105 protein-coding genes, 1 tRNA gene and 1 riboswitch (1 of these 107 running past the window's edge) are annotated in these 115343 nt (G+C 62.6%); of the genes, 43 read left to right on the forward strand and 63 right to left on the reverse strand.

Going from position 1 to position 115343, the window contains the following annotated elements; translation table 11 throughout:
* The 13 genes from CVS28_RS03660 to CVS28_RS03715 form a co-directional block, all read right to left on the reverse strand.
* Positions 1-508: TerC family protein (locus CVS28_RS03660; RefSeq protein ID WP_423716375.1), on the reverse strand; the 508-nt coding region annotated here is incomplete at its 3' end.
* 125 nt (positions 509-633) lie between these two features.
* Positions 634-1479, reverse strand: a complete 846-nt coding sequence (locus tag CVS28_RS03665; protein ID WP_103464204.1) for a Bax inhibitor-1/YccA family protein — start codon at positions 1477-1479, stop codon at positions 634-636.
* Between the two features lie 121 nt (positions 1480-1600).
* Positions 1601-1673 (reverse strand) — tRNA-Leu (locus CVS28_RS03670).
* Between the two features lie 68 nt (positions 1674-1741).
* Entirely contained in the window at positions 1742-2242 is a 501-nt protein-coding gene (locus CVS28_RS03675) for a GNAT family N-acetyltransferase (protein ID WP_103464203.1), read from the reverse strand.
* A 146-nt stretch (positions 2243-2388) separates the two neighbouring features.
* Entirely contained in the window at positions 2389-3846 is a 1458-nt protein-coding gene (locus tag CVS28_RS03680) for an NAD(P)/FAD-dependent oxidoreductase (RefSeq protein ID WP_103464202.1), read from the reverse strand.
* 171 nt (positions 3847-4017) lie between these two features.
* Positions 4018-5454, reverse strand: a complete 1437-nt coding sequence (locus CVS28_RS03685) for a S8 family peptidase (protein ID WP_103480690.1) — start codon at positions 5452-5454, stop codon at positions 4018-4020.
* A 28-nt stretch (positions 5455-5482) separates the two neighbouring features.
* Complete coding sequence (locus CVS28_RS20095; protein WP_243399678.1) at positions 5483-6436, reverse strand: Ppx/GppA phosphatase family protein; 954 nt, start codon at positions 6434-6436, stop codon at positions 5483-5485.
* Between the two features lie 42 nt (positions 6437-6478).
* Complete coding sequence (locus CVS28_RS20100; protein WP_243399679.1) at positions 6479-7162, reverse strand: DUF501 domain-containing protein; 684 nt, start codon at positions 7160-7162, stop codon at positions 6479-6481.
* A gap of 122 nt (positions 7163-7284) precedes the next feature.
* The gene (locus CVS28_RS03695; protein ID WP_103480691.1) at positions 7285-8022 is read right to left on the reverse strand and encodes an FtsB family cell division protein; all 738 of its coding nucleotides are present in this window, start codon (positions 8020-8022) and stop codon (positions 7285-7287) included.
* A 185-nt stretch (positions 8023-8207) separates the two neighbouring features.
* Positions 8208-9488 carry a phosphopyruvate hydratase gene (eno, locus tag CVS28_RS03700; RefSeq protein WP_103464197.1) on the reverse strand — a complete coding sequence of 427 codons (1281 nt, stop codon included), beginning with the start codon at positions 9486-9488 and terminating at the stop codon, positions 8208-8210.
* Between the two features lie 258 nt (positions 9489-9746).
* On the reverse strand, positions 9747-10472 hold the full coding sequence (locus CVS28_RS03705) for a MazG nucleotide pyrophosphohydrolase domain-containing protein (RefSeq protein WP_423716376.1): 726 nt from the start codon (positions 10470-10472) through the stop codon (positions 9747-9749).
* Positions 10453-11679 carry an adenosine deaminase gene (locus CVS28_RS03710; protein WP_243399680.1) on the reverse strand — a complete coding sequence of 409 codons (1227 nt, stop codon included), beginning with the start codon at positions 11677-11679 and terminating at the stop codon, positions 10453-10455. The genes CVS28_RS03705 and CVS28_RS03710 overlap by 20 nt, the downstream gene beginning before the upstream one ends.
* A 33-nt stretch (positions 11680-11712) precedes the next feature.
* A complete protein-coding gene (locus CVS28_RS03715; RefSeq protein ID WP_243399681.1) occupies positions 11713-12711 on the reverse strand; it encodes a DedA family protein in 999 nt (332 codons plus the stop codon).
* A 421-nt stretch (positions 12712-13132) separates the two neighbouring features.
* Here CVS28_RS03715 and CVS28_RS03720 point away from each other — a divergent pair, with 421 nt between their 5' ends.
* Positions 13133-16843: a lamin tail domain-containing metallophosphoesterase family protein gene (locus tag CVS28_RS03720; protein WP_165788053.1), complete on the forward strand. Its 3711-nt coding sequence runs from the start codon at positions 13133-13135 to the stop codon at positions 16841-16843.
* A 90-nt stretch (positions 16844-16933) separates the two neighbouring features.
* On the opposite strand, the gene CVS28_RS03725 is transcribed toward CVS28_RS03720, so the two are convergent.
* From CVS28_RS03725 to CVS28_RS03760, 8 genes are all read right to left on the reverse strand, one after another.
* Entirely contained in the window at positions 16934-18256 is a 1323-nt protein-coding gene (locus CVS28_RS03725) for a thymidine phosphorylase (RefSeq protein ID WP_103480693.1), read from the reverse strand.
* Positions 18257-18312: 56 nt separating this feature from the next.
* A complete protein-coding gene (locus CVS28_RS03730) occupies positions 18313-18759 on the reverse strand; it encodes a cytidine deaminase (protein WP_103480694.1) in 447 nt (148 codons plus the stop codon).
* Positions 18746-20041, reverse strand: coding sequence for an ABC transporter permease (locus CVS28_RS03735; RefSeq protein ID WP_103464192.1), 1296 nt, complete (start codon positions 20039-20041; stop codon positions 18746-18748). Before CVS28_RS03735 ends, CVS28_RS03730 begins: the two co-directional genes overlap by 14 nt.
* Positions 20038-21303: an ABC transporter permease gene (locus tag CVS28_RS03740; RefSeq protein WP_165788054.1), complete on the reverse strand. Its 1266-nt coding sequence runs from the start codon at positions 21301-21303 to the stop codon at positions 20038-20040. The genes CVS28_RS03735 and CVS28_RS03740 overlap by 4 nt, the downstream gene beginning before the upstream one ends.
* Positions 21300-22880 (reverse strand): ABC transporter ATP-binding protein, encoded by a 1581-nt coding sequence (locus tag CVS28_RS03745; RefSeq protein WP_103480695.1) that lies wholly within the window; start codon positions 22878-22880, stop codon positions 21300-21302. Before CVS28_RS03745 ends, CVS28_RS03740 begins: the two co-directional genes overlap by 4 nt.
* Positions 22881-23039: 159 nt before the next feature.
* Positions 23040-24170, reverse strand: coding sequence for a BMP family lipoprotein (locus CVS28_RS03750; protein WP_370739459.1), 1131 nt, complete (start codon positions 24168-24170; stop codon positions 23040-23042).
* A 328-nt stretch (positions 24171-24498) separates the two neighbouring features.
* Entirely contained in the window at positions 24499-25704 is a 1206-nt protein-coding gene (locus tag CVS28_RS03755) for an amidohydrolase (RefSeq protein ID WP_103480696.1), read from the reverse strand.
* A gap of 205 nt (positions 25705-25909) precedes the next feature.
* On the reverse strand, positions 25910-27055 hold the full coding sequence (locus tag CVS28_RS03760; protein ID WP_103480697.1) for a mannose-1-phosphate guanylyltransferase: 1146 nt from the start codon (positions 27053-27055) through the stop codon (positions 25910-25912).
* 312 nt (positions 27056-27367) lie between these two features.
* Between CVS28_RS03760 and sdhC the strand changes: the two genes are divergently transcribed.
* The 4 genes from sdhC (at position 27368) to CVS28_RS03780 (ending at position 30906) form a co-directional block, all read left to right on the forward strand.
* Positions 27368-27760: a succinate dehydrogenase, cytochrome b556 subunit gene (gene sdhC, locus CVS28_RS03765; RefSeq protein WP_074711603.1), complete on the forward strand. Its 393-nt coding sequence runs from the start codon at positions 27368-27370 to the stop codon at positions 27758-27760.
* Positions 27761-28228, forward strand: a complete 468-nt coding sequence (locus tag CVS28_RS03770) for a succinate dehydrogenase hydrophobic membrane anchor subunit (RefSeq protein WP_103464188.1) — start codon at positions 27761-27763, stop codon at positions 28226-28228.
* An 87-nt stretch (positions 28229-28315) separates the two neighbouring features.
* Positions 28316-30115, forward strand: coding sequence for a succinate dehydrogenase flavoprotein subunit (sdhA, locus tag CVS28_RS03775; RefSeq protein ID WP_103464187.1), 1800 nt, complete (start codon positions 28316-28318; stop codon positions 30113-30115).
* Between the two features lie 8 nt (positions 30116-30123).
* Positions 30124-30906 (forward strand): succinate dehydrogenase iron-sulfur subunit, encoded by a 783-nt coding sequence (locus CVS28_RS03780; protein WP_103464416.1) that lies wholly within the window; start codon positions 30124-30126, stop codon positions 30904-30906.
* 247 nt (positions 30907-31153) lie between these two features.
* On the opposite strand, the gene CVS28_RS03785 is transcribed toward CVS28_RS03780, so the two are convergent.
* The 6 genes from CVS28_RS03785 to CVS28_RS19580 form a co-directional block, all read right to left on the reverse strand.
* Positions 31154-32242 (reverse strand): YihY/virulence factor BrkB family protein, encoded by a 1089-nt coding sequence (locus CVS28_RS03785; RefSeq protein WP_103464186.1) that lies wholly within the window; start codon positions 32240-32242, stop codon positions 31154-31156.
* Complete coding sequence (locus tag CVS28_RS03790; protein WP_165788055.1) at positions 32220-32777, reverse strand: 2'-5' RNA ligase family protein; 558 nt, start codon at positions 32775-32777, stop codon at positions 32220-32222. The genes CVS28_RS03785 and CVS28_RS03790 overlap by 23 nt, the downstream gene beginning before the upstream one ends.
* 2 nt (positions 32778-32779) lie before the next feature.
* A complete protein-coding gene (trpS, locus tag CVS28_RS03795; protein ID WP_103464184.1) occupies positions 32780-33808 on the reverse strand; it encodes a tryptophan--tRNA ligase in 1029 nt (342 codons plus the stop codon).
* Positions 33809-33824: 16 nt separating this feature from the next.
* Entirely contained in the window at positions 33825-34676 is an 852-nt protein-coding gene (locus tag CVS28_RS03800; RefSeq protein WP_103480698.1) for an exodeoxyribonuclease III, read from the reverse strand.
* Between the two features lie 117 nt (positions 34677-34793).
* The gene (locus CVS28_RS03805) at positions 34794-35423 is read right to left on the reverse strand and encodes a hypothetical protein (RefSeq protein WP_207767437.1); all 630 of its coding nucleotides are present in this window, start codon (positions 35421-35423) and stop codon (positions 34794-34796) included.
* Between the two features lie 119 nt (positions 35424-35542).
* Positions 35543-36337 (reverse strand): GAP family protein, encoded by a 795-nt coding sequence (locus tag CVS28_RS19580; RefSeq protein WP_165788056.1) that lies wholly within the window; start codon positions 36335-36337, stop codon positions 35543-35545.
* A gap of 126 nt (positions 36338-36463) precedes the next feature.
* On the opposite strand from CVS28_RS19580, the gene CVS28_RS03815 reads away from it, so the two are divergent.
* Positions 36464-37795: a sensor histidine kinase gene (locus CVS28_RS03815; RefSeq protein WP_103480699.1), complete on the forward strand. Its 1332-nt coding sequence runs from the start codon at positions 36464-36466 to the stop codon at positions 37793-37795.
* Positions 37792-38460 (forward strand): response regulator, encoded by a 669-nt coding sequence (locus CVS28_RS03820; protein ID WP_103480700.1) that lies wholly within the window; start codon positions 37792-37794, stop codon positions 38458-38460. Before CVS28_RS03815 ends, CVS28_RS03820 begins: the two co-directional genes overlap by 4 nt.
* A gap of 1 nt (position 38461) precedes the next feature.
* Here the strand turns inward: CVS28_RS03820 and CVS28_RS03825 are convergent, their stop codons facing one another.
* The 3 genes from CVS28_RS03825 to CVS28_RS19585 all read right to left on the reverse strand — a co-directional run bounded on the left by CVS28_RS03825 (position 38462) and on the right by CVS28_RS19585 (position 40255).
* Positions 38462-38920: a hypothetical protein gene (locus tag CVS28_RS03825; RefSeq protein WP_103480701.1), complete on the reverse strand. Its 459-nt coding sequence runs from the start codon at positions 38918-38920 to the stop codon at positions 38462-38464.
* A 9-nt stretch (positions 38921-38929) separates the two neighbouring features.
* A complete protein-coding gene (locus CVS28_RS03830; protein ID WP_133159040.1) occupies positions 38930-40015 on the reverse strand; it encodes a DUF8189 domain-containing protein in 1086 nt (361 codons plus the stop codon).
* Between the two features lie 90 nt (positions 40016-40105).
* Entirely contained in the window at positions 40106-40255 is a 150-nt protein-coding gene (locus tag CVS28_RS19585; RefSeq protein WP_165788057.1) for a hypothetical protein, read from the reverse strand.
* A 136-nt stretch (positions 40256-40391) separates the two neighbouring features.
* Here CVS28_RS19585 and CVS28_RS03835 point away from each other — a divergent pair, with 136 nt between their 5' ends.
* The gene (locus tag CVS28_RS03835) at positions 40392-40667 is read left to right on the forward strand and encodes a hypothetical protein (RefSeq protein WP_103480703.1); all 276 of its coding nucleotides are present in this window, start codon (positions 40392-40394) and stop codon (positions 40665-40667) included.
* Between the two features lie 147 nt (positions 40668-40814).
* Here the strand turns inward: CVS28_RS03835 and CVS28_RS03840 are convergent, their stop codons facing one another.
* The gene (locus tag CVS28_RS03840; RefSeq protein WP_103464177.1) at positions 40815-41705 is read right to left on the reverse strand and encodes a YhjD/YihY/BrkB family envelope integrity protein; all 891 of its coding nucleotides are present in this window, start codon (positions 41703-41705) and stop codon (positions 40815-40817) included.
* A gap of 71 nt (positions 41706-41776) precedes the next feature.
* Positions 41777-42484 (reverse strand): potassium channel family protein, encoded by a 708-nt coding sequence (locus CVS28_RS03845; RefSeq protein WP_165788058.1) that lies wholly within the window; start codon positions 42482-42484, stop codon positions 41777-41779.
* A 179-nt stretch (positions 42485-42663) separates the two neighbouring features.
* Here CVS28_RS03845 and CVS28_RS03850 point away from each other — a divergent pair, with 179 nt between their 5' ends.
* From CVS28_RS03850 to CVS28_RS03865, 4 genes are all read left to right on the forward strand, one after another.
* Positions 42664-43788, forward strand: a complete 1125-nt coding sequence (locus CVS28_RS03850; protein ID WP_103464175.1) for an AI-2E family transporter — start codon at positions 42664-42666, stop codon at positions 43786-43788.
* A gap of 145 nt (positions 43789-43933) precedes the next feature.
* Positions 43934-44434, forward strand: a complete 501-nt coding sequence (locus tag CVS28_RS03855) for a LysM peptidoglycan-binding domain-containing protein (protein WP_133159041.1) — start codon at positions 43934-43936, stop codon at positions 44432-44434.
* A gap of 56 nt (positions 44435-44490) precedes the next feature.
* Entirely contained in the window at positions 44491-45570 is a 1080-nt protein-coding gene (locus tag CVS28_RS03860) for a M4 family metallopeptidase (RefSeq protein WP_243399683.1), read from the forward strand.
* On the forward strand, positions 45567-45890 hold the full coding sequence (locus CVS28_RS03865) for a protealysin inhibitor emfourin (protein WP_103464172.1): 324 nt from the start codon (positions 45567-45569) through the stop codon (positions 45888-45890). The genes CVS28_RS03860 and CVS28_RS03865 overlap by 4 nt, the downstream gene beginning before the upstream one ends.
* 116 nt (positions 45891-46006) lie before the next feature.
* On the opposite strand, the gene CVS28_RS03870 is transcribed toward CVS28_RS03865, so the two are convergent.
* Positions 46007-46891 (reverse strand): bifunctional methylenetetrahydrofolate dehydrogenase/methenyltetrahydrofolate cyclohydrolase, encoded by an 885-nt coding sequence (locus CVS28_RS03870; RefSeq protein WP_243399684.1) that lies wholly within the window; start codon positions 46889-46891, stop codon positions 46007-46009.
* Positions 46885-48171, reverse strand: a complete 1287-nt coding sequence (glyA, locus tag CVS28_RS03875) for a serine hydroxymethyltransferase (RefSeq protein ID WP_103464170.1) — start codon at positions 48169-48171, stop codon at positions 46885-46887. The genes CVS28_RS03870 and glyA overlap by 7 nt, the downstream gene beginning before the upstream one ends.
* Before the next feature lie 178 nt (positions 48172-48349).
* Positions 48350-48438, reverse strand: a riboswitch (ZMP/ZTP riboswitch).
* A 49-nt stretch (positions 48439-48487) separates the two neighbouring features.
* On the opposite strand from glyA, the gene purU reads away from it, so the two are divergent.
* The 5 genes from purU to CVS28_RS03900 all read left to right on the forward strand — a co-directional run bounded on the left by purU (position 48488) and on the right by CVS28_RS03900 (position 54403).
* Positions 48488-49348 (forward strand): formyltetrahydrofolate deformylase, encoded by an 861-nt coding sequence (purU, locus tag CVS28_RS03880; RefSeq protein ID WP_103464414.1) that lies wholly within the window; start codon positions 48488-48490, stop codon positions 49346-49348.
* Positions 49349-49470: 122 nt separating this feature from the next.
* A complete protein-coding gene (locus CVS28_RS03885) occupies positions 49471-50229 on the forward strand; it encodes a LamB/YcsF family protein (protein ID WP_074711615.1) in 759 nt (252 codons plus the stop codon).
* Entirely contained in the window at positions 50226-51923 is a 1698-nt protein-coding gene (locus CVS28_RS03890; RefSeq protein WP_103464169.1) for a 5-oxoprolinase subunit B/C family protein, read from the forward strand. The genes CVS28_RS03885 and CVS28_RS03890 overlap by 4 nt, the downstream gene beginning before the upstream one ends.
* A complete protein-coding gene (locus CVS28_RS03895) occupies positions 51923-53662 on the forward strand; it encodes an acetyl/propionyl/methylcrotonyl-CoA carboxylase subunit alpha (protein WP_103480704.1) in 1740 nt (579 codons plus the stop codon). Before CVS28_RS03890 ends, CVS28_RS03895 begins: the two co-directional genes overlap by 1 nt.
* Positions 53663-53722: 60 nt before the next feature.
* Positions 53723-54403, forward strand: coding sequence for a GntR family transcriptional regulator (locus CVS28_RS03900; protein WP_103464167.1), 681 nt, complete (start codon positions 53723-53725; stop codon positions 54401-54403).
* Positions 54404-54417: 14 nt separating this feature from the next.
* Here the strand turns inward: CVS28_RS03900 and CVS28_RS03905 are convergent, their stop codons facing one another.
* Entirely contained in the window at positions 54418-55230 is an 813-nt protein-coding gene (locus CVS28_RS03905) for a putative hydro-lyase (RefSeq protein ID WP_103480705.1), read from the reverse strand.
* 14 nt (positions 55231-55244) lie between these two features.
* A complete protein-coding gene (locus CVS28_RS03910; RefSeq protein WP_243400023.1) occupies positions 55245-56465 on the reverse strand; it encodes an NRAMP family divalent metal transporter in 1221 nt (406 codons plus the stop codon).
* 503 nt (positions 56466-56968) lie between these two features.
* Between CVS28_RS03910 and CVS28_RS03920 the strand changes: the two genes are divergently transcribed.
* Positions 56969-57955 carry an aldo/keto reductase gene (locus CVS28_RS03920; RefSeq protein WP_103480707.1) on the forward strand — a complete coding sequence of 329 codons (987 nt, stop codon included), beginning with the start codon at positions 56969-56971 and terminating at the stop codon, positions 57953-57955.
* A 30-nt stretch (positions 57956-57985) separates the two neighbouring features.
* Here the strand turns inward: CVS28_RS03920 and CVS28_RS03925 are convergent, their stop codons facing one another.
* The gene (locus CVS28_RS03925) at positions 57986-59635 is read right to left on the reverse strand and encodes a flavin monoamine oxidase family protein (protein WP_243399686.1); all 1650 of its coding nucleotides are present in this window, start codon (positions 59633-59635) and stop codon (positions 57986-57988) included.
* A gap of 2 nt (positions 59636-59637) precedes the next feature.
* Positions 59638-61086 (reverse strand): amino acid permease, encoded by a 1449-nt coding sequence (locus tag CVS28_RS03930; RefSeq protein WP_243399704.1) that lies wholly within the window; start codon positions 61084-61086, stop codon positions 59638-59640.
* Positions 61087-61326: 240 nt separating this feature from the next.
* Here CVS28_RS03930 and alr point away from each other — a divergent pair, with 240 nt between their 5' ends.
* Together alr and CVS28_RS03940 are read left to right on the forward strand one after the other, a co-directional pair.
* Positions 61327-62502, forward strand: a complete 1176-nt coding sequence (gene alr, locus CVS28_RS03935; RefSeq protein ID WP_103480709.1) for an alanine racemase — start codon at positions 61327-61329, stop codon at positions 62500-62502.
* Positions 62492-64105, forward strand: coding sequence for a PucR family transcriptional regulator (locus CVS28_RS03940; protein ID WP_103480710.1), 1614 nt, complete (start codon positions 62492-62494; stop codon positions 64103-64105). Before alr ends, CVS28_RS03940 begins: the two co-directional genes overlap by 11 nt.
* Here CVS28_RS03940 and CVS28_RS03945 read toward each other — a convergent pair.
* Positions 64102-64896: a nitrilase-related carbon-nitrogen hydrolase gene (locus CVS28_RS03945; protein ID WP_103480711.1), complete on the reverse strand. Its 795-nt coding sequence runs from the start codon at positions 64894-64896 to the stop codon at positions 64102-64104. The two genes, CVS28_RS03940 and CVS28_RS03945, sit on opposite strands and share 4 nt — an antisense overlap.
* Positions 64897-65105: 209 nt before the next feature.
* Here CVS28_RS03945 and CVS28_RS03950 point away from each other — a divergent pair, with 209 nt between their 5' ends.
* The 6 genes from CVS28_RS03950 (at position 65106) to CVS28_RS03975 (ending at position 71651) form a co-directional block, all read left to right on the forward strand.
* Positions 65106-65624, forward strand: coding sequence for a gamma carbonic anhydrase family protein (locus tag CVS28_RS03950; protein ID WP_103480712.1), 519 nt, complete (start codon positions 65106-65108; stop codon positions 65622-65624).
* Positions 65625-65844: 220 nt separating this feature from the next.
* Positions 65845-67044 carry an ROK family transcriptional regulator gene (locus CVS28_RS03955; protein WP_103480713.1) on the forward strand — a complete coding sequence of 400 codons (1200 nt, stop codon included), beginning with the start codon at positions 65845-65847 and terminating at the stop codon, positions 67042-67044.
* A gap of 200 nt (positions 67045-67244) precedes the next feature.
* Entirely contained in the window at positions 67245-68537 is a 1293-nt protein-coding gene (locus CVS28_RS03960) for an ABC transporter substrate-binding protein (protein ID WP_103464157.1), read from the forward strand.
* 93 nt (positions 68538-68630) lie between these two features.
* Positions 68631-69536, forward strand: coding sequence for a carbohydrate ABC transporter permease (locus CVS28_RS03965; RefSeq protein WP_103464156.1), 906 nt, complete (start codon positions 68631-68633; stop codon positions 69534-69536).
* Between the two features lie 50 nt (positions 69537-69586).
* Positions 69587-70429 carry a carbohydrate ABC transporter permease gene (locus CVS28_RS03970; RefSeq protein WP_103464412.1) on the forward strand — a complete coding sequence of 281 codons (843 nt, stop codon included), beginning with the start codon at positions 69587-69589 and terminating at the stop codon, positions 70427-70429.
* A 124-nt stretch (positions 70430-70553) separates the two neighbouring features.
* Entirely contained in the window at positions 70554-71651 is a 1098-nt protein-coding gene (locus CVS28_RS03975; protein ID WP_103480714.1) for a Gfo/Idh/MocA family protein, read from the forward strand.
* 94 nt (positions 71652-71745) lie between these two features.
* On the opposite strand, the gene CVS28_RS03980 is transcribed toward CVS28_RS03975, so the two are convergent.
* From CVS28_RS03980 to CVS28_RS04010, 7 genes are all read right to left on the reverse strand, one after another.
* Complete coding sequence (locus tag CVS28_RS03980) at positions 71746-72456, reverse strand: ABC transporter ATP-binding protein (RefSeq protein ID WP_103464154.1); 711 nt, start codon at positions 72454-72456, stop codon at positions 71746-71748.
* Positions 72443-73282, reverse strand: a complete 840-nt coding sequence (locus CVS28_RS03985) for an ABC transporter ATP-binding protein (RefSeq protein ID WP_103480915.1) — start codon at positions 73280-73282, stop codon at positions 72443-72445. The genes CVS28_RS03980 and CVS28_RS03985 overlap by 14 nt, the downstream gene beginning before the upstream one ends.
* Before the next feature lie 77 nt (positions 73283-73359).
* Positions 73360-74565 carry a branched-chain amino acid ABC transporter permease gene (locus CVS28_RS03990; protein ID WP_103464153.1) on the reverse strand — a complete coding sequence of 402 codons (1206 nt, stop codon included), beginning with the start codon at positions 74563-74565 and terminating at the stop codon, positions 73360-73362.
* Positions 74562-75569 (reverse strand): branched-chain amino acid ABC transporter permease, encoded by a 1008-nt coding sequence (locus tag CVS28_RS03995; protein ID WP_103464152.1) that lies wholly within the window; start codon positions 75567-75569, stop codon positions 74562-74564. Before CVS28_RS03995 ends, CVS28_RS03990 begins: the two co-directional genes overlap by 4 nt.
* Positions 75570-75705: 136 nt before the next feature.
* Positions 75706-76941, reverse strand: a complete 1236-nt coding sequence (locus CVS28_RS04000) for a branched-chain amino acid ABC transporter substrate-binding protein (RefSeq protein WP_103464410.1) — start codon at positions 76939-76941, stop codon at positions 75706-75708.
* A gap of 182 nt (positions 76942-77123) precedes the next feature.
* Entirely contained in the window at positions 77124-78527 is a 1404-nt protein-coding gene (locus CVS28_RS04005) for an MFS transporter (protein WP_103480715.1), read from the reverse strand.
* A gap of 153 nt (positions 78528-78680) precedes the next feature.
* Complete coding sequence (locus CVS28_RS04010) at positions 78681-80900, reverse strand: NADP-dependent isocitrate dehydrogenase (protein WP_103480716.1); 2220 nt, start codon at positions 80898-80900, stop codon at positions 78681-78683.
* 184 nt (positions 80901-81084) lie between these two features.
* On the opposite strand from CVS28_RS04010, the gene CVS28_RS04015 reads away from it, so the two are divergent.
* Positions 81085-81588, forward strand: coding sequence for a ferritin (locus CVS28_RS04015; protein ID WP_103464149.1), 504 nt, complete (start codon positions 81085-81087; stop codon positions 81586-81588).
* Between the two features lie 283 nt (positions 81589-81871).
* Here CVS28_RS04015 and purH read toward each other — a convergent pair whose 3' ends face one another.
* Positions 81872-83545, reverse strand: a complete 1674-nt coding sequence (gene purH / locus CVS28_RS04020; protein ID WP_103480717.1) for a bifunctional phosphoribosylaminoimidazolecarboxamide formyltransferase/IMP cyclohydrolase — start codon at positions 83543-83545, stop codon at positions 81872-81874.
* 75 nt (positions 83546-83620) lie between these two features.
* Here purH and CVS28_RS04025 point away from each other — a divergent pair, with 75 nt between their 5' ends.
* From CVS28_RS04025 to CVS28_RS04060, 8 genes are all read left to right on the forward strand, one after another.
* A complete protein-coding gene (locus tag CVS28_RS04025; RefSeq protein ID WP_103480718.1) occupies positions 83621-85141 on the forward strand; it encodes a glycoside hydrolase family 3 protein in 1521 nt (506 codons plus the stop codon).
* Between the two features lie 32 nt (positions 85142-85173).
* The gene (gene murQ, locus CVS28_RS04030) at positions 85174-86112 is read left to right on the forward strand and encodes an N-acetylmuramic acid 6-phosphate etherase (RefSeq protein ID WP_103480719.1); all 939 of its coding nucleotides are present in this window, start codon (positions 85174-85176) and stop codon (positions 86110-86112) included.
* A gap of 39 nt (positions 86113-86151) precedes the next feature.
* Positions 86152-87234 (forward strand): serine hydrolase domain-containing protein, encoded by a 1083-nt coding sequence (locus CVS28_RS04035; protein ID WP_103480720.1) that lies wholly within the window; start codon positions 86152-86154, stop codon positions 87232-87234.
* A 13-nt stretch (positions 87235-87247) separates the two neighbouring features.
* The gene (locus tag CVS28_RS04040; RefSeq protein WP_103480721.1) at positions 87248-88600 is read left to right on the forward strand and encodes an MFS transporter; all 1353 of its coding nucleotides are present in this window, start codon (positions 87248-87250) and stop codon (positions 88598-88600) included.
* Positions 88601-88726: 126 nt separating this feature from the next.
* A complete protein-coding gene (locus CVS28_RS04045; RefSeq protein WP_103480722.1) occupies positions 88727-88921 on the forward strand; it encodes a hypothetical protein in 195 nt (64 codons plus the stop codon).
* A gap of 124 nt (positions 88922-89045) precedes the next feature.
* Positions 89046-89618: a hypothetical protein gene (locus CVS28_RS04050; protein WP_103480723.1), complete on the forward strand. Its 573-nt coding sequence runs from the start codon at positions 89046-89048 to the stop codon at positions 89616-89618.
* 91 nt (positions 89619-89709) lie between these two features.
* Positions 89710-90012, forward strand: a complete 303-nt coding sequence (locus tag CVS28_RS04055) for a hypothetical protein (RefSeq protein ID WP_103480724.1) — start codon at positions 89710-89712, stop codon at positions 90010-90012.
* 88 nt (positions 90013-90100) lie between these two features.
* A complete protein-coding gene (locus CVS28_RS04060; protein ID WP_103464140.1) occupies positions 90101-90724 on the forward strand; it encodes a DedA family protein in 624 nt (207 codons plus the stop codon).
* A gap of 89 nt (positions 90725-90813) precedes the next feature.
* On the opposite strand, the gene purN is transcribed toward CVS28_RS04060, so the two are convergent.
* The 3 genes from purN to CVS28_RS04075 form a co-directional block, all read right to left on the reverse strand.
* Entirely contained in the window at positions 90814-91377 is a 564-nt protein-coding gene (purN, locus tag CVS28_RS04065; RefSeq protein WP_103480725.1) for a phosphoribosylglycinamide formyltransferase, read from the reverse strand.
* A 33-nt stretch (positions 91378-91410) separates the two neighbouring features.
* Positions 91411-92733, reverse strand: a complete 1323-nt coding sequence (locus CVS28_RS04070) for a cell division protein PerM (RefSeq protein ID WP_103464409.1) — start codon at positions 92731-92733, stop codon at positions 91411-91413.
* Between the two features lie 346 nt (positions 92734-93079).
* Entirely contained in the window at positions 93080-93283 is a 204-nt protein-coding gene (locus CVS28_RS04075) for a cold-shock protein (RefSeq protein ID WP_038467205.1), read from the reverse strand.
* 550 nt (positions 93284-93833) lie between these two features.
* Between CVS28_RS04075 and CVS28_RS04080 the strand changes: the two genes are divergently transcribed.
* The 4 genes from CVS28_RS04080 (at position 93834) to CVS28_RS04095 (ending at position 96400) form a co-directional block, all read left to right on the forward strand.
* A complete protein-coding gene (locus CVS28_RS04080; RefSeq protein ID WP_103480726.1) occupies positions 93834-94232 on the forward strand; it encodes a hypothetical protein in 399 nt (132 codons plus the stop codon).
* A gap of 154 nt (positions 94233-94386) precedes the next feature.
* Positions 94387-95094 carry a DsbA family protein gene (locus CVS28_RS04085; protein ID WP_103480727.1) on the forward strand — a complete coding sequence of 236 codons (708 nt, stop codon included), beginning with the start codon at positions 94387-94389 and terminating at the stop codon, positions 95092-95094.
* Positions 95095-95097: 3 nt separating this feature from the next.
* Positions 95098-95931: a cytochrome c biogenesis CcdA family protein gene (locus CVS28_RS04090; protein ID WP_103480728.1), complete on the forward strand. Its 834-nt coding sequence runs from the start codon at positions 95098-95100 to the stop codon at positions 95929-95931.
* 1 nt (position 95932) lies between these two features.
* Positions 95933-96400, forward strand: coding sequence for a hypothetical protein (locus tag CVS28_RS04095; protein WP_103480729.1), 468 nt, complete (start codon positions 95933-95935; stop codon positions 96398-96400).
* Between the two features lie 54 nt (positions 96401-96454).
* On the opposite strand, the gene CVS28_RS04100 is transcribed toward CVS28_RS04095, so the two are convergent.
* The 8 genes from CVS28_RS04100 to CVS28_RS04135 are packed head-to-tail and all read right to left on the reverse strand — an operon-like array spanning position 96455 to position 105626.
* Positions 96455-97099 carry a bifunctional 4-hydroxy-2-oxoglutarate aldolase/2-dehydro-3-deoxy-phosphogluconate aldolase gene (locus CVS28_RS04100; protein ID WP_103480730.1) on the reverse strand — a complete coding sequence of 215 codons (645 nt, stop codon included), beginning with the start codon at positions 97097-97099 and terminating at the stop codon, positions 96455-96457.
* Positions 97096-99234: an ABC transporter ATP-binding protein gene (locus tag CVS28_RS20290; RefSeq protein WP_103480731.1), complete on the reverse strand. Its 2139-nt coding sequence runs from the start codon at positions 99232-99234 to the stop codon at positions 97096-97098. Before CVS28_RS20290 ends, CVS28_RS04100 begins: the two co-directional genes overlap by 4 nt.
* Positions 99231-100043, reverse strand: a complete 813-nt coding sequence (locus CVS28_RS04110) for an SDR family NAD(P)-dependent oxidoreductase (RefSeq protein WP_103480732.1) — start codon at positions 100041-100043, stop codon at positions 99231-99233. Before CVS28_RS04110 ends, CVS28_RS20290 begins: the two co-directional genes overlap by 4 nt.
* Positions 100040-100990, reverse strand: coding sequence for an SMP-30/gluconolactonase/LRE family protein (locus CVS28_RS04115; RefSeq protein WP_103480733.1), 951 nt, complete (start codon positions 100988-100990; stop codon positions 100040-100042). Before CVS28_RS04115 ends, CVS28_RS04110 begins: the two co-directional genes overlap by 4 nt.
* Positions 100987-101946 carry an ABC transporter permease gene (locus CVS28_RS04120; RefSeq protein ID WP_165788059.1) on the reverse strand — a complete coding sequence of 320 codons (960 nt, stop codon included), beginning with the start codon at positions 101944-101946 and terminating at the stop codon, positions 100987-100989. Before CVS28_RS04120 ends, CVS28_RS04115 begins: the two co-directional genes overlap by 4 nt.
* A 2-nt stretch (positions 101947-101948) precedes the next feature.
* On the reverse strand, positions 101949-102896 hold the full coding sequence (locus CVS28_RS04125) for an ABC transporter permease (RefSeq protein ID WP_103480735.1): 948 nt from the start codon (positions 102894-102896) through the stop codon (positions 101949-101951).
* A 39-nt stretch (positions 102897-102935) separates the two neighbouring features.
* Positions 102936-104498, reverse strand: a complete 1563-nt coding sequence (locus CVS28_RS04130; RefSeq protein WP_103480736.1) for an ABC transporter substrate-binding protein — start codon at positions 104496-104498, stop codon at positions 102936-102938.
* A gap of 9 nt (positions 104499-104507) precedes the next feature.
* Positions 104508-105626 carry a mandelate racemase/muconate lactonizing enzyme family protein gene (locus CVS28_RS04135; protein ID WP_165788060.1) on the reverse strand — a complete coding sequence of 373 codons (1119 nt, stop codon included), beginning with the start codon at positions 105624-105626 and terminating at the stop codon, positions 104508-104510.
* A gap of 222 nt (positions 105627-105848) precedes the next feature.
* Here CVS28_RS04135 and CVS28_RS04140 point away from each other — a divergent pair, with 222 nt between their 5' ends.
* The 3 genes from CVS28_RS04140 (at position 105849) to CVS28_RS04150 (ending at position 109930) form a co-directional block, all read left to right on the forward strand.
* Positions 105849-106787 (forward strand): sugar kinase, encoded by a 939-nt coding sequence (locus CVS28_RS04140; protein WP_207797157.1) that lies wholly within the window; start codon positions 105849-105851, stop codon positions 106785-106787.
* The gene (locus CVS28_RS04145; protein ID WP_103480738.1) at positions 106784-107434 is read left to right on the forward strand and encodes a GntR family transcriptional regulator; all 651 of its coding nucleotides are present in this window, start codon (positions 106784-106786) and stop codon (positions 107432-107434) included. The genes CVS28_RS04140 and CVS28_RS04145 overlap by 4 nt, the downstream gene beginning before the upstream one ends.
* 198 nt (positions 107435-107632) lie before the next feature.
* Positions 107633-109930 (forward strand): right-handed parallel beta-helix repeat-containing protein, encoded by a 2298-nt coding sequence (locus tag CVS28_RS04150; protein ID WP_103480739.1) that lies wholly within the window; start codon positions 107633-107635, stop codon positions 109928-109930.
* 81 nt (positions 109931-110011) lie between these two features.
* Here CVS28_RS04150 and CVS28_RS04155 read toward each other — a convergent pair whose 3' ends face one another.
* From CVS28_RS04155 to CVS28_RS04170, 4 genes are all read right to left on the reverse strand, one after another.
* The gene (locus tag CVS28_RS04155) at positions 110012-111664 is read right to left on the reverse strand and encodes an acyl-CoA dehydrogenase family protein (RefSeq protein ID WP_103480740.1); all 1653 of its coding nucleotides are present in this window, start codon (positions 111662-111664) and stop codon (positions 110012-110014) included.
* 62 nt (positions 111665-111726) lie between these two features.
* Positions 111727-112158: a DUF1810 domain-containing protein gene (locus CVS28_RS04160; protein ID WP_103480741.1), complete on the reverse strand. Its 432-nt coding sequence runs from the start codon at positions 112156-112158 to the stop codon at positions 111727-111729.
* 33 nt (positions 112159-112191) lie between these two features.
* Positions 112192-112872 (reverse strand): alpha/beta fold hydrolase, encoded by a 681-nt coding sequence (locus CVS28_RS04165; RefSeq protein ID WP_103480742.1) that lies wholly within the window; start codon positions 112870-112872, stop codon positions 112192-112194.
* A gap of 82 nt (positions 112873-112954) precedes the next feature.
* On the reverse strand, positions 112955-113536 hold the full coding sequence (locus tag CVS28_RS04170; RefSeq protein WP_103480743.1) for a helix-turn-helix domain-containing protein: 582 nt from the start codon (positions 113534-113536) through the stop codon (positions 112955-112957).
* A gap of 95 nt (positions 113537-113631) precedes the next feature.
* Here CVS28_RS04170 and CVS28_RS04175 point away from each other — a divergent pair, with 95 nt between their 5' ends.
* Positions 113632-114558 carry an NAD(P)/FAD-dependent oxidoreductase gene (locus tag CVS28_RS04175; protein WP_103480917.1) on the forward strand — a complete coding sequence of 309 codons (927 nt, stop codon included), beginning with the start codon at positions 113632-113634 and terminating at the stop codon, positions 114556-114558.
* 54 nt (positions 114559-114612) lie between these two features.
* Here CVS28_RS04175 and CVS28_RS04180 read toward each other — a convergent pair whose 3' ends face one another.
* Positions 114613-115343 carry the 3' end of a leucine-rich repeat domain-containing protein gene (locus tag CVS28_RS04180; protein ID WP_165788061.1) on the reverse strand. It continues 826 nt past the right edge of the window, so only the last 731 of its 1557 coding nucleotides appear in the window; the start codon falls outside the window, past its right edge; it ends in the stop codon at positions 114613-114615.

Raw genomic sequence — 115343 nt, forward strand, 5'->3', positions numbered from 1 at the left:
AGAGGCGCTTGGCAATCTTGATGATGAAGTTATCGGCGCCCTCATCGCTGCCGTCTTCTTCCTTGAGCAAGTTACCCGCCGTGATCAGCAAGATGATGCCGAAGATGTAGAACATCCAGGACCAAGTATTGATCAGTGCGGCACCAGCGAAGATGAAACCGGTCCGGGCAATCAGGGCAAAGACGATGCCGAACAGCAAAACCTTCTGCTGATCCTCACGAGGAACCTTGAAGCTGGCCATGATGACCAAGAAGACAAACAAGTTGTCAACACTCAAAGCCTTTTCGGTGATGTAACCGGCAAAGTACTCGCCACCCATCGTGGCACCGCCAAACACAAACACAGCGATACCGAAAACAACGGCCAAGCCAACATAGATAGAGGACCAAATGGCCGCTTCACGCAAGGTGGGAATATGCGCCTTGCGGATGTGGAAGAAATAGTCAAAGGCCAACAGGGCCAAAATGACCACAATGGTAATGCCCCAGATCAGGGGTGAAACAGTCATGAGGTTCTTTCGCTAGTTTCGTGTCGGCAGGTTCTGCCATATTCCTGGGAAAAATTTGAGCAATGCCCGGCCCCTGAGACCAGGGGTCGGGCATTCGCCGGTGATATGAAGGGCCTGAGCCGGAATTAGTTGTTGCCGCGCAGGATGGCCAGCAGGCGCAGGATCTCCACGTACAGCCACACAAGAGTCACTGTCAGGCCAAAGGCTGCTGTCCAGGAGTACTTGGCGGGCAGCCCGCGCTGCACACCCTGCTCAATGGAGGTGAAGTCCACAATCAGTGAGAACGCGGCCAAGCCGATGGCCAGCAGGCCAATGACCACACCAAAGGGGATGTTGGTGCCGGGGATGTCCATGCCATTGATACCCCAGGGGGTGGTGGTGACATTGAAGATCATGAGGAAGAAGTTCACCAGCGAGAACAGCGCGTAGCCGGCCAAGGCGATGATGAAGAAACGTGTCATCTTGGGGGTGGCTCGGACCTTGGCGTTGCGGAAAAGCACCAGGGTCACAATGAACACGCTCAGCGTGCCCAGCAGGGCCTGGACCACGATGCCCGGGAAGCTCTGTTCCAGCAGCCCGGACAGGCCACCGAGGAACATGCCCTCAAACAAGGCATAGCCCAGAATCAGCGCCGGTGACGGCTCCTTCTTGAAGGAGTTCACCAGGCCCAGGACCAGGCCAATGATCATGCCCGGCCACATGAGGATGGGAACCATCCAGCCAAGGGCTGCACCAACCAGCACCAGGCCCAAGGTGAAGACAGTCTTCATGATGACGTCGTCGTAGGTCATGCGGCCTGTCTGCGCAGCATTCGCAGAGGGCTTGCTGTACATGTCCTGCAACTGCGCGGCGGAGAACTGTTTCTGGGCGGCCAGGGTGTCAGCTCCACCATTGGCGTAGCCGCGTTGTCCAGCAGGCGCGTCCTTGAAGTTCTTGTTGTTGGCAAAAACCGGATTTCCACCAAGTGCCATGGTTCTGTTTCCTTAGAAATGAGGGGCAAAATGTTTTATTCGGTACTTAGTATTACGTTCAAACTACCGTTTTTGTTCCCTGATACCTCAGGAAACCACCGTGCACGGCGTGGTGTGTAGGTACCCCAGGTCGGACTCGAACCGACACTGAACAGATTTTAAGTCTGGTGCCTCTGCCATTGGGCTACTGGGGCGTAGCTGGCTTGGTTCTCCAGCTGTTAACAACATTACTGGATGGTTGGCCCGCGACTGAAACTGGCATCTAAAGGGCGTTGAATGGCTCCGAATACTTGAACTGTCCATGCAAACCGGGCTTGTGCGCAGCCAGGGGCAGTGCCATGAAATGCGATCCCCACGAAGGGTCCGGTGAGGTGATGCCCATGGAGTCCGCCGGCACAAACCCAAAACGGGGGTAATAGTCGGTGCTGCCCAGCAGAACAAGGGTCGACTCCCCCATTTTGTTGGCCTGCTCAATGGTGGCGTTCATCAGGGCCGAGCCCACACCTTGATTCTGGTACTCCGGCTGCACGGCAATCGGCCCCAGTCCCAGCGATTTCTCGGCACCAATCCAGCCGCGGGTGGTGATCACATGGCCCAGGATTTCCCCGCGATCGGACTCCGCCACCAGCGACAACTCAGGAATGTACTCGCGCGAGGCAAAGAGTTCTCGGAGCAGCTTGGCCTCCACGGGTTCGGGAAAGGCAGCCTTCACCACAGCCAAAATTTCTGGCCTGTCCCCAGCATGCTCGCGTCTGATGATCATAGAAGCAGTCTAGTGCCTGCACCTGTTCGCAAACCGAGAGGCCGTAGGCTCCGCCGCAGTTTGGATGGGATCCACTGGGGAAAGTACGACGGCGGCCCTCCCGCAAGTGGGGAGGGCCGCCGTCGTGCTTGAAACAAAAGGGCTAACTACTTCGAAGCAGTTGCTTCTTCCTTGGCTACCGGAGCATCCGCCTTGGCGGGCTCGGCTGCCGGGGCAGCCTCGACCGGCTTGGCAGCAGGCTTCGGAGCCGGGGTAGCTGCAGTGACGAACGCGCGGCGCGGGTTGTCCAGGAATTCCAGCTGGGCCAAGTCGCGGCCAGCGAAGAAGGCAACGAACCAGTCCATGATGACGCGGAACTTGCGCTCGAACGTGGGCATGGCCAGGCCGTGGTAACCGCGGTGCATCAACCAGGCCAACGGACCCTTGAGCTGGATGCCCATAACCTTGGCAACACCCTTCCACTCGCCGAAGCCGGCAACAGCGCCCAGGTTCTTGTGCTTGTAGCCGGTCAACGGCTTGTTGAAGCGGCTGGCCCACAAGTTCTTGGCCAGGCGCTTGGCCTGACGCAGGGCGTGCTGGGCGTTGGGGACACAGGTACCGTCGGGCAGGCCGCCGGTAACGTCCGGCACGGCTGCAACGTCGCCGGCAGCCCAGGCGTTCGGGATGACACCGAATTCGCCGTTGATCTGCAGGTTGACGTTGACCGAAACGCGGCCGCGGGGCTCGATCGGGAAGTCGGTGGAGCGGACCATGGGGTTGGCCATGACGCCGGCCGTCCAGATGAGGGTGTCAGCGTCAAATTCCTGCGCAACGGACTTGTCCGGGAGGTTGATGAGCTTGATGTTGTTGTTCTCTGCGTTGTCCAAGGACGTGTTCAGCAGAACTTCAACGCCGCGGCTGCGCAAGTGCTCCACAACCCACAGTGCCTGCTTCTCGGTGACCTCGGGCATGATGCGGCCCATGGCTTCGACGAGCACGAAGCGCAGTTCGGACTGCTCAACGCGGTTGTTGAGCTTGACGGCCGCGCGGGCCATGTCCTCGAGCTCGGCGATGGTTTCGATGCCGGCGAAGCCGCCACCGACCACAACGAACGTCAGGTGACGCTTGCGCAGCTCGGGATCAGCTTCCGTGGAGGCCAGCTCAATGAGGGAGAGAACCTGGTTGCGCAGGGCAACAGCCTCTTCAATGGTCTTCAAGCCGATACCGGCCTCGGCCAAGCCCTTGATGGGGAAGGTGCGGGTTACGGCACCGGCTGCGATAACCACGTCGTGGTAGGGCAGCTCGATGGGGGCGCCACCGTCAACCGGGGCAATGACTGCCGTGCGGTTCTCGTGGTCAATGTTGGTCACGGAGCCCTGGATGAGTTCGGTGTCCTTCAGGTGCATGCGGTGGGAGACAACCGCGTGGCGGGCCTCAATGTTGCCGCCGGCCACCTCGGGCAGGAACGGCTGGTACGTCATGTAGGGCAGCGGATCGACGAGGGTGACAATGCCACCGGACTTCGCGATCTTCTTCTGCAGTTTAAGCGCCGTGTAAAAGCCGACGTAGCCGCCGCCAACTACGAGGACGCGCGGTCGTGCTGAAAAGGTGGGTGTGATTGCCATATGACCATGATACCGCTCTTTGTGAAAATATTCACTAGCCTATTACACGACGACGTAACGGGCTTGCGCGGTCTCGTCGAGTATGTGCCACTCCGCCTGCCGAAAGGGCAGTAGTTGTTGATGTTCGGCGCAAACATCAACAACTACTGCCCGTTCGGCAGGCGGTGGGGATCAGTGTTTGTGGCCCACTCGTTGCGGCGGGGCCTCGTGGCTGGTGTGGGCACCCCAGGATCCTTCCGAATCCTCATCGGCTCCGTCAGCGCCGTCGGACGCCAGCAACCTGCGCCGGGCCAGCACCAGGTGGGTGCCCCCTGCCACCACAATCACCGCGAACAATCCCAACGAACCCAGGACCAAGGCCCGTGGCCCTGCACTTGAAAGTTCCGCGACAGGGATGGCCACAGGGGCGGCATGTTCGGACAACGTCGCCTTGGGCTGGGGCACGCTCGTGGCCGGCTGGCCGTTGGTGGGCGGCACCACCTCCCCGCGGCGGTGCACGCGAATCCATTCCGCAATGCTGCCCAGCGGGTTCACTTGCACCACGGGGACATCTGCGCTCAGGGCAGCAGCCGCGTCGAGAATCCCATAGCCGTAGATGGCATTGGGCAGCCCCTCCCCCTTGGGCTTGGCGGTGGAGATGATGCGGTTGATGACCTGGGCGGCGGACATGTCCGGGTATTTGGACCTGATCAGGGCAGCCACGCCGGAGACGATGGGCGCGGCGCCGCTGGTGCCGTTCCACTGTGCATAGCCACCCCCGGGCAGTCCGCCCACCAGGTCCTCAGCCGGGGCGCTGACACCAATACTGATGCCTTGTGAGGAGGAATCAACACTGGCTGTGCCGTCCTTGTCCAAGCCACCCACGGCCAAGATGCCCGGAATCGTGGCGGGAGCACCCACCTGTTCGCTGCCGGATTTACGGTTTCCCGCCGCCGCCACAATGACAACATCCTTGGCTTCTGCGTACGCAAACGCGTCGTCCCAGCTTTGCGGCCAGGCTGTTGAGGTGCTGCCCAGGGACATGTTGATAACCTTGGCGCCTTGATCCACGGCCCACTTCACCGCTGCCGGGATCTGATCGTCAATGTTCTTCCCCGAGGGGTTCTCGCTGCCCAGCCACACAGAAACACTGAGGAGCTCAGCCTTGGGGGCCACGCCTATGACGCCGTCGGGGCCTGCCCCCACCGTCTCCTTGGCAGGTGCCGTGCTGCTGGGACCGGCCGTTTTTGTGGGCTTGGCTGTGGGGGTGCTGGAGCTGTGTCCGCGCCCTGCCAGCATGGTTGCCACGAGTGTGCCGTGTTCGGGCTCGGCACCCACACCCTTGGTGCCGTCGGCGGATCCAGCCCCGGACATGTCGGTGCCGCCCACCACGGCGCCGGCCAGGTCCTTGTGGGACTTGTCGATGCCGCTGTCGATGATGGCGATTTTCACGCCTTCACCCTGGGTTTTCTCCCAAGCATTCTCGATCCCGGACTGCTCCAACCAGTACTGCCGGTTGCGGATGTCATCGGCCGATGCTGCCGGGGCCGCCACCAACGCCAAGGTGCCGGCCAGGGCAAGCGTCATGAACGCGGCAGCAAGGGTCCGCTTCCGTGGCGCTAACTCCATGAATGCTCGTTTCCGGTGGGGGGCGGGCTCAGTTTTTAGCCGCACCCAGGGCAATTCCGTCAAGAATATCGTGTTCGCTGGTGGTTACCGATTCCAGTCTCCCACCGTTGAGCCGGGCCACGCGGCGCAGCACCGTGCGCCAAATCAGCGCGCCGGCACCAATGACGTCCACCCGGCCAGGGTGCATGAACCCAAGTTCGGCCCGCTGGGCGCGTGTCATGGCCAGCAGCTGCGAGGCAGCGGCGTCGATCTTTTCCAGAGGCACGACGGCGGCATGAATCACCTCGCTCTGGTAGCTCGCCAACCCGAGTGCGTGGGCTGTGATGGTGGTGATGGACCCTGCCACACCCACCACCTCATCGACCGCGTCGAGTGTGACCGCGGCGAAGACTTCGTCAAGCTTTTCTTCAATGGCAGCGTGTGCGGCCGCAATTTCGGCAGCCGTGGGAGGGTCGCTTTGCAGGTACCTTTCGGTGAACCGCACGCAACCCATGTTGGCGCTCAGTGCACCACTGACACCTTCTGAGTTGCCAATGACAAACTCGGTGCTGCCACCGCCCAGGTCCACCACAAGAATGTTGCGGTTTGCCACGGCGGGCAGCACGCTGACTGCCCCGGCGAATGACAAGCCGGCTTCCTCGGCGCCGCTGACAACCTCAGGGGCCACACCCAGCCGGGCCTGGATCCCGGCCGTAAAAATGTCCTTGTTGCCGGCGTCGCGCGTGGCGCTGGTGGCAACAAAACGCACCCGTTCCACGCCATGGGCGGCAATCAAGGCGGCATAGTCCTGGGTTGCCGCGAAGGTCCGCTCCAGTGCGTCCTCGGCAAGCATGCCTGTCACATCCACGCCCTGCCCCAGCCGGACCACGCGCATTTCACGGTGCACATCCTGGAGCACCGCTCCCCCGTGGTTGTCCGGGACAACGTCGGCAATGAGCAGGCGGATGGAGTTGGTTCCGCAGTCAATGGCGGCAACACGCATGGAAAAGCCTTTCAGGTGGTGTTACACAGCGGGTGGCGGTGGTTACTTCTCGGTGTTGGCGGAATCCGAGGTGGAGTCAGCGTTTCCGGCGGCTTCGGCCTTGAGCTGGTTCAGGTGCTTGACGTGCCGGCTCAGGTCCTTGTTCGGCACGGGCGCCTGGTTGTCCCAGGCCCCTTCGCAGTAGCAGCGCTCGGCGGTCCACCATTCGGCCACGGCGGCAAGGGCCTCGTCACCTAGCGGGTTGACCCCGGGACCGGCCGCCAGTGCGTGGCCAATCAAAACGTGCAGGCACTTGACGCGGGTGGGCATGCCGCCGGCGGAAATTCCCGCGGTCTCCGGAACGGGACCGGTGCCGGCGCGTTCACCAATGGCTTCGCGGGCGGCAATGTAGGCCTCATGGGCGTGCTGGTAGGCAGCTGCCAGTTCCGTGTCAACAGCCAGCCTGTCCGTCATCTCATTCATCAGCCCTGCTGCTTCCAGACGGGAGGCTGCGGCCGTGAGAACAGGGTGGGTGAGGTAATACGTGGTGGGGAACGGGATGCCGTTGCTCAGCCGCGGGGCCGTGGCAGCAACCAGCGGATTGCCGCACACGCAGCGGGCCGGAATCTCCACGACGTCGCGCACGGGCCTGTTGAGCTGGCGGCTGAGGGTGTCCAGGTCCAGCGCAGTGGGGACTCGCCCGTCCGTGGCGGAGCTTTCTGTTGCGGGCACGAGGGGGCCTTTCATGGAACTGAAGTATTGCTGGCGGCTGTGATTCTCACCTGCGCGCCGAACGTCTTGGCATGGCTGTGGGGTTCAACCAGCCATTTTAGCGTGGATGAGCCCACGCCATGAATCTGGCTGGCGGACTACGGCGCCGGCGCGGGCGCCGGTGCCGGTGCTGGGACTGGGGCCGGGGCCGGGGCTGGGGGTTCCGCGGCGGGAGCTTGCACTTCCGCGGACTTTTTCACAGCTCCCCACAGCGCGTCCACCCACGGTTCAACGGTGATTTCCGTGGCCTTCTTGGCGGTTGTGGCTTGCGCGGCAGCGGCCTTGGCGGCATCCACGGAATCCTCAGCGCCAACAACACCATTGGCACCGTAAACCCAGTATCCGGTCTCGCCCGGCATGAGCATGCTGACCCTGTCCCGGGCCTGCTGCTTGATATAGGCGGGGTCGTCCCAGCGCAGCAATTCCGCACTGTAGGCGCTCTGCTGGGCTTCCTTGGCAGCAATATCGTCGCGCAGTGCAGATATCTCAGCCCTTTGCTGCATGTAGGTGTGCACATTGGGGGCCAGGAGCAAGGTCACAACACCCATGGTCAGGCCCAACACCAAAAGTCGGCCCGAGAATCTGCGGGCAGGCACCGGACTGTTGCCGGCGGTGTGGATGACACCGTCCTGGCGGCTTCGACTGGTCGGCGCTGAGGCACGTTGGCGGGCTTGGGGCTCACGTGGCTGGGGGGCACCCGTGGCGGGAGTGGCGCCGGGGCCAGCCTCCGGCGTCGTACTGGACGCTGAAGCTGAGGGAACCTTCTTGGACTCCGGGGCATCACCCATGCCGGCTGTGAACTGCGCTTTAGGCACTGAGGGCCGTCGCGTGGCCATGCTTCTCCTAAAAACCTTGCCCGAAAAAATCAACTGCTGCTGCCCAGTCTATGCGCTCGGGATAACCGATCCGGGAAGCCACCGCGTCTGGGTATCGGATCCTGCCCTGGATACAGCAAAGCCGCGGTGGCTGGCCAAGGCAGGTGTTCCTTGGCTTGGCCAGCCACCGCGGCCGGAGCAGCTATTTAGCCCTTGAAACGCGGGAACGCGCTGCGGCCTGCGTAGCGTGCTGCATCATCGAGTTCTTCTTCGATGCGCAGGAGCTGGTTGTACTTGGCAACGCGCTCGGAGCGGGCCGGGGCACCTGTCTTGATCTGACCGGCGTTGGTGGCAACGCAGATGTCAGCAATGGTGGTGTCTTCGGTTTCGCCTGAGCGGTGCGAGGTGATGGTGGTGTAGCCGGCACGCTGGGCCATGGACACGGCGTCCAAGGTTTCAGTCAAGGAACCGATCTGGTTGACCTTTACCAGGAGCGAGTTAGCTGTCTTGGTCTCGATGCCGCGGGAGAGGCGCTCGGGGTTGGTGACGAACAAGTCATCGCCAACAATCTGCACCTTGTCGCCGATGGCGTCGGTCAGGGTCTTCCAGCCTTCCCAGTCATCTTCATCCAGGGGATCCTCGATGGAAACGAGCGGGTAGTCAGCAACGAGTTCAGCGTAGTAGGCGCTCATCTCGGCGGCCGTCAGGGCCTTGCCCTCGAACTGGTAGGCACCGTCCTTGAAGAATTCGGAGGAGGCAACGTCCAAGGCCAGGCCAATGTCCGTTCCTGCTTCGTAGCCTGCGCGCTTGATCGCTTCCAGGATCAAGTCAAGGGCCGCACGGTTGGAGGGCAGGTTCGGCGCGAAGCCGCCCTCGTCGCCCAAGCCGGTGGAGAGGCCCTTTTCCTGCAGAACAGCCTTGAGGTTGTGGTAAACCTCAACACCCCAGCGCAGGCCCTCGGAGAACGTTGCTGCACCCAGGGGCACAATCATGAATTCCTGGATGTCCACATCGGAGTCGGCGTGTGAGCCGCCGTTGAGGATGTTCATCAACGGAACGGGCAATACGTGCGCGTTGGGGCCGCCCAGGTAGCGGTACAGCGGCAGGCCGGCGGACTCGGCTGCGGCGCTTGCCACGGCCAGGGAAACACCCAAGATGGCGTTGGCGCCGAGCTTGCCCTTGTTGTCGGTGCCGTCCAGCTCCAACATCATGGAGTCGATCAGGCGCTGATCGGTTGCGTCGATGCCCTCAAGTTCCGGGGCGATGACTTCCAAAACAGCCTCGACTGCCTGAAGAACACCCTTGCCCTGGTAACGGCCCTTGTCGCCGTCGCGGAGCTCCACAGCCTCAAAGGCACCCGTGGATGCACCGGAGGGAACACCGGCACGGCCCATGGCGCCGTCGGTGAGGAGAACCTCTACCTCGACTGTGGGGTTTCCACGGGAATCCAAAATTTCGCGTGCATGAATGGCTTCAATAAGTGCCACGTGTTGCTCCTAAAAGTCAGCTTTTTACAGTAACGGTTCGACCACGCTGTCGCCTCAATCGTAACCGACGGCGTGACGGGGCACTCTTTGCTACGCTCAGGGCGGCATTGTGGCGGCCAATTTGCCGCACTTCGCGCTGCATGCTCGTGGAAGTCTGAACTTATGCGTAGAACTCAGCGCGAGTTCAGCGCATGGACACTTATGCGGAGAACTCAGCGCGGGTTCAGCGCATAAGTTCAGGGGAGGCAGGGACGCGGGCTAGTTTTCCGCCTGAAAAGAGAGCACGGCAAGGCGCAGGGCACGTTCCGCGTCCAGTCCACGTTCCTGGGCTGCCTGTACGACGCCGAACAGCACCTTCCCGAGCTCGTCCTCAGTTTCGACGTGCTCAGCCAGATGAACGGCCGGTGGCACGGCACCAAGTCCCGCCCGCGCAGCCCGCTCCAGCGACTTCTGCGCCATGGCCAGTGCCGGCAACGACCGCGGAATCCCCGCGAACGGGCTGTCGGGTTGAGCAATCCCGACCACCGGAATTGCCAGCTCCTCAGCGGCCCGTTCTTCGGCCTTGACGCGCTCCCAGCTTGCCTCAATTTCCTCGATGGTGGCTGGAAAACTTGACTGCAGGGTGCCGTCTGGGTGGAAGACGTGGGGGCTGCGCCGGATCATTTTGTCACTGAGCCCACGGGCGACGTCTGCCACGTCGAATTGGCCCGACTCCTGGGCCAGCCGGGCATGGAGGACCACCTGCAACAAGATGTCCCCTAATTCACCGGATATTTGATCACTGTGGCCCGTTTCAATGGCCTCGATGAGCTCATACGATTCCTCCAGCAAGTATGTGGTGAGGGAATCGTGGGTCAGCGCGCCGGTCCAGGGGCAATGCTCGCGCAGGGCCGCAACAACGCCAACAAGGCGGGCCATTTCCAGCTGTGTGGAAGCGGCCCGCCTGTCAGCAGCAGGAACGGAATTAGTCGTCAATCTCGTCATCGTACGCTTCGAAGCCCTCGGACCCGTCGAAGCCCTCAAAGTCGTCGGAGTCCTCAAAGTCCTCCATCTCATCCATGGCGTCCTCGAAGTGCTCAATGATGAAGTCCGCCAGGTGCTCGCGGGCTTCAATGGGCAGGAACGTTGCGTGCACGGCGTTCAAGGTCAGCTCCAGCACCGTGTCCAGGCCGTAGCCAAAGGTTTCCACGAGCAGCCCAAATTCCTGGGTCAGCGTGGTGCCGCTCATGAGCCGGTTGTCGGTGTTGACGGTGATGTTGAAGCCAAGCTGGTGCAGCAGGTCGATGGGGTGTTCGGCGATGGTGGTGCCAAAGGCCGCAATGGCGCCTGTTTGCAGGTTCGAGGACGGGCACAGCTCGAGCGGGATCTGACGGTCGCGTACCCACTGGGCCAAGTCACCCAAGGTGACGGTGCCGACGTCGTGCCCGTCCTCCTCCTGCACGTCCAGGTGGATGTCCTCGGCAATGCGCACACCATGGCCTAGGCGCAGGGCGCGGCCGTGGACCAGTGCGTCTTGGATGCTGTCCAGTCCGGCGCCCTCACCGGCGTGGACGGTGGCGGGGAAGTTGTTCTCGGCCAAATAGGTGAAGGCCTCGGCGAAGCGGGACGGCAGGAAGCCGTCCTCGGCCCCGGCAATGTCGAAGCCCACCACGCCGTTGTCACGGTGGCGGACGGCCAGCTGGGCGATTTCGGCGCCGCGGTCGGCGTGGCGCATGGCTGTGACGATCTGGCCCACCTCAATGTAGCCACCCGCCCCGTCCACAGCGTCCATGCCTTCTTCAAGGCCCAGTTGCACGGCCTCAACAGCCTCATCAAGGCTCAGCCCTGCGCGGAGGTGCTGCTCCGGCGCCCAGCGTACTTCACCGTAGACAACACCGTCCTCGGCCAGGTCCTCAACAAATTCACGGGCGACCCGCACCAGGGCCGAGTGCGTCTGCATGAGTGCAACGGTGTGTTCAAAGGTCTCCAGGTAGCTCACCAGGGAACCTGAGCTGGCTTGCTCCACAAACCAGCTGCGCAATTCTTCGGGGTCGGTGGTGGGCAGTACATGGCTGTTCGCAGCCGCCAACTCAATGATGGTCTCTGGGCGCAGACCGCCGTCCAGATGATCGTGCAGGGATACCTTTGGCAAGGATTTCAGGTCCACAACGGGGATGGACTGGGCTGCTTGCTCTGAAGTTGAGTTAGTCACAATCCCCACTCTAGGGATGAGAGGGGCGCTGCGCTAGTTGGTGCCGGCGCGGGGTGCGCGGGCCGTTGCGGGCACCGGGATGTCATTGCCGGATAGATGGGGCAGCAGCGGAACCGCAGCCGCAGCCCGCCCCGGCGCCTGCGGCAAGGTTCCTCGCGCCTGCGGCAAGGGTTCCTGGTACGTTTCACTGCTGTCAGTTGGAGCGTCAGGCGCGGCGCCAGTTTCCAGTTCTGCCGGGCGCGATTCCGCTGCAAGCTGAGCTGGCACCTCCGGGTGGGCCGCCTGGAATCGAGCCTGGACTTGAGCCTGGGTCTGGGCCACAAGCTGGGCGTTGGCGGCCGCCTCGGCCTGGACCTGATCTGCGTGCTGGGCCGCTGCCAGGCCGGGCTCGGGCCGGGGCGCCAATTTTCCGCGCTTCTCCAAAAAGTGGTGCAGATACTTCATGGCATGATCCACCACAAAGCCAATGACAATGGCAAAGGTGATGGCGATGGCCACACCCAGCAGGGGGTTGTCATGGACCCAGCGTCCGGCAAAGGTACCCACGGCAACCGAGTAGCCAGCCCACGTCACCACGGCAATGCCGTCCAGCAGCACGAAGCGGCGCCACGGGAACCAGGTAGCCCCGGCGGTGAAGTTCACGGCAATTCTGCCCACAGGAATATAGCGGGCAGTAAAGATCAAAATGGCTCCGCGTTTTTCCAGCTCCTTGCCAGCCCAGGCAAATGCCTTGGCTCCACGCGGGCGGCGCATCCAATTAAAGCGGGTGGTGCCGAGTTTGCGGCCCATGAAATACGCAATGTTGTCGCCAATAATGGCGCCAATGGAGGCGCCCAGGATCAGCAGCCAAATATTGGGGTAACCGGTTTTGGCCGAAATGGATGCGAGGGCAACAATGGCTGTCTCGCTGGGCAAAAAGAGGAAGAATCCATCAATAAGGCAGAACAAACTCACTATCGGGATAACCCACCATTGGGCTGCCGAATGGTCGATCACGTAGTTGATCTGCCCCACGATGTGCAAAAAATCCACAGTGGATGATTCCTCTCCTGTGGTGGTTGTCTGCCCTAAGTTTGACACGCGAAAACTTACCCGGCATCCATCTGCAGGACTAGATTACGCAAACGACTTCAGTCCGTGGGATGACTGACTGATTTTGACTGCTTCTTCCCTCCAGCTGGAACAACGTTCATGTTATGGTCACTCACGGCAAGCTCAATGGCTATGTTCAGGAAACTTTGTCTCGACAGGCTCTTCAAGTCCCGTTGCGTTGGGGACACCTGTGCCCAGGGCCCTCGGCGCAGCCGCAGAGTTTCCTTGAGAGGAATTTTTGTCGATGAATGTTGACAGGCACATGCCAGCACGTCTTGCCCACCTGAGGGCGGGCCCACCGCCAGCCAGTCCCCGAGCGCCACGGCGAATTGCTCTAGGAGTTACTGTCGGTCTGGCCGCTATGTCTCTTGGCATGGGGATGGCCCCGGCTGCTCCTACCGAAACCACCAACCGCTATGAGGTGGTTCCCGGATCCCCGGTACTCATCAGCGAGATCGCCAACGGCGGGGCAGGCGCATCAGCCACCGCCGACCGCGTGTCAGCCAAGAACTTCATTGAGCTAAGCAATTATGGCGATACGCCCATGGACATTTCAGGGTGGAAGATCTACCGCTGCGGACAGACGGGCGACGGTTACGGGCCTCAGTCCGTAGTCCCGGAGAATACAGTTCTGGCTCCCGGGGACCAGTTCACCACGGCCAGGGACACGTCCGGATATACGACAGATGCCAGCTACGACACCAGCCTGCATGAATTTGGCTATGGTGCATTCATAGAGGACGCCAAGGGACAGCGCCGGGACGCCGTCGGCGTCTACCACCCTGATGTGAACTCCGACTGTGCCATCAATGGTGTCAACCTGCGCAGCGGACTTGATCACCGCCTCGACGAATCCTTCCAACGCGTTTCTGCCAACGGTCCGTTGGCGGACAACTGGATCATCGCGACCCGCACTGTGGATGCACCCAATGCCACAGCCGGAACCCGCAAGACCATCGACAATGGGCTGCGGTTTACCGAACTCTCCAATGGTGGTGCCGGCAACGCCGCCAACCAGTATGTGGAAGTCACCAATTTCAGCACCACACCTGTGGACATGAGCAGCTACAGCTTGTTCCGCTGCGGGGAAAACGGCACGGCGTACTCACTGATCCCGAAGCTGCCTGCCGGCTCGGTGGTTGCCGCCGGAGATAGCTTTGTGTTCAGCAACTCCAAGGGGGCCCAGCCTGCCGGCGGAGCGGACCTAACCTTTGCCGCCGGAATTCACTGGCGCGACTTCGGCGTCATGCTGGTCACGGCCTCCCAGGAGATCGTGGACCGGGCTGGCGTCTATAACAACCGCAACAGCGTCTGCACCGACGGTTCAGCCATCAAGACTGTGCCCGACCACTATCAAAACGAGGTGCTCACCCGGGTTTCAAACACGGGCGACAACTCCGCCGACTTTGCGCTGACCACCACGCGCACCCCGGGCTCCCATGGAGCACAAACCACGCTGGCCACTGCCGCAAAACCAGCAACTGGGGACGTGCAAATCAGTGAAATTGCTGCCTCCGGCGCAGCCGGCGCCGATGACGAATTCTTTGAACTGGCCAATTACGGCGCCACGGCCGTCAACCTCAAGGGCTGGTCTGCCTACCGTTGCACTAACACCGGGCAGGGCTCAGCCACCCCCCAAATCGCTGATCTTGGCGACATCACGCTGGCTCCCGGTCAGGTTTACCTGGCCTCCTCGGTGAATGCGCCGGCCATCGTGCGCGATGTGTCCAACGCCAGCTACGCCACGGGCCTGGACGAGACCGACTATGGCGTGTACCTGATGGACGCGGCCGGCGCCAAGGTGGACGCCATGGCCGCCTACGACGTCGACGTCGACCGTTTCACACCCTGCCGCCTCGGTCAGGAAACACGCAACTACACCAAGCCCGACCAGGGCCAAAGCTATCAGCGCGCCCAACACACGGGCGACAACGAAAATGACTTTGTCATTGCCGCAACCCGCACACCTGGCATTCTCAACGACGTCAGCTATGTGGACCCCACAGTACCGTTGGCCGGGGAACTCGATCCGACCACCGTGTCCACGAACAATGTCCCCGGCACGCCGAAGCTGACCGTTGCCGGTGGCAGCGATCTGTCCGCCACCGTTTCCGGCACGGACGACGGCGGCACCACCTTGGCGCTGAAGGCCGAGTCCGCCGAACTCAAGGACAGCTCAGCAGTGGTGGTCCACACAGGATCCAGCACCGCCGCAGTTCCGGCCACACTGGAAATTCCCGGTGAAACAATCGCCAGGAAGGGCCAGCAGATGGAGACCTCCGGCGCACCTGGCGAGTTCCCGTTCCAACGCTTTGAACTGCCAGTTGCCAGTGGCGAGCCAGCGAACTTCAGTTGGTCCGGCACCACCTCCTCCCGCAATGAAATTCAGATGTACGCCTGGGATTCTGTGGCCGCCGGCTGGATGCTGCTGACCACCGCTGTACCTTCCGCCGATGGCGACCTTACGCTCAACGGCACGGTCCCGGAAGATAAGGTCAAGGACGGCGTTGCCCAGGTACTGGTCATAGACGGCCCGCGGACCTCCGGGGGACTCATTGATGAAATTGGTGTCACCGATCAGGCCTTCGCCAATCCGGCCAGCTATGACTTTTCGCTGAACCACATGACAGACCCCCAGTTTTATTCCGAGAGCTTCCGAGATGTCTTCCGCAAAATGTCATCGTGGGTGGTGTCCAACGCGGACTCCCGCAAGGTTGCCTACAACTCGCTCACCGGTGACATTATCCAGAACTGGATTGCCGGCAACTCTGCGGAAGAGCGGGCCAACCGCGAATATGCGGCAGCCCGGAAGATCATGTCCCTGATCAACGACGCCAACATCCCCAATGGCGTCCTGCCAGGCAACCATGACAATTTCTGGGGCCGGGACAATTCCAAGTTCAACGAGTACTTCCCTGTGGAGATGTACCAGGACAAGGAATGGTACGGGGAGTCTTGGCAGAAAGGCGACAATGCCGCCCACACGGACTTCTTCTCCCATGAGGGCATGGACTTCATGGTGTTGAACCTGCCCTACCGTTCCTCCGCACCTCAGCTTGCATGGGCCTCAGCCCAGGCTGCCGCCCATCCTGCGCACAACATCATCATTGCCACCCACTCCTACCTGCACACTGCCGGCACCCGCGACAACATCGACGCCCGGTACACCTCCTCGGCCCAAGAAACCTGGGACACGGTCATTGCCCCTCATGACAATGTGTTCCTCGTTCTGGGCGGTCACTACCACGGTGTGGTGACCAACTATGCCGACCCGGTCACGGGTGAACAAACGGATGCCACGGAGCTGGCCCGCGACACCTACGCCATTAAGAACGTCGGCGGCAACAGGCGCACAGTGGTGGAGATGCTGGCCGACTACCAGGGCTACCGTTCCTCGGTTTCCACCACACGCAATGACCTTCTGGACCGTGACTCCGGTTTCCAGCGGCTCCTGCAGCTAGACCTCGACGCCGGACTCATGGCCGTCAACGCCTACTCACCGTCCTTGGACTCCTTTGAGGCCTGGAAGTATGACGAGCCCGCCTACCGTGGTGCAACTGCACGTTACGACGCTGGTGATGACGAGTTTGTGGCCCAGGTCAGCCTGATCCGGAGCACCACGCTGAAGTCCTCCCAGTGGGCGCAGACGGGGAGCTTCAGCGAGTTCGCCCAGGGCACCTTGGAAAACGGAGGCCAGCAGAACATAGCCCTGGCCACCGGAGCCAAGGAGCAACTATGGACTGTGTCGCTGACCGACCCTGAAGGCAACGTCTCACGTTCCACACCACGGGTTCTGGCAGCTCTCGCGGCCACACCCACGGCCACGGCCACGGCGACAGCCACATCGTCCGTTCCAGGCGCTGGAACCAGCCCCACCGTCTCCGCCACCGCGATTCCAGGTGCCGCGACCAGCACACCGGGGAACGCTGTAGTTGCCGGCGGCGAAGGCTCAGATGAGTTGGTCGCCACCGGTGCAAACGTTGGAATCTTCGTGACCGGAGCTGTGCTCCTGCTGTTGGCAGGTGCTGGAGTGCTCATGGGCCGCAACCGCCGCGCTTCCAGCCACAGCTAGCAACCCCGTTGAGATTGGAGATGATGACGTCCGACCGTTCCTCGCGGACGTCATCATCTCCAATCTCAAGCCAGGGCCAGCCAAGGGGAGTTAGCTGATGCGCTCGATAATCAACTTGTTTGCCGGCCGGGATCCCTCGGGCGCAATGGTCACGGCGCCCTCCAGCGCTTCCTTGGCCCGGTCAAACTTCTCCGGGGTGTCTGTCAGCAGCGTCATGAGCGGCTCACCGGCCCGCACCAACGCGCCGGGCTTGGCATGCATGCGCACGCCCGCACCGGCCTGCACAATATCTTCCTTGCGGGCCCGGCCAGCCCCGAGGCGCCATGCGGCAACCCCCACGGCCATCGCATCAAGGCCCACCAGCACGCCGTCGGCCGGTGCATAGACCACCTCGGATTCCCGGGCCACCGGCAGCCGCGCCTCCGGGTCCCCGCCCTGTGCTGCGATCATGCGCCGCCACACATCCATGGCCCGCCCGTCCCTGAGCGCTGCGGCAGGGTCTGCGTCGTGGATGCCGGCAGCTTCCAGCATTTCCTCCGCCAGCCGCACTGTCAGTTCGACGACGTCTTCCGGACCGCCGCCAGCCAGCACCTCCACCGACTCCTGAACTTCAATGGCATTGCCCGCCGTCAAGCCCAAGGGTGTGCCCATGTCCGTCAGCAGGGCCACTGTGTTGACGCCCGCATCCAGCCCCAGGGCCACCATGGTCTGGGCCAGTTCCCGGGCCATGTCAACGTTCTTCATAAAAGCGCCTGAGCCAACCTTGACGTCCAGGACCAGTGCCTGGGTGCCTTCGGCAATCTTCTTGCTCATGATGGAGGAGGCAATGAGCGGGATGGCCTCCACGGTGCCCGTGACATCGCGCAGGGCGTACAACTTCTTGTCGGCAGGCGCCAAACCAGCGCCGGCGGCGCAGATCACGGCACCCACCTCGGAGAGTTGGCGCATCATTTGCTCATTGCTGAGGTTGGCCCGCCAGCCCGGGATGGCCTCCAACTTATCCAAGGTGCCGCCCGTGTGGCCCAGTCCGCGCCCGGAAAGTTGCGGCACGGCTGCCCCAAAGACAGCCACCAACGGAGCCAACGGCAAGGTAATCTTGTCCCCCACCCCGCCCGTGGAGTGTTTGTCGGTGGTGCGCATGGGCGCCCCGGACGGTGAGCGGAGGGCCGAAAAGTCCATCCGCTCCCCCGAGTTGATCATGGCCGCTGTCCACTGTGAGATCTCGGCCCGGTTCATGCCGTTGAGCAAGATGGCCATGTTCAGGGCCGCCATCTGCTCGTCAGCAATGGTGCCGCGCGTGTACGCGTCAATGGTCCAGGCGATCTGCTCGGGGCTCAGCGTGCCCTTGTCGCGTTTGGTGCGGATGATGTCAACGGCGTCAAAGCTGGGTCCTGCATAGCCTTCGGGGTTCATGGTGTGTCCGTCCAGTCGTCAGTGTTTGCTGTTGCTTAATGGCTGAGGCGTTGACGCTAGTGTTCGGGCCCGCTGGCCGCAATCCGCGCCAGATCCCGCGGACCAAAGGCATCGGGGAGCACCTGGTCCATGGTCTTAACCCCTGAGGGGGTCATCAACTGTGTCTGCGCCGTACTGAATTCGTTCAAGATCTGCCGGCAGCGCCCGCACGGCATCAGGATCTCGCCCTGGGCGTCAACGCAGTAAAACGCCGTGATGAGGCCGCCACCGTTCATCCGCGCAGCACCGATCATGGTGCATTCGGCGCACAGTGTCAGCCCGTAGCTGGCATTCTCAACATTGCAGCCGGACACAATGCTGCCGTCCTCAAGCCGGGCGGCAGCACCCACGGGGAACTTTGAATACGGGACGTAGGCGTTGGCCAGCGCAGCGGTGGCGGCCAGACGCAAAGGCTCCCATCCGCCGTCGTCCAGGGGCGCGGTCACCGTCTCACTCCTTGACATAGGGTTCCCCGTCAGCCGCCGGAGCCATGGCCTTGCCCACAAATCCGGACACCGCCAAGATGGTCAGCGCGTAAGGCAGCATGGCCAGGAACTGGCCGTCGATGGGCGTCCCTGCGAGCGAAAGAATGCTCTGCAAGTTGCCGGCCACACCAAAGAGCAGGGCAGCCAGCGCGGCACCGATCGGGTTCCAGCGGCCAAAAATCAAGGCCGCAAGGGCAATGAAGCCCAGCCCGCCGGTCATGTCCTTGCTGAAGCTGCTGACGGCCACCAGGGTGAAGTAGGCACCGCCCACACCTGCCACGGCGCCACCAGCCAAGACGTTCATGACGCGGGTCCGGTTGACGTTGATGCCCACGGTGTCGGCCGCCTTGGGGTGTTCACCCACGGCGCGCACCCGCAGTCCCCAGCGGGTGCGGAACAAGCCGAACCAGAGTGCCACCACCAGGATCAGCATGAAGTAGCCGATGAGGGACTGCCGGAACAGCATGGGCCCGATGATGGGGATCTCGGAAAGCAGCGGGATGGGGATGCCGGGCAGTTGGGCGGGCTGGTTGTAGATGGTGACCCCGTCCACCTTGGTCTTCATGATCTTCTCAAAGAGGAACCCGGTCAGACCGGACACCAGAACGTTCAGCACCACGCCCACAATGATCTGGTTCACCACGTACTTGATGCTGAACAAGGCCAGCATGGCTGAGACCAGCACACCCGCCACAGCTGCGGCGAACAGCCCGGCAAAGGCGTTGTGGGTGATGGAGGAGACCAGCGCCGCGGTGAAGGCACCGGCCAGCAGCTGGCCCTCGATGGCAATATTGACCACACCGGCCCGCTCGGAGAGAACACCGGACAGGGAACCAAACACTAGCGGCGTGGTGATGAGCATGGCGCCGGTGAACAGACCCACCAGGGTGATGTTCTGGGAGGTGGTGCCGCCGATCATCCACACCATCAAGCCCACCACAAACACGATGGTGAACGTCATGAGCACCCATTTGGCGATCTTTCCGGTGGCCCTGGTCTGGCTGTACGCCAGGTACGCCAGCGCCGCGCAAATCACCGAGACAATGATGCCCATGGCCTTGGACGGCAGCACCAAGTCGGGGACCTGCCAGGCATCGTTGTCCTGGGAAATCCTGAAGGTGGCGGTGCCGGTGGGGCCCAGCACCACGAAGACAACGACGGCGAACAGGGCCAGGACCCCGAGCAGGATCGGCACCTTCCAGCTGCGGATGGCGACCGCGTCAACATGTGCTGACGGGGCGCTCTTGGCGGTGATGCTCATGCTGTGACTCCTTCATAGCGAACTGCCTTAATCCGGAACATTGAACGGATCAAGGGAGGGGCGGCAATGAACAGCACAATCAAGGATTGCACCACGGCCACAATGTCAATGGAAACGTCGGCGTTGATGGCCATGGAGGTGCCGCCCGCCTTGAAAGCGCCAAAAAGCAGCGCAGCAAAGAACGTGCCCCACGGTTTGGAGCGCCCCAAAAGGGCTACCGTGATGGCGTCAAAGCCGATGCTTCCGGCAATGTCCGCATCGAGTGTTTTCTCAGTCCCGGCGAGCTGGGTGACGCCGGCCAGTCCGGCCAGCGCACCGGAGATCAACATGACTGTGATGTAGCCGCGGGAAACCAGCATGCCTGCCGTGCGGGCAGCGCGCGGGTTGGCACCGATGGCCCGGTACTCAAAGCCCAGCGTTGACCGGTTCAGCAACCAGGAAACGCCAATGACGGCCAAGACAGCCACAATGAGTCCTGCGTGCAGCCGGTAGTTGGGGCCCAGCAGCAGCGGGAACATGGCTGTTTCGTGCATGGCCGGGCTGATGGGGTTGCTACTGGAGGGATCGCGCAAGGGGTTCTTGAGCAGGTACAGGACGAGGGAAACGGCAATGTAGTTGAGCATGATGGTCACAATGACCTCATGCGCACCAGTTTTTGCCTTCAGGAATCCGGCGATGCCGCCCCAGAGCGCTCCGCCGATGGCGCCAGCCACCACCACCGCAATCAGGTGGATGCCCGGGGGCAGTTCGATCATGAAGCCCACCACACCGGCAAAGGTGGCCCCGATGATGATCTGGCCCTTTGCACCAATGTTGAACAGGCCAACCCGGAATGCCAGCGTCACGGCCAGCCCGGACAGGATCAATGGTGTGGCAAAGGTCAGTGTTTCAAAGATTCCCAGCCGGCCCTGCCAGGTCCGGGAATTCGGATCGTAGGTGGCACCGCGCCACAAGGCTCCGTAGGCTTCCGAAACTGCCGCCCACATGGCCCTGAACGTGGCGCCCGGGTCGCTGAAGAAGTACCCCATCGCAGCCGTGACGCGGGCATCGGTGAAGGCGATCAAGATTCCGCCAATAACCAAGGCCACCACAACTGCCAGCACCGAGATCATGGCGTTGCCGCTCATGATCTCCCGAACCAGCTGCGTGCCGTTGCTTTCCTTGGCAGATTTTGCCTCCGGCGGTGCCGAATTTGGTGCGTCCGGCTTGGCGCCCTGGCCATCCGGTGCTGTGCCCGAACTCCCCATCTCCACCCCGCTCATGACTGCACCCCTGTGCCGTTGGAATTGTCTGTGCCGTTGGCTTCTTTGGCCTGATTGTCCATCTGTTCCTGTGCTTCTGCTGCGGGCAAACCCGCCATCATGAGACCGAGCAATGCGCGGCTGGATTTTCCGGGCACAATGCCCATAAGCCGGCCGGCAAAAAGTACAGCGATCCTGTCGGCCAGCTCCAGCACCTCATCGAGTTCTGTCGAGACAATCACCACGGGGGTTCCGGCGTCGCGCTCGGCCACAATACGTTTGTGCAGGAACTCGATGGAGCCCACGTCCACGCCGCGGGTGGGCTGTGAGGCAATGAAAAGTTTCAAGGGACGGGAGAGTTCTCGTGCCAGCACCACTTTTTGTTGGTTGCCGCCGGAGAGCGTGTCCGCCGCGTCTTGGGAAGACTGCGCACGGACGTCGAATTCGGCGACCTTGTCCACGGCGTTTTTCGCCACGACCGCCCGGTTCATGGTGCCGCGGCGGGAATATGGTTCGTGCTTGTAGAGGTCAAGGACCAGGTTTTCGGCGATCGAGAATTCGCCCACCAGGCCATCGTCTTGCCTGTCCTCGGGCACGAATCCCACGCCCGAGTCAAGGATTTGGCGCACGCTCTTGCCCACCAGTTCGGTCCCGCCGAGCGTGATGGAGCCCAGAACATGCTTTTGCAGTCCCAGCACGGCTTCGGTCAGTTCGCTCTGGCCATTGCCCTGGACACCGGCCACGGCAAGGATCTCGCCCTGGGCCACGCTCAAGGTGACGTCGTCGAGAAGTCTCTGGCCGGCGTCGTTCATCACCGTGAGGTTGTTGACCTTGAAGGTGACCAAGCCGGGGTTGGCCGGAGCCTTGTCCAGCGTCAGGTTGACGGCGCGGCCCACCATGAGGGCTGCGAGCTCGGTGGTGGAGGCCGACGGCGCGGCGGAGCCCACCACCTTGCCGCGGCGGATCACCGTGATGGTGTCCGAGACGGCCTTGACCTCACGCAGCTTGTGGGAAATGAAAACAATGGAGGTGCCGCCGGCCTTCAGCTGCGCCATGATGTCCATGAGTTCATCAGTTTCCTGGGGTGTGAGCACGGCTGTGGGCTCGTCCAGGATGAGGATTTTGGAGTTGCGCACCAGCGCCTTGATGATTTCCACGCGCTGTTGGACGCCCACGGGGAGGTCCTCCACGAGCGCGTCCGGGTCAACGTCGAAGCCGAACTTTGCGGAGATCTCGCGGATCTTTTTGCGGGTTTCCTCCAGGTTCAGGACACCGCCAAAGGTGGTTGATTCGGCACCCAGCGCCACGTTTTCGGCCACTGTAAACACCGGCACCAGCATGAAGTGCTGGTGCACCATGCCGATCCCGGCCGCCATGGCGTCTGCCGGGCCGGAGAAGCGCACCGGCACGTCGTCGATGAGGATCTCCCCGTCGCTGGGTTCGTACAGTCCGTACAAGACATTCATCAGGGTGGATTTTCCGGCCCCATTTTCGCCAAGAAGGCTGTGGATCTCACCGGATTGCACCACCAAGTCAATGTGGTCGTTCGCCACCAAGGACCCAAATCTCTTGGTGATACCCCGAAGTTCTAGTTTCAACGTTTTAACCCGTCTGCGGATTGTTGGATCGTGGCTGGTGCAGGCTCAAGTTTAGTGGTCGCGTTCTTGCCTCTGCACCCCACAGATTTGGCTGTGGGGTGCAGAGGCAAGAACGCGACCACTCCAGGTGACGTCAGCCTGGCTGGGACGGCAGGGAAGCTACGGTGTAGCCGCCAGCAGTCCTTCGCTGGCCTTTGATCCGACCTTGATGGAGCCGTCGATGATGCCCTTCTTGATTTCCTCAAGCTGGCTCTTGGTGTCCGCGCTGACGGCAGAGTCCAAATCGTGGAAGGGAGCCAAGGAAACGCCCTCATTTTCCAGCGTGCCGACGTACGGGGTCGGGTCGAACTTGTCGTTGAGGTCGTCCTTGATGACTGACTCCACGGCTGCGCCCATGGTCTTGATGACGGAGGTCAACAGGATGGACTTGTAGGTGGGTGCCGTCAGGAAGCCGTCGGAGTCAACCCATACGAGCTTGACGTCCTTGCCACCCGAGTTGGCCGCCAGGATGGCGTCGCCTGCACCCTTGCCGAGCGGACCGGCAACAGGCATGACCACATCGGCACCTTCGGAGATCAAGTTGTTGGTGATCTTGGTGCCTTCCTGAATGATCTCAAAGGTGTTGGCAAAGGAACCCTGCTGCGTTGCAGCGTCCCAGCCCAGGAGCTTGACGTCCTTGCCCTGCTTCTCGTTGAAGTACTTCACACCGGCAGCAAAACCGTCCATGAAGATGGTGACGGTGGGGATATTGATGCCACCAAAGGTGCCCACCTTGCCGGTCTTGGACACAGCAGCGGCAGCATATCCGGCCATGAACGCAGCCTGTGCTGTGTCATACACAACGGGCTTGACGTTGTCCGCCTTGATGGTGTTGTCATCAATGATCGCGTAGTGCAGATCCGGGTTGGCCTTGGCCGCTTCTTCGGTGGCCTTGGCCAGCAGGAAGCCAACCGTGACGGTGAGGTTGCAGCCTGCACTGGCCATCTGGCTCAGGTTCGGGGCAAAGTCGGCGGTGCTGGCGGACTGGGCTTCCTTGACCTTGATGCCCAGATCGGCCTTCGCCTTCTGCAGGCCCTCATAGGAGGACTGGTTGAATGACTGGTCGTCGAATCCGCCGGAGTCGGAGACGATGCAGCCCAGGAAGTTGGCCGCAGCCGCGTTCTCGGTGCCGCCGGCACCGGGCGCCGGCGGGGCTTCTCCACAGCCAGTGAGCATCAGCGCAACAGCGCTTACTGCAACAGTGCCAACAACGGCTCCGCGCTTAACAGTGTTCAGAAACAGACTTTTCAAGGTTCCTCCATGGTGTGTAGGGCCGCAGTGGAGGCATGGCGCCCAAACGTTCACGGGTATGGCTGCCGTTTCCGGAACACATGGAGTCTCGGTTTGGGGAGTGGACCCGTGAAGCTGAACGCACCCAGCATTGCGGTGCTATGGAACACACTAGTGTCCTTTTGCTACTCGTTGGTAGTGCAGGAGGGGAACCCGAACACCATCGTTGGGCAACCGTTACATAAGGGCTCCAGAGAGCCCCTATGAGCACTTTTTTCGGTTCACGTCAAGCGCTTCAAGCCACTGTTTACACTAAACTTCCGGACCGGGACCGGCGCACTGCCAACTACTACTCGGAAGGGGCACGCAGGGTGCGCAAGGCCGCAGCGCACAGGACCCGGATGCCCACCGAAAGAGCACGCTCATCCACAATGTAGTCACCGCGGTGGAGATCGTATTCCTCGCCTCCTGGCACATGGGTCCCCAAGCGCATCAAGGAACCGGGAATGCCCTGCAGGAACCAGGCAAAGTCCTCTCCGCCCATGGACTGCGGAGCCAACACCACAGAGTCCTCTCCCAATTCGGCGCGAGCAGCTGCTTCAATGACTGCCGTCTCATGTTCGGAGTTGACCACCGGCGGCACTCCGCGGGTGTGCTCCAGATGCACGTCAACACCAAAGGGGGCAGCAACCTGCTGAACCACCTCATCCAGGAGCTCCCCTGCAGAATGCCAGGCTTCACGGTCAAGGCAGCGCATGGTTCCGCTCATGACTCCGTGGCCCGGAATGGCGTTGGGTGCTGAGCCGGCATTGATCTGTCCCCACACCACGGAGACTCCGCTGCGAACATCCACGCGGCGGGAAAGCACGGCCGGGACGCTGATGGCAATTTGTGCCAGGCAAAACACCAGGTCCTCCGTCAGGTGCGGGCGGGAGGTGTGCCCGCCACGGCCGGAGAGTTCAATCTTGATGGTGTCGGAGGCGCTGGTGATGGGCCCAATGCGGGTCCCGATCTTTCCCACGTCGACGCGCGGGTCGCAGTGCAAAGCCAGAATCCGCGGCACAGCGTCAAGGGCGCCCTGATCAATGCAGGACAAGGCGCCGCCGGGCATGGTTTCCTCGGCCGGCTGGAAAATAATCCGGACCCGACCACCCAAGGGGGTGTGCTCGTGCATCTTGGCCAGAACCAGGGCAATGCCCAGCATGGCGGCCGTATGGAAGTCGTGGCCGCAGCCGTGGGTGACGCCGTGGTTCCGGGAGGCAAACGGCAGCCCGGTCTCCTCCACGATGGGCAGGGCGTCAATGTCCCCACGCAACGCCGTCGCAATGGGTCCCTCGCCAATATCCACAATCACACCGGTGCCGTCCAAGCGGCGCGGGCTCAGCCCAGCCGCCACGAGCCGGTCATAGATTTTGCCCGAGGTGCGGAATTCCTGGAATGACAGCTCCGGGTGGGCGTGGAGGTCCCGACGGAACTCAATGACTTCTTCAAGAAGAGGTTCCAGCCACGGGCCTACCAACTCAGTCGGTTCTGTTTCCAGCGAGTAATTGCGCACAGGTCAAACTCTATCCATGTCGGTGACCGGGGATGGCATTAACTGCTCAGCATTACACAACGCCGGCGAAATCAGCTGCGGCATTTGCGTAAGGCCGCGGTTGCGTCTAGGCCCCAATACCCAACTGACCCGCAGAAAACGACGAAAATCGCGTCCAAAACGCGTTTTTTCGGCGTTTTCTGCGGGTCAGTTGCAAAAAGTGCGGTTAGAGGACGTCGGTGTCGCCCTTGGCTTTGAGTCCGTCAACAGCATTTTTCACCAGTTGTGAGTGGGCGCGTGTGGTGACCAGCAGGGCGTCGGGGGTGTCAACAACCACCACGTCCTGGATGCCAATCAGGGCTATGACACGCTTGGTGTCTGTCACCACAATGCCGCTGCTGTTCTCGGTGAACACGCGGGCGCCCTCACCCATGACGGTGACCGCGTCCACTTCCTTGGCGTTGTTCAAACGTGCAATGGCAGCGAAATCTCCAACGTCATCCCAGCTGAAGGACGCCGGTATGACCGCCACGTCTCCGGCGTCGGCCGCCGGCTCGGCAACCGCATAGTCGATGGCAATCTTCGGCAGAGTGGGCCAGATGCGGTTCTTCACCGCCACCCGCTCGGGGGTGTCCCAGGCCTTGGCGATTTCCATGAGGCCTTCATAGAGTTCGGGCTCATTGATCTCCAAGTGGTGCAGCATCAACTCCACCGGGGCCACGAACATTCCGGCGTTCCAGTTGTAGTCGCCGCTGACAAGGTACTCCTCGGCCACAGCCTCACTGGGCTTTTCAACAAATTTCACAACAGTCTGGGCACTCGGGGCACCCTTGACGTGCAGCGGCGAACCAGTCTTGATGTAGCCAAAGCCGGTGGACGCGTGTGTTGGCTTGATGCCAATCGTCACAATCTTGCCGGTGGCCGCCGTGTAGATGGCTTCACGTACGGCGTCCTGGAATTTCTCCACGGGACTGATGACCTGGTCCGCTGCGAAGGAACCCATGATGGTGGAGGGGTCCCGGAGGTACAGGATGGCTGCGGCCAAACCAATGGCTGCGCCGGAATCCTTGGGTTCAGGCTCCAGCACCAAGTTCGAATCGGCAATCTCGGGAAGCTGCAGGCACACGGCATCTCGGTGGGCTTCACCGGTGACCACAAGAACCTTTTCGCCGCTAAGCGGTTCCAGCCTGTCGTAGGTTGCGCGTAACAAGGTGCTGCCGCTGCCTGTCAGGTCATGCAGAAATTTGGGGGCGGCGGCGCGAGACAGCGGCCACAGCCTGGTGCCAACACCGCCAGCGGGGATTACTGCATAGAACCTGCCCAGCGGGTCTGTTCCGGGCAGCTCGGGCTCAACCAAATTTTGCGTATTCATCACTCCCACCATAAGCGATGGCACGGCAGGGGCAGGTAGTCCGCACGAAACCTCCACCCAGGGTAGTAGGTGCGGGCACGCCGTCGAGGCCCCCGGACAGTCGCTGCGAAAGCCCCATCCGGGCCAATTTCGGACTTCTACAACCCTTAAATGTGACACGTCTGTGATATGTCGCATAGAGCAAGGAGTGCCTAAGTTGAATATGCTGTTAGCTAAGCCTAAATTTAGGCAAAGTTATGAGTGCTCACGCCGTGTGCGTTTCCCCGCGTGGAACCACGCCAGCGCAACGGTGATGCAGGGAAGGTTTATTCAGTGCCGACAAAACCAGCTGGCACTCTGTACCGCGGCCGAGAAGGCATGTGGTCCTGGGTGGGACACCGAATTACCGGTGTAGTAATTTTTATTTTCTTGTTGGTGCACGTCCTGGACACCTCTTTGGTGCGCGTGTCCCCAGAGGCGTACACAGCAGTTATTGGGGCATATAAAAACCCCATCATGGGCTTAGGCGAGGCCGGCCTTGTTGCCGCCATCGTCTTCCACGCCTTCAACGGTCTGCGCATCATCGCGATCGACTTCTGGAAGAAGGGCCCCAAGTACCAGCGTCAGCTGCTCTGGGGCGTCCTGGCTCTATGGGCCGTGACCATGATCCCGTTCCTGATCCGTCACCTCACCATTGTCTTCTCTAATTTCTTCGGGGGGCACTAAATGAGCACCAACGCCATCGCGTCACCGCGCTCTGACAGCGCACAGTCACCCAAGTACACGCGATCCAAGAGCTCCGGATCCAGCTTTGAGATGTTCGCATGGTTGTTCATGCGTCTCTCAGGTGTGATCTTGATTGTGCTGATCTTCGGCCACCTGTTCGTCAACCTCATGGTGGGCGAGGGCATCCACGCCATCGACTTCGGCTTTGTCGCTGGCAAGTGGGCCGACCCGTTCTGGCAGGTCTGGGACTTGGCCATGCTGTGGCTGGCCATGCTGCACGGCACCAATGGTGTCCGCACCATCATCAATGACTACGCAGAACGCGCCGGCACCCGCCTGACGCTCAAGACTGTGCTGTTCATCGCCTCAGCCGTCATCATTGTGCTGGGCACCTTGGTGATCTTCACCTTTGACCCGTGCCCCCCCGGCGCCGTCATTGACCTCCCGTCCTTCTGCACCGTCCCTTAACTTTTAGTGGACCCCGCCAGGCTTGCCTGGCGGATCAGAAGTGAACACCAGTATTTTGCGCAGTAAATGAGAGAAAGAGCATCCAGTATGCAGGTCCACAAATACGACGTCGTAATCGTCGGGGCCGGTGGCGCAGGAATGCGTGCCGCCATTGAATCCGGTCAGCGTGCCCACACCGCTGTTCTGACCAAGCTCTACCCCACCCGCTCCCACACCGGTGCAGCACAGGGCGGCATGTGTGCAGCCCTGGCCAACGTGGAAGAGGACAACTGGGAATGGCACACCTTTGACACCGTCAAGGGCGGCGACTACCTGGTAGACCAGGACGCCGCAGAGGTTATGGCCAAAGAGGCCATCGAAGCTGTCATCGACCTGGAAAAGATGGGTCTGCCGTTCAACCGCACACCCGAAGGCCGTATTGACCAGCGCCGCTTTGGTGGTCACACTCGCGACCACGGCAAGGCGCCCGTTCGCCGCGCCTGCTACGCCGCTGACCGTACGGGTCACATGATTTTGCAGACCCTGTACCAAAACTGTGTCAAGCACAACGTCGAGTTCTACAACGAGTACTACGTGCTGGATCTGCTCACGGTTGAAGAGGAAGCCACCCGCGAGGACGGCACCGTCTACCTGCAGAAGAAGACAGCCGGCGTTGTCTCTTACGACCTGGCCACAGGCGAACTGCACATCTTCCAGGCCAAGAGCGTCATCCTGGCAACAGGTGGCGCGGGCAAGGTCTTCAAGACCACCTCCAACGCACACACCCTGACCGGTGACGGCATGGGCATCGCGTTCCGCAAGGGCATCCCGCTGGAAGACATGGAGTTCTTCCAGTTCCATCCGACAGGCTTGGCCGGTTTGGGCATCCTGCTCTCCGAGGCCGCCCGCGGCGAGGGTGCAATCCTGCGTAACTCCGAGGGTGAGCGCTTCATGGAGCGCTACGCCCCCACCATCAAGGACTTGGCTCCGCGTGACATCGTGGCGCGTTCCATGGCCAACGAGGTTCGTGAAGGCCGCGGTTGTGGCCCGAACAAGGACTACGTCCTTTTGGACCTGACCCACCTGGAGCCGGCACACATTGACGCCAAGCTCCCGGACATCACCGAGTTCGCCCGCACCTACCTGGGTGTGGAGCCGTACACGGAGCCCGTCCCCGTATTCCCCACGGCCCACTACGCCATGGGCGGTGTTCCCACGAACATCACCACGGAGGTCCTCCAGGACAACGACACCGTGATCCCGGGCCTGTACGCCGCCGGAGAAGTTGCTTGTGTTTCCGTTCACGGTTCCAACCGTTTGGGCACCAACTCCCTGCTGGACATCAACGTGTTCGGCAAGCGCGCCGGCATTGCCGCGGCAAAGTACGCCCTCACGGCTGACTTTGTTGAGCTGCCGGAGAACCCGGAAGCTGACACCGTTGCCTTGCTGGACCACGTCCGCAAGTCCGACGGCGGCGAAAAGGTTGCGCTGATCCGCAAGGATCTGCAGGACACCATGGATGCCAACATGCAGGTGTTCCGTACTGCTGATTCCTTGAACAAGGTCTTGGCTGACATTGCTGTCTTCGAAGAGCGCTACTCACGCATCACTGTTCAGGACAAGGGCAAGCGTTTCAACCTTGACCTGCTTGAAGCTGTGGAGTTGGGCTTCCTGCTGGAACTGGCCAAGGTCATGACAGTGGCTGCCCTGCACCGCCAGGAATCCCGTGGCGGGCACTACCGCGAAGACTTCCCCGAGCGCGACGACGAGAACTTCATGAAGCACTCCATGGCGTACTTGGACTCCGGCGTCACGGTGGAAAACTCCGCTGAAAGCATTGCCGGAATCCGTCTGGGCACCAAGCCCGTTGTCTTTACGCGCTACCAGCCGATGGTGAGGAAGTACTAATGAGCACCGTGGAAACTGAATTGCCGGAACCGGCATCCAAAATTGAACTCCCGGCCCACCTCGGTGGCGGCGGGGAAATCCCCACCTTCGACGTCACCTTGCGCGTACGTCGCTACAACCCCGAGGTCTCCGAGGAGTCCACGTGGGAAAACTTCACCATGACCATGTACGGCACCGACCGCGTGTTGGATGCCCTGCATAAGGTCAAGTGGGAGCAGGATGGTTCGCTGACTTTCCGCCGTTCCTGCGCCCACGGTGTTTGTGGTTCAGATGCCATGCGCATCAACGGCCGCAACCGCTTGGCCTGCAAGACCCTGCTGAAGGATCTTGACACGTCCAAGCCCATCACGGTTGAGCCCATCAAGGGCCTGCCCGTGGAGAAGGACCTCATCGTGGACATGGAGCCGTTCTTCCAGTCCTTCCGCGAGGTCATGCCGTTCCTGGTCAACCGTGGCCACGAACCGGCCAAGGAGCGCCTGCAGTCCGCCGAGGACCGCGAGCGTTTTGACGACACCACCAAGTGCATCCTGTGTGCCGCGTGCACGTCATCCTGCCCCGTGTTCTGGACCGACGGCCAGTACTTCGGCCCGGCCGCCATCGTGAACGCGCACCGCTTCATCTTCGATTCCCGTGATGACGCCGGCGACATGCGCCTGGAGATCCTCAACGACAAAGAGGGCGTGTGGCGTTGCCGCACCACCTTCAACTGCACCGAAGCATGCCCCCGCGGCATTCAGATCACGCAGGCCATCGCTGAGGTCAAGCAGGCCATCCTGGGCCGCAGCATCTAGCATCTGCTCCAAACAAAAAGCGCCGCTCCCTTGTGGGGGCGGCGCTTTTGCGTTCCTAGTAGCCTTTGCCTGCACGACGGCGGTTCCTGCAGGCCGCTTGGGGCCTGTTCACCGGCCGCGGCGCCCCGTTCCGCCTTCAGCGCCCCGTGGACGGGGCGCCCGGAGCGGAACGGGGCGCCGTACCTGGCACGAGGGTGCGGAACGGGGCGCCGTACCTGGCGCGAGGGTGCGGTGATGCTGGGGGCGGCTAGGGCTTGGCGGGGCGGGGGCGCAGATCGGCAGCCCGGACGGCGGCGATGGCTGCGGCAATCAAGTACACCTGGCTGAGCAGGAAGAACCAGACAAAGAGGCCCAGAATCACGGCAAAGGGCGCCAGGAGTGCATTGTTGGTGACCCCGTTCAGGAGCAGGGCGCTGAAGAAGCGCAAAATGGTGGCGCCAGCACCGGAAAACACAGATGCCAACAGCAGCACACGCCGCGGCATGCGCACCCGGGAGGCCATGCTGAACATGACGATGGCCACCGCCACATCCAGCACGAACATCAGGAACACCGAGCCCAGCTGGGCGGAGAAGCCCGTCAGGAACGTGCCCCAGCCAAGGAACTCGCTGATGTTTCCCACGGCGGCGGTGCTCAGCGCACCGAGGGCGCTGGTGAGCACCAGTGCCACGGCCAGCACCAGGAGGGTGCCGCCGTCGAGCAGTTTGGACAACACAGGGTTGGTCCTGTCCGGGGCCAGGCCCAGCACCGAACGAATGCCTTCACGCAGTCCGTTGATCCAGCCCAGGGCCGTGATGAGCAAGGCGATCAGGGAGATGACGAGCGTCAGACCGAAATCGGTCGACTCCAGGAGCTGTTCGGGTGTGGCCAGGCCGCCGTCGCCGGTGTCGATCAGGCCGGGGGTGGTCCCGGCCACCATGTCAACGACAGCGTCCTGGAGCACCGGGTTGTCCGAGACGATCATGCCGAAGATGGCGAAGCCGGCAACCAGCATGGCAACGACGGAGAAGAACATGAGGTAGGCGTTGCCGGCGGCCAGCAGCGGGCCGCGACGGCGCGTGTACAGGTTCCACATGCGCAGGGGAAACATTTGCCCGGCCCTGGCGTTGAGCCACTGAAACAGCGCGCCCACCTTGGGAACAAACTTCCCACCGGTTTTAGCTTCCTGGTAGGCAGCATGCTTGGACTGCGTCCACGCAGCCAGTGCCTTCCTGTCCAGCGGGCTTGGGGGTGGCTGCAGCGCTGCAGCCAGGGGCCGTTTGGCCCGCACTCCGGGTGCTACAGTGCCCGGAAAATAGCCGGTCCCGGCCCTCTCACGCTGGTTTGCCTCCCCCAAGACTCAACTCCTCACGCAGTTCCCAGCCGCCGCCAAGATGGTCAAAAAGCCCGATGCTGCCCACTTCAAAGTCAGCATTAAAGGTGGCCATCTCAGATTTTGCCAAGGTCATGGCCGGCTCGTCAAGGTCATGGGCAACAGTCAGGTGGGGCAGGAAATCAAACTCCAGCAGGTGTTCCAAGGGCCCTGCCAGCAGCTGTTCATGGAGCTCGGTGCATTCGGCGCCGCCGCGGGCAACATTGAGGTAGACCACGGGCGAAACAGGCTCAAACGTCCCCGTCCCGCGCAGTGAAATCACAAATGGCGCAGCCGTTGCGGCCACCGAGCGCACGTGTTCTGCAGCTTTCTCCCACGTGTCAGTGGTTCGCCCCGAAACCAAGGTGATGTGCGGAGGAACGACGGCGGCATCCGGGCCCTGGTACACGGCGCGCCGGGCGCTGATCTCGGCGGCGAGTGCCGCGGGCAAGGAGATGATGACCCCCAAACTGTCCGCGTGTGGAACAGGTGATGCCCCGCTCTGACCAATACCTGGCACGCTTATCCAACCGCCGGCCGTGGCGGCAGGAAACCAACCTTGGCGTAGACATCGGCAAGGGTCACGGAAGCAATTTCGCGTGCCTTCGCCGCCCCATGGGCCAGCAGGGAGTCAAGTTCGGCCGGGTCCTCGAGCAGTTCCAGGGTGCGTGCCCGGATGGGTTCAAGGCGGGCCACCACTGCCTCGGCAACATCCACCTTGAGGTGGCCGTACATTTTGCCGTCGTACTCAGCAACCAGGGCGTCAACGGGCGTGTCCGTCAGGGTGGAGAGGATTTCCAGCAAGTTGGTGACACCGGGCTTGGCTGCGCGGTCGTGGGCAATGACCGTGTCCGCGTCGGTGACGGCTGACTTGATCCGCTTGGCCGTGACCTTGGGGTCATCGAGTAGGTTGATCAGCCCATTGGGTCCGGAAGCGGACTTGGACATTTTCGACGTCGGATTCTGCAAGTCATAAATCCGGGCGCCTTCTTTTTGAATGAAAGCCTCCGGCACCACAAAGGTGTCGCCAAAGCGGTGGTTGAAGCGCTTGGCCAAATCACGGGCCAGCTCCACGTGCTGGCGCTGGTCATCGCCCACAGGCACACCCTGGGGGCGGTACAGCAAGATGTCCGCGGCCATCAGCACAGGGTAGGTGAACAGGCCAACGCTGGCGGCATCGGAACCGCCCTTGGCTGACTTGTCCTTGAACTGGGTCATCCGCGATGCTTCGCCAAACCCGGTGATGCAGTTCAGCACCCAGGCCAGCTGGGCGTGCTCGGGTACATGCGACTGGACAAACAACGTTGATTTTTCAATGTCAATGCCACCGGCAATGTATTGGGCTGCCGTCTTACGGGTCCGCTCGCGCAGCTCCGCCGGGTCCTGGGTGACAGTAATGGCGTGCATGTCCGGGATGAAAAACAGTGTCTGGTAGTCATCTTGGGTCTTGACCCAGTTGACCAGCGCGCCAAGGTAGTTGCCCAGGTGCAGGGAATCGCCTGAGGGCTGCATGCCCGAAAGAACGCGGGGGCGGGCGGTGATTTCACTCATGAAAGCGTGGAGTCCTTTAGAACTTGTAGTCGACGACCAGCGGCGCGTGGTCAGAGAAACGGGCCTCGTAGGACTCAGCCCTGTCAACCACTGCATGAACAGCCCTTGCAGCGAGTCCCGCAGTGGCCATGTGGTAGTCAATGCGCCAGCCGGTGTCATTCGTGAACGCCTGCCCACGGTTGGACCACCAGGTGTAGGGGCCCTCCACCTCGCCGGCAAATTCACGGGCTACGTCCTTGAAACCGATTTCCTCGCCAAAGAACCTGTCAAAGTAAGCGCGTTCCTCGGGCAGGAAGCCTGCACGCTTCACATTGCCCTTCCAGTTCTTAATGTCCAAGATGGTGTGGCCAACATTCAAATCACCCACCACCAGCACATGGTCACGGGTGGCTGCCAGCTGGGGCAGCCGGGCAATCATGGTGTCCAGGAAACGGAACTTGTCGTCCTGTTTGGGCGTGCCAACCTCGCCGGAGTGCACGTAGGCGCTAACAACAGTCAAGGTGGTGGGTGTGCCGTCGGAGCCGTTGATGAGGTAGTCGGCCTCCACCCAGCGCCCGGTGGTGGCAAAGTAGTCTTCACCGATGCCCACACGGGTGGCCACCGGCTCCAGGACGTCCTTGCGGGTGGCAATCAGCACGCCCGCCCGGCCCTTGGCCTCGGCTTCGGCGTGGAGCAGGTGCCAGTCCTCGCCGAGGAAGCCCTCCACGATGGCGTCGGGTGCGCGGACTTCCTGCAGGCACAAGATGTCAACGTCGCGCCCGGCCAGCCAGGGGCCCATACCGTTTTTGTAGGCGGCACGGATGCCGTTGACATTGACGCTTGCGATCCGCAATTGACCGTTTTCTTTACCGTTACTCACTTGCTCCACCTTACCCGCAGGTAGCTGCGATTCGCAGGTCCGTGCAGCGTATGTCCGGGCCGCGTATTGCGCATAATTGAGCAGCCGCGGCGAAAAGGTGTCCCCACGTCAATGACTGGGGAAGATTTAGTCGACGATGACGCCGGTAACGGGCTCGTCGTCCTCGCCTGCGGGCTTGCCTGATGTGTTGCTTGTGGCGTTGGCGCTTGTGCCCTGGCGTTCGGCGTTCTTTTTCGCCATGGCAGCATCCATCTTGGCCTCTTGGGCTTCCCAGTTGGGGTTGATCATGCCGCGGCCGTTGGCTGCAGTAATGTCAATGGTTTCCAGGGCGCGGGCCACCATTTCAGGGTCCTTGCCCAGGTATTCGTTGACCACGCCGATCTGAACATTGATGATCTTGAAAGAGTGGTCCAGTTTCAGATCGCGTGCCTTCGTGGCCGAGCGTGAACCGGCGTCGTCGGAGACCAGGTGGGTGCCGCCGTCGGCCGGGGCATTGGCACTGTTGTGCTGCGCCATCTGGGCCTGGGCCAGGGCGACCTGGCGGGCGCCAAACGCGGCAGCCTTGTGGACGCCGATGTACACCACGGTGGAGAGCACCAACCAGCCGAACGCGATGGCGGCAATGATCCAGCCCAGCACTGTGCTGTTGTTGGCGGCAAACACCAGCGCCACCAGGAAAACGAGCGCCAGCACGATGGTGCCCACGCCTGTGTATTTGCTGGGTTTGGACATTTTGCCGGTTCCAAGAGAAGTCATGCACCCATTCTCTCAAATGGCGGCGCGTGGCGGGAACGTCTTCCACCAGCGGCGAACGGATGGCTGGTCTTTTGAATGTTCGACGGCGGCGGCCGGGTTGCGCTGACGGCGGCCGGGTGTCACTTGAACGGGTTCCATGCTGCCAGTGGGGCCAGGTATGACAGGCCCGAGCGCAGCAGCAGAAATCCGACGATCCCCACCACCCACAGCACAGTTTCAGCAGAGAACTTTCCCAACTTGTTGCTGACCCGGTGCAGGAACGGGTCAAGCCTGGCACCCAGGCCCACCCGTAGACCCAACAGGACCAGCGCCGGGATGAGCATCACCACGCAATAGATGGCCAAGACGGTCAGCTCACCGGCCAGCGGCAAGGTTGAGTTGACCAGGAATCCTATGGCCGCCAGGTAGGGCAGCATGGTGGGCAGTTCCAGCACGCCGGCAATGAGCGCCAAGGCCACAATGCCGCCACGGCTCTCCAGCGCCGACGCTATCCGGTTCTGCCAGCGCCGCCGCCCCGTTGAGGCATCTTCCGCGATCTGCGCCCCGGCGCCGCCTTGTGATGTCCCGGCCAAGCGGTTGGCAGCCCCCACTGCCGCGGGTTTCTTGCCGGAACCGGCAAATAACGCGTAGCCCAGCATGAGGACACCAGCAATGCTCATGCTCCACTGGACAACAGGAATTTGTGCCAGCGAGTCAACTGACAAACCGCCCAACAGCCAGCTGGCCCCACTGAGCACGGCCACACCTATCACCAGGTAAAAGCCTGCCAGTGCCCCCAAGTAGAGCAGTATTCGTGGCATCAGGCGTTTGGCGTCCGGGCGCAGGAACAGCCACAGCGGAATCAGCAGCGTGCCAATGCTGGTGCTGTCGATCAGGGCCAGGACGGCGAGTTGTGCATAAATTGCGATGGTCATACGCCCAGCGTCGCAATACCGGCCGTGAAGCACATCCGCCATCTGGTCCACGTGCGGGTCATACCTTAGTGCCACATTGCGGCACGCCGCTTGCCTGCTGGCAGTCTCGCAACGGAAGATGGGCAGATGGAAGAATCCGCAGCCGTTGCCGCACCAGGGCCGCCACTGACGCGCCTGCGCAAGGGCTACCGGGGACTTGATGTTCGTGCCTTGGCGAACATCAAAGTTGAAGACATGGCATTGGCTGGCGGATATTTTGCCCTGTTTTGGCTCCTGGCGGCCACTAATATTTCTGCCACCGGGGGTATCCGTGTGGCGGCGTTCGCCTCGGCATGGCTGGGCATCGCCGTGCTTGGCTGCGCAGGGGTCCTCTTCCGCCGCACTGCTCCGAGCGCCATGGCGTGGATGTGTTCGCTGGCCGTGGTCGGTTTCGTCTTGGCGGGGCATGCGGGTGCCTTTGTGCTTGCCTTTGAGCTGTTCTTCTCTTTAGTGCTGTTCGCCTCCGCCAAGGCTTCCCGGCTGGCTGCCCGCAGCGCCTGGGTTTTGGCGGCGCTTCTGGTGCTGGCCACCTTTGCCCTGACTCTCAGTGTTGCCGGAACACTCACGGCAGCCGTTGTTGCTGTTGTCACCTTGCTGACGCCGGTGGAATGGGCGGGGAACTTGCGCAAGGCGAACCTACTCACCGAGAGTGAATCTGCCCGGGCCGACGCTGTCCACGAGGCCGCCGAGCAGAGACTTCTGGCCGAGCGCAATGCCCACGATCTGGCGTTGGAGCAGGAACGGGCACACATGGCACGCGAACTCCACGACGTGATCTCCGCCCGGCTGTCGGCCATCGCCTTGCAGTCCGGCGCCGCCCTGCAGTCCGGCGCCGCCGTGCAGGACCCCCACGAGTCCCTCCTGCGCCACATCCGGGCGGAAAGTGTTGCCGGGCTAGAGGAGCTCAACAACATGATCAGGCTCCTGCACGCGGGCGAGCTGACGGAAACGATGGGCAAGCTCAGCGATCTGCCGAACTTGGTGGCGCACTACCAACGAGCTGGCACCAGCCTACTGTTTTCAAATACTGTGCCCGACGCCGGCCATCACCTGCCGCTGCCCCTGCAGACTGTCATCTACCGTGTGGCTGCCGAGGCCTTGGTCAACGCCACTAAGCACGCACCCGGCCAGGGGATGGACGTTTCCCTCACGCAAAGTCCGGCCCACACTATTCTCTTGCGCGTCACCAATCCCCTTCCTGACGGGTCCGGGGGCAGCACGGTTCCGCGCAACGGCACCGGAACGGGCCTAGCCAGCATGCATTTTCGGGCTGCCCACGCCGGCGGAACGCTCACGGCAGGCCCCAGCGACGGGCAGTGGATAGTCTTGCTCACGCTGCCAACTCCCCATTGCACTGAAGCCAACTCAGTAACGGCAGCCGCCCCCGCGGCCACGTCTTCCCAAGGGGCCATCTCATGACACGGCCCAACGACGCTGAACCACGGCGCATCTCAGTCTTACTGGCAGACGATCACGCCGCCATTAGGCTGGGCATGCGCATGGTGGTTGACACCGCAGCCGACATGGAAGTCGTCGGCGAAGCCGGTGACGGTGCCCTCGCGGTGGGCATGGCCCGCGCCCTGCGCCCCGACGTGGTCCTGATGGACCTGCGCATGCCCGGCCTGGACGGCATTGGCGCAACCCGGGCCATCTGCGCCGAAGGCCTGGCCAAGGTGTTGGTACTCACCACCTTCGATCATGATTCGTACCTGTTTGGCGCCTTGGAGGCCGGGGCTGCGGGATTCCTGCTCAAGAGCGCCGAACCGGTCGCCATCACCGAGGCGGTACGGCGGGTGCATGGCGGGGACCAGGTTGTGGCTCCGGAGGTGACTGCCCGCATTGTGGCAGCCGCCCTGTCCCCCGGCAGCGGGCCGACCCCTGCACAGGGGCAACGCCCCGAACTCCAGGTCTTGACGGACCGGGAGCTGGAGGTGTTTGAGTGCCTGGGCGAGGGCCTCAGCAACTACTCGATTGGCCGGCAACTGGGCATTTCTGAAACCACTGTCAAAACCCATGTCTCGCGGGTGCTGGGCAAGCTTGGCTTGGCCTCACGCGTGCAGGCTGCCTTGTTTCGGCACGGCTAGGTCATTGCAGCCGTTCCATGGCCTGCACAGCATAGTCCCGCAGGCCTTGGCTTGAACCGTTGACGCTGACCTCTTGGACTTTCACCATCAGATCCGGTGACAGCCCGGCCGACACCGACTTCAGGGCGAGTTTCTGGACGCCTGCGTCGCTATCCAACAAGAGCGTTCCCAGCACGCGGCTGGCAGGCTCGGCGGCCAGCATGGAGGCCGCATGGGCTGCCGCCACCCGAACACGCACATCACCGCTCGCCGCCGCGGCTGTGACCACTCGCTCGGACAGCTCACCTTCCACGACAGCGGCCAAATACGCAGCCTTGGCCGCCAATCCCGGATCCTGGCCCTGGCCCTGAACCAGGGTCATCAGGAAAGGCAGCGCATCGGGCCCCAGTTGGGAGGCTGCTGCATAGTCAACCTCGTCGGGATCCAGGGCTCGCAGGACGTCTTCCATGGTTAGGTTCATGACACACTCCTAGATGTTCACTGTCAGGGCGCTGGCGTCCAACGTCACGCGTTCGGCGTCGATCAAATCCGGTGGCGGGTTGGTGATGTTCCACGTGCCACCGTCCATCATGAGCCTGTCCCAGGGCGTGACGTGTCGCAGGCCCAGCACATGACCCACCTCATGCCCAAGGGTCCAGCTGCTGGCGGTCGAGGCCACGGCACAGCTGGGGCGGCCGGCGGGAAATGCTGCACACCCGTTGGAGGGCGGATTGGTGGTGCGAACAAAATACACGGCCACATGGTTGGCACCCACATTGTCCCGGTTGCCGTACAGCACATTCTGCTCGGCGGTGGTGACACCCATGTCGCAGACGCCAACGTCCAGGTCAGTCAGCAGCGGCAGGTTCAGGTTCTGGGTCGAACCGACCACAACGTTGATTCCCCGGCTGGTATAGACGTCCCGCATGGACTGGACCATTTGGTCCACCGTGAAGCTTGTGGGCGGCGTGAGAATCTTCAGGTGCAGCACCACCGTGGGAACAAGCGTCCACGCCTTGGACCACACGTTCCCGTCCGTGCCGCGGACGAACACGTGCTCGTGGTTCCCGCCCATGGTGTCTGCCGCCGGCTCCGAAGCCAGCACCCCGCCGTCGTTGTGGCGTTCCCAGGCATGCCACTGTCCGCCCCAATACGCTTTCTGCCACAAGGCACCGTCAGCGCCGCGAACGTAAATGTTGCACACGGAATCATCCCGCGACACAATCGCCGGCCCGGCAATGAAACCTCCGGCCGGGGCGCCAAGGTTGAACCAGCCACTCCACCCGGCAGTGCTGGTCCAGAACTTTTGCCACACATTCCCGTCCGTGCCGCGGGTGAAAACATGCTCGTGGTTCTCACCCATCGAGCCCGCAGCAGGCTCCGAGGCCAGCACCGCGCCGTCGTTGTGGCGGCCCCAGGCATGCCACTGCCCGCCCCAATACGCTTTCTGCCACAAAGCACCGTCAGTGCCGCGAACATAAATGTTGCACACGGAATCATTCCGCGACACAATCGCGGGCCCGGCAACGAACCCACCCGCCGGGGCGCCATGATTAAACCAGCCACTCCACGTCATTTGACCCTCCCGAAAATCCTCAGCGCCTGTCCGCAAAAGCTCCGGCGCAATCCCACGCCTTCGCTATTGCGGTCAGGGCCAGTGTGGGACTTACCGCGTTACTGGCGCGTTACCGGCGGGAAAGTCGCCGCGGCCAGCAACGTTGGCCAAGCGCGAAATGGGGCGGCCGTGGCCCTCGCCGTCCAGTGGGGGTAGCATGGCTGACATGATGACTCGGGCTGCTGCATCGTTTCTGGCCACTGGCGCCCTCCTGGCGGCACTGCTCACTGCGGGATGCAGTACGGCCGCACCGACAGCCGGACCTACCGCTGGAACGACCGCTGGAACGACAGCTGTTTGTTCGGCGGTCGACTCGCTCAGGACGTCCGTCTCGGCTGTGACGACCGTAGACCTCTCCCAGGGCGCTCTGACGGAGCTGCAGAACAACCTCACCCAGGTGAAGTCGGACGTAGCCAGGCTCAAGGTCGACGCCAAGGACGAGTTCGCCACCCAGATCGACGCCGTCGAGCAGGCTTCTGCCTCGGTCAGTTCAAGTATCGACACGGCCAAGACCTCGCCGTCGGTGCAGGCAATCGCCGATGTCGGCACAGGTGTCCGGGCGTTGCGTACCTCCCTGACGGCGCTGAATGATGCCGTGAAGGGCACCTGCTAAGCACCTGGCTCACCGTTGCTCTTGGTGCCGGTCTGGCGTTCACCAACGTGGAGGGTGCGGAATCACCGCAGCCGTCCGAAGCTCCTCGCACAACGATCAGAGAGCCCTTCACGCCAGTCCCGCAACATGATGGCGGTGCTGCCGAGCTCAGCCGTCGTCGCTGTGCGGCTGCACGCTGAGCGGATGGTCGCTGTGCGGATTCACGCTGCTCAAGACACCGTACTCCACCGTAAGTACGTGCCCGGCGGTCACAGCGATGACGACCACGCACATAATGACAAAGAGCCATCCGACGTAGGCGATGGTGATGCCGAGGGCACCGAATTGCTCTGCCGATGATGTCAGGGCGATCGGCAGGTAGATCCGGCCCACTTCGCCGACTATCGCAAGTCCGATGCCGCAGAGAACCGCACCAGGCAACAATGACCGGAATGAGACGGTCCGGTTTAGGACGATCCATCCGGCGAGAAGCCACACACCGGTCCACAGCACGAACACAACCAAACCCCGGACTGCGACAAAGCCACCGTCCGTCTGGATGGCTGACCGGGTGAACCGGAGTACGACTAGTCCCAGAAGGATGGTCGCGATCACCGCGAACGGTCGCCACGCGGCACGGAACCCACTCTTTCCTTTCGACCAAACCCGGGAGTAGAACCGTTCGAGTGCTCGCGAGAATGCGGTGGCCGAGACGATCAGGAGCAGGATGCCGAACCATCCAAGTGCACTGAAAACATCCGACGCGGCCGGGACGACTTTCTCCAGGACGCTGGCTGCGGAGCCGTTGAGCCCCAAGTAGTTGGACAGGCCCGCTCCGATCGGTTTCGCGTCTCCCTCGCGGAGGGCTGCGACGACGATCACGAGCGGGAGTATCGAAGTGAATGCTTGTGCAGCGAGCGTCATCGCTCGGTCGAACACTTCGATCTCGACGAGCGCGTTCGCGATGCGCAGGACGAAGCGGCCGATTGCCGTCGCACCAAGCCACGTGCCTATCCTGGACCGGGCGGTGTCCGAGTTCTCCTGCTGTTCCATTGTCATGGGAGGTTCTCCTTTTGCTCGCGTCGGGTCAGCATGGCGTGGACGGTGCGTCGGACATTGTCTTCCTCGCCTCAGGTCTCAGCGGACGACGTGGTTGGCGGATCGACTTGCGAGGCTAGGTGCTGCTGGCGAGCACGGCCGATCCGCTCGTTCAATAGGGAGACGATGGTGGCGCTTGCCGTGCCAATGATCGCCACACCGCCGGCCATCAGGACCACCCCCAGCGTCCTGCCGATCACGGTGACCGGACTGAAGTCCCCGTAGCCCACGGTCGTGACCGTGACACACGCCCACCAAATCGCGTCGCCGAAACTGACGATCGTCGCGTCGGGTGTATTGCGTTCAACGGCGAGTACACCGAGCGCGATCACATACACGAACAAAATCGTGTAGGCCAGGGCTGCGACTACCATCCGCGAACGGATCGAGTCACCATTCGCATTGCTAAACCACGGGATCCGGGACAGGTACTTCAGCAGTGTGAACGGCCGCACCCACGGGATGAACGCGGATGCCGTATCGGCAGGGTGAGTGCGGATGAACTCGGACCGCTGACCCCGCGGTGTGAGGGATACCCGCACGAGAAGATCGATGATGTACGCCGCCCACACAATACTGAGCGCCGCGATCACAACGACCCGCCACATCACGGCCATCTGGGGCACGAGGATGAGCACGGAATAGGCCAGTAGGAAGAATGCCGAACCGAACAACAACGGATTCCGGGTCCGGCCCTCCCACCGCTGCCGTCGGGATGCGTCCTCGTCGTTGGATGTCACCACAGCACCTCCATCTCGAGCATCCTCGCCCAGATCTACGCGTACCCGCAATACAACACCCATTATGCGCCGAACATTAGCCAGGCGCCTCACCCGATTCCTACTATTCCTACAGCAGGACGCATCGGTCGCAAGGGTGGGCACTGGTTTCCCAGCAGGCTCGGGAGTAAGTTGACGCCATGAGCACACTCCAGCAAAAGGCCCGGCGCCGCACACTCCAGCGGAAGGCCCGGCACCGCGAACACCGCGAAACGGGTACCAGCGCATTCGCGAACCACCCATTCCGTTGGGCGTTCACCGCAACGCTCGGCGTGCTGGCAGCCTTGGTGATGGCCGCCGCGATCGCCGGCATCGGGACGGTCGTGTTCTCTGTGTTCGCCGCCGCGTTCATCACGCTCGGCCTGGACCCGCTGGTGCGTTGGTTTCAACGTCGTGGCCTGAAACGCGGTGTCGCGATACTCACCGTCAATTTACTCTTCATCCTGGTCATCGTCGGCCTGCTCTGGCTGGTCCTGCCGCTCGTCATCAACCAGGCTGTCGCTTTTGTGCGAGGACTGCCGGCGATGCTCGCGGACCTGCACGCCCAGGAGTGGTTCCAGGAGGCGTCTTCGGGCAGTGGCGGACTGCTGGCGAACATTTACTCCGCCGTCGTCGATTTCCTCACCAACCCGGCCACCTGGACCGGGATCGGCGGGGGTCTCCTTCAGTTTGGCGTCGCCGTGGTCGGCGCAACGTCGACGGCGATGTTCGTCTTTATCCTGACGATCTACTTCACCGGCACACTGGATTCCTCCAAAGCAGCGATCTATTCGCTGGTCTCGGCGTCGCACCGCGAACGTATCGTCGAACTGGCTGAACGGATCATGCAGAACATTGGCCGGTATCTCAGCGGCATGGTCGTACTGGCGTTCCTCAATGCGTCCTTTAGCCTGATCGTGCTGACGCTGGTCGGCAACAAGTTCGCGCTTGTCATCTCGGTCGCCGCGTTCTTCATCACCCTCATCCCGCTCATCGGCACGGTGCTGACCACGGCGTTCATGTCGATCCTTACCCTGTTCGTGTCGCCGACTGCTGCGCTGATCGTGCTGATTGCCATGCTCATCTACATGCAGCTCGAAGCCTACATTTTCACTCCGAAGGTGATGAGCAAAGCAGTGCAAGTTCCCGGGTCCATCGTGCTCATCGCCGCGCTCGCCGGCGGGACCCTTGCCGGCCTGCCCGGAGCGCTTGTCGCCATCCCCGCAGCCGCCGGAATCCTCCTGATCCTCAAAGAGGTGACCATCCCCGCCAAGGCGCGCAGCTGACATCTCTCGGGGCAAATGCCTGAGCACGTGGTACCGCACGTCAAGATGTGCACGCAATGATTCGTGTGTGGGGTGCTTGGAAGGAGACCTTGCCCCGGGCCACGATCAGGCGCATCATGGTGGAAACGGCTCTGAGGAGGACACCATGGTTGCTCCACGTTTGATTGAGATTCGCCAGCCGCGCCACAATGACGTGATTGGCAAGGCGTTTGTGATTGCCGGCTTCGGCACCGGTTTTGAGGCAGTGGTTCTGTGGAAAGTTCTGGACAATGCCGGGCACACCCTGGGCAGCGGCAATATCCACGGGGCCGGCTCCATGGGCGTCATCCACGACTTCGGCAATGTGGTGACGCTGGGAAACACCCCTGCCCGGGGCGCCCACGTGACACTGCAAGTGTTTGGTGATGACCCCTCCGGCATCCACCCGCCCGGCCCCGATCTGAACCTTGTCCGCGTCACCTTGTTCACGGCACTGGCGGGCTTCAAACTCTATGAGGTCAAGAGCGGGGATAATCTCACCAAGATCGCCGCGCAACAAGGGCAGAACACCACGGCAACCGACATCTTTGACGCCAACAGGGACACCATCGTCAATCCCAACCTGATCTTCCCCGGGCAGATTTTCCGCGTCCCGCTGCTCAGCTGAGCAGCGTCTTGGTCAGCACTGAAATTTCCACCACCACAGGAAGACGAGGCAAGGACATGTCTAGAGTTCATGGGCGAGCCCATTGCAGCATTGCCCCGCCGGATATGCTGGGCCGCTTGGCCGTCGACGGCACCCCCAAACAACGCGAGGCAGCTGTCCGAGCCCTGGCCACCTCCGCCGCCATCCGCTCCCAACGAGCCGTGATGGGCCGGCTCAATCGCCAACTCAACCTGAATATCGGGCAAATGGTGGGCTTCGCCGTCACACCGCAACGGCGCCTGACCATCTACGACAACAAGACCAATGGCCGGACTTTCCTGCCAGGAGTGCGGGCCCGCGACTGGGGCCAGCCGCCGGTGGAAGATGCTGCGGTCAACCAGGCCTACGACGGCAGTAGCGCTACCTACGAATTCTACCGGGACGTGTACAAGCGCAACTCCCTTGACGGGGTCGGGCTGGAGCTGGTTTCATCCGTGCACTACGGTGTTGGGTTCGACAACGCTTTCTGGGACGGCTCCCAAATGGTTTACGGCGACGGCAGTGGCCGAATCTTCCAGATTGGCGGGCTGACCCGGTCGCTGGATGTCATAGCCCATGAACTGACCCACGGCATCACCGAACTGACTGCAGGCCTGGTCTACAGTAAACAGTCCGGGGCCTTGAATGAATCTTTCTCCGACGTGTTTGGTTCCCTCGTCAAGCAATACAGCCTGAAGCAGTCTGCCGCCGAGGCAGATTGGATGATCGGGGAAGGAATCCTGGTTCCAGCCTTGGGGGCAGCCCTGCGCTCCATGATGAATCCCGGCACCGCCTACTCCGGCGACCGGCAGCCCGGCCACATGGACGACTACGTGGATCTGCCGGACAACAATGACCCCCGCAACGACAACGGCGGGGTGCACATCAACTCGGGCATCCCCAACCATGCCTTCGCCCTGGCGGCCACGGCCTTGGGCGGCAAATCATGGGAGAAGGCCGGAAAGATTTGGTACAAAGTATTGACCACCCGGCTGCGCCCCAACTCGCAATTCGACGAGGCCGCCCAGGCCACCGTGGACGTTGCCGGGTCCCTGTTTAGTTCCACGGAGCAGGACATCGTCCACAACGCATGGAAAGAGGTCGGTGTCCGTACATGAAGCTGACGATTCGCAGGGGCGGCGGGCTGGCCGGCATGGTGACCCAGACCGAACTTGACGCCCAAACGTTGCCGAAACCCGCTGCGCAGGACTTTGCCGGGGCGGTGGCCCGCGCCCATCTGGCGTCCCAGCCTGCGGTGCAGCCAACAGCGCCGCCTGCCCGCAACTGGCCCGATGCCCTGCTCTATGACATCTCCTTGGAGGAGACCGGCCCACCGGTCAGCGTCCGCTACACCGATGAAACCCTGCCCGAAAACGTGCGCAAACTGGTGGCGTGGGTGGATGGGCGCCCCGAACGGGTCGAATCGATCGAACCCTAGGAACGTGGCGGGCCCAGTCAGCCGCCGCGCCTGTCCCCGCTTTTCGCGCCCGTCCGGACGGGCGCGAAAAGCGGGGACGGGCGCGCTGGCCCACCCACGTTTCGGGGACGCAAGCGCTAGGCGCGCTCTGCCGCCTCAACCACGTTGGCCAGCAGCATGGCCCGGGTCATGGGTCCAACGCCGCCCGGGTTCGGGGAGATCCAGCTGGCAACCTCTGCCGCTGCGGGCTCCACGTCACCGGTGACAACAGCTTTGCCGTTGCCGTCATCCACGCGGCTCACGCCAACATCCAGGACAATGACACCGGGCTTGAGATCCGCGGCCTTAATCATGTGCGGCACGCCTGCGGCAGCCACAACGACGTCGGCCTGGCGCAGTTCAGCGGCCAGATCCTTGGTCCCGGTGTGGGCAAGAACCACTGTGGCATTGATGTCGCGGCGCGTCAGCAGCAGGCCCATGGGCCGGCCAATGGTCACACCACGGCCCACCACCACAACGCGCTTGCCAGCCAAAGTGATGCCGTGGCGTTCCAGCAACACGATGCAGCCCTTGGGGGTGCACGGCAGCGGGGACGTCATGGGCCGGTTCACATTGGCCACCAGGCGGCCCAAGTTCATCGGATGCAGGCCGTCAGCGTCCTTGTCCGGGTCAATGGCTTCAAGCACCACGTCCTGGTCAATGTGCGCAGGCAGGGGCAGCTGCACAATGTAACCGGTGCAGGCAGGGTCCTCATTGAGCTGGCGGACGGCTGCCAGGACTTCATCCTGGGTGGCCGTCTCGGGCAGATCGATGCGGATGGAGTTGATGCCTACTTCGGCACAATCCTTGTGCTTACCGCCCACGTACCACTGGGAGCCCGGATCCGAGCCAACCAAAATGGTGCCCAGGCCCGGGGTGACGCCGCGGGCCGCGAGGGCGGCCACACGTTCGGTCAACTCGGCTTTGATGGCCGCGGCTGTGGCCTTGCCATCAAGGATTTGAGCAGTCATGCGATTTACCATTCTTCCTGGCCGGGGTAGAGCGGGAAGTTCGCGGCAAGTGCCTTCACGCGGGCGCTGAGGGCGTCAACATCTGCGCCACCCTTCAGTGCTGCTGCGATGATTTCGGCAACTTCGGTGAACTCCGGTGCACCGAAGCCACGCGTGGCCAGGGCCGGGGTGCCGATGCGCAGGCCGGAGGTGATCATCGGCGGGCGGGGGTCGAACGGGACGGCGTTGCGGTTCACGGTGATGCCAACGCTGTGCAGGAGGTCTTCAGCCTGCTGGCCGTCCAGCACGGAGTTGCGCAGGTCAACCAGAACCAGGTGAACATCCGTGCCACCGGTGAGCACAGACACGCCGGCTGCGGCAACGTCGGGAGCGTTCAAACGCTCGGCAATGATCTTGGCGCCTTCGAGCACACGGGCCTGGCGTTCCTTGAACTCTTCACCGGCGGCAATCTTGAAAGCAACTGCCTTGGCGGCGATGACGTGCATGAGCGGTCCGCCCTGCTGTCCCGGGAAGACGGCGGAGTTGAGCTTCTTGGCCCACTCCTTCTTGGCCAGGATCACGCCGGAGCGCGGGCCTGAGAGGGTCTTGTGCACCGTGGAGGTGACCACGTCGGAGTAGGGCACCGGGCTCGGGTGCAGGCCTGCTGCAACCAAACCAGCAAAGTGGGCCATGTCCGTCCAGAGCAGGGCGCCAACCTCATCGGCGATGGAGCGGAAAGCTGCAAAGTCCAGCTGACGCGGGTAAGCGGACCAGCCGGCGATGATGACCTGGGGCTTCTCGGCGATGGCCTGCTCGCGCAGCTTGTCCATGTCGATGCGGAAGGTGTCGGGCTCAACTTCGTAGGCGGCAACCTCATACAGCTTGCCGGAGAAGTTCAGCTTCATGCCGTGGGTCAGGTGTCCACCATGGGCCAAGGACAGGCCCATGATCTTATCGCCGGGCTTGATCATGGCGGCAAGGGCGGCGGCGTTGGCCTGGGCACCGGAGTGCGGCTGAACGTTGGCGTATTCGGCACCGAAGAGGTCCTTGACGCGTTCGATAGCCAGGTTTTCAGCCACGTCCACGTACTCGCAGCCACCGTAGTAACGGCGGCCCGGGTAGCCTTCGGCGTACTTGTTGGTCAGTACTGAGCCCTGGGCTTCAAGTACTGCGCGGGGGGCGAAGTTTTCGGATGCAATCATTTCCAGCGTGTCGCGCTGGCGGCCAAGCTCGTCCTTGAGGACGGCTGCAATTTCCGGGTCCAGCTCGGAGAGCGGGGCGTTGGTCACGGACTGGGTGGGGCTAAAAGACACTACAGACTCCTGAGTAGGCAGCACGAAAAAACTCTTCTAGGAAAGATTATCGCTAATGCGTTGGTGGCCGTATTTGAACTTAATCTTGGCAGGTAACTTTGCCGTGCGCCCTGAGGCTTCGCGAAAAAGCGTGCACCAAGATTACTGACGGCCAACCACGCGCATTGGCTTTACTTGACCTCGCGTCCCAGGCGTACGATCTTAAGGTCTTCTCTTCGTGCTGCTCCCCGGTGGTGTCCCACCTCATCGCCAGTCGCAACACCCCAATTGTAGTACAGGGGCACATTTGGGCGGTAACGTTGAACGGGTGACTGAATTGAACTCTCCCCATTCCCCCGCCGGATATGTCCTGACACTTTCCTGCGCGGACCAGCCAGGCATTGTCCACGCCGTCTCCGGATCCCTGCTGGAAGCCGGTTGCAACATCACCGATTCCCACCAGTACGGCAATCCGGACACCGGCTCGTTCTTCATGCGCGTTGCCGTGGAAACCACCACCTCCTTCAGCCGCCTGCGTGAGCACCTGGAATCGGTTGCAGAAACCTTCAGCCTGAACTGGCAGCTGCACCGCGCCGGCGCACCCGTGCGCACCTTGATCCTGGCATCCAAGGCGGCGCACTGCATCAACGACCTGCTGTTCCTGCAGCGTTCAGGCACCCTGCCCATCGAGATTCCGGCCATTGTCTCCAACCACAGGGACCTTGAGCCGTTGGCCCAGTTCTACGGCATCCCGTTCTACTACATCCCCGTTACGCCCGATACGAAGGCCGACGCCGAAGCAGCCCTGCTGGAACTCATTGCCGAGCACAACGTGGAGCTGGTGGTCCTGGCCCGCTACATGCAGGTCCTCTCCGATGACCTCTGCCAACACCTGGCCGGTAAGGCCATCAACATCCACCATTCCTTCCTACCCTCCTTCAAGGGCGCGAAGCCGTACCACCAGGCCCACGCCCGCGGCGTGAAGATCATTGGCGCCACGGCCCACTACGTCACGGCCGTCCTGGATGAGGGTCCCATCATTGAGCAGGAAGTGATCCGCGTGGATCACGGCCACTCGGTGGAGAATTTTGTCTCCGTGGGCCGCGCCGTTGAAGCTCGCACCCTGGCCCAGGCGGTGCAGTGGCACGCCGAGCACCGGGTACTGCTAGATGGCCACAGGACAGTCGTCTTCGACTAGCCCCGTTCTGCGGTGCTCGGGTGCGGGGAAACGAACACCCTCACCCGGCACCGGAAGATTGTTGAACAATCTCGTTAAGTAGTGCATCCTTAGAGGAACACCTAACGAGACGGGGATCACACATGCCTTTCATTGACCTAAATTCTGACGTTGGCGAGTCCTTCGGTAACTGGACCATGGGCGACGATGAGGCAATCTTCACTTCCGTCTCCAGCGCCAATGTCGCCTGCGGATTCCATGCCGGGGATCCCAGCACCATCGCCGCGACGTGCCGCGCTGCGGTCGCGGCAGGGGTCACCGTTGGAGCCCACGTGGGCTACCGCGACCTGGCCGGATTTGGCCGCCGGTTCCTGGACTGCTCCCCCACCGAGCTTGCCGACGACGTGCTCTACCAGCTGGGCGCGCTCTCCGCCATGGCCCGGGCGGCCGGGACCACCATCAAATATGTGAAGCCACACGGCGCCCTCTACAACACGATCGTCCATCATGAGGGGCACGCCCAGGCCGTGGTCGACGCCGTGAAGGCGTTCGGCACGGATCTTCCCCTGCTCCTGCTGCCGGGCTCGCTCGCCCTGGCCCGTGCCGAGGCCGCCGGCCTGCGGGCCGTGGCCGAGGCTTTCGCCGACCGCAACTACACCCCGGAGGGGACCCTCGTCTCTCGTCGCGAGGCCAACGCCGTGCTCCACGATCCTGTACAGGTTGCCGCCAACATGGTCCGGTTGGCGACGGAGGGGACCATCACGGCCATTGACGGGAGCATCATCGCGATGCCGGCCGAAAGCATCTGCGTCCACGGCGACACGGCAGGCGCCGTGGCCATGGCAGCAGCCGTGCGCGCCGGCCTCGAGGCCGCGGGCGTGCAGATCACGAGCTTTGCATGAGCGTCACCGCCACCCATTTTGCCGGCACCCGCGCCATTTTGGTGGAACTCTCAGACCTTCAGGCGGTACTGGCACTGGCCGCCCGGCTGGACGAAGCACCCCTGCCGGGCCAGCTCGACGTCCTTGCCGCAGCAGGCACCGTCCTGGTCAAGTTCGACTCCCGGTCCGCAGCCAAGACCGCAGCGGCAACCATCGGGTCCTTGTCCTTGGGCAGCGCCCCCGCGAACACCGGCAAGCTTGTTGAGATCCCCGTCCACTACGACGGCGCCGACCTCGCCGACGTCGCCCATCTCACGGGTCTGAGCACTGAAGCGGTCATTGCCGCCCACACAGGCCAGCTCTGGCAGGCCGCGTTCGGCGGCTTCGCCCCAGGCTTCGCCTACTTGAGCGGCGAGAACCGGTCCTTGTCCGTGCCGCGCCGGGCAACCCCGCGCACCAACGTGCCTGCCGGCGCCGTGGCCCTGGCCGGCGACTATTCGGCAATCTACCCACGTAAATCGCCCGGCGGCTGGCAGCTGATCGGGCACAGCGACGCACTCCTGTGGTCCCTGACGCGCGAGAGCCCGGCGCTCATCCGCCCCATGGACCGGGTCCGCTTTGTCCCGGCCCGGCCCAGCCTGAGCCTGCGGCACGACTCCGCCGCCGGCACCGCCGTGGACGACTCGCTGGTACCGGCAGTCGCCGCCCCAGCTGTGACAGACGCAGCTCCGGCCGGCGGACTGGCCATCGTCTCGCCGGGGTTGCAGTCACTCATCCAGGACCTGGGCCGTCCCGGCCTGGGCGGGCTCGGCGTGTCCGCGGCAGGCGCCGTCGACCCGTCCGCGGCCCGTGCAGCCAACCGGCTGGTCGGCAACCAGCGCGGTGACGCCGTCGTCGAAAACCTCATGGGTTCCTTGATTCTGCGGGCCGCCACCGATCAGGTCCTGGCCGTCACAGGCGCCCGCGTGGAACTGACAGTCAGCTCCGACGAGCACCCGGCACGGCACCCCGCCCAAAACGCTCCTTTTGCCCTGCTGGCGGGAGAAACCTTGGAGCTCTCCCCCGCCCTGACCGGGCTGCGCTGCTATGTGGGCGTGCGCGGCGGCGTCGCTGGGCCGCTGGTTCTGGGCAGCCGTTCAAGCGATGTCCTGTCAGGCATCGGGCCCCTGCCCCTGGCCGCCGGGGACACCATTGTGGTGGGGACAGTATCCGGCATGCACGTGGTCGGCGCCCCGGAGCCCAGCACCCTGCCCGAGCTGCCCGGTGACGGCGTCACCAGCCTGCGCTTCACAGCCGGCCCCCGGGAGGACTGGTTTGGCCCGGCCGGGCTTGCCTCGCTGTCAGCGCAGTCCTGGCGGGTCAGCACCGAGTCGAACAGGATAGGCGTCCGGCTGGGGCTGGACGACGGGGGCACGGCCCTGACACGCATCCGCGAGGGCGAGCTGGCCAGTGAAGGGGTGGTCTGGGGCGCGTTGCAGGTCCCGCCGTCGGGCCTGCCCGTGCTGTTCCTGGCCGACCACCCGGTCACCGGCGGCTATCCGGTCATTGGCGTGGTGGTGCCGGAAGACCTGCCGGCGGCGGCGCAGCTGACTCCGGGGTCGCGGGTCCGCTTCATCATGGTTGACCCCGACACTCTGGCGCCACAGCCCACACGCCCGTCCAATCTTGCCCGCCTTGGCGACTGCCTTGCGGGCCACCAGCAAGGAAGTCACTGATGCAAAAAGTTTTGATTGCCAACCGCGGCGAGATCGCCGTGCGCGTGGCGCGGGCTTGTGCCGATGCCGGCATGGCCTCCGTGGCCGTATATTCCGAACCGGACGCCGATGCGCTGCATGTGCGCCGGGCCGATGAGGCCTACGCCCTGGGCGGGCGGGCCAGCGCGGACACCTACCTGAACATTGACAAACTGATCGGCATTGCGCTCCGGTCCGGGGCCGACGCCGTCCACCCGGGCTACGGCTTCCTGTCCGAGAACGCGGACTTTGCTCAGGCCGTCCTGGACGCAGGATTGACCTGGATCGGCCCCCCGCCTGAGGCAATCCGCCAGCTGGGCAACAAAGTCACCGCCCGGGACATCGCCGTCCGCGCGGGCGCCCCGCTGGTGCCTGGCAGCGACGGCCCCGTCGGCTCCGGCGCCGAGGTGCGGGCCTTTGCCGAAAAACATGGCCTGCCGGTGGCCATCAAGGCAGCCTTTGGCGGGGGCGGGCGCGGCTTGAAAATTGCGCACAGCTTCGAGGAGATCGACGAAGCCTTCGAATCGGCTGTCCGGGAGGCCACCGCCGCGTTTGGGCGTGGCGAGTGCTTTGTGGAGCGCTTCCTGGAGCGGCCCCGCCATGTGGAGGCCCAAGTCCTGGCCGACCGGCACGGAAACGTGGTGGTGGTGGGAACCCGCGACTGCTCGCTGCAGCGCCGGCACCAAAAACTCGTTGAGGAGGCCCCCGCGCCGTTTCTGACGGACGAACAACGCGCCAGCATCCACGCCTCGGCGAAAGCCATCTGCCTGGCCGCGGGATACGAGGGCGCCGGCACCGTGGAATACCTGGTGGCCGGCGACGGCACTGTCTCCTTCCTGGAAGTGAACACCCGCCTGCAGGTCGAGCACACCATCACCGAGGAAACCACGGGTGTGGACCTGGTCCGGGAGCAGTTCCGCATCGCCGCCGGGGAACCCCTGGCCTTCACCGCGGACCCGGAGCCGCGCGGTCATGCCTTTGAGTTCCGGCTCAACGCCGAGGACCCGGCCCGCGGCTTCCTGCCCGGCCCCGGCACCATCACCGCTTTCGAAGCACCGACAGGTTCGGGGCTCCGTGTCGACTCCGGGGTGCGCAGCGGTTCAGTGGTGCCCGGCGACTATGACTCCCTCTTGGCGAAATTGATTGTGCACGGCGCCGACCGCGCCCAGGCCTTGCGCCGGGCCAAGGTGGCGTTGGATGAGATGGTCATTGCCGGCCTGCCCACGGTACTGCCGTTCCACCGTGCTGTGGTCCGCGATCCCGCATTCACCCAGGAAGGGTCCTTCGGCGTTTACACCACCTGGATCGAATCTGAGTTCGCGGCAACGCTGGCCGCCTCAGCAGAAATCGCCCGCGCCGAGCCGGGTGCCGACCGGGAGGAAATCACCATCGATGTGGACGGCGTGGCCCTGCGAATCGGCTTGCCGGCACAGCTGCTCGCGTCCTTGCGCGGCGGCGGAGGCGTGGCTGCCGCGGCTGCAGCGCCTGATGCCGGGAGCGTCGCTGATGCCGCCACACTGACAGCGCCCATGAACGGCAGCCTGGTCAAGTGGCTGGTCGACGACGGCGCCACCGTCGCCGCCGGTGACCCTGTAGTGGTTCTGGAGGCCATGAAAATGGAAACCACCGTCTCGGCGCACCGCGGCGGGACGCTGCTACACGGGGCGTTCGCATCCGGATCCGTAGTGGTCCAAGGCGACGTGGTGGGCCGGATCAACTGACACCGCCACGTGGCCGCGATTCTGGCACAGCCACCCCGGCCCGTTGGGTAGATTGGAGCCATGCCCATGAATGCTGCCCTCGATGACCTGTCCCGGCTTGACCCGGCTGCCCACGCACACACCGGCGAATGGGTGGCTGCGGTGTTGCGTGCCCGGATTGCGGACGGGAAACTGCTGCCGGGCAGCAAACTCTCCGAACTGGCTCTGGCGTCACTGCTGGGTGTCTCGCGCAACACCCTGCGCGAGGCATTTACCGTGTTGGCCGGTGAAATGATCATCACCCGGATCCCCAACCGCGGCGTCTTTGTCGCCTCCCCGGGCCGGGAGGAGATCCGTGAGATTTACCGGGTCCGGCGCATGCTGGAACCCGCCGCGGTCCTGTGGGGTCCCGAGCTCGACGTCGACGCCCTAGCCGACGTTGTTGCCGATGCCCGCGAAGCCCTGTCCCGCGGTTCAGTGGCAGAGATGGCCAGCGCCAACCAACGCTTCCATGAGGAACTGATCCGTGGCACGGGAAGCCACGGACTGGCGGAGATCATGGCGCGGGTGCTGGCCCAGATGCGCTTGGTGTTCCATGCCATGAGCGGTGCCCCTGACTTTCACAGCCACTACGTTGAGCTCAATGCGGACCTGGTGCGGCTCTTGGTCGCCGGGGAGCGGGCCGAAGCGGCCGAAACCTTGCGCCGATACTTGGACCGGGCCGAGGCTGAACTGCTCGGGCACCTGCCCGACTCCCCCTAAGCCACCAGGACCCGCTACGGGACCTGGTAGTGGGTGTCTCTGGCGTCGGTGATCAGCATGTGGCCCGGCGCGTGGCCAATGGCCAGGGCGGGCCGGGACTCCATGATGGCCGCCTGTGGCGTGACCCCGCACGCCCAGAATACCGGGATGTGTCCCGCCGGGATCGCCACCGGGTCCCCGAAGTCCGGACGGCCCAGATCCGTGATGCCCAGTTCGGCCGGATTGCCCACGTGCACGGGGGCTCCATGCACGGCCGGGTAGCGTGAGGTGATCCGGACGGCGTCGGCAACTTGGGAAGCCGGCACGGGGCGCATCGAAACAACCAGCGGCCCGGACATGGAACCGGCCGGCGTGCAGCGGATATTTGAGCGGTACATGGGCACATTGACGCCCTGGTCTATGTGGGCAATGTTGATGCCGCCGTCCTGCAGGGCCGCCTCAAAGGTGAAGCTGCAACCTACGATGAACGTGACCAGGTCATCACGCCAGTACTGGGCAATATTCGCCACCTCGGCGGTCTTAATGCCGTTTTCATAAACCGTGTACAGGGGCACATCGGTGCGGATGTCGCCTCCGGCCAACAGCGGCCCGGTGGTCTCGCCGGCGTCGAGCACGCCCAGAATGGGGCACGGTTTGGGGTTGCGCTGGGCAAAGAGGAGCACATCGAAGGCCAGCGCCTGGGGCACGATGATCAGATTGGCCTGGGCAAATCCCCTCGACCAGCCGGCTGTGGGGGTGATGACGCCCTCGCGGAAGAGCCGGCGGGCGGCGTCCGGGCGGAGCTGGCCGGGATCGTCAGGCAGGGCGCCGTGCGTTTTCGTTGTCATGGTCAGCCGATTCCTCAGGAGGTCCAGAGGCGGGCCAGGCCTGAGAGCGACTGCCAGCCAAGGAACAATGTCAGCAGCCAGGTCGCGGCACCCACTATCAGCAACCATTTCGGGTACACGTAGCCGTGGAGCAGGTCCCGGCGGCGCCACGCAACCCAGAGCAGCAGCGCAAAGCCCACGGGCAGGATCAGGCCGTTGAACGCACCGGCGAAGATCAGGAGCTTTTGCGGGGCCTGGCCGATCAGCCCGTACGCAATGGAACAGACAACAATGAAGGCGACGGTGAGCAAATTGCGCTTGCGTTCGGAGGTGGTGGACTTGGTGATGAAGGACACCGAGGTGAAGGAGGCGCCCACCACGGATGTCAGCGATGCCGCCCAGAGCACAACGCCGAACATCCGCATGCCGATCTCGCCTGCCGCGGCGCCGAAGGCTTCCGCCGCCATGTTGCTGCTGGTCAGTGTGACTCCGCCGGCCACCACACCAAAGATGGCCAGGAACAGCAGGACCCGCATGATGCCGGTGACAATGACACCCAGCACGGAAATGCGGGTGATGTCCTTGACGTGGGCTACGCCGGTGGCGCCGGAGTCGAGCATGCGGTGTGCCCCGGCGTAGGTGATGTACCCGCCCACGGTGCCGCCGATCAAGGTGGTGATGATCAGAAAGTCAATCTTGTCCGGCAGAACGGTGTTCTTCAGCGCTTCACCGACCGGCGGGGCGGCGACGATGGCCACATAAAGCATGAGCAGGATCATGATGGCGCCCAGCAGGACCACAATTCTATCAAGCGCCATGCCGGCCCTTTTGGACAGGAAGATCAGGATCGCAACGGCGGCCGAGAGCAGGCCGCCAATCTTGGGGTCCAGCCCCAACATGGCATTGATGCCCAAGCCTGTGCCGGCAATATTGCCGATGTTGAACACCATGCCGCCAGCAAAGACCAGGATGGCCAGGAACCAGCCCGCCCCAGGCAGGACTTTGTTGCCCAATTCCTGGGCCCGCAGACCGGAGACCCCCACTACGCGCCACACGTTGAGCTGGACGGCGATGTCCACCAGGATGGAAACGAGGATTGCAAAAGCAAACGCCGCACCCAGCTGGACGGTGAAGACGGTGGTCTGGGTGATGAACCCCGGCCCGATGGCGCTGGTGGCCATCAGGAACATGGCACCCAGCAGGGCCGTGCGCTTCGATGGGGTAATCATTTTTGGCTTGGTGCCCGGGGTGGCCATGGTTCCATCCATCCAGATTGGGTGACCGGAGTCACAGGAAGTATCCCAAGGAACACTACAGGTTGTTGAACAATTTAGGCAAGGCATTGTTGAACAATTCCGTAAATTTGGGCCAATGTCTCCGCCCATGCGCACTGCTGAGACCGAACGATCACTTTGCACATGCGCACTGCTGAGACCAGCCGTAGTGCCAGTGTCAAAGCTGCGCCCCGCTGGCTGCTGGCGATGCGCATAGCCAAACCATCACTTTGCTCATGCGCACTGCTGAGACCAGCCGTAGCGCCAGTGTCAAAGCTGCGCCCCGCTGGCAGCTGGCGATGCGCATAGCCAACCATCACTTTGCTCATGCGCACTGCGGAGACCGAACGATGCGCATAGCCAAACATCACTTTGCTCATGCGCACCGCTGAGACCAGCCGTAGCGCCAGTGTCACAGCTGCGCACCGCTGGCAGCTGGCGATGCGCATAGCCAAGGCGGCAGCCGAAGTGGCTAGGCTGGGGCCATGCAAACTCATGTGTTGGGCAAAACGAATCGCACTGTGTCCGCCGTCGGGCTGGGCACTTGGCAGCTGGGTGCCGACTGGGGCGACGTCAGCGAAGCCGACGCCTTGGCTGTCCTGGCCGCATCAGCAGACGCGGGTGTGACATTTTTCGACACCGCCGATGTTTATGGCGATGGCCGCAGCGAACAAGTCATTGGCAAATTCTTGCGCGACCACGGCACCGGCATTACCGTCGCCACGAAAATGGGCCGCCGCCTGGAACAAATGCCGGAAAACTATGTGCTGGATAATTTCCGTGCCTGGACCGAGCGCTCCCGCAGAAACCTCGGCGTGGAAACGCTGGACTTGGTCCAATTGCACTGCCCACCCACGGCCGTCGTCACCTCGGATGAGGTCTATGACGCCCTAGACACGCTGGTTGCCGAGGGCGCCATCGCCAACTACGGGCTGAGCGTGGAGACCTGCGATCAGGCCCTTGCGGCGATCACGCGGCCCAACGTGGCCACAATCCAGATCATCATCAACGCGTTCCGGCTCAAACCGTTGGATGCGGTGCTGCCAGCAGCACTGGAGGCCGGGGTTGGCATTATTGCCCGCGTCCCGCTCGCCAGTGGCCTGCTCACAGGCAAATACACCCCCGCCACCACGTTTCCGGACAACGATCACCGAAACTACAACCGCGACGGCAGCCACTTTGACGTTGGCGAGACATTCTCCGGCGTCGACTACGCCGTGGGGCTTCAGGCCGCCGAACGCTTTGCCCGGCTCGCCAAGGATTTGGACGGGCCGACGACGGCGCAGGCCGCCCTTGCCTGGGTGGCCCAATGTGACGGCGTCAGCACCGTCATCCCCGGCGCCCGGTCCACCGCCCAAGCCAGGGCCAATGCGGCCGCCGGGACCCTGGGTGGCCTCAGTGCGGATTTCAACCAGGGAGTCCGAGACCTTTACAACGAGCTGCTGCGCACGGACATCCACCCCCGCTGGTAGGGCCCGGCGGCGCCCAGTCCAGGGACATGCTCAGTCCAGGGACATCGGCCCGATCTCGGCCAGCAGCTCCCCCGGGCCGGGATTTTCCGGTGCCGAGCTGCCGCCCAGGTGCTTCACCACACCCCACACGGCGTTCAGCGCGGTGGTGACGGCGCCGTCGGCCCATCCCGCCGTCCAGGAGACGTCGTCGCCGGCCAGGAAGATGCCCCGCTGGCTTTCGGGCAGCTCCGCCTGGTCAAAATGCGTGAACAGCCGCTGCTGGTAACGGTAGTGGCCGGGCAGGTTGGCCTTGAACGCACCCATGAAGTTCGGGTCAGCCTCCCAGGACACCGTAATGGGCGCCCCCACAATGTGTGAGGCAATGTCCACGTTCGGGTAGATCTGGGCCAGCGAGTGCAGCATCAGCTCCACCCGCTCCTCAGCCGAGAGCGAGAGCCACTTCAGCGCGTCGTCGTTCCAGGTGTAGGAAAGCAGGATGACGGCGGGCGCATCGGGGCCGTTGTCCAGCAGGTAGGTGGCACGGTTGAGCCGGTCGGTCAGGGTCATGGACATGACCTCACGGCCCGTCTCCGGATCAATATCCTTCCAGAACGGCCTGTCCACCATGACAAAGGTCTTGGAGGACTGCATGTAGTGCGAACGTTCAATGGCCGTCCACATGGGCGCGGCAAACAGCGATTCCTCCGTATTGATGCGGGTGGAGAGCAGCCACGACTGGCAGGTGCTGATCACGACGGGGAAACGGTGCGTCTTGCCCCAGCGCTCGGTAATTTCCAGCGAGCCGTCCTCCGCACGGGCAATCTTGGCCACACCACCGCGCGGGGATCCGGCGTGCAGCGACTTCAGCGAGGTCCCTTCAGGCCAGTGCTCCATGCCCGACGGCGCGTCCTCCCACAGTTCCTCGGGGAGCCTTTGCGCGCCGCCGGCGATGCTGCGGTGGCCGTCGTCGGCGTCGGTGTAGACCACCCGGAGGATCTCCAGGATCGAGTTGGGGAAGTCGGTGTCCCATCCGCCCGTACCGAAGCCCACCTGTCCAAAGGCCTCGCGGTGGCCGAAGCCGGCCTTTTTGAAGGCTTCGCTGGCGGCAATGAAACCGTAGAAGGTTTGCTCATCCAGGGCTGGCACCAGGGCGTTCCAGATTTCCTTGATGGTTTTGGTGTCCCGCACCCGGATGGCTTCTTGCATCTGGGCGAACGCGGCGCCGTCATTCACTGAAGCTCGCCAAGCCCGGGCCACTTCGTGGAAGAACTCCGGGAGGTCCGCCTCGGTGACGGCATAGTGGGATTCGCCGGTCAGTTCAATGACCGTGCTGGAGGTTGCCCCGGAGAGCGGGTTGGGGAACTCGTCAGTGCCAAGTCCCATCTGGTCCACATAGTGGTAGAAGGCGCGTCCGGAGACCGGGAAGCGCATCCCGCCCAGGTCCGCGGTAACTTCCGGCGCCCCCGGGAAACTGGCTGTGCGCAACCGTCCGCCGATTTGTTCGGGTTCAAAAATGACGGGCTTGAGCCCCATCTTCATGAGTTCGTAGGCGGCCACCAGACCGGACAGCCCGGCCCCGATAATGGCAACCTCGGTACCGTGGACCTGCGCCGGGACGCTGCCCAAGCCGGCGGGGTGCGCCAGGTAGTGGTCGTAGCTGAACGGGAAATCAGGGTTGAGCATGGTGATTGCGTCAGTCATGGTTACGGTGCCTTCACGGTGTTGGTGTCCTCGGAGGGAGCGTTGTCCGTCTCAATGCTGCGGGTGGAGAGTTCTTGGTATTCGTCCTCGGACAGGGCTGCCACCTTGGAATGGCGGCGGCCGTAGCCAAAGTATGCCAGCAACCCCACCATCATCCATGCGAGGAACACCACCCAGGTGTGGCCGCCCAGGTTGACCATCAAGTAGATGCACATGAGCGCGCCCAGAATGGGGGTCACGGGGTAGAACGCCACCTTGTAGCTGCGTTTGAGCTCGGGACGGTTGCGGCGCAGGTAGATCACGGCAATGTTGACCAGGGCAAAGGCGAACAGGGTGCCGATGCTGGTGGCATCGGCCAGGGCACCGAGCGGGACCAGCCCCGCCGTCAGCGCCACCACGATGCCCACAATCAAGGTGCCGGCCACGGGAGTGCCGCGCTTTTCGGAGATCCGGCCAAATATTTTGGGCACCAGCCCGTCCCGGGACATGGACATCAGGATGCGGGTCTGGCCGTACAGCACTGTCAAGACAATGCTGGCAATGGCCAGCACGGCGCCCACGGAGAACACCAGGGCAATCCACGGCTGGTGCGTGACTTCCAGCAGGATCTGCACCAGGGCCGCCTGGGTTCCGTCGAACCAGGTCCATTCGCGGGCGCCGACGGCGGCCACAGCCACCAGCACATACAAGGTGGTCACGATGATCATGGACAGCATGATGGCCCGGGGCAGATCACGCTGCGGGTTTTTGGCTTCCTCGCCGGCGGTGGAAGCGGCGTCGAACCCTATATAGGAGAAGAACACCCGGGATGCTGCGGCGGAGACGCCTGCGGCACCCATGGGCATGAGCGGGCTCAAGTTTCCTATGGAGAAGGCGCTGAAAGCAATGGCGCAGAAGAACAGCAGGATCGCGATCTTGACGATCACAATGGCCGTGTTGACCCAGGCACTTTCCTTGGCACCTCGAATCAGCAAAACCATGGACAGCAACACAATGGCCATGGCTGGCAGGTTCAGCAAACCACCGGCTCCGGGCGGCTGGGAGATGGCGTCCGGCAGCGCCCAGCCAAAGGCGGCCAAGGATTCGTTGATGTATTGACCGGCCCCAACGGACACGGCGGCCACCGAGACCGCGTATTCGAGCACCAGGCACCATCCGCAGATCCAGGCCATGCCCTCACCCAGGGTGACGTAGGTGTAGGAGTAGCTGGATCCTGCCGCCGGCACCATGCCCGCCATTTCCGCGTACGACACGGCGGAGAGCAGTGCGGCGATGCCAGCAATCAGGAAGGAGATGAACACGGCGGGCCCGGCCAAAGGCACGGAATCACCAAGAATCACCAAGATGCCGGTTCCCAGCGTGGCTCCCACACTGATCATGGTCAATTGGAAGACGCCAAAGCTACGGACCAATTTCCGGCCGCCGGAGCCAGTCTCGGCTTCATGGAGCATCTGCCCCAGGGGCTTGCGGCGCAGCAGTTGCCGCCCCAGGCCAACGGCTGGCCTGCTTCCGTGCGGACCCCCGGCGGTTGCAGTCGACACTGACTGCGGGCTGGGCTGATCACGTAGTGACATTCTCTAAATCCCATTCTGTGTGGTCCTGCGAGTGCAGGTAATGCTGTGCAAGTTCCTCAACACTATTCCTGTGATGCGCATCTCATTGGAGTGCAAAACGTCCTGTACGCTGTGTCCATGAGACTAAACGCACCAACCGTTCCCGGCTCCTCGGAACTCATCACCGGCACGGTCAGCGTTGACCTGGACGCCATAGAGCACAACGTACGCATCTTACGCGCTCACACCACAGCCCCGCATTTCATGGCAGTCGTCAAGGGAAACGCCTATGGCCACGGCCTGCTGGAAACGGCACGTTCCGCCGTGGCCGCCGGCGCCGACTGGCTGGGGACAGCCCAGTTATCGGAGGCCCTGACCCTGCGGCGCGATGGCATCACCACCCCCATTTTGGCCTGGCTCTACCTGGCCACCTCATCCGGTGGCGCCATCACGGACGCCGTGCAGCATGACATCGATGTGTCCCTGGGCAGTGTGGCCCAGCTGGAAGTTGTGGCCGGGACCGCGCACGCTTTGGGCCGGACGGCGTTCATCCATCTTGAGCTGGACAGCGGCCTCAGTCGTGGCGGCGCCCGCCGTGAGGACTGGCCCGCCCTGGTGGCCGCGGCGCGTGCGGCGGAACTCACCGGCGCCGTGTCCGTCCGCGGGGTGTGGACACACCTCGCCTGGGCCGATGTCCCGGCGCACCCGGCCAACACGGCCGCCGTGGCGGACTTTGAGGAGGCGGTCCAGGAGGCGCACGACGTCGGGCTGACGCCAACGTTGCGGCACGTCTCCAGTTCGGCGAACATCCTGGCGAGGCCCGAATTCCATTTCGACATGGTGCGGGCCGGCCTTGCCATGTACGGGCTTTCTCCTGCCGAGCACCTTGACCCGGCCGACTTCGGCCTGCGCCCGGCATTGTCCGTTTCGGCTCCCGTGGTACTGGTCAAGCATGTCCCTGCGGGCACGGGTGTCAGCTACGAACACCGGGCCATCACCCACGAATCACGCTATCTGGGGCTTATCCCGCTGGGCTACGCCGACGGCATTCCCAAGGGCATCTCAGGGAGCAGCATCGTCATGGTGGGCGGCCACAAGGTGCCGGTCATCGGCAAGGTCTGCATGGACCAGTTCATGGTGGATCTGGGGCACCAGACCGGCGTCAAGGTCGGTGACACGGCGCTTTTGTTTGGCGATCCGGAGGTGGGGGCGGCGAGCGCCGATGACTGGGGCGCGGCCATCAACAGCCATGGCGACGAGATCATCAACCGCATCGCCCCGAGACTGCAGCGGGTGTACACCCATGGCCGCTGACACCAAGGGCCAGCGGGTCCGTGCCCTTCCCCTGTCCAATGAGGAAGTGGAGTCACGGTTCCGCTCTGTCACCCTGGCCCAGTTCCTGGCGGAGCTGCCCGATGAGCTGACCATTTTGCACGACGCCAATCTGCAGGCACGCCTGCGCTGGGTGGAGCCGAGCGAGCTGGCTGACCCCACGCCGTATTTGATGGACGGCGAGTTTGTCCTGACTGCCGGGCTTCCCCTGCTGGGCGAGGGCGGGACTGCGGATGCGATTGACGCCTATGTGGAGCGGCTGGCCGGGGCCAAGGTCTGCGCCCTGGGGTTTGGCTTGACCCCGTACCACCATGAGGTGCCGCCTGCCCTGGCAGCGTCCTGCCGACGCCACGGGCTGACACTGGTGGAGGTGCCACCCACGGTGCCGTTCGCCGCCATCGGGCTGCAGTTTGCCCAGCTTCTGGAGTCCGATTCGGCCAAGGTGTTCCGCCAACTCGCCGAGACCAACCGGATGCTCATGCGCTCGGTGCTGTCCCCCCGCCCGGACCAGGAAGTCTTGGGAACCCTAGTGCAGCGCGTGCCTTGCTGGGCGGTGCTGGTGGGGGCCGACGGGAAGGTGCGGGCTCGCGCCGGAAGCAACCCGGCCGACGTCGTGACGCTTGGCCCGCTGCTACAGCGGCTGTTCTCCGGGTCAGGCCCCCGCGTGGAGTTGGACAGCTACCCCTCACCCGGATCCGAGTCCGTGGTGGGGCACCCGCTGCGCAGCACCCGGGATGTGAATCTTGGCGCCCTGGTGATTGGTTCGGCCGAACGGTTGTCACCGGCCCACAACAACATTGTCTCCTCGGCCGTCGGCCTGCTGGAGCTGCTCTCCCGGCAACGCACCAGCGGCTCGCTGGCCCCCAGCCAGCTGGCCACCGCGTTGCTGCTGCACCCGGAGACGCTCGCCACGGGCACGGCCCGCGAAGTGTCGGCCGCGAAGGACTTGCTGGCGCAAAGTCTTGGCTCCACCCGGTCGGCGCCCATGCGCGTGGTCCAAGGCGTCAATGTGGACGCGCCGCAGTGGCGCAGCTCCGACTCCCCCGTACGCGAGCTGTTGCAGTGGCGGCGCATCTTCGACACCAAGCTCGTGGAGATCACCGAATATGGCTTTGCCGCGGTGACACGCCTGAAGGTTGACGACGCCGCCGTGGCCGAGGCGCAGCGCCTCGGCTGGCGGCTGGTCATCGGCGACCCCGTGGAACTAAACAGCCTGCCAGCCGCCTATCAGCGAGTGGGTGCCCTGCGCGCCCGGGCACGCGCCACTGCGGAGACCCTGCGGGTGGATTCAGTGACGTGGTCCGTGACGGGGCTGTTGGGCCGCGAAGCCGGGGCCATGCTGGCCGGGCAGGTGTTGGCACCGTTGCTGGAACCTGAACGCCAGGACGCCCTCTTGGACGTGCTGCGCGGCTGGCTGGCGCAAAACGGCAACTGGGATGCCACGGCCAAGGCGCTGGGGCTCCACCGCAACAGCGTCCGGCGCCAGATTGGCGTCGTCGCTGAACTGCTGGACCGCGACCTCAACGACGCACAGACCCGAGCGGACCTCTGGATCGCCCTGCAGTATTCCCCGCCTGTGCCCTAGTGCCGGGCCCACTCTGCGTAGAGTTCGGGGCGGCGTTCGGACAGGTAGGGCACGTCCTTGCGGGTGGACCGGATGGTTTCGGCGTCGAGCTGGGCGTAGAGCAGCGTGGCGTCCGGCCCGGCGGTGGCGAGGAATCCGCCGTCGGCCCCGACAATGACGCTGCCGCCACCAAAGGCCACGGATGATTCCACGCCGCAGTGGTTGGCGTAGGCGAGCGCCACATGGTTTTCCAGCGCCCGGGCCCGCACCAAAACCTGCGGAACTTCGTCAAATCCGTGCGCCAGGGCAGTGGGGACCAGCACCACGTCGGCCCCGCGCACGCCTGCCGCGCGTACTGTCTCGGGGAATTCCACGTCGTAGCAAATGACTATCGAAAGAAACAGGTCCTTGAACTGCACGACGCCGGGAGCTTCCGTTGCGCCGACGAAAGCCGCCCGCTCGGCGCCGCCAAAGAGGTGAACTTTTCCGTAGTCCAGCAGCTCGGCGCCGGTGGCGTCCACCAGTGTGGCACTGATACTGAGGCGGGCGCCGTCCACTCGCGGGAGGCTGTAGACCAGGGCGATGCCGTGGTGTCTGGCAATATCGGCGAGCTCATGGCGAAGCCGCGGCAACTGCCCGGGCGCAAATTCGGCGTGAATGCGTTCGGGATCGTAGCCGGGCACGAACAGCTCAGGTGTGAGCAGGAGGTCAGCGCCGGCGGCGGCAGCGTCACTGGCCGCTGCATCAATGACGGCAAGGTTCCCCGCCATGTCCAGCGGCACGGCATTAGCCTGCAACAACGCCAACAACATGTTTACTCCTTAGTGGTTTGCCCGGGCTGTTCCCTCAGCTTCCACAGTAGCGGCGCCGCCGCCAGAAAGTGTGGGTGCAATCTCACCACCCGACGGCGCTCACGGGACGATTTGCCCGTTGCGGCAAGCCAGCATTGGGTACCATCGGCTAGAAGAGTGCAAATGCGTGCGTTGGCAACAGCCTGCCCGCCTCCTGGAACGGATCCACCATGAATCAACTGATCACTTTTGACGGCATTACCCCCACAGTGCATGAAAGTGCGTTCGTTGCGCACACGGCAGTTCTGATTGGCCAGGCCACACTGGGGGCTGACGCCAGCGCCTTTTATGGTGTGGTGATGCGCGGGGACACCAACTCCATCAGCGTCGGTGCGGGCAGCAATCTGCAGGACAATGTGGTGCTGCACGCCGACCCCGGCTTCCCCACCCACGTTGGCAGCGGTGTCAGTGTGGGCCACAGCGCCGTCATCCACGGGTGCACCATTGAGGACGACTGCCTGATTGGCATGAGCGCCACTGTCATGAACGGTGCCGTCATTGGGGCAGGTTCCCTGGTGGCAGGTGGCGCGGTGGTTCTGGAAGGCGCCGTCATTCCCCCGGGCTCCCTGGTAGCGGGTGTTCCGGCCAAGGTGCGCCGGGAACTGAGCGCCGAGGAACGTGAGCACGTTCGCGAAAACGCCGAAAACTACGTGGCGTTGGCCCGCAAGCACAAGCTGGTCCAGCCCTAGAGCGAATGCCCAAAAACTAACATTTCCAACAATTTCAACAACTATTGGACACTCATGAACGCATGGGGCCTAGTCGGCCAGCTCGTGAAGGCTCCTTCCTGCAGTAAAACAGGCATCCATAACAGGATTCACATTTCTTGCGTTAAGACAAAAAGCATGTGAGAGTCCATTTTGCGTTAACCTCTTGACTGCATTACCCGGTGTGATGCACGCTACTACAATGAGTAATGCCCCCACACCTGCCGCCGGCCACATGCCCAAGCCCGGTTCACAATCAGCCCTGCGCCAGCGCAATCAACGACTCATCATTGAAACGCTGCGAGAACTTGGGGCTTTGTCCCAGGCTGAACTGGCTCGCGCCACCGGACTGTCCACGGCAACAATCTCCAACATTGTCAAGGCCCTTTCGGCAGAAGGGCTGACCACCACCCATCCCACCACCAGTTCTGGGCGGCGCGCATTGGCCGTGAGCCTGCTGGAAACTCCTGAGATTGCCGCTGGAATTGATTTTGGCCGCAGCCACGTCAGGGTGGTCCTGGCCAGTCAGGGACTCATCGTCAAGGCCGAAAAGTTTGCGCCGCTCCCGGTTGGTCACCTGGCCTCCGAAAGTATTGCCACAGCCGCGGCCATGTTGGCGGATCTCTTGGCAGAATCCGGGATCGAACGCGGCCAGGTCAAGGGTGCCGGCGTTGGCGTTCCGGGGCCCATTGACCACAGGACAGGCACAGTTATTCGCGGGGCCATCCTGCCCGAATGGGTGGGAGTCAATATTGTGGCGCGGCTTGAAGAAGCCCTGGACATGCCTATTTTTGCCGACAATGACGCCAATCTGGGGGCCCTGGCCCAAGTCACCTGGGGCGAGCACAAGGCTGCCCGTGACCTGGTTTTTCTGAAGATCGGCAGCGGGATTGGGGCGGGCCTGATCCTCAATGGCGCACCCTACTATGGGCATACCGGAATCACCGGAGAGATCGGCCATGCCACCATCTTTGATCAGGGATTGGTGTGCCGCTGCGGAAACCGCGGCTGCCTTGAAACAGTGGCCTCAACGGCCGTCATGATCGAGCTGCTGAGCCGGGGCGAGAGTGAGACCTTGACGGTTGGTGCCATCATCCGCCACGCCATGGCAGGCGATTCGGCCACCCTGCGTGTCATTGACGACGCCGGGATGGCCGTCGGCAGGGCCATCGCCAACGTGGCCAACATGATCAATCCTGAGATCATCGTTGTGGGCGGACCCTTGGCGGCCCTGGGCGAAACCCTGCTGAACCCCATCCGTCGCGGCTTGATCCGCCATGCCGTCCCCGCTATTGGCGAGGGAACCACTGTTGTCATGTCATCACTTGGCGACCGGGCTGAAGCCCTGGGCGCCATCTCCTTGGCACTGTCCCGCCGCGGCCTGCCACAGGACCGGCGCTGACGACTGGGCCCGTCACAGTCGGAGGCGGCCACCAAAACCATAAGTTGATGCCGCCTCATTTCGGCAACATTTCAGACTGTTACCAATCTGTTGCGTTAAATAGTTGACTGCAAATTGTGATGCAGGTAACTTTTGGAGAGCGGGTACGTCTTGTACTCCTGCCGATCATCATTTCGAACAATTATTCACGGAGGATAAACATGCGACGTCGTCTATCGTTGCTTGCCGGAGTTGCAACGCTGGGTCTGACCCTGGCGGCCTGTGGCGGCGGCGCCGACAACACCCCCAGTGACAGCTCCAACGCCAAGGATGCAACAGGCAAAGTTGGCGTTTTCACCTGGTGGGCCGACGGTTCGGAGAAGGCCGGCCTGGATGCCTTGGTCAAGGTATTTGGCACCGACTTCCCGAATGTCACTTTCGACAACTTGGCTGTTGCCGGTGGTGCCGGTTCACAGGCCAAGAGCGTGTTGGCTGCCCAGTTGAAGGCTGGCAACCCGCCGGATTCCTTCCAGGCCCACGCTGGTGCCGAACTCCAGGACTACATCGACGCTGATCAGCTCGAAGATCTCTCCTCCTTCTACAAGGACAATGACCTCACGGCCCAGTTCCCCAAGGACCTGGTTGATCGTTTGACTGTTGACGGCAAGATCTACTCCGTCCCCTCCAACATTCACCGTGCAAACGTGGTCTGGGCCAACGTTGAAGTGCTCAAGGCCGCCAACGTCGACCCGACCAAGCCTGCAGCGGACCTCGATGCCTGGTTCGCCGACATGGACAAGATCAAGGCCACGGGCAAGATCCCCTTGGCTGTTGCCGGTTCCTGGACCCAGGTTCAGCTGTTTGAAAACATCCTGCTCTCCAGCTTAGGCACCGATGGTTACAACGGCCTGTGGGATGGCAAGACTGACTGGAAGGGCGCCGACGTAACCAAGGCCATCACGGCCTACGAAAAGGCCCTGACCTACACCAACACCGACCGCGACTCCCTCAGCGACTGGGCTCCGGCCACGCAGCTCGTTCAGGATGGCGCAGCAGCCTACAACGTCATGGGTGACTGGGCAGAAGCCAAGTTCGCTCAGGATGGCGACAAGCCCGGCGTCGACTACGTCTACTTCCCCACACCGGGAACAGCGGGCACCTTCGACTTCCTCGCTGACTCCTTCACCTTGCCCAAGGGTGCTCCGAACCCGGCCGGCGCCAAGGCGTGGCTGACCACCATCGGCTCCGCTGAAGGCCAGACTGCTTTCAACAAGGTCAAGGGTTCCATCCCGGCCAACACCACTGCCAAGACCGATGACTTCTCTGAATACCAGAAGAGCGCCATCAAGGACTTTGGCCAGGACAAGATTGTTTCCTCCCTGGCTCACGGTGCAGCAGTGCCCGTTGCCTGGTTGAACGATCTGAGCACCGCCGTGAGCAAGTTCGGCGGCGACAAGAACGTTGACGGATTGCAGACGTCCGCTGCAGAGATCGCGGCGAAGTTCGCCAAGTAACAAAAACGCATAGAGCCTGGGGGCGGCCGCGACAGTGATGTTGCGCCGCCCCCAAGCCATGCTGTACCGATTTTCTTCGGAAGGAGGCAAATCATGTTAAAACGTGTAAAACATTGGGGTCCGGGCGTACTGCTCCTGGCACCCACTATGATCCTGGTTGGCATCTTCGTCTACTGGCTCATCATTGAAAACTTCCGTGTCAGCTTGACCAATCAGCACACGGCAAAGCCCAGCAACAAATACGTTGGCTTCGAGAACTACTCCAACCTTTTGGCAGACCCAAACTTCCAGCACTCACTGTGGAACCTGCTAATCCTGACCATCGTCTTCCTCGGTGGCACCTTGATATTCGGCTTCCTCTGGGCCTGGATTCTGGAACAGCCAGCCAAGGGTGAAGGTTTCTTCCGCTCGGTGTACCTGTTCCCCATGTCCATCTCCTTCATCGCCTCGGGTGTTGTTTGGCGCTGGCTGCTCTCCAGCTTGCAGACCACCCAGCCCGGCGGTGAACGCACCACGGGCCTGAACCGTCTGCTGGACAGCGTCGGTTTGGGCGCCCTGCAAAACGACTGGTGGTCCGACCCCACCTGGGGCATTGCCGCCATTGCTGTTCCCGCCATTTGGCAGCTTTCGGGTTACGTCATGGCACTGTTCCTGGCGGGCTTCCGCGGCATCCCCGATGAACTCCGCGAGGCAGCCCGCATTGATGGTTGCACCGAATGGAAGCTGTACCGCCATGTGATCTTCCCGCAGCTGAGCCCCGTGATGCTCTCAGCCGTGATCATCATCGGCCACATGTCCCTGAAGCTCTTTGACCTCATCCGGGCCATTGTTCCCGACGCCAACACCTACGACGTTCAAGTCCCCGCCACGCTGATGTGGGTCAAGTACATCGGCAGTGACTATGCAGATGCCGCCGCCATCGGAACCATCTTGTTGGTCCTGGTCGCCTTGGTGGTCATCCCCTACTTGATGTACACCTCACGAGCGGAGAAGCGCTAATGACTACCGCAACGGCGAATAACAAGAACCGCGCCCGTTCCGCGCAGGACATGAAGTCCGATTCCAAGCGCAACACCAAACGCCGCATCAACCGCACCTTGAAGTACGCGCTGCTGCTGTTCTTCGTGATTGTTGTGCTGCTGCCGGCCTACGTGCTAATCATTACCAGCTTCAAGGGAACTGCCGACGCCGATCCCTCCCGTGCCTGGTACCTCCCGCGGACTTGGGAATTGGACGGCTGGGTCAAGGCCTGGACCACGTTGGCCCCCTCGCTGGGACGAACAGTGTTGCTGGTGGTTCCCTCAGCATTGATCTCGGCGTTCCTTGGCTCCATCAACGGCTACGTGCTGTCCAAGTGGAAGTTCCCCGGCTCCAACATTGTCTTCACCTTGATCCTGTTCGGCATGTTCATTCCGTACCAGGCCGTCATGATCCCGTTGACGCAGCTGGTTAGTGATCTGGGCGTGCCGCAGGGCATCCCTTCGCTGATGCTGTTGCACATTGTTTACGGCCTGCCGATCTGTACTTTGATCTTCCGCAACTACTATGCGTCCGTCCCCGATGAATTGGTCGAGGCAGCGCGCATGGATGGTGCAGGAATTCTGCGTACCTATGGCTCAGTCATCCTGCCTGTGTCCATGCCTGGCTTCGTCGTCGTGTTGATCTGGCAGTTCACCTCTGCCTGGAACGACTACCTCTTCGCGGCGTTCTTCTCCTCGGGCCGCAATGGTCCCGTCACCATCGCCCTGTCCTTCCTGGCAGGTGGACAGCTCACCGATTATGCCGCCTCCATGGCTGGCGCACTCATCGCCTCCGTCCCCACCCTGATTGTCTACATTTTGTTGGGCAAGTACTTTGTGGGTGGCCTGATGAGCGGCTCCGTCAAGGGCTAGTTCGTCTTCCCACGGCGACGTAGCTACCCAAGGCCCTTATCCGGCGTCGAACTTAATTTCGACGCCGGATAGGGGCCTTCGTCATGTTCGCGCCATGCGCGGGGCTTGCTGGCAGAATGGCGTGATGACCATCTCACGTTTTGTCGGCACGCCCGACTGGTACACCACGTTCAACCCTGAAACTCTTGCCGCCACCGGCACAGCCCTGCGGTGGGGCGTTGTTGCCACAGGAGGCATCGCCAACACTGTCACGGCGGACTTGGCTCTGCTCGAAGATGCCGTGCTGCAGGCTGTCAGCTCCCGCGGCGAGAAGAGTGCGGCGGCGTTCGCCGCCAAGTTCGGCTTTGCCACGCACTATTACGACGGCGGTCCCGACGGCACCAGCGGCCCCGGCTACCTCCAGCTGGTTGCGGACCCGGACGTTGACGTGGTGTACGTGGCCACCCCGCACGCCCAGCACTACGACATCGTCAAGGCTGCACTGGAAGCTGGCAAGCATGTTTTGTGCGAGAAATCCTTGACCATCACAGCCGCCGAGACGCGGTCCCTGATCGCCTTGGCCAGCGCCAAGAAGTTGTTTCTCATGGAGGCCGTTTGGGCCCGGTTTGTGCCGGGCTTCCAGCGCGCATTGGAGATCATTGAATCCGGCGAAATTGGCCAGGTCAAGTGGGTTCGCGCCGATCTTGGCTTCAACGCACCCTTGGATGATTCCGCCCGGATCTGGGCGCCCGTAGATGGCGGCGGCGCGCTCCTGGACATCAGCGTTTACCCGCTTCTGTGGGCTTGGGGCACTCTCGGCAAGCCGGATGCTGTTGTGGCCACCGCAGAACTGACGGCGTCGGGCGTGGATGCGCAAAACACCCTGACGCTCAGCTACGACCATGGCGCCCAGGCCCAGCTCATCAGCTACCTGTCCTCGCACGGGCCGCGCGTGGCCACCGTGTCCGGCACCGAGGGTTACCTTGAGACCATCGGCTCGGTCAACAACCCCCAAGGCCTGCGGATCAGCGTGGGATGGGACAACGAGCGCACGGAAATGTTTGAACACCCCGGCAGCGGCTACACCTACCAGCTGCGTGAAGTAACCCGCTGCATTCAGGGCGGGCTCCTCGAGAGCGCAACCATGCCGCTGGCTGATTCGCTGGCCATCATGGAATTGTTCGACGAAGCACGCCGCCAGATGGGCGTGCACTACTGGAACGACACCCGCACCGACCTCTAGCCGGGCTGCCAACGCCGAGGGCGTGCGAAACTGGCGGGGGCGTATGAAATTTCATACGCCCCCGCCAGTTTCGCACGCCCTCGGCGCAATGGAGCTAGCCGCCCAGGTAGGCTTCCTTGATGGCCGGGTTGGCCAGCAGTTCCTTGCCGGTGCCGCTGTGGGTGATCTCCCCCGTCTCCAGAACAAACGCCCTGTGGGCCCTGGCCAGGGCTTGGTTGGCGTTTTGTTCCACCAGCAGCACGGTGGTTCCCTGCGAGTTGATCTCGGTGATGATCTTGAAGATCTGCCGGATAAACTGCGGGGCCAGACCCATGGACGGCTCATCCAAGAGGAGCAGCTTGGGCCGGGACATCAGGGCTCGGCCAATGGCGAGCATTTGCTGCTCACCGCCGCTCATGGTGCCGCCGTACTGCTTTTCGCGCTCCTTCAGCCGCGGGAACAGCGTGAACACGCGCTCCAGGTCGTCACTGACACCCGTTCTGTCCTTGCGCCCAAAAGTACCCATGTCCAGATTCTCCAGAACCGTCATGGCAGGGAAAATACCGCGACCTTCGGGTGCTTGCGAGATCCCCTGCACCACACGGATGTGGGCCTTCATCTTGGTGATGTCCTCCCCCATGAACGTGATGGACCCGTGAGAGGGGTTCAGCAGTCCGGAGATGGTCCGCATGGTGGTGGTCTTGCCGGCACCGTTGGCACCGATCAAGGAGACAATCTCGCCCTCGCCCACCGTGAAGGACATGTTGTGGATCGCCTGGATTCGGCCGTAGTGGACGGAGACGTCTTTCAGCTCAAGCAAAGTCATCTTCAGGCTCCCCTAGGTAGGCGGAAATGACCTTCGGGTCTTCCCTAATCACGGATGGCACGTCGTCGGCGATCTTCTTGCCGAATTCAAGGACCACGATTCGATCTGTCACTCCCATGACGAGCTTCATGTCATGCTCAATCAACAGCACCGTGTAGCCGTCGTTCCGGATGGTCCGGATGAGCGCCATGAGGTCTTCCTTCTCTGCCGGGTTGAACCCGGCAGCCGGTTCATCAAGACACAGCAGCTTGGGATCCGTGGCCAGGGCCCGCGCAATCTCCAGGCGCCGCTGGCTGCCGTAGGACAAGTTCCGTGCCAGCGAACCGGCATGCTCGGCAATGCCCACGAACTCCAGCAACGCCATGCCGCGCTCAATGGCTGACCTCTCCTCAGCCTTGTGCCGGGGCAGGCGCAGCAGGGCACCCACAACGGAGGTTTTGTGCCGGGCGTCAAGGCCCACCGCAACATTCTCCAACGCCGTCATCTCACCAAAGAGACGGATGTTCTGGAACGTCCTGGCCAGGCCGGCACGGGTGATCTTGTGCTGTTTCATGCCGTTGAGCAGGCCGCCTTCAAGCAGGACCTGCCCGCTGGTTGGCTTGTACACGCCAGTCATGGCGTTGAAACAGGTAGTCTTGCCGGCACCATTGGGACCAATGAGGCCCAAGATCTCGCCACGCTTAATAGTGAAGCTGACGTTGTCCAAGGCAACCAGACCACCAAATTTGACTGTCAGGTTCTTCACCTCCACCAAATCGTCCCCCACCGCAACGTCTATCTCACGCTCCGGTGCGGCGGCATCAGCCACAGCCTCTGTGACCTCCATGGGCTCGATGAGCTCAATGGGCGATTCGCCGCCCGCATTCTCGGAAACCGGAACGCTTTCACTGTGTGCACCCAAGGCTAGACCTCCTTTTCAGTGGCAACGGCAGGCTTCTTCGGCGGACCATTGCGTACGCGCGCATAGGCTTCCTGCCCGTAGGCCAGCAGCCTGTTCCGTGCAGGGATCAAGCCCTTGGAACGGTAGATCATGATCAGCATCAGGGCCAGGCCAAAGATTAGGTACTTGTACTCCGCAATGGCCGTGAAACGCAGCGGGATGTAAGCCACCAGGGCCCCACCAAACACGGCACCCACCTTGTTGCCCACGCCACCAAGAACGACGGCGGCGACGAACAGGATGGAGGTGACGACGTCGAACTTTTGGTTGTTCACGAAGCCCACCTGGCCGGCGAACAAGGCCCCGGACATGCCGCCCACACCGGCGCCAAGCGCGAACGCCCACACCTTGTACTTGAAGGTGGGAACGCCCATGGTCTCGGCGGCGTCTTCGTCTTCACGGATGGCGATCCAGGAACGGCCCACGCGGCTCCGCTCCAGGTTGCCAGCGAGCAGCAGGACAATGATCAAAATGGTCAGCGTCAGCCAATACCAAGGGGTGCCATTGGAGTTGGCAAAAACGGGTATCCCATCCTCGCCCATGCCGGGCGGGCGGCCAACGTTCTGGAAGCCCACCTGGCCCTTCATGGCCGGGATGAGGGTGGCCAGGATGCGGATGATTTCACCAAAACCGAGCGTCACAATGGCCAGGTAGTCACCGCGAAGGCGCAGGGTGGGGATGCCCAGGATCACGCCGATGCACATGGCCACCACAATGGCCAGCGGGAGGGTCCACAGGTAGGGGACCTTGATGAACGGCGAGTCCGGGCTTGTCAGCATGGCTGCCGTGTAGGATCCCACTGCGAAGAAGGCGATGTAGCCCAAATCCAGCAGGCCCGCGTAGCCGATCACAATGTTCAGGCCCACCGCGACCAATGCGTAAACCGCCATGGAGAACAAGGCCAGCGGGAAGTCGTTGCCAGGCTCGGTGGAGAGAATGGGCGGGTTCAAAATGGGCAGCAGGTAGGCCACTGCCACGATGGCGATCAGGTACAGCCACTGCTTCTGGCGCGGCATGGCCTGCCACTTTTCATTCCACCGGCCAAACCAGCCGGTCTTGTGGGCGGCGTCTGCGCTAGTGCTGGGATTCTTTTCCGCTGCCTGGCGGTTTGCCGCTGCCTGGGCTGCTTTAGCCCCGGGCATGGGGGTTGGTCCATCTGTGGTGCTCATGCCTTGCTCCTTCCCAAGGAGGTGCCCAAGATGCCTTCGGGGCGGATCAACAGGACCAGGACGAGAACCACAAAGGCCACAACGTCTGTCCATTGCGAGCTGCCCAGCAGGATCTGGCCGTAGTTGCCAATCAAGCCCAGCAGCAAGCCGCCGAGGAGGGCGCCGCGGACGTTGCCAATGCCGCCAAGGACTGCTGCGGCGAAAGCTTTGATGCCGAGAATGAATCCGCCGTTGTACTGCACGCCGGAGGGGATCTTCATGACGTAAAACAGTGCTGCGGCACCGGCCAGAATACCGCCGATGATGAAGGTGGTGACAATGATTTTTTCCTTGTTCACACCCATGAGTGTTGCCGTGTCCGGGTCCTGGGCCACGGCGCGGATGCCGCGCCCGGTGCGGGAGCGCCGGATGAACTGGTCAACAATGACCATCATGATGACTGCTGCCACCACAATGATGATTTGCTGGGAGTCAATGATGGTTCCGAACACCTCAAAGATGGGTGTGGGTATGAACATTGTCAGGGCCGGCTCCGGGAGCGGACCACGCCACAAAAAGATCAGGTACTGGATGACAAAGGATGCACCAATGGCCGTGATCAAGTAGACCAGGCGAGGAGCGTTGCGTTTGCGCAATGGCCGGTAGGCCAGCCGTTCCACCAGGAACGCTGTTGCCGCCGCTGCCAGAATGGCCGCTATCAGGGCCAGGATGATATTGATCAAAATTTGGCCGAAGCTCAGATTGGGAGCCGATGGGCCAAACCCCAGAAAACTGAGGGTGAAGAAGACTCCATAGCAGCCCATGATGAAGACTTCTGAGTGGGCAAAGTTGATCAGGTTCAGCACGCCGTAAACAAGCGTGTAGCCCAACGCCACGAGTGCATAAATGGCACCGAAGGTCAGGCCGTCAAAGGTGGCGCTCCAGAAATTTTGGGCCAGCGCGTTGACGTCGAAATTAATCCAGTCGCTGTCCGCGGGAACAGCTGTGAGAACTGTTGAGAGCATAAGTTGGTCCAGTTCCAGTCAGTCTCGGAACTCGAATCGAACCGAAACTGCCTCATTGAGCGGATGGGTGGGGCTATACCCGAATGGATGCTGTGGGGCGCTTACCTGCGCGCCCCACAGCATCCAGAAGGTGTTGCTACTCGCCGATGGGGCCGATCGGAACGATCTTGCCATCCTTGACCCGGTAGCCGTACACGGCCGGGGCCTGCAGTTCGCCCTTGTCGTCCCACTTGTAGTGCTTGCTCAGACCAGCTGCGTCATAGTTGTTGACCCATTCGAGCAGCTTGGCACGGTCCTGGTTGCCAGCATCAATGCCGGCCAGGAGTACCGTGGCGGCGTCATAGCCTTCAATGGAGTAGGTACCCGGCTCGGCATTCGCCAAGGCCTTGTAGGCGTCAGCGAAGGTGGGGATCAATTCACCGGGGATACACGGGCAGGTGAAGAACGCGTTGTTGGATGCGTCACCGGCCTGCTTGATGAACTGGTCATCCTTGACACCATCGGGGCCAACAAACGCACCCTTGAAGCCCTTGGCCACCAGCTGCTGGTTGAACGGTGCACCTTCGGCGAAGTAGCCGGAGTAGAACACTGCATCAGCCTTGGCGTTGATGATCTTGGAAATGGTTGCCGAGAAATCCTTCTGGCCTGTTGTCACCTTGTCCGAACCAGCCAGGGCGTCGCCCAAACCGGCAGTGGTGGTGGCTCCCAAACCGATGCCGTAATCAGAGTCGTCCTGGACCAGGTAGACCTTCTTGGCGCCGAGCTGGTCAGTCATGAACTTGGCTGCTGCCGGCCCCTGCACAGCGTCGTTGCCCAAGCCACGGAAGAACGTGGTCCAGCCGTTGTCGACCAGGGCCGGGTTGGTGGCCGACGGGGTGATGTGGACCAGCTTCTGCTGCTCGAAGATGTTGCCCGTGGCTTTGGATTCACCGGAGAACGGCAAACCGACCACACCAATGATGTTTTCTTCTTTGGTGGCCTGCGTGACGGGGCCGGTGGCCTTGGTGGGGTCACCTTCAGTGTCAAATTTCTTGAACGCCACCTGGCAGCCGGGGTTGGCCTCGTTGTGCTGGTTAATGGCCAGCTGAATACCGTTGAAGATGTTAATGCCGAGCTGGGCGTTGGCGCCAGTTTCGGCACCAATGTAGGCCAGCGTGGTGGTGGACTCGCAAGTCGCCTTGCCGTCCCCCGCGGGGAGAACGGCATCCTTGGGTGTCTCAATGGATGTTAGAACAGGAATATCCAGGTTCAGGCCACCGCCGGCAGCAGCACTCGTGGCGCCGGGTGTGGCCGCCTGATTGGCGCACGACGTCATCAGCAGCGTTAGTGTCGCTGCCGTGGCGAGGGCCGTCATAACTTTCTTGCGGTTCATTAAATCGCCTTCCGTAGTCAGCATCCAGGCCCGCATGACTTCGTTGTCCTGCGTGGCCATTGGCTTCACGAGACTTGACACTACCCTCCAGTAGTGATGTGGAGCACACTTTGTACGTAAAGATCTGATAACGGATGTGATTTGGGCACGACGGCGGCCCGCACCGACACGAAAAACCCCTCTCATGCTGCCAAATTCGGCGTATTCTCCTCGGCTGCGGCATAGGCGCGAGAGAGCCTGCGGTAGGAGCGCGTACACAGGGCGCCCAGTGCCAGCAGCAGCGAGGCGATGCCTGTCACCAGAAAGACCATGGCAATGCCCCGGGCGTCGCCCTCGCCCAGCAGCGCGCCCCAGCGCTGCTGTCCCGGCACCGAATCCATGTAGGGGATGATCCAGAATTCGGCCAGCGGGGCGACTATGAACGCGGTGATGGGCGCAGCAGCCGCCTCGAACGTCATGGCGAAACCGAAGACCCTCCCCTGGGTTTTGAAGGGAACCACGCGCTGGATCACTGTTTGTTCGGCGGCCTCCACGGCAGGCATGAGCATCATGAAAAGCCAGAGGCCAACAACACAAAGCCACCACCAATCACGAATGGTGAACAAGCCTCCCACCACTCCGGTGCAGGCCACAAGTATCAGCATGGTGCGGATGGGGTTTTTGCCGAGCCCAAACTTGGCCACCAGCCCGCCGCCAACAATGAGCCCCGTGGCTGTCACCCCCAGGACCACACCCCACACTTCCACGGGGAAGAGCGTGAGCCCGTACGGGTCCATGAGCGCCATGAATACCCCGCCAGTCAGGTTGTTGAACGTGGTGAACAGGATCAGGGCAAACAAGCCCTGCGTGGCCCGGACGGCAGCAACGCCTTCGCGTAGTTCGGCAAAGCCCTCACGGTCTTCATCCCGGACAACTTTGGGTTCAGGCACTGAAAGCGTTAGTAGGTGCACCAGCACCGCGGTGCAGGCGATGAGGGCAATGATGATGGTGCCGCCCATGCCCAGCATGCCAATGGCCAGGCCGCTGAAGACGCTGGTGATCAGGAACCCGATTCCCTGCACGGTGCCCACCAGACCGTTGGCGTTGGCCCGCCGGTCGGCCGGGACCAGCAACGTCACGGTGGTGGACAGCGCAATGCTGCGCAGCTGCTCTATCACGGCGCCGATCAGCACTATCATGGCGAAGATCCAAAACCATGGTCCGGACAGACTGAGCAGGTCTTGTTCGGGAAGCAGCAAAAACATCAGCCCTGCGATGCCGAAGAACCCGAGCGTGCACAGGGTTGAACCGACCATCACGGCATGTTTGCGGTATCTGTCCACAAGCACACCAAAGAACAGACCAAAGAACGCCACCAGGAGCATGTACGCCCCACCAATGAGCCCCGTCGCCAGCACGGAGCGAGTCTCCAAATAGACCCAGAACGTCAGGGCCCACCACAGGAAGCTGGTCACGACGTTGGCGACTGCCGTATTGACCAGCATGTGCATGAAGGTGCGGTGACCGTGTGGGGCCACCCCACCGTTCGTTGGGGCAATCGTTTCGCTGGCTGGAATCTCAGTCGCGGGCAAGTCTTCGCGCTGCATGTTCCCAGCCTAGAACCAGGCACCCACAACTGGACAGGCCACGGCACAGAAAAAGCCCGCCTCCTGTGTGGAGGCGGGCTTTTCGGTTCGTGGGCCCACGCGCCCGAGGGCCCCAATAAATCGCGTCAGCGATTTATTGGGAGGGCGTGGGGATTAGTTCAGGGCTGCGATGGCTTCGTTCAGCGTTGCTGACGGGCGCATGATGGCGGCAACCTTGGTGACATCCGGGTGGAAGTAGCCACCCAGGTCAACCGGGGAGCCCTGAACTGCCGCGAGTTCACCAATGATGGCGTCCTCGTTCTCGGTCAGTGTCTTGGCCACGACGGCGAACGCGTCAGCGAGCTGGGCATCCTCCGTCTGGGCTGTCAATTCCTGGGCCCAGAACTTGGCCAGGTGGAAGTGGCTGCCGCGGTTGTCGATCTCGCCAACCTTGCGCTTCGGGGACTTGTTTTCCAACAGGAACGTTCCCGTGGCGCGGTCCAAGGTGTCTGCCAGGATCTGGGCGCGGGCGTTGCCTTCGTTCACGGCGAGGTGTTCGAAGCTGACGGCCAGGGCCAGGAATTCACCCAAGGAGTCCCACCGGAGGTGGTTTTCCTTGACGAGCTGCTGGACGTGCTTGGGTGCAGATCCGCCGGCACCTGTCTCGAACAAGCCGCCACCGGCGATCAGTGGAACGATCGAGAGCATCTTGGCGCTGGTGCCCAATTCCAGAATCGGGAACAAGTCAGTCAGGTAGTCGCGCAGCACGTTGCCGGTGACGGAGATGGTGTCTTCGCCGCGGCGGATGCGCTCCAGCGTGAAGGCGGTTGCCTTCTCGGGGGACATGATCTGGATGTCCAGACCATCGGTGTCGTGGTCCTTCAAGTACTCGTTGACCTTGATGATCAAGTTAGCGTCGTGCGCACGAGTCTCGTCCAGCCAGAACACGGCGGGAGTGGCGGAGGCGCGGGCACGGGTGACGGCCAGCTTGACCCAGTCGCGGACGGGGATGTCCTTGACCTGGCAGGCGCGCCAGATGTCTCCGGCTTCGACGTCGTGCTCGATCAGCACGGTGCCTGCGGAGTTGACGATCTGAACCGTGCCGGCTTCGGCCAGTTCAAAGGTCTTGTCGTGGCTGCCGTATTCTTCGGCTGCCTGAGCCATGAGGCCCACGTTGGGCACCGTGCCCATGGTGGTGGGATCGAAGGCGCCGTTGGCACGGCAGTCATCGATCGTGACCTGGTAGATGCTGGCGTAGCTGCTGTCCGGCAGAACTGCCAAGGTGTCGGCTTCGGCGCCGTCCGGGCCCCACATGTGGCCGGAGGTGCGGATCATGGCGGGCATGGAAGCGTCAACAATCACGTCAGAGGGGACGTGGAGGTTGGTGATGCCCTTATCGGAATCAACCATGGCCAGGGCGGGGCCGTCTTCGTAGCCCTTCTTGATGGCTGCTTCGACGCCGACACGAACGTCCTGCGACAGTTCGCCCAGGCCGTTGATGATGGAGGCCAGGCCGTTGGCCGGGCTCAGGCCGGCTGCTGCCAGCGCGTCGCCGTAGTTGGCGAACAATTCCGGGAAGTAGGCCTTGACCACGTGACCGAAGATGATGGGGTCCGAGACCTTCATCATGGTGGCCTTGAGGTGGGCGGAGAGCAGTACGCCCTCTTCCTTGGCGCGGGCAACCTGGGCGGTGAGGAACTCATCCAGTGCCGCAGCGCGCATCACGGTGCCGTCAACAACCTCGTTGGCCAGAACCGGGAACGCGTCCTTGAGGACAGTCAGCGTACCGTCGGCTGCCACAAACTGGATCTTGATCTTGTCATCGGCTTCAATGACAACCGACTTCTCGTTGTGACGGAAGTCGCCGTCGTCCATGGTGGCCACGTTGGTCTTGGAGTCAGCGGACCAGGCACCCATGCTGTGCGGGTTGGTCTTGGCGTAGTTCTTGACCGACAGGGGTGCGCGGCGGTCGGAGTTGCCTTCACGCAGCACCGGGTTCACGGCACTGCCCTTGATCTTGTCGTAGCGGGCGCGAACGTCCTTTTCCTCATCTGTGGAGGGATCGTCCGGGTAGTCCGGCAGTGCGAAGCCCTGGGCCTGAAGTTCGGCGACGGCGGCTTTCAGCTGCGGGATGGAGGCGCTGATGTTCGGCAGCTTGATGATGTTGGCATCCGGGCTCTTGGCCAGTGCACCCATTTCCGCGAGGGCGTCAGCAACACGCTGGTCTTCGGCGAGGTAGTCGCCGAAAACGGAGATGATGCGTCCGGACAGGGAGATTTCGCGGGTTTCAACGTCAACACCTGCGGTCGAAGCAAAGGCTTCAACAATCGGCAGGAGTGAGTACGTGGCCAACATGGGCGCTTCGTCAGTGAGGGTATAGATGATTTTTGCCATGGGTTGAGGCGTCTCCTACAAAAAATTCAACGGATATCTGCGAAATAGCAACGATTTCTATCCCTTCTAACTTACCCGAGTGCGCCCGTTTGCCCGCTATCGGGTCCATTAAGTGACACTGTGTGCACATGAGGTAAGCCTCAATTACTGTGCACAAGATTCAAATTGGCCATAGCGTGGAGGCATGGAACTCAAAGGAAAACTCGCAGACGCCATCAACGCTCAAATCACTCTGGAGATTCAAGCTTCAGTGGTCTACCGCCAATTGGCCATCGAAATGGATGTCCAGGACCTGCCCGGGATCTCCGGCTGGTTCTTGGCCCAGTCAGCGGAAGAACTGGTGCACGCCCAGAAATTCACCGATCATATGACTGACAGGAACGCTGCCCCCAAGATTGGCACGCTCACCGCCCCGAACGTCACCATTAACTCGGTTTTGGAAGCTTTCGAGGCATCGCTGGCCCATGAACAAAAGGTGTCCGAATCCATCCGCAACCTGTACCGCCTGGCGCAGCAGGAGGGCGACATTGATTCGATTCCCATGCTGAACTGGTTCATTGAGGAGCAGTTGGAAGAAGAAGCGTCCGTTGGCGAGATCATTGGCCGCGTCCGGCTCATTGGCTCAGACGGCAACGGCCTGCTCCGCCTGGATGCGGAATTGGGCGCCCGCAACGCAGCAGCCGCCTAACCCCCAAACGCTCGCTCACGTGCGGGGCTCTTTTGCGAAACCCCCGCTCAGATATGGGGCTTAAAACCGTAACGCCCGCTCATTTGCTGAGCGGGCGTTACGGTTTTAAGCCCCGGAAGTGATGGGGCGTTACGGTTTTAAGCCCCGGAAGTGAGCGGGCGTCGTGGACCACAATGCCGCCGCGCCCGTCCCCGCTTTCCGCACCCACATGGGCCCCCACTTCCTGGGCCCACAACTGCGAGGGCCCCGCCGCGAGCTTGCGAGCGGTGGGAGCAGTTGGGGATTAGTGGAAGAAGTGACGCGCACCCGTGAAGTACATGGTGATGCCGGCGGCGTTGGCCGCGGCAATGACTTCGTCGTCGCGCACTGATCCGCCGGGCTGAACAACCGCGCGGACACCGGCGTCGAGCAGGATCTGCAGGCCGTCGGCGAATGGGAAGAACGCGTCGGAGGAGGCCACGGCACCAATGGATCGCTGCACCGAGACAGCACCTTCGGGGGCACCCGAGGCGCCACCGGCTGCATCAACGTCCGATTCCACGGCAACGCCGAGGGTGTTAGCGCGTTCCACTGCGAGCTTGCAGGAGTCAACGCGGTTGACCTGGCCCATGCCGATGCCCACTGCTGCGCCGTTGTTGGCGAGCAGGATGGCGTTGGACTTGGCGGCGCGGACTGCCGTCCAGGCGAAAGCCAGATCTGCCAGGGTGCCGGCATCGGCGGCCTCACCGGCGGCGAGGGTCCAGTTGGCCGTGTTGTCGCCGTCGGCGTCCACCTTGTCAGCCATCTGCACCAGCATGCCGCCGGACACCTGGCGGACCTCAGCCGGGTAGCGTCCGTAGCCCTCGGGCAGGGCCAGCAGGCGGATGTTCTTCTTCTTGGAGAGGATTTCCACGGCTTCGGGCTCAAAGTCCGGGGCGATGACTACCTCGGTGAAGATGCCTGCCACGGTGCGGGCCATGGCCGCTGTGACGGTGCGGTTGGCGGCGATGACGCCACCAAATGCTGAGAGCGGATCGCAGGCGTGCGCCTTGGCATGGGCGTCGGCGATGGGGTCCACGGCGTCCGGGGATGCCACGGCAACACCGCAGGGGTTGGCGTGCTTGATGACAGCAACAGCCGGCTCGTCGAAGTCGAACGCTGCGCGCAGGGCGGCGTCGGCGTCAACAAAGTTGTTGTAGCTCATGGCCTTGCCGTGGAGCTGGTCGGCCTGGGCGATGCCGGCGGGAGCACCCTTGTCAACGTAGAGGGCTGCCTGCTGGTGCGGGTTTTCGCCGTAGCGCAGCACCTCGGAGCGTTCCAGCGAGTAGCCGGCGTAGGCGGGCCAGTCGATGAGGCCGTCGCCGTCGGAATCCAGGAACTGGGCCGAGGTCCATGCTGCCACGGCGTTGTCGTAGGCGGCCGTGTGGGCGAAAGCTGCAGCGGCCAGGCGCTGGCGGGCCACCAGTTCAAAACCACCGGCCGACGCGGCGGCAATGACCTCGGTGTACCTGGCGGGGTCAACAACCACGGCAACAGAGGGGTGGTTCTTGGCTGCTGCGCGGACCATGGACGGGCCGCCAATGTCGATCTGCTCAACGACGGCGTCCTGGCCGGCACCGGAGTTCACGGTGTCAACGAACGGGTAAAGGTTCACCACAACCAGGTCGAAGGGCTCCACGTTCATCTCTTCGAGCTGGCGCACATGGTCGGGCAGGCGGCGGTCGGCCAGGATCCCAGCGTGAACCAAGGGGTGGAGGGTCTTGACGCGGCCGTCAAGGGCTTCGGGGAAGCCAGTCACCTCGGAAACTTCCGTGACAGGAACCCCGGCTGCGGCAATCTTGGCAGCGGTGGAACCTGTGGAAACAATGGCGACACCGGCGGCGTGCAGACCGATGGCCAGCTCCTCCAGTCCGGTTTTGTCGTAGACCGAGATCAATGCTCGGCGGATGGGAACACGGTTAAGAGGAACGCTGGTCACAGAAATTCTCCGTTGGGTGGCTCGATGGTGGCGACATATAAAGTTTAGGCCACTACGCGCCGGTAGGATTTCCTCATGACTTCCAGTGATCTGCAGCACGCACCGTCCACAGCTGACGACATTTCCCCTGATCTTCCCCGCCTGATCAACTCCGTGATCCTCCCCGGTTTTGTTGGCACAACAGTGCCACAGTGGCTGGCGAAGGCCCTGCAGAACGGCCTGGCCGGCGTGGTGTATTTTGCCCACAACATTGATCCCGATGCACCAGCCCAGGTGTCCGCACTCTCCGCCGCCATCCGTGCCGCCAACCCGGCAGCCGTCATTGGCGTTGATGAGGAAGGCGGAAACGTGACCCGACTGCAGGCCCGGGACGGTTCAAGCATCCCCGGCGCAGCAGTGTTGGGCGCCCTCAACGACCTCCCCACTACGGTTGCTGCGGGCCGCGCCATTGGCCGCCTGTGCCGCGACGCCGGGATCAACCTGACCATTGCGCCGGTGGCGGATGTGAACACGAACCCGTTGAACCCTGTCATTGGGGTGCGCGCCTTTGGTGCCGACACCGAACTGGTTAGCGCCCACACGGCCGCGGCAGTAACCGGCATCCAAACCCAGCGTGTGGCCGCCTGCGCCAAGCACTTCCCGGGGCATGGGGACACCGTGGCCGACTCCCACATGGACACCGCCCGGGTGGAGCTGACCATGGCGGAAATGGCACAGTTCCACCTGCCCCCGTTCAAGGCAGCCACGGAGGCCGGCGTGGCGTCGATGATGAGCGCGCACATCATCATCCCCGAGTTGGGTGAGGCCCCGGCCACGCTGAACCCGGCCGCGAGCGCCCTGCTGCGTGAGATGGGTTTTGAGGGTGTCTTGATCACCGATGCCCTGGACATGGCAGCTGTGCGCGCCACGGTTGGCCCGGGCGAGGGCGGCGTGCTGGCGTTGCTGGCCGGCAATGACCTGCTGTGCGTGGGCAACCCCCTGAACGCCTACACCACGGGGCGCGACGATGAGTCTTGCTACGTTGAGGTGTACGACGCCCTGCTGGCCGCCGCCACCTCGGGCCGGCTGCCGCTTGAAACGCTGCGCACCGCCGCAGCCCGCGTACAAAAACTGGCGCAGTGGTGTGCCGGGGAGGTTGCGGAAACCAAGCACGACGACGTCGAATGGGTTTCCGTTGCTGCCCGCGCCGCCCGGGTGGATTCCCTGAGCACCAAGCCCGTGTTGGCTGGCTCCGGAGCCGTGACGCTGGTGGATGCGCGCACAGGCCACAACATGGCGGCCGGCCCCACGGAGAACTTCATTGCCACGGCCTTGACCGGCTACACCGTGAGCTCTGCCCACGCGCAGCAGACTCCTGCACCGGAGCTCGCAGAACTGCTCAAGCAGTCCCCCGGCGCAGTTCTGGTCATTGTGGACTCACTGGCTTCGGCTGAACAATTGGCCACCGTGGAGTTCATTTTGGCGCAGGCTCCCCAGGCTGTGGTCATCAATGCGGGCTTGGTCGCGGATGCGCCAACTGAAAACGCCACCATCCACTGCCACGGATTCAGCCGCGTCAGTGCCGAGGCTGTTGTGCGCCTGCTGAAAACCGCCTAAACCACCTCCTGCCGTTCACAAGGAAGCACACCATGACTGAAAATTCTGCCCACACCGAGTCTGTCCGCAATGAGATTGGCACCCTTGTCACCGAGGACGCCAACCCGAAGTACCCCGATCTGGCTGCCCTGACCACGGCGGAACTGGTGGCTGGCATGAACAGTGAAGACGCACTGGTCCCTGCGGCCATTGAAAAGCAGCTTCCCGTCATTGCTGCGATCATCGATGAGATTGCCTCCCGCATGAGCCAAGGCGGGCGGCTCATCTATGTGGGTGCCGGCACCCCCGGGCGGATGGGCATTTTGGATGCCAGCGAATGCCCGCCCACCTTCGGCACCGCCCCCTCCCTGGTGGTGGGCATCATTGCCGGTGGCCAGGCCGCCGTGGATCAGGCCGTGGAGAACGCGGAGGACAGCGAGGAGGCCGGTGCCGCGGACATGGCGGCCCTGAAGCTGGGGCCCACGGATTCGGTGGTTGGCATTGCCGCCTCCGGGCGCACCCCCTACGTGATTGCCGCCATCAAGGCAGCGCGGGCGCAGGGCGCCTACACGGTGGGCTTCGCCTGCAACAACAACTCCGCCCTGGGCGCCGCCGCTGACACAGCCTTGGAGATTGAGGTGGGTCCGGAGTTCCTCAGCGGTTCCACCCGGCTCAAGTCGGGGACGTGCCAGAAGCTGGTGCTGAACATGATCAGCACCATCAGCATGGTCCGACTGGGCAAGACGTACAAGAACGTCATGGTGGATTTGCTGGCCACCAACGCCAAGCTGCGCGCCCGCAGCGAGCGCACCCTGATGCGTGTCACCGAATGCGACGCCGCCACAGCATCCACGGCCCTCGCCGCGGCAGGCGGGCATGTCAAGGCTGCCGTCCTGGCCATCATGACGGGGCTCCCGGCCGAGCAGGCCGTGGAGCTCCTGGCCCAGAATAACGGATTCCTGCCGGCGGCCATCGACGCCGGCACCCACTGACCACTGATCCTTATCCAAGCACGACGGCGGAACCCACCCATGAATGCACCTCACCACTTCCCCGCAACAGCTACGCGCCGCAATCTGCAGGGCCTGTTGAACCAAGCCGTCGGCGACGGTGTGGCACCCGCAGTGGGCTGCGCCGTGGCGCTGCGTGGCGTGGAACTGCCCGTACTCACGGCCGGGGACGCCAGCGTGGACACGTTCTACGATCTGGCGTCCGTCACCAAGTTATTCACCACTGTCACCGCCCTGATCTTGGTTGACGACGGCGTCTTGGACTTGGATGCGCCCGTCGGGCGGCGGCTCCCCGCGTATGCCCGCGGACCCAAGGCGGCCGTGACGTTGCGGCAGCTGCTCACGCACACCTCCGGGCTGCCGTCCGAGTGGCGGGGCTGGCACACAGCATTGTCCCAAGGGCGCAGCTTTGAGCGTGGCGCCCTCATTGCGGATCTGCTGGCCACCGAGTTGGAGGCGGCGCCGGGGACGCGCTTTGCCTACTCCTGCGCCGGGTTCAACACGATCATGGCGCTGGCCGAGCACGCGACGAAGGCGCCGTGGGGCCAACTGGTGAAGGAACGCCTGCTCTACCAGCTGGCAACGGACGGCATCACCGGCACTCCGCGCATTGAACAGTGTGCGCCGACGGAGTTCCAACCGGGGCTGGGCCGCGGGCTGGTGCGCGGGATCGTGCACGACGAGGCAGCCTGGTCGCTGGGCGGGCTCAGCGGCAACGCCGGCATGTTTGCCACCGCTGACGGGCTGCGCGTTTTTGGCATGGCGCTGCTGGAGGGACTGCCCGGCATCCTGTCCCCCGCAATGGCTGCCCAAATGTGGCGCAGCCAGCTTCCGGAGATCCTGGGCAGCAACTTCAATCCGCTCGAACCCGGTTATGGGCATGGCCTGGGGCTGCGCATCAACCAGCAGCCGTCCATGGGCGCCGACGGCATTGAGGCGCGCGGGCACGGCGGTTTCACGGGCACCTCCCTGCTCGTTGACCGCAGCCGCGGCGTGGTGGTCTCCCTGCTCAGCAACCGCGTGAATCCAAGCCGGGACGGGGACGACGCAACGGGGCTGCGCAAGGCCGTGTCCGACGTCGTCTATTCTGGTGCCAGCAACTAATTCGGAAGGCACCATGAGCACCCCTACGGCTTTAATGACTGGCGACCGCGTGGTGCAGGAGCTGCCGTGGCGGTGGCGGGTGCAGGGCAGCATCTTCCTCATCGGCGGGCTGGGCTTCATGTTCGACGCCTGGGATGTGACACTCAACGGCTTCCTGATCCCCCTGCTGTCCAAGGAATGGGGGCTCACCCCGGGGCAGGCAGCATGGATCGGCACCGCGAACCTCATTGGCATGGCCGTGGGTGCGTTTGCGTGGGGATCCATTGCGGACATCATTGGCCGCAAGAAGGCCTTCACCCTGACACTGCTCATTTTCTCCATCTTCACAGTGCTGGGCGCCTTCTCCAACGAGATCGTGCTCTTTTGTGTGTTCCGTTTCATTGCCGGTTTTGGTCTGGGCGGCTGTATCCCAGTGGACTACGCGCTGGTGGGCGAGTTCACGCCGCGCAAGCACAGGGGCAGAGTCCTCACGGCGATGGATGCGTGGTGGCCCATTGGCGCCACTTTGTGCGGGGTCGTCTCGGCCGTGCTGATGGCCAGCTTTGGTAACTGGCGCTACCTGATGCTGGTCATGGTGCTCCCGGCGCTGCTGGTGTTTTGGGTTCGTGTGGGGATTCCGGAATCGCCGCTATATCTGGTGCGGGCAGGGCGTCCCGTGGAGGCCAAAAAGGTCATCGACACGCTGATCCGCCGCACCGGCGCCACGGTGGGGCCGTGGAAACTGCCGGAACCGGCTGACGCGCCCAAACTGTCACTGGGCAAGGTCACCGAGCAGCTGGCCGGACTGTGGCGCTTCAACTGGCGCATCACGGGCATTGCATGGTCGTTGTTCCTGACCATTTTGCTGGTGTACTACGGTGCCCTGACCTGGATGCCGTCCATCCTGGTGGCAACCGGCTATGCGGAAAACAAGGCGTTCATGGCCACGGCGGCCATGACGGGCATTGGTCTACTGGGCGTGGTTGCTGCCGCGTTGCTGGTGGAGCGTTTGGGGCGCAAATGGATCCTGGCCATCACCGGCCCCCTCGCAGCCTTGTCCCTGGTGATCTTCGCCCTGGTTCTGGATGCGCCCGTGGCCGCGCAGATCTGGCTGCTGGTGTTTGGTTTTGTCATTCAGGTGGCCATCCCCGTGCTGTACACCTACGTTTCGGAACTGTACCCAACACATTTGCGCGCCACAGGTTTTGGCTGGGCCTCCACCATTTCCCGGGTGGGTGCCGGGCTGGTGCCGTTGATCTTCGGATCCCTGCTGTGGCCCGTGCTGGGCTTGCCGCTGACGTTTGCCCTGACGGGCGGGCTGGTGCTGCTGGCCGTCATCTGGATGGCCGTGTCGGCGCCGGAAACCAAGGGCGCCACCCTGGACTAGCCGCCCCCACTTGCGCCAGCACGGCACTTGCGACGCTCCGAGGGCGAAGACGCGGTGGGGAGCTCTCCCCATTGAGCCGTTCTGCGGGTTCCCTCTACGCTGAGGAACCTAATCCAGAGGAGTTCCATGGCCGATTTGCTTGGTGCCGACACCGCACAACTGTGTGAGCTGGCCAAGACCTTCAGCACATCCGCCGAACGCATCAACGTCCAGGCCCGGATCTGGCCGCCATCGAGCAGCAGGTCACCGAGCAGGGCTATCAAGACGCAGCGGAATCTAACCGGCTCATTAGCCGATGGGAATCCCTTTGATGGCAAATAGCCGCCAATCCAGGGCCCTGCTGCTCCTTACACTCCTTACCGCCCTAGCTCTTTCCGCCTGTTCCCTGAACACCCCGACGCAACCCAGTACTTCCAAGGAGACTTCCGCGGTCACCAGCACTTCCATGATGGACAAAGCCGGAATCAAGAAGATCAAGGCCGACGGCGTGGGCCGCTTCGACCTGACCGCCACCTCCGTGCCGAAAGAGTCTGTGGGCCTGCCCCTGAATGAGAACCTCGTTGCCTACGCCGCCACGGACCACGGCAAACCCATGGACATCACGCTGGAGCTTCCCCAAGACACGCTGCACATCAAGACCAGCGATTTCAAAATGTCTATTGACTCCTCCACAAGCTACGTCAGTGTGGTTACTTGGTTCGAAGCCGTCGAGGGGTGGCCCGCATTGGAAGAGGCCGTTGCCGCGGCCAATGAGCGTTATGGCTTTACAGCTGGAAAACTGGCCGCGTGGGAGTCCAAGAACTTCATGAAGGATGATGAAAAGGGCTCCCAAAGTCTTGGTATGGGAGTGAAGAATGGCACGGCCATGTACCTAAACGTCTACTGGAAAAAGGGCTCCCCCACTCAGGTGCTCCAGTTCGATGCCCTGATAGCGCCTGGTTACTACACGCCGGAGGTTCAGGCCGAGATTATCGATTTCGGCCGTGCCCCCATCGGATTCCGCGACAACGGAGAATAGCGTTCTCGTTGATTGCAGCCACATACAGGGTTCCTCCACATTGAGCAGGTAGTCTACTGACGACCCTAAATTCCCTGTGTAAGGACTATCAATGAGCGCCCTGCTTCCCACCGCCTTTGCCACCACCGGACTGCTTGGCGGCTACCAAACCGCCCGTGCCACGGGGAACCGCCAGCTGGGCGGCGCCGTCCTGGCAGCTGCCGGCGCCGCGGCATTTATTGGCTGGAAGTCCAATGCCGGTACCGGGACGGCAGCGGCCCTGACCGCCACCTATGTGCTGGCTTTTGGCGCATCCCACCCCTTGGCCAAGAAGATGGGTGCCTGGCCGGCCGTGTACACGGTTACCGCGGCCACCGCTGCGGCTTCACTGCTGTTGGGCCGCAAACGCGCCTAGGCTGCGCGTGTATGGTCCCAACACACGTAAACTGGCTGTGGCGGCGAGGAAGCTCTCCGCCGCACCCACTACTTGAGGAAGGCCACCCATGGACCTCGCAGCCGACACCACCGGCTTCCTCGCGAGCTTCTGGGTATACCTTGTGGGCGGAGCATTTGTCATGGTGTCCGCCCTGATACCGCCCATCCCCAGCACCACGGTGTTTGTGGCACTAGGCGCCCTTGCCGGGCTCGACGGCGGGCCCCGGGCAGGGTTGTTGGTGCTCGCCATGATGGTGGGGGCCGTGGCCGGGGACCTGGCCACTTATGGCATCACCAAGCTGCTGGGCAATTCTCGTTGGGGCGCCAAGGCCGGTTCCCGGCGTCAACGCGCCATTGATGCCGCCACGCGCCGGCTCACGCAGCGGCCCTTCATGTTCATGCTGACATCACGCTTCATCCCGCTGGGACGGCTGTCCTCCAACATTGCAGCCACCGCCGCCGGTTATTCTTTGCGGGCATTTGCCGTGTTTTCGCTGGTCTCCGCAACCATCTGGTCCGGCTATGCCGTGGGTGTGGGGATTTTGACCCGCTACTGGCCCAACATCTCAACCCAAATGGCCGTGGTCATAGCCATCGTCGCATCGATTGCCCTGGGCTGGCTGCTGGGCAAAGTCTCCACCTGGTTCCTGGACAGAAAACACTCGAGGCAGGTCTCCGCCGTCGCCCCTTAACTAACTGTGACGCAGTGGATGCGCCAAAACCCTCATTCTCGGGGAAATTTGCGCAACAAGTGCGTCACAGTTGGGCGGGCTGGTGAGAGTTAGGCGCGGGCCAGATCATTCAACACCTCAATCAGGAGCTCACGCTCAGCAACCTTGATGCGCTCGTGGAGCGTTTCTTCGGTGTCGTTGGGCAAGATCGCCACGGGTGTCTGGGCGATGATGGGGCCGGTGTCCACGCCGGCGTCGGCAAAGTGGACCGTGCATCCGGTGACTTTCACCCCGTAGGCCATGGCGTCGCGGACACCGTGGGCGCCCGGGAAGGACGGCAGCAGCGCCGGGTGCGTGTTGACGTAGCGGCCCTCGAAGGCGTCAATGAAACTGGGCGCCACAATGCGCATGAAACCGCTGGAGACAACGTAGTCGGGCTTGTATGCCGCAACTGTTTCCAGCAGCGCTGCGTCCCAGTCGCCGCGGGTGCCGTAGTCCTTGAAGTTCACCACGAAGGTTTCCAAACCGGCTGCCGCTGAGCGCTCCACGCCCAAGGTGCCGGGCCGGTCTGCGCCCACGGCAGCGATTTCCAGGGGCAGGGAGCCGGCTTCAACGGCGTCGATCACTGCTTGAAGATTTGAGCCGGTTCCGGAGACTAAAACAACTATGCGCATGGGTTCGATTTTAGGCGATGCGGACCGCAGTCCCTATTCGGCACTTTCGGTACGACGGCGGGTGGGGGCGGTGTCTGCACGCTCGCCTTCCAGCCAGGGCCCCAGCAGCGAACCCGCCATGACACCAATGCCCACCTCGGCACCCACCCACAGGGCAGCGGTGATGGGGTCGGGGCCCAGGTCGGTGAGTCGGCCCAGGCCAATGGATCCTTGGGAAAGCCAGAACAAAATGCCGGAGAGGACGGCCGCCACGGAGCCTATGACGGCGCCTACGAATAGTGTTGACAGGGGCAATGACAGCCAGCGTTGGCGCACCTTCAAGGAAACCCATTCATCAAAATGGTTCTCCCCTGCCCGCACAAACCACCAGCCGGCCAGCAGGCCCGCTGATACGGGGATGATCAGTGCCGCGAATCCCCAACTCAGGGTGCCCGTGGGCAGGGCTGCCAACAGCGGGATGGGCGGAACAGGTGCCACGGAGGTGCCCATCGGGGAGACGCTTGAGCCTGCACCCAGGGAGAATCCGTCTCCTCCGGCCCACGCCAGGGCCCAGATGGCCAGGTTGGGCATAAACGCCAATTGGGTCAGGGTCAGTGCCGCGCCGCCAATAGCGCCGGGCCGCAAGGCTTGGTAGACGCCAATGATGTCATTCCAGCGCATGGCCAGATTCACTGTGAGCATGAGGGCCGAGAGGGACAGCGCTGCCATGATGGCCAGGAAACCTGAGCTGACCACAGTCCACGCGTAGGAGCCTGCCCATCGTTGGTCCTGGCTTGTCTTGGAGATCCAGTCGGCCGCATTCACGCCGATCAGCCGGCTCCAGGAACCGGCTTCCAGCCGTGAGCCCACAATGAGTCCGGCAGCTGCTGGGATGGCCGGAACCAGCATGCTGGTCAGCAGGGGCGCTTCAATGCCGGGCGTACTGCAGACAAAGGCTGTGGCCAACCCTGCCCCCGCGTAAAGTACCACGGCACCCACAAGGGGTTGCCACAATTGATCAGTATAGGAAGCCCTGGCCAGGCGCCGGCCCGAGCGCCAGGACAGAAAGAAAGGAATCAGCACCAGACCCAGGGGTAAAAGGCTGAAGATGCCGGTTTCCACCGTGGCGGAGCTGGGACCTGTGGCCTGGGTCAGGTGCAGCGAAACGCCGTGCCCCACCAGCCAAATCTGGCCCGCCAGCCGGGCAATGACGGAGGCGTCCTTTTCACCAAAGCCGCCGGCCAGCCACGTGGCCAGCAGTGGAACACTGACCGCAAGTGCCGAAATAACAAACATTTGCGCAGCCTCAAACACCCCTTGCAGCCAAAGCGGCATGGGAATTCCGTCGCGTTGGCGCTTATCCGCTTTGGTGTTCATCGTCTTCAATGGTGCCACATGGTGGGCCGCACGGTCGTGAGCGCCGCCGGTGGAATCCACCACAAGATCCAGCGGGTTCCACCGGCCCCGATACGGGCCCGGTCGCAAGGCCCGGTCGCAAGGACAACTCGCGGGGCCGCAGTTGACATTCGCGCCTGGTCAACCATGGGCGAATGTCTGCAACGGCCCCCGGACTGCGCCAAGCAGGCATTTGCAGCCATGACGGGCCGGAATTCGGCAAACCGCAGCGTTAAACACAAATAGGGCCCGGGATAAATCCCGAACCCTATCTGTTCAAGCCCTAAGGACTAAAGAATGCGCGGTTACCCGCACGTTTTCTTTAGAATTAGATAGCCTGGATGTTGACTGCCTGAGGACCCTTGGGACCCTGCTCAACATCGAAGGAAACCTTCTGGTTCTCTTCGAGGGAGCGGTAGCCCGAGGAGTTGATTGCGGAGTAGTGTGCGAACACATCCTGGCTCTGGTCATCGGGAGAGATGAAGCCGAAGCCCTTTTCAGCGTTGAACCACTTAACGGTACCTGTTGCCATTGTTTCTATTTCCTTCTGAAGTTGGAGATTCCGCCCGACCTTCGGGCCTCCGTTTATACGGTGTAAGTCCGCTTCTCCAGAAAAGCGACGTCTTCCCCGAAAGGATGGCGTCGCTTCAACTACAAAAAACGCAACACTACAACTACGTCCAAGTATACATGTTTATTGGCCCAATGCCATAAAGATCTGAGAGGTGGGTCACTTTTATTCCCTTGGCGGTGGAAGATTCGCGCAGAATCGTTGATTTGGCGCGGATCACAAAGTTATTTTCCGTGACATGACACTCAGAGTTGTCCTCGTGTTCACCGGCATGTCGTCCAAATGTTGCGCTCCGCAGAAATGTTCGACGCCGAAATCCACCTCCCAGCACAGTTGCCCAACTAGCGGGACAGCAACAGATTTCAAAAATGCCGCCGGGGGCGGGAATCAGCAGGACCAGGGCTGCAGGTACGGACAGTTCCTGCCCCGTTGGATCCCCACCAGCTCACGTATAGTGGTGCGAATGTGCGGGGAATCAGCCCTGACGGTACTGGGAATGAAAGGACAGCGGATGCGAAGCAGCTCCTTCACTGTCCGTCTTGCCGCCCATGCCGTCCTGCTGGCGTTCGCTGGAATGCTGCTTGTGGCCTTTGGCTGCAGCGGCGCACAGGCATCGGCCGGCATGCAAGTGGCCACAGCTTCTGTTTCCGCGGCCCAATTTTCCCCTGCCATAGAGACTTCGGTTGAATCTCTCATCGCCCCGGTATCCACGGCGTGCATTCCTGGCCGGGACAAGGTCAGGCTGGAGCGCGATACGCTTCCCCCAACTCCTGCCCAGCTACAACCGAAGCAGAACGACGCCCATGCCGGGCTTTCCCGGCGGGCACGGGAAAACTCAGGCGCGGTTGCGTTGTTGGGCCGGATCCCGGCCTCACTGACGCATCTGGATCTTGGGATCGTAAGGACGTAGACCACGGCGGGCCGGCACCCAACCCACCGCGACATGCGAAGGTTGGCTGAACGGCGTCGAACGTGTCCTTATATATACATGGTGCGCTGCCGCCGGGCCGCGATAATCCGCGCCTGCGGCAAGGCTGCGCCTGCACAATTCTGAGAGTTTGCCAATGAATACGAAGAAGACCCGGAACATCGTCCTAGCTCTGCTGCTGGGTACTGCCCTAGTTTTAACGATTATTTTTGCCGGTGCCGCCGCCGGTGGGAAGCGACTGGACTCGGCCGCAAAGCCCGACTCGTCGGCCGCCGAAAAACAGGCCCCCGAGCTGAAACTGGAACGTCGCATTGCCGGGGATCCCATGGCGCTGGGTGCGGTGTACGCCCCCGTTGTCATGATCGAGTACTCGGATTACCGGTGCCCGTTCTGCGGCGCCTATGCCCGCAAAACCCAGCCCGAAATTATCAAGAAGTATGTTGACACCGGCCAGCTGCGCATTGAATGGCGTGATCTGCCGGTCTTTGGGGAATCCTCGGTGGCAGCTGCTGTGGCTGTCCGTGCGGCAGGGGAACAGGGATTGTTCTGGCAATTCAATGAGGCCGTCTACGCGGCGGCGCCGGAAAAGGGCAAGGCAGAGTTGTCAGAGCCGGAGTTGCTGAAGTTTGCCCAAGAGGTTGGTGTTCCAGACATGGCCAAGTTCACGGCGGATACGAAGAGCCCCGAATTGCGGGCTTTGGTCAACGCCGATCTTGCCGAGGGGACCTCGCTGGGGCTCAACAGCACCCCCACCTTTGTCATCAACAACCAGTCCATTCCCGGGGCGCAGCCGCTGGACATCTTTGTCCAGGTCATTGATGAAGCACTGGCAAAGGCCAAGTAGCCCATGGACATTGGATATACAGGAGCGTTCCTGGGTGGCATTCTCACCCTGCTGAGTCCCTGCTCGGTCATGTTGCTGCCGGCTTTCTTTGCCTACGCCTTCGCCAGTCCCGGCAAGCTGCTGGGCCGCACGGCCCTGTTCTACGCCGGGCTGCTGACAACGTTGGTGCCGCTGGGCCTGCTGGCGGGGCTGCTCGGCTCGCTGGTGCTGCAAAACCGGACGGTGCTGATTTCCGTTGCGGCCGCCGTGGTGATTGTCATTGGAATTTTGCAGATTGTTGGGGTGGAATTCCCCGGCCTCAGCCGCCGGGCCGGCGCCAGCAGCACCTCTGCCGTGTCAGTGTTTGTGCTGGGCTCCGTCTATGGCGTTGCCGGTGTTTGTGCTGGCCCCATCCTCGGTTCGGTTCTGGCTGTGGCCGCGGCGGGCGGAAATCCGTTGTACGGCGGGATCATGCTGGCCATCTTCGCATTCGGCATGACCCTGCCACTGGGCATCCTTTCGCTGCTGTGGACGCGATTTCGGCTCGGTGAGCGCGGCTGGCTGAAACCACGCCGCTTCCGGCTGGGCCCGTGGGAAAACTCCGTGTGGATGGTTGTTTCCGGCGTGCTGTCCGTGGGTATTGGCGTGCTGCTGCTGGCCACGCAGGGGACATCGTCCCTGGGCGGGGTGCTGACCATCGACGCCCAGTATGAGGCGGAATCGTGGATTGCGGCGATCTCGCACAATGTTTCCAACGTTGCCTTCGGGCTGGTTGCGTTGGTGGTTTTGCTGCTTGCCGGCGGCACATACATGTGGCGTTCGCGCGTTGCAGAGCGCCGCGGCTCGCACAAGGACTGATATGGCCAGCGCTTTTGCGAGCAATCTCCGCGCCTGGCCGCATCGGCGCTGGGTGGTGGCTGCCGTGGTGGCCGCGCTGGCGTTCGTGGTGGTGGCCATCCCCACGGACTTGATCCCCAATCCGTTGTTTGGCCGGGAGATTCCGCCCACGTGGTGGTCACACGCGGCGCTGATCATCAGTTCCGCACTCACGGGGTTTCTGGTGGCAACGTATGTGGCCTCACCGCTTGCCGGGACGGGCACCACGAACAAGTCCGGCGTAGCTGCGTCCGTTCTGGCGTTCTTCGCCGTGGGCTGCCCGGTCTGCAACAAGCTGGTGCTGCTGGCGTTGGGAACCTCCGGCGCCATGACGTTCTTTGAGCCACTCCAACCGCTGCTGGCGGCACTGTCCATTGGCTTGCTGCTGTGGGCGCTGCTGCGCCGGGTGTCGCAGGAGAATGCCTGCCGGGTTCCGGCAGCTTCTGTTTAGACACGACGCCGTGACTCACCGCCCGCGGCCAACGGGACTTGGGCGGTGGGTCACCTAGGCGGCGGGAACGGCAACTATCCCCAGGGCCTGGACCCACGCACGGGCACGCAAACGCAATGCCTCTAGGTCCCCGGTTTCCAAGGCATTACCCAGCAGCGGGGAACCCACCCCGAGGGAGGAGGCACCCGCCGCCAGATACGCCGGCGCCTGGGAAAGTCCCACTCCCCCGGTGGCCACGAACCGCACGGACGGCAGCGGCGCCTTGATTTGCTGAATGAATACGGGCCCAAGTGTCACCGCCGGGAACAGCTTGACCATGAACGCGCCGTCGGACACGCAGGCAAGAACTTCGGTGGGGGTCATGGCCCCGGGAATGGCGGGAACCCCCAGCTGCACCGCCTGGTGCGTGGCGGCGGAACACACTGCCGGACTCACGGTGAACTGCGCTCCGGCGGCAATTGCCGAGGCGGCGTGGCCGCCCGTGAGGACCGTCCCTGCGCCCACAGCAGCACGTTCCCCCAGACGTGATCTGGCGGCGGAAATGGCGTCCAGAACCCCCGGGGTTGTCAGCGGGAACTCCAAGGTGTTGATGCCCTCGGCCACCAGCACGTCAGCCGCGGCAACCAGATACTCAGGCGTGGAGGCCCTCAGAATGGCGATAATGGGCGACGACAGCAACAACGGCTCAACGTAGCTCATACGGAACTTCCCAGTGATTCACGGTGGGCGGGAATGGTGGGCACGCCCAGGGCTACCTTCAATTCACCCGGGAAGTGGCACGCCACACGGCGTCCCGCACCGGCATCCTCAAGGACGGGCTGCTGGGTCACACAAATGCCCCGGTCAGAGCGGGCTTCCGGACCTATCGGGCAGCGGCTGCTGAAACGGCACCCCGGCGGCGGGTTGGTGGGGCTGGGGACATCGCCTGTCAGCACAATGCGCGGGCGCTGGTTTTCCTTGATGGGGTCCGGTTCCGGCACGGCGGAGAGCAGGCTGGCCGTGTAAGGGTGCAGCGGGTCAAGGGTCAGGGTTTCCGCCGGCCCCTCCTCAATGATCTGGCCCAGGTACATGACCATGATCCGGTCCGAGATGTGCCGCACGCTGGCCAGGTCGTGGCCAATGAACAGCATGGACACACCCAGTTTGCGCTGCAGCTCCTTGAGCAGGTTCACCACCTGCGCCTGCAGGGACACGTCCAGAGCGGCTACTGCCTCGTCACACACAATGAGCGACGGATCCACGGCAAGCGCCCGGGCAATCACAATGCGCTGGCGCTGGCCTCCGGAGAATTCGTGCGGGTATCGTGAGGCGATGGAGGTGTCCAGACCCACCAGGTCCAGCAGTTCCGCCACCTTGGCCCGGCGCTCGGCGGCCGAGGAGACCAGACCGTGCACCTCAAGCGGTTCGCCAACAATGTCCCCGACCTTCATGCGCGGGTTCAGCGACGACATGGGGTCCTGGAAGACCATTTGCAGCCGCCGGCGCACCCACTGCCGGGCTTTTCCCTGCAGCTCTGAGATGTCCTGGCCCTCAAAGGCAATTTCACCGGCGGTGACGGCATTGACGCCCACCAGAGTCTTGCCAAGGCTCGACTTGCCGCAGCCTGACTCGCCCACCAGTCCCACCGTCTCACCCCTGCCCACAGTGAACGAGACCCCGTCCACTGCGTGCAGCACGCGCTTGGCGGCGAACGGGTTCAGCGAGGTGGACTTCAGGGGGAAGTGCACGCTCAGATTCGTCACGTTCAGGAGAGGTTCGACGCCGGATCCTTCCGTTCCGCTTCGGGCCGCGGTGGCGCTGTGGCTGGCCGCCTGGGCACCAGCGGGGGCCACCAGCTCGGGCAAGTCACCGCCGCCTGCAGTCAACCAGCAGTCAAAACTCCTGTCCCCGTCAAGGGTGGTGGCCGGGGCCGATACGAAGCATTTATCCATGGCGAACTGGCAGCGAGGCGCGAAGGAACAGCCCGTGATGGGATCCAGCAAGTTCGGAGGCCGCCCGTCAATGGGCACCAGAGGTACATCGCGGGAGGCGAGCATGCGCGGGGTGGCCGCCAGCAGCGCCTTCGTGTACGGGTGTTTCGGGTTTGCGAACAGTTCACGGGTATCTGCCTGCTCAACCACCCGGCCGGCGTACATGACGGCCACGCGGTGGCAGGATCGCGCCACCACGCCAAGGTTGTGCGTGATCAGGATGACGGCCGTGCCGAGCTGATCGTTGATGTTGGCCAGCACGTCCAGTATCTGCGCCTGGACGGTGACATCCAGGGCCGTGGTGGGCTCGTCGGCGATGATCACATCAGGCTCGTTGGCCAGTGCCATGGCGATCATGACGCGCTGGCGCATGCCGCCGGAGAATCTGTGTGGGTAGTCCACCAGGCGGGCCTCCGGGTCCGGGATGCCCACCACCTTCATGAGTTCCACGGCGCGATTCCTGGCGTCCTCGCCGGAGAACTTGGCGCGGTTGTGGATGGCCTCGCGCAGCTGCTCGCCGATCTTCATGATGGGGTTCAGCGATGACATGGGGTCTTGGAAGACCATGGAGATGCCGTTGCCGCGCACGTGGCGCAGCTCGGAACCGCTCATGGCCACAATGTCCTTGCCCTGAAACAGGACCTGGCCCGCCTCGATGCGCCCGGGGCTGCGCACCAGATTCAGAAGAGACATGGCCGTGACTGACTTGCCGGAGCCGGATTCGCCCACGAGCGCCATGGTCTGCCCTGCGAACACGTCAAAGCTGACGTCGCTGACGGCCCGCACCACGCCGCGTTCGGTGTGGAACCGTGTGGTCAGCCCGCGAACTTGCAGAACGGGAGCGGAAAGCGTGTTTGCACTCATGAGCGCTGTACCTCCAGGAGCCTCGATGTTTGGCCGCCATCAATGGGGAGCACAACTCCGGTGATGAAACTGGCGGCTGGGGAAAGCAGGAAAATGACGCCGGCGGCGATTTCCGCCGACCCGGCAAGCCTGCCCAGGTTGTTGCAGGCCTGCAGGGAAGCGGCCAGATGGGGATCGGACCAGACGGCATGGTTGCGTTCAACGGCAACAAAGCCCGGCGCCACGGCGTTCACCCGGATGCCGTGCGACCCCCACTCCTCGGACGCCGATCGGGTGAAGGCGGTCAATGCCGCCTTGGACGCGGAGTAGGCGGCGAAGTCAGCATGGGCCAAGTTCGCGTGGACACTGGTGACGTTGACTATCGACGCCGGGTGCCCGCCTACGATGGCCAGTGCCGCCAAGGCCCGGCTCAGCTCCACGGCGGCGTGAAAGTTCACGTCCATGGTGCGTTGCCAGCCTTCCTTGGTGCCAGCAAGAATCGTGGCGCGCTGCTCGGTGAAAGCACAGTTGACCAGGCCCAGCGAGACAGCGCCAGCGCGCTCCACCGGGTCGGCACCGGCGACGGAGGCCGCCACCACGCCTGTCAGCGTTTCCGCGAAGCAGGCATCAGTAATGTCCTCATTCAGCCCGTGCCAGCGCGGTGAGGATTCCTCGGACGGGGCAGCCAGGACTTCCTGCAGGAGGTCGACGGCAATCACCGTGCTGCCGGATTCGGCCAGCAAGCGGGCCGTCTCACGGCCGATTCCCCGGCCTGCCCCTGTCACCACCACAACTGCTGGAGCATTGAGGGCAAATGTCAGCGCCGTCATGGTGCACCTGTAATCATGCGCGGTGCCTGCGCAGTTACGGGCGCATGCACTGCAGGCAGGTTCACCGCTGGCACGGCGTGCCCCACCCCTGCGCCCCTGATACGGAATACTTTCCCTGCGTCGGGAAACAGGTGTCGGTTGGCATCGGTGAGTCGGTTGCTGGCAGTGGTGACGAAGATGTCAGCCAGCTCGGGCCCGCCAAAGCACAGACTCGTGATGTGCGGGACGGGGAGTTGGATGTGGGCCAGGATGTCCCCGGAGGGCGAGTATTGGCGCACGGCACCGCCGTCGAACAACGCAACCCAAATGTTGCCTGCGGCGTCCAGTGTCATCCCGTCGGGGTTTCCCGCTCCATCCTCAAGGGTGATGAAGGGACGCTGGCCGCTCCAGGCGCCGTCGGCCGCCACATCAAAGACGTCGATACGGCGCGTGGGTGTGTCAACAAAATAGGCAAGGGTGCCGGCGGCGTTCCAGTCCAGCCCGTTGGAAAGTGCCATACCGGAAGCCAGCACCTCCCAAGACCCGGCGGACAAGTCCACGCGGTAGACGTTGCATGGCCCGCCCTGTTTCCACGGGTACACCATGGCGCCAATGACAACGCGGCCCTCGCCATCAATCTTGGCGTCGTTGAGCCGGGTGTTCTCATCCCCGGGAAGGGACATCAACACAGTCTTTTGACCGGTATCCTCCTCCACGAGGGACAGGTCCCAGGTGTGGGAAATCAGGACCCGTCCCGGGCCCGCCGGGTAGATGAAGGCCGGGTAGGGGCCCACCTCCACCGTGGTGGTTGCTCCGGTGTCAGGGTTTGTGCGGTGCAGCAGTCCGCCGGGGATGTCCACCCACAGCAGCGTCTGCGTGGCGGCATCCCACACGGGGCCCTCCCCCAAACCGGCCGCGGGGGTACTGAGCGCCTCAACGTCTAGCGTTTGACCAACTTGCTGTTTCATCGTTTCAGGAGTCCCTTGTTTAGGCCGTCGGAAATCATGTTGAAGCCCAGTACCAGAAGCGTCACAACAATCATGGGGGCGATGGCGTATTGCGGCGCCTGCTCCAGGAAACCAACGCTCGATTTGAGCATTGACCCCATGGATGGGTCGGGCAGTCTGATGCCGATGCCCACAAAACTCATGGCCCCTTCAATGAAGACGGCCAGCGACAAACTGAGTGCCGCCCGCACAATGAGCGCATCGACGCTGTTGGGCAGAATGTGGCGTGTCATCAGGCGGAAATGGGAAACACCCACCACTTGGGCCGCCTCCGCGTAGTCGCGCCCCAGCTGGGCCATGACGGCGTTGCGCGTGATCCGGCCAAACAGCGGCACGTTCACCAGCGCCACTGTTACGAGCACGGCGCCCAGGCCAGGGCCCATCAGCGCCGCTACCGTCATGCCCATGACAAGGGCTGTGAAGGCCAGCATCATGTCAAAGAAGCGCTGCAGGGCCCCTGCGTACCAGGACTTGCTTGAGGCCAGGATGCCTAGGAATGCCCCCAGCAGCGCACCGGCGGGAACCGCCGTAAAGGCGACAAGAATGTTGACCCTGATGCCAAAGACCAGGCGGGAGAACAGGTCACGCCCCAGCTCGTCGGTGCCCAGCGGATGTGCTGAGGACATCGGCTCAAAGGCGTCAAATTGCTGGTCGGTGGGTGCATAGGGGGTCAAAAACGGTGCCAGCAGGCCCGCAAGGATGCACACCGCCACCACAGTCAGCCCGGCAATCGCCAGCGGCGACTTCAGCCCGCGGGCCATGCCGGAGGACTTCTGGGCACGGCTCCGCTTTCCCCGCCCACGTGGCGCCACAGCCGGGCTCGATGCCGGAAGCCGGGTTCCGGCGTCGGGCGCCAAGACGTCAGCGCTACTTTGGATTGACATTGGATTCATGGAATCCACGGTTTTCTCACTCATTTTCATACTCCCAACCGGACGCGCGAATCGACTGCGGCATGGGCCAGGTCCGTCAGGATTTGCATGATGACAAACACGGCCACGGCAATGAGCAGGATGTCCTGGACGAGGAAGTAGTCCCGGGTCAGGACCGCCTGGGCCAGGACGCCGCCAATGCCGGGCCAGGCGAAAATGGCTTCAACCACAATGGCGCCGCCCAGCATTTGGCCAATCTCAATGCCCAGAATGGTGAAAACCGGTGGCAGCGAGTTCGGCACAATATGGTGTGTCAGCAGGCGGCGCTGGGACAGGCCCTTGGCCTGGCCGGTGCGGATGAAGTCCTCATCCATCACCTGGCGCATTGAGGAAGCCAGGAACCTGGCCACCACTGCGGCGGCAGGCATGGCCAGGCACAATGCCGGAAGCAGTAAGTACTGGACCGCGATCTCCGGGTCGTCAAAGAAATCGACGTGGCCACCCACGGGAAGCACGCCCAGGATCACCGCGAACACAAAGATCAACAGCACGCCACTGACATAGGTGGGCACGGCTAGGAGCACACCCGTCACCGCGTTGACAACAATCTGGACCGGACGGTTGCGCACAGTTGCCATGAGCACGCCCAAGGTGCCGCCCATGACTACCGCCAAGATGGTTGCGGCAAGAGTCAGCAGCAGCGTGGCTTGTAGCCCGTTGCCAATCAACTCGCCAATAGGGGCGTTGGTCACCAAAGAATTGCCCAGATTGCCGTTGAACAGGCTGGCCAGCCAGTCGAAGAACTGGACAATGATGGGCCGGTCCAAGCCAAGTTCGGCCCGGATGGCCGCAATGGTCTCCGGGGGAGAGTCCGGACCGGCCTTGACGGCGGCAGGATCTCCCCCGGTGGCCCGGAGCAGAAAGAAGATCACTACCGAGGAGACCGCCAGGATAGTGAGTCCTGAGGGAATCCGTCGCAGGGAGTACGCGAGCATGGTTTCCTAGCTTTTCAGAGCGGTGGTGGCTGCGGGCGACTAGGCGAGTTCCGCTTTGTCCAAGTTCAGGTACGCCAATTCCGTATAGTCCAGGCCCTTGAGCTTGGTGGAGATGGTGTATGTGTGCGCGCTGGAGACCAGGTTGGAGACAAACTGCTGGTCCAGCAGGAAGTCGTTGACCTTGGAGTAGATTTCGGGGGCCTTGGCGGGATCGGTGTTCTGCCACACGGCCGCGGCGAGGGCCTTGTAGTCGGCATTGTCGAAGCGCGAAGCGTTCTTGCCGGCGTTGAACGGGAATGCACCCTTGAGCAGCGTGGCCGGGTTGAGCTGGCCAAAGCCGTGGCCGGAAACAAACATGCCGGGCAGGCCCTCACCGGAGAGTCCCTTTTGGAAGTCAGCGGGCTGCAGGGGCACCAAGGTGGCCTTCAAGCCCGTGGCGTTGACGCCTTCCTGGACGATTTGGGCCACTGCGGCAAACCCAGCCTGGGTGGCGATGAAATGGATCTTCACTTCCTGGCCGGTAGCGCCGGCCGCTTCAACCATGGCCTTGGCCTTGGACAGGTCCTGCTTGTAGGTGTCTGCCTTGGCCTGGTCAAAGGCTGGTGAGCCCTGTGACCAGGGAAGAGAGCTGACCTGGCCAATGCCGCTGAGGGCCTTGGTCAGGATGGCTTCACGGTCAACCGCGTAGGCAATGGCCTTGCGGATCTCCTTGTTGTCCAGGGGAGCAATGCTCACGTTGGAAGCCACGTAGAACGCAGAATCATAGGTGTCCACGATAGTGTTCTCCACCTTGGGATCGCCCTTGAAGCTGACGGCGTCCAGCGGGGCAAGGTCCATGGAGATCTGGCTTCCGCCAGTCTTCAGAGAGGAGACCCGTGAGGACGACTCCGCCACGATCTGGATCTCAAAGGTGTCGATCTTGGGAGCACCCAGGAAGTACTTCTCGTTCTTGCTCAGACTCAGGCCCTGCCCGGGCTTGTAGCTGTCTACCTTGAAGGGGCCGGTGCCGATGAAGGACCTGCCTGCCACCAAGTCTGCAATGGAATCCTTTTGCGGTATGGACATCATCTCGAACATGTCAAAGAGGTTACTTACGCCGTGCTCAAGGGTGAAGACCACTGTGTCCGGGACGCTGGCATCAACCTGGGTGATGATCTTGGCATTGTGCTTGACCTGGCTGGAGGTGGTGTCCAATTTCAGGAAGTCGATGGCAGCGGCTACATCGGCTGAGGTGAACTTTTCACCGTTGTGGAAGGTGACGTCGTCGCGCAGCTTCATGGTGAGCGTTTTGTTCTCGTTGGAGAATTCCCAGGACTTGGCCAGCTGCGGCTGCGGCTCAAGCGTCTTACGGTCATAGGACGTCAGGGTGTTGAACGCCGTACGCATGAGGGAGAAGTTCGGATTGTTCTGCGCCATGAAGGAGGCCGGCTGGATGTCTGAGCTCTGTGTCAGGATCACGGCCTTGACTCCACTGCTGCCGCCTGCGGAACTTTCCTTGACAGCGCTGCGCCCGCAGGCGGACAGGGCTGCCATGGCAGCAACACCCAAGCCGGTGCCCAACAGTGCGCGGCGGCTGACGTTGGAAGTAAGTGAATTGTTCATTGCGTACTCCTAAAATGTGTAGTCGAACAAGTGGGTCATGCTGGGGTGATCGGTGTTTAGGTCGATTCCGTAGCCCGCGTTGGTGTGCAGCTGCAGGTGGGAATTTTCAATGTGTTCCTTGTTGAAAATCAGTTCGCCACGCCAGGGCACTTCACCGAAGGCCACTTCCAGGACAGTGGCGCGCGGGCAGGCTGCCATGAAGTGCGCGCTGGCCGCCGTGCTGACGGGCCCAGAGGGGTTGTGCGGGGAGATATCCACCCCCACGGCGTCACGCGCCAGTTGGATCCCGCGCAGGATTCCGCCGGTGTGCTTGATATCCGGCATCAGGATGTCGATGAGGCCTTCCTTTATTCCGGGCTGTGCCGGAGCCGCCTCAAAGAGGAATTCGCCGCCTGCGATACGCAGGTTTGTTGAGGCCCGGAGCCGGCGCAAGCCGTGGAGATCGGCGGCGTCCACCGCGTCCTCCAGCCAAAAGATGTTCAGCTCCTCCAAGCCAGCCAGGATCCGGTCCAACTGGGCGGGACTGAGCTTATTGTGGCAGTCCACCATCAGGGCAATGTCCGGGCCCACCTCGGCACGCATGGCCTGCATGCGTGCCAAACCAATGGTTTCCAACGCTGTGCCGTCGGTGGCGGGCACATCAAACGGCGCAAATTTGATGGCCGTGTAGCCAGCGTCAACCGCCCTGCGGGCATATCCTGCCACGGACTGTGGATCCCGTGGTCCAACTATTCTGTTGATGTTCGCGTAGACGGGCATGGCGTTGCGGCCGTGGCCACCCAGGATCTGCCAGACGCCGAGCCTCGCACGTCTGGCCAGAATGTCCAGAACTGCCTGTTCGATGCCGCCCAAAACTGTTGCGTAGCACAGCCGGTCCCCCAATGACTGCTGCATAACAGTGGTGGAAAGTGTCTGCACCATTGCCCTTAGTCCAGCCAAGGTGACTATGTGCGGGAGGTCCTCGCGGCACAGATCCAGCAGGACTTTTGCCGCCTTGAGTGTCTCCTCCGATGTCCCGGCATCGGAGCACTCACCCAAACCTTTGTGCGAGCCGTCGCTGATTTCAACAAAACACCACGACGTGCGCACTGAAACCTCACACAAGTGAAGGTCAAGACTCCAGCTCACACGCACTCCTTCAAAGGGACAGTTCACGCCAACCGGCGTGGCCTGCGTCATAACCAATAGTCAATCCTCAGCATGCAATCATGCAAAATTAACCCGTAATATGGACATATTGCATGTAATGTTTACAAAACCTTGCGGAAAGGTTCGAATATGACGCAGGATTGCATGTAGTAGTTTTTGAGTTCATCCACCATCCGTTGCGATTAACCTGAAGGAGGCGCCGTGAGTGACGTCATCACGCTGGGCGAGGCAATGATCCTTCTGGCGCCACAGGATGGCCTACCATTGGGCCGGAGTGAAAACTTCGGCGTACACATAGCCGGGGCAGAATCCAATGTGGCCCTCTATCTGGCCGACGCAGGCGTGCCCGTCAGCTGGCTGAGCGCCGTAGGGACTGATCCCTTCGGCGAGCGCCTGGTGGACTATATGTCCCGGCATCAGGTGAACACTTCGTTGGTACTCAGGGACTCCGCGCGCAGCACAGGCGTCTTCTTCAAGAACCACAGCAATGCCGGCACCACGGTCCACTACTACCGTGCCGGCTCAGCCGCCTCGACATTGTCGCCCGACAGTCTGGCGGGCCTGCGGGAACTGTGCCGCTCGAACAACCCACCCAAGGTGCTGCATTTGAGCGGCATCACAGCGGCGCTCTCGGCCTCCTGCCTGGCACTGTCCCAGGCAGCCATCACCTTGGGGAAGGAACACGGGATCACCGTCAGCTTTGACGTCAACTTTCGTCCGGGACTTTGGCAGGCGAGCACCGCCGGTCCGGTGCTGCGCGCGTTGGCCAACCAGTCCGACGTCGTCCTGGTGGGCTTGGATGAGGCGCAGGACCTTTGGGGGTGCACCACACCGGCGGACATCCAAGCATTCGTGCCTGATGCCGGAGAACTGGTGATCAAGGACGGCGCCAAGGGGGCCACTTGGCTTGGTGCAGGAGACATCTCCTTTGTTCCTACTCCGACAGTGGATGTTGTTGAGGTGGTGGGCGCCGGAGACGCCTTTGCCGCCGGTTTCCTCTATTCACGGCTTTCCGGCGCAACTGTTGCAGAACAGCTGCTCATGGGCCACCGCTTTGCTGCCCGCGCCATGTCCAGCCCGGCCGATTTTCGCAGTCTTGAAGATTTTCGCCAAACGACCCATACCGAGAGGCTCACATGAGTGAGGTTATGACCGAGGACGCCGCAATAGGTGCCCGCGTCGCCGACACCGTTTACAACCGATTGCGAGACGAGATCCTCAACCACACGCTGCCCGCTGGCGAGCGGTTGAGTGTCCCGGCGATTGCCGAGCGGTTCAACGTCAGCCGGAGCCCCGTCCGCGAGGCAGTGTTGCGCCTGGTGCAGGATGAGTTCGCACAGGAGTCACGTAACAAGGGTGCCACAGTAACCCACATCCGGGTGGAAGATTTGGCGCCCCTCTACGAAGTGCGTGAAGTCCTTGAGGGTCTCGCCGCCGGATTGTCGGCAGAACACGCCACCCGCGAACAATTAGGGCAGCTGCAGCGAAATCTGATGCGCCACCAAGCGGCTGTTGCCGCCGGTGATTTGAGTGAGCACATTGAACTTGACCTTGAATTCCATGCGCTGATCACCTGGGCCTCAGGCAACCCGGTCCTGGTCAGCCATCTGGACAAGATCCATCAAAAGATTCGCTTGGGCATGATCGAGGCCGGTCAGGCTGGCGCCGAAGTTGCGCTCAAGGAACACGGGGACATTCTGCAGGCAATCCTTGCCGGTGACACCCAACGCTCCGATACGCTTGCCCGCGCCCATGTGAAGCGCGTTCGCAAGGACTTGTTCGGCTAGTTCGTCTTACTTCTTCAACTGCTGGACATCGTCGACTCGGCCGTGTGAATGTTATCCATATCATACCGGTGTGGGTCCTCGTCGTGCCGCTCCTATCTGAGCAATGACTGGCCCCCATGCATCATCACTTCCGCACCACATTCAAATTCCTGTTCGTCCGCCTGCGGGTGGGCATAGCTTATTTTGAGAGGTAAACGCGTGAAATTTGGTATTAAATTGGGGGTGCCCCTGGCCGCTTTGGCCCTGGCAGCTTCAGGCCTGCTGGCCATCTCCGGACCCACTGTTGCAGCCGATGCCGGCGATCCGGTGAACTTGTACGGGGCAAACACAGCACTTTTGACATCCACCATGGACACCGTTGGCACAGCCACTACGTACTATGTTGACTGCGCGGCGACCACGAACGGTGTGGGCACCAAGGCCTCCCCCTACGACGGCGTGCGCAACATGAACTTGACGGCAGTACTCAAGCCCGGCGACGCCGTCGCCTTCAAACGCGGATCGTCCTGCGTCGGGCAGGTACATGCGCAGTATTCCGGCACCGCAGCAGCCCCCATCACCTACGGATCCTACGGTGTGGGAGCCAACGCCCGCATTGAGGCGAACGGCAATGAGACGGCCTTCTGGGTGAAAGATTCCGAATACGTGACGGTGCAGGACCTTGAGCTCTCGGCCATGGGCGACGGCAAGAGCGCCCGCCGCGGCGTCTGGGTGCAGGCCACCAACACTGGCGACCGCCACGGCATCACCTTGCAGCGCCTGAACATTCACGATGTCCGCGGCCAGATGCCCTCCACCATGGGCGGGGCACTCCCCGCCGGCAAGTATTCCGGCGCATCCGGTGGAATTGTTGTGGAAGCCCTTGGCACCACAACGGCAACAGAGTTCCCGGATTTGCTCATCCAAAACAACACCATTGTTAACGTGGATCGCGAGGGCATCTACCTCTGGTCCAACTGGTGCATGCGCCCGGAATTGGTGGCGTTCTGGAGCGGCCAGCTGTGCACCGCTCCCTGGCACCCCATCACCGGTTCCGTGATCCGCAACAACGTCCTTCGCAGCATTGGTGGCGACGGCATTGCACCCATGACGGCCCAGGACACGTTGGTGGAGTACAACACCCTTGAAGGCTTCCACCTGCGCTCGGGCGGTTACAACGCCGGCATGTGGTCGGCCAACAGTGTTGACGTCACCTTCCAGCACAACGACACCAGCCGAGGCCACAGCCAATTGGATGGCATGTCCTACGATGTGGACCACTCAAGCCAGGGCATGCTGTTCCAGTACAACCGCTCGCATGACAATGAAGGCGGATTCTTCCTCATCTGTCCCTACGGCAACAACATGCCTGGGGAGGCCAAGGACTTCACCATTCGCTACAACCTCTCGGTGAATGACCACTACACGTCATTCTGGGTGTGCAATTCCGGCGCCAAGAACGGCCAGATCTACAACAACACCATCTTCATTCCGCAAACCACCATTGCTGGCGTCACGAACCATGGCGTTGTCAAGACCATCGGCAATGCTGCACCGGGATCCATCGTCCTGAACTTCACCAACAACATCTTCACCCGGCAAAACACCTCGGTGCCGGTTTACTGGGCAAGTTCCAGTCAGGCAACCATCACCGGATCGAACAACCTCTTCAACAATGTGACCCCGCTGCCCGGCGCCACCAGCTCACTCCTGACGGCACCACAGTTGTCATTGCCGTCCGATGCTCCGGCCAATGCTTCGGTATTCAAGCCGAACACCAACTCGCCCGTTTTGGGTGCAGGCAAGGTCATTCCGGGCGCCCCGGAACGCGATTTCTTCGGAAACAAGATCACGGGCAACCCCTCCGTGGGCTTCTCGCAGCTGGCCATCGGCCAGGTGGATCCCACCACGCCGGCAACAACGGCGCCAGCCACGACAGCCCCGGCCACCACGGTTCCGCCAACAACGGCACCCGCGACGACTACCCCGGCCACAACAGCACCGGCCACCACAACGGCACCGAAACCCAGTAACTCGCCGGTGGCATCGCCGTCGAGCACGCCTACAAGCTCCGCGGCGGGCACCCTGAGCACTGCAACTGTGACACCGGGCGGGGAACTGACCATCACGGGCCGGAATTTCAAGCCCGGAACCAGCGCATCGTTCACGTTGCACTCCGACCCCATCCTCCTGGGCGCTGCAAAAGTTGCTGACGACGGCACCGTTACGCTGCGCACCACACTGCCGGCCAACGTCCCGGCTGGCAGCCACACCGTGGTCATTGCCGGCACCAGCGCCGAGGGCAGGTCGGTGCAAGTCAGCCTTGCATTGACCGTCGCGGGCGGCTCGCAGCCGGGCGTCACCACTGCTGCCGGTACAAGCACTACCGCAGCAGCGGCTGGCGGCCTGGCCAGCACCGGCGTCAGCGGTACGTTGATCGGCGGCTTTGCACTGCTGCTGGTCATCGGCGGCGGGGTGCTGTTCGCAGCCACCCGCCGACGCTCAGCGAACCACTAGTCAGCTAGGAAAGTACAAAGGGTGGGTGCCGGATTTTCTCCGGCACCCACCCTTTTGTTTTGCCGTGCACTCCTGTCTGTTTCAGGCCCGGGCCAGGATCACTGCCAGATCGGACGACGCCGGGAGGTTGCCGTAGTTGAAGGCGCGGTCGGGTCCCAGCCGGGAGACGATGAACGCGTCGGACACCGCGGCCGGGGCAAATCGGAGCAGCAGCGAGGCCTGCAGGGCGAGAGCAAGCTTCTCCACAATGTTCCGGGCCTGGCCCGCAAAATCTGCCGGCGCGGACCGGATGGGGGCCAGCTGTTCCTTGAGTTGGGCGGAAAAGTCGTCAAAGACCCTGTGGACGCCCGAGGCCAGGCGCAGCTCGGCGAAGAAGGCATCCACCGACTCGGGCTCGGTGGACATGGCCCGCAAAACATCCAAGGCGATCACATTTCCGGTTCCTTCCCAGATGGCCATAACCGGTTGCTCCCGGTACCGCATGGCGAGCGGGAAATCCTCCGTATAACCGTTACCGCCCAAACATTCCATGGCCTCGTAGGCGTGGTTGGGTCCGCGCTTGCACACCCAGTATTTGGTGACGGCCGTGGCCAAGCGCCGGAACGCCTGTTCCTGCGGCGATGCATCGTTGTCGAAGGCCCGTGCCAGGCGCATGCTCACGGCGGTGGCCGCCTCAGATTCAAGGGCCAGGTCCGCCACCACATTGCTCATGGCGGGTTGGTCGATGAGCCGGGCGCCAAATGCCCTGCGGTGGCGGGCATGCCACACGGCCTCGGCCACAGATTGGCGCATCCCGGCGGCGGTGCCCAGAATGCAGTCCAACCGGGTTTGGCCCACCATGCCCATGATGGCCCGCACCCCACGCCCGGGATCGCCAATCCGCCACCCGAGGGTGTTGGCGAACTCCACCTCGGAGGAGGCATTGGACTTGTTGCCCAGCTTGTCCTTGAGCCGTTGGATCATGAAGGTGTTCAGTGCGCCGTCGTTCAATACACGCGGCACCAGAAAGCAGCCCAATCCGGCGTCTTCCTGGGCCAGGACCAGGAATGCATCCGACATGGGTGCTGAGCAAAACCACTTGTGGCCCGTGAGCAGGAACCGTTCGCCATCCGGGACGGCGCGGGTGGTGTTGGCGCGGACGTCCGATCCTCCTTGTTTCTCGGTCATGGCCATGCCGAACAAGGCACCCGCCTTGCCGGCCTTAAGCTCGGGGTCATACTGCCGTGAATAGAGCCGGGGCAGCCACTCCCCCGCCAGTTCCGGAGCCTGGCGCAGGGATTCCACCGCGGCGTGGCTCATGGAAATGGGGCAGGCGTGGCCGGGTTCCACCTGAGCAAACAGCATAAATTGTGCCGCTCGCAGGGCGTTGGCGCCCGCACCGGGGTTGGCCCAGGCCGACGTATGGGCACCGGCGGCAACAGCCTGGGACATGATGCGGTGATAGGACGGGTGGTATTCCACCTGGTCGATCCGCTGACCATATTTACTGTGCGTGTGCAGGGTGGGCGGGCAATTGTGCGCCAGCCGCGCGTCGTCCTGAAACTGCGCAGAGCCGACGACGGCGCCACTCGCCTGAAGTTCTTGCGCCGCACCCGCTTCCCCTATGGAATGCACGTACTCTCTCAGCGGGATGTTCGCCTCAAACTCGTTGACGTCCACCCGCGGCGGCGGCTGGTTCACCACGTGGTGCGTTGGATAACTACTGGGGACGGTTCCGGCATCGTTGGCGGTCATGGCTACAGGCTACGCTGCGGGTCAAGTCCGGAGGCCGTCCAAGTCCCCGGCACATCGCCGAATCAGACCCTACGCCACTGGGCCAGGATCGCTTCCGTTGCCGGGTCGGGCATGCCACCATAAAACCGCTCGAGGACTTCGCCGAAGACGGGCTCCTCCGGCGCCGCTGCTGCAAACAAGGCCATGGACGACTGCAGCTTCTTCGCATCCATACCTCCCAGGATCTCCACCGCGCTGAGCCCCGGCACATTGAGCACCAACTGCGCACATTCGCGGAGCCGGGTACCGAGGACGGGATGGGTCGCGTAGCTGACGGCTTCGGCTAGGGAGGAGATGGCGTACAGCTTGGCATAGTCGCTGGAACCCAGCCCGGCGACCTGAGGGAACACAAACCACATCCAGTGGCTTGTCTTGCGCCCGGCAGCCAACTCAGCCTTGACGTCGTCGTAAACGCGGGACTGCGCCGCAACAAATCGATTCAGGTCATAATCCATACAATTCCTCCTCATATAATCCTTGCTCGGCTCTCACAGCATTGCCGCGCAGGCCCTGTCCAGGAACTCGGCAACCTCGCGGGGGTGTGAAAGGACCGGGGCATGGCCGGATGCGATCTCAGAAACAGTGGCACCCATGCGGGCAGCCATTTCGCGCTGCAAAACCGGCGGCACCGCATGATCCTCGGTGGCCACCAAGTAGTGAACGGGCAGGTCCTGCCACGCCGGCGGCCCCACCTTTGTCCCGTCCAGGCTTATCCGGACCATCCGCTGCGTGGCCGCAGCAATCGCCACAGCCTCTGCCGGAATGTCGGTGCCCATCACATCAGCAAAATGCTCCCTGGCTATATAGGTATGGCCGTCCGCCACCACCACATACTTGGGGATCAGGCTGCCGGGGTACTTCCGGGACAGCTCACTGACGGATTCGCCCTCAGCCGGGGCAAAGGCCGCAATATAAGCCAGCGCTTTCACGGAGTCAGTTCCGCGGGCCGCTTCGCCAACCACCGCGCCGCCGTAGGACCAGCCGACCAAAAGGACTGGGCCGGAAACTGTGGCGAGGGTTCGGCGCACCGAGGCAACGTCGTCGCCAAAGGACTCCAAGCTCAACTGCGCCGCCACTGGATTGTGTCCCATGGCCCGCAACTCCGTGATGACCTTGGCCCAGCTTGTGCCGTCGGACCACAGCCCGTGCACCAAAACAATTGTCGCCACGTTAGTCCCCTAGACTTTTCGCCCAATATACCAAGCACGACGTCGGTCCGGCCCACCTGAAGTGCGACAGCGTCCGTGGGCGCTATTTCGCCGGTGCAGCCTTGACGTGCATGCGTTCGCCCTGCGGCCCGAACAGCGTCAGGAATTCAACGCTGTCCGTTGATGCGCGGCCAAACCAGTGCGGGGTGCGGGTATCGAACTCCGCAGCTTCACCTTGTTTCAACACAAAGTCGCGCTCCCCCAGCACCACCCGCAGCTGGCCGCGGAGCACGTACATCCACTCGTACCCCTCATGAACTTTGGGCTCAGGCTGCGGCAGCGACGTCCCGCCGGGCAGCAAGTGCTTAAACGCCTGCAGACCGCCGGCGCCCCTGGTCAGCGGCACAATGGTTTGCCCGTTGCGTTTCATGGGCCGCAGGTGAATGCGCGGATCCCCCGTGGCAGGCGCGCCCACCAGCTCATCCAGCGGAACAGCGTAGGCCCGCGCCAACGGCAGCAACAATTCCAGATTGGGCCGACGCAATCCTGCTTCCAACCTCGACAACGTGCTCACGGAAATCCCGGTGTCCTCAGCAAGGTCGGCCAACGTTCTGTTCCTCTGCAGCCGCAGGGCCTTGAGCCGTTGCCCAACTCCGGACAGCACTTCCTCAGTTTCTTCACTCATGGACTGAGTTTGCCACTTCGGCAACAAAGATTGCCACTCCGGATCGATTCGGCGCAGGATTGAGGGACAACGACATCCAGCAAAAGGCGGACACCATGCAAGACGTAATTATTATTGGCGGCGGCGCAGCCGGACTCAGCGCGGCACTCCTGCTGGGCCGCTCACGCCGTTCGGTGACAGTGATCGACTGCGGCCAGCCCCGCAATGCCCCCGCGGCGGGCGTGCATGGTTTTCTCACGCGCGACGGCGTTGCTCCCCTCGAGCTGACCCGGCTGGGACGCGCTGACCTGGCACCCTACGATGTGCGCGTTGAGGACGGCACGGTTGTCAGTGCCGATCGGACGGATGCTGGCTACTGCGTTTCCCTGGAGAGCGGCGCAAGCTTTGAGGCCAAGCGTGTTCTGGTCACCACGGGATTGGTGGATGAGCTTCCGGACATTGCCGGGCTGAGCGAACGGTGGGGCAAGGACTTGGCGCACTGCCCCTACTGCCACGGTTGGGAAATTCAGGACCAAGCCATCGGTGTCATCGGGAACGGTACATTTGCTGCCCATCAGGCATTGTTGTTCCGCCAGTGGTCGGCCAACGTCACGCTGTTCCTGAACAACGCACCCCAGCCATCCGAAGCCGAACTTGAGCAGCTGGCTGCACGCGGGATTCCTGTGGTGACCGGCTCAGTGGCCCGGATTCACAGCACGGACGACGCCGTCAGCAGCGTTGAGTTGGCCGACGGCAGCCAGCACCCGGTCCAGGCCCTGACTGTGCAATCGCGGGTGGTGGCGCGGGCTGGGTTCCTGGCCGGGCTTGGACTGGTGCCCACCGCCAACCCGTTCGGCGAGACCATTGAGTCCGATGAAATGGGGCTGACGGCCATTCCCGGCGTATGGGCGGCCGGCAATGTCACGGACATGAAGGCCACCGTTTTGGCTGCGGCCCAGGGCGGCGCCAATGCCGCCGTGGCCATCAACATGGACATGATGGCGGAGGAATTGGCCGCAGCCGTGGCGGCACACACAGCCTAAGCGTCAACTGAACCATAAAATTTGGCCCGGGCAGATAGCCCGGGCCAAATAAGTTTAGTGTGTGCGGTTGTTGGTTCGGCGTCTGGCGGACAACAAAACCATTCCAAGTGCCAGAAGGACCAGACTTCCTCCTGCAACCATCAACGGCGAATTGGCGCCCGTGGTGGCAAGCGGCGCAGCGGCCGCGGTGGCAGTCGTTGAGGGTGCCGCGGACGGAGTTGAGGCACTCGTCGTTGACAGCAGTGTCGGAACCACTGTGGGTTCCACTGTGGGCGCCGTGACAGTTAACCTTGCAGGGAGGCTGCTCACAACGGCCCCGTCAGCACTATTGGTATAGGTGGCCCGGTACAAGGTGCCTGTCAGTTCCACGCCCGCGTCAGCAATGGAGAGCACGGCGGTGGTGGCTCCCGGAACTACCAGCCAGGTGTCTCCATCGTCAGTGCTTGACTCCCACACAACACTGTTTGTGCCGACGGCAGATGTTGCCGTGGAAGAGAAGCTGGTATCAGCGCCAGCTGCTATGGACTTGTCCTGCGGAGCCGTCACCACCAGCCCGGAGGGCAGGGACTGCTGCTGAATCGTTCCGGCGAAGCTGAACTGTTTGCCGGCGATGCCAACGTTGACGGCCCATGTCAGCTCGTTGCTGCCAGCCTGGGGAAATCTCCACGCCCCGGTCTGTGCGTTGACCTGGGCCGTGGTGGAGACAGGGATGATGGTGGTGCCATCAGTGCTCTTAATCGGCGATTCCTGGTTTGCGCCCACATAAATGGCGGGCAGAACGGCCA

Origin of the sequence: Arthrobacter glacialis, from assembly GCF_002909415.1 — a bacterium.
In the GTDB taxonomy this organism is placed as follows: domain Bacteria; phylum Actinomycetota; class Actinomycetes; order Actinomycetales; family Micrococcaceae; genus Specibacter; species Specibacter glacialis.

Coding starts and splice junctions, on each gene's coding strand:
- CVS28_RS03665 (WP_103464204.1), bottom strand. CDS start 1,479: ATGGCACTTGGTGGAAATCCGGTTTTTGCCAACAACAAGAACTTCAAG.
- CVS28_RS03675 (WP_103464203.1), bottom strand. CDS start 2,242: ATGATCATCAGACGCGAGCATGCTGGGGACAGGCCAGAAATTTTGGCT.
- CVS28_RS03680 (WP_103464202.1), bottom strand. CDS start 3,846: ATGGCAATCACACCCACCTTTTCAGCACGACCGCGCGTCCTCGTAGTT.
- CVS28_RS03685 (WP_103480690.1), bottom strand. CDS start 5,454: ATGGAGTTAGCGCCACGGAAGCGGACCCTTGCTGCCGCGTTCATGACG.
- CVS28_RS20095 (WP_243399678.1), bottom strand. CDS start 6,436: ATGCGTGTTGCCGCCATTGACTGCGGAACCAACTCCATCCGCCTGCTC.
- CVS28_RS20100 (WP_243399679.1), bottom strand. CDS start 7,162: ATGAAAGGCCCCCTCGTGCCCGCAACAGAAAGCTCCGCCACGGACGGG.
- CVS28_RS03695 (WP_103480691.1), bottom strand. CDS start 8,022: ATGGCCACGCGACGGCCCTCAGTGCCTAAAGCGCAGTTCACAGCCGGC.
- CVS28_RS03705 (WP_423716376.1), bottom strand. CDS start 10,472: ATGACGAGATTGACGACTAATTCCGTTCCTGCTGCTGACAGGCGGGCC.
- CVS28_RS03720 (WP_165788053.1), top strand. CDS start 13,133: ATGTCTCTTGGCATGGGGATGGCCCCGGCTGCTCCTACCGAAACCACC.
- CVS28_RS03725 (WP_103480693.1), bottom strand. CDS start 18,256: ATGAACCCCGAAGGCTATGCAGGACCCAGCTTTGACGCCGTTGACATC.
- CVS28_RS03730 (WP_103480694.1), bottom strand. CDS start 18,759: ATGTCAAGGAGTGAGACGGTGACCGCGCCCCTGGACGACGGCGGATGG.
- CVS28_RS03735 (WP_103464192.1), bottom strand. CDS start 20,041: ATGAGCATCACCGCCAAGAGCGCCCCGTCAGCACATGTTGACGCGGTC.
- CVS28_RS03740 (WP_165788054.1), bottom strand. CDS start 21,303: ATGAGCGGGGTGGAGATGGGGAGTTCGGGCACAGCACCGGATGGCCAG.
- CVS28_RS03760 (WP_103480697.1), bottom strand. CDS start 27,055: ATGAATACGCAAAATTTGGTTGAGCCCGAGCTGCCCGGAACAGACCCG.
- CVS28_RS03770 (WP_103464188.1), top strand. CDS start 27,761: ATGAGCACCAACGCCATCGCGTCACCGCGCTCTGACAGCGCACAGTCA.
- sdhA (WP_103464187.1), top strand. CDS start 28,316: ATGCAGGTCCACAAATACGACGTCGTAATCGTCGGGGCCGGTGGCGCA.
- trpS (WP_103464184.1), bottom strand. CDS start 33,808: ATGAGTGAAATCACCGCCCGCCCCCGCGTTCTTTCGGGCATGCAGCCC.
- CVS28_RS03805 (WP_207767437.1), bottom strand. CDS start 35,423: ATGACTTCTCTTGGAACCGGCAAAATGTCCAAACCCAGCAAATACACA.
- CVS28_RS19580 (WP_165788056.1), bottom strand. CDS start 36,337: ATGACCATCGCAATTTATGCACAACTCGCCGTCCTGGCCCTGATCGAC.
- CVS28_RS03815 (WP_103480699.1), top strand. CDS start 36,464: ATGGAAGAATCCGCAGCCGTTGCCGCACCAGGGCCGCCACTGACGCGC.
- CVS28_RS03820 (WP_103480700.1), top strand. CDS start 37,792: ATGACACGGCCCAACGACGCTGAACCACGGCGCATCTCAGTCTTACTG.
- CVS28_RS03825 (WP_103480701.1), bottom strand. CDS start 38,920: ATGAACCTAACCATGGAAGACGTCCTGCGAGCCCTGGATCCCGACGAG.
- CVS28_RS03830 (WP_133159040.1), bottom strand. CDS start 40,015: ATGACGTGGAGTGGCTGGTTTAATCATGGCGCCCCGGCGGGTGGGTTC.
- CVS28_RS03840 (WP_103464177.1), bottom strand. CDS start 41,705: ATGACAATGGAACAGCAGGAGAACTCGGACACCGCCCGGTCCAGGATA.
- CVS28_RS03850 (WP_103464175.1), top strand. CDS start 42,664: ATGAGCACACTCCAGCAAAAGGCCCGGCGCCGCACACTCCAGCGGAAG.
- CVS28_RS03855 (WP_133159041.1), top strand. CDS start 43,934: ATGGTTGCTCCACGTTTGATTGAGATTCGCCAGCCGCGCCACAATGAC.
- CVS28_RS03860 (WP_243399683.1), top strand. CDS start 44,491: ATGTCTAGAGTTCATGGGCGAGCCCATTGCAGCATTGCCCCGCCGGAT.
- CVS28_RS03865 (WP_103464172.1), top strand. CDS start 45,567: ATGAAGCTGACGATTCGCAGGGGCGGCGGGCTGGCCGGCATGGTGACC.
- CVS28_RS03870 (WP_243399684.1), bottom strand. CDS start 46,891: ATGGTAAATCGCATGACTGCTCAAATCCTTGATGGCAAGGCCACAGCC.
- CVS28_RS03885 (WP_074711615.1), top strand. CDS start 49,471: ATGCCTTTCATTGACCTAAATTCTGACGTTGGCGAGTCCTTCGGTAAC.
- CVS28_RS03890 (WP_103464169.1), top strand. CDS start 50,226: ATGAGCGTCACCGCCACCCATTTTGCCGGCACCCGCGCCATTTTGGTG.
- CVS28_RS03895 (WP_103480704.1), top strand. CDS start 51,923: ATGCAAAAAGTTTTGATTGCCAACCGCGGCGAGATCGCCGTGCGCGTG.
- CVS28_RS03900 (WP_103464167.1), top strand. CDS start 53,723: ATGCCCATGAATGCTGCCCTCGATGACCTGTCCCGGCTTGACCCGGCT.
- CVS28_RS03905 (WP_103480705.1), bottom strand. CDS start 55,230: ATGACAACGAAAACGCACGGCGCCCTGCCTGACGATCCCGGCCAGCTC.
- CVS28_RS03910 (WP_243400023.1), bottom strand. CDS start 56,465: ATGGCCACCCCGGGCACCAAGCCAAAAATGATTACCCCATCGAAGCGC.
- CVS28_RS03920 (WP_103480707.1), top strand. CDS start 56,969: ATGCAAACTCATGTGTTGGGCAAAACGAATCGCACTGTGTCCGCCGTC.
- CVS28_RS03925 (WP_243399686.1), bottom strand. CDS start 59,635: ATGACTGACGCAATCACCATGCTCAACCCTGATTTCCCGTTCAGCTAC.
- CVS28_RS03930 (WP_243399704.1), bottom strand. CDS start 61,086: ATGCTCCATGAAGCCGAGACTGGCTCCGGCGGCCGGAAATTGGTCCGT.
- alr (WP_103480709.1), top strand. CDS start 61,327: ATGAGACTAAACGCACCAACCGTTCCCGGCTCCTCGGAACTCATCACC.
- CVS28_RS03940 (WP_103480710.1), top strand. CDS start 62,492: ATGGCCGCTGACACCAAGGGCCAGCGGGTCCGTGCCCTTCCCCTGTCC.
- CVS28_RS03945 (WP_103480711.1), bottom strand. CDS start 64,896: ATGTTGTTGGCGTTGTTGCAGGCTAATGCCGTGCCGCTGGACATGGCG.
- CVS28_RS03950 (WP_103480712.1), top strand. CDS start 65,106: ATGAATCAACTGATCACTTTTGACGGCATTACCCCCACAGTGCATGAA.
- CVS28_RS03955 (WP_103480713.1), top strand. CDS start 65,845: ATGAGTAATGCCCCCACACCTGCCGCCGGCCACATGCCCAAGCCCGGT.
- CVS28_RS03960 (WP_103464157.1), top strand. CDS start 67,245: ATGCGACGTCGTCTATCGTTGCTTGCCGGAGTTGCAACGCTGGGTCTG.
- CVS28_RS03965 (WP_103464156.1), top strand. CDS start 68,631: ATGTTAAAACGTGTAAAACATTGGGGTCCGGGCGTACTGCTCCTGGCA.
- CVS28_RS03970 (WP_103464412.1), top strand. CDS start 69,587: ATGAAGTCCGATTCCAAGCGCAACACCAAACGCCGCATCAACCGCACC.
- CVS28_RS03975 (WP_103480714.1), top strand. CDS start 70,554: ATGACCATCTCACGTTTTGTCGGCACGCCCGACTGGTACACCACGTTC.
- CVS28_RS03980 (WP_103464154.1), bottom strand. CDS start 72,456: ATGACTTTGCTTGAGCTGAAAGACGTCTCCGTCCACTACGGCCGAATC.
- CVS28_RS03985 (WP_103480915.1), bottom strand. CDS start 73,282: ATGGAGGTCACAGAGGCTGTGGCTGATGCCGCCGCACCGGAGCGTGAG.
- CVS28_RS03990 (WP_103464153.1), bottom strand. CDS start 74,565: ATGAGCACCACAGATGGACCAACCCCCATGCCCGGGGCTAAAGCAGCC.
- CVS28_RS03995 (WP_103464152.1), bottom strand. CDS start 75,569: ATGCTCTCAACAGTTCTCACAGCTGTTCCCGCGGACAGCGACTGGATT.
- CVS28_RS04000 (WP_103464410.1), bottom strand. CDS start 76,941: ATGAACCGCAAGAAAGTTATGACGGCCCTCGCCACGGCAGCGACACTA.
- CVS28_RS04005 (WP_103480715.1), bottom strand. CDS start 78,527: ATGCAGCGCGAAGACTTGCCCGCGACTGAGATTCCAGCCAGCGAAACG.
- CVS28_RS04010 (WP_103480716.1), bottom strand. CDS start 80,900: ATGGCAAAAATCATCTATACCCTCACTGACGAAGCGCCCATGTTGGCC.
- CVS28_RS04015 (WP_103464149.1), top strand. CDS start 81,085: ATGGAACTCAAAGGAAAACTCGCAGACGCCATCAACGCTCAAATCACT.
- CVS28_RS04025 (WP_103480718.1), top strand. CDS start 83,621: ATGACTTCCAGTGATCTGCAGCACGCACCGTCCACAGCTGACGACATT.
- murQ (WP_103480719.1), top strand. CDS start 85,174: ATGACTGAAAATTCTGCCCACACCGAGTCTGTCCGCAATGAGATTGGC.
- CVS28_RS04035 (WP_103480720.1), top strand. CDS start 86,152: ATGAATGCACCTCACCACTTCCCCGCAACAGCTACGCGCCGCAATCTG.
- CVS28_RS04040 (WP_103480721.1), top strand. CDS start 87,248: ATGAGCACCCCTACGGCTTTAATGACTGGCGACCGCGTGGTGCAGGAG.
- CVS28_RS04045 (WP_103480722.1), top strand. CDS start 88,727: ATGGCCGATTTGCTTGGTGCCGACACCGCACAACTGTGTGAGCTGGCC.
- CVS28_RS04050 (WP_103480723.1), top strand. CDS start 89,046: ATGATGGACAAAGCCGGAATCAAGAAGATCAAGGCCGACGGCGTGGGC.
- CVS28_RS04055 (WP_103480724.1), top strand. CDS start 89,710: ATGAGCGCCCTGCTTCCCACCGCCTTTGCCACCACCGGACTGCTTGGC.
- CVS28_RS04060 (WP_103464140.1), top strand. CDS start 90,101: ATGGACCTCGCAGCCGACACCACCGGCTTCCTCGCGAGCTTCTGGGTA.
- purN (WP_103480725.1), bottom strand. CDS start 91,377: ATGCGCATAGTTGTTTTAGTCTCCGGAACCGGCTCAAATCTTCAAGCA.
- CVS28_RS04070 (WP_103464409.1), bottom strand. CDS start 92,733: ATGAACACCAAAGCGGATAAGCGCCAACGCGACGGAATTCCCATGCCG.
- CVS28_RS04075 (WP_038467205.1), bottom strand. CDS start 93,283: ATGGCAACAGGTACCGTTAAGTGGTTCAACGCTGAAAAGGGCTTCGGC.
- CVS28_RS04080 (WP_103480726.1), top strand. CDS start 93,834: ATGCGAAGCAGCTCCTTCACTGTCCGTCTTGCCGCCCATGCCGTCCTG.
- CVS28_RS04085 (WP_103480727.1), top strand. CDS start 94,387: ATGAATACGAAGAAGACCCGGAACATCGTCCTAGCTCTGCTGCTGGGT.
- CVS28_RS04090 (WP_103480728.1), top strand. CDS start 95,098: ATGGACATTGGATATACAGGAGCGTTCCTGGGTGGCATTCTCACCCTG.
- CVS28_RS04095 (WP_103480729.1), top strand. CDS start 95,933: ATGGCCAGCGCTTTTGCGAGCAATCTCCGCGCCTGGCCGCATCGGCGC.
- CVS28_RS04100 (WP_103480730.1), bottom strand. CDS start 97,099: ATGAGCTACGTTGAGCCGTTGTTGCTGTCGTCGCCCATTATCGCCATT.
- CVS28_RS20290 (WP_103480731.1), bottom strand. CDS start 99,234: ATGAGTGCAAACACGCTTTCCGCTCCCGTTCTGCAAGTTCGCGGGCTG.
- CVS28_RS04110 (WP_103480732.1), bottom strand. CDS start 100,043: ATGACGGCGCTGACATTTGCCCTCAATGCTCCAGCAGTTGTGGTGGTG.
- CVS28_RS04115 (WP_103480733.1), bottom strand. CDS start 100,990: ATGAAACAGCAAGTTGGTCAAACGCTAGACGTTGAGGCGCTCAGTACC.
- CVS28_RS04120 (WP_165788059.1), bottom strand. CDS start 101,946: ATGAGTGAGAAAACCGTGGATTCCATGAATCCAATGTCAATCCAAAGT.
- CVS28_RS04125 (WP_103480735.1), bottom strand. CDS start 102,896: ATGCTCGCGTACTCCCTGCGACGGATTCCCTCAGGACTCACTATCCTG.
- CVS28_RS04130 (WP_103480736.1), bottom strand. CDS start 104,498: ATGAACAATTCACTTACTTCCAACGTCAGCCGCCGCGCACTGTTGGGC.
- CVS28_RS04145 (WP_103480738.1), top strand. CDS start 106,784: ATGAGTGAGGTTATGACCGAGGACGCCGCAATAGGTGCCCGCGTCGCC.
- CVS28_RS04155 (WP_103480740.1), bottom strand. CDS start 111,664: ATGACCGCCAACGATGCCGGAACCGTCCCCAGTAGTTATCCAACGCAC.
- CVS28_RS04160 (WP_103480741.1), bottom strand. CDS start 112,158: ATGGATTATGACCTGAATCGATTTGTTGCGGCGCAGTCCCGCGTTTAC.
- CVS28_RS04170 (WP_103480743.1), bottom strand. CDS start 113,536: ATGAGTGAAGAAACTGAGGAAGTGCTGTCCGGAGTTGGGCAACGGCTC.
- CVS28_RS04175 (WP_103480917.1), top strand. CDS start 113,632: ATGCAAGACGTAATTATTATTGGCGGCGGCGCAGCCGGACTCAGCGCG.